This window comes from Kineococcus sp. G2 (genome assembly GCF_037154035.1).
GTDB lineage: Bacteria > Actinomycetota > Actinomycetes > Actinomycetales > Kineococcaceae > Kineococcus.
The window spans coordinates 57,672-173,014 of the sequence record NZ_JBBBEM010000008.1 but is presented as its reverse complement, the minus strand read 5'-3'; the positions used below and the strand labels follow the sequence as shown (position 1 = coordinate 173,014).

Here is a 115,343-nt window from a genome sequence, read left to right as displayed (position 1 = left end):
GTCCGGGGTGCGGGCCTCGGGGGTGAAGGCGTAGTCGTTGACGGCGTCCCCGCGGTAGGCGGGCAGGGTCGTGCCGTCGCGGGTCTCGTCGTCGCGCGAGCGCGGCTTGGAGAACTGCCCGGCCATCCGCCCGACCTTGATCACCGGCAGGCTGGCGCCGTAGGTGAGGACCGCGGACATCTGCAGCATCGTCTTCAGCCGGCGGCGGATGCCGTCGGCCGTGGCGCCGGCGAACGTCTCGGCGCAGTCCCCGCCCTGCAGCAGGAACGCCTCACCGCGGGCGGCGGCCGCCAGCTGCGCGCGCAGCTGGTCCGCCTCCCCGGCGAAGACGAGGGGCGGACAGGACGCGAGCTCCGCCTGCACGCGGGCCAGGGCGGCGGCGTCGGGCCACCGCGGCTGCTGGGCGGCGGGCAGGTCCGGCCACTCGATCGAGGATGCGGCCGTGGGCGCGGTGCTCGTTCCGGTGCTCACGCGGGCCAGTCTCGCACCCCGCCACCCGTGCGCGGGACGCACCGGTGGCGGTCCCGGCACCTCACCGGTGCCGGCCCGCGGTCCCCGCCCGCCGCGGCGGGGCGCTCACCCGCGCGGGGCACCGGTCCCGGGCGGGGCGGCGCGCCCACCGGGCCCGCGGCGGCCGTCCGCCGGCGGGGTGCGCTCACCGCGGACCTGCCCGCCGTGGCGCGCGGCGTACTCGTCGACGTACTCCTGCCGCGACAGGCGCTGGATCGCGGCCATCACCTCGTCGGTGACCGAGCGCACCACGAACTGGTCGTCCGCGCGGCCGGCGTAGCGGGAGAAGTCCAGCGGCTCGCCGACGACGATCCCCACCCGCCGCACCTTCGGCAGCAGCCGCCCGCGCGGCATGAGCTCGGCGGTGCCGATCACCGCCACGGGCAGCACCGGCGCCCCCGAGCGCAGCGCGATGCGCGCGACTCCCGTGCGGCCGCGGTGCAGCCGCCCGTCCGGGGAGCGGGTGCCCTCGGGGTAGATGCCGAACAGCTCTCCGGCGCGCAGGGCCTCCACCGCCCCGTCGATGGCCCCGGCGGAGGCGCTGCCGCCGCTGCGGTCCACCGGCAGCTGACCGACGCCGCGCAGCAGGCCGGCGAACAGCCGGCCCTGCGGGCCGCGGCCGGTGAACAGGTCCGCCTTGGCGGCGAAGGTGATGCGGCGGCGCAGCACCGTGGCCAGCAGGACCGGGTCGGCCACCGAGAGGTGGTTGCTGGCCAGCACGGCGGGGCCCGTGGCGGGCACGTTCTCCAGGCCCCGCACCCAGGGCCGCAGCACCGGCTTCAGCACGGGCTCGGCCACGCCCCGCTTGATGAGCCAGTAGAGCACCGGGTCCCCTCCCGCCGTCGGTGGCGGCCGGCACCCGCCGCTGCGGCGACCCTAGGGCACCGGGCGCGGCCGGACGCCTCGACCGCGTGCGGCGGGCGTGCCACCATGAGCTGTGCCTGCTGACCCGGACGACGGAGCCGGCCGCCTCGACGTCGACGCGGCCTTCGCCGAGATCGTCGCGCGCTGGGACGACGAGGGCCCCGCCGAGCGCGGCACCCCGTCCCCCGCACTGCGGGACGGCGACGACGGCCCGGACGACGGGTTCCACCGGCCCGGCGGGAGCGAGGACGGGCAGGCCCCGCACAGCACGGGTGCGGCCGGTCCCCCGCCGCGCCCGGAGGCGCGCACGGTGCGCCCGCTGCCGCCGGCACCGCGCGAGGACGCGCCGCGGGTACCCGCGGGCGGCGGGCGGCGGGCGGAGGTGCCCGAGGAGCTGCGCGACCTGGACGCCGGCGAGCGGTTCGTGCCGTCCGAACCGGCCCCGCTGCCGCGCGACCTGGTCGGCTGGGCGGCCTGGGGGGCCGTCGTGGGCGCCCCGCTGTTCCTGCTGGTCGTGGCGCTGGCGTGGCGCGACGTGCCGGCCCTGGTGACGGTGGTCACCGCCGCCGTGTTCGTGGCGGGGTTCGCGACCCTGGTGGTGCGCCTGCCCGGTTCGCGCGACGACGACGGCGACGACGGCGCGGTCGTCTGACGCGCCGACCGGTGCGGCCGCGCACCGGGACGGCAGCGCAGGCCCCGGGGTTCCCGCGCGGGGCTACCGGACGCCCGGCAGCCGCAGGTCCGCGACCACCGCGAGGTGGTCGGTGGCCCGTGCGGCGACCGCCACCGGGGGCGTGGTCACCGCGGCCGGGAGCAGCCGGGGATCGGCGAGCACCACGTCGATCCGCCGGCGCGGTGACCGGGCCGGGAACGTCGCGAACGCCGCGCCGGCCACCTCGGCCGCGTCGGCGAGCCGTGCGGTCAGCACCGCCCGGGCCGCGCCGCCGGGCCCCTCGTTCAGGTCGCCGGCCACGACGAGGGGGGCGTCGGCCCAGGGTGCGCACGCCGGGGCGGGCGGCGCCGGCGGTACCAGCCGCAGCGCGTGCTCGACGCGCTCGGCGGCGTCCAGGCCCAGGTGCACGCTGCGCACCAGGACCTCCGCCGACCAGCCCGCCGGGCCGGGCACCCGCACGACCGCCTCGGCCGCACCGCGCCGGCGCACCGGGCGCCACCGGCGGCGGGAGGCGGTGGGCAGCGCCCGCACCGCCGTCGCGCGCACGTCCACCCGCGGCGCCACGAGCACCGCGGTGCCGGCGCCGGCGGGGCCGTCCGCCACCACCTGCAGGTCGGCGCCGGTGGCGAGGTCGCCGAGGCGGTGGCGGGCCAGGGGGTGCGTGGGGACCTCCTGCAGGCAGACCACGTCCGCGCCGCTCGCGCGCAGCACCTCCCGCAGCGCCCGGCCGTCGTCGAGCAGCTCGCGCACGTTGCAGGTGGCGACCCGCAGGCGCGCGGCGGCGCCGGGGCTCACCCCCAGCCGCGGGAGAGGTCCGCCGCACCGACCAGGCCGGCCGCCGGTCCCAGCCGGGCGCGCACGACCCGCAGCTCCGGGCGGAACCCGCGACCGGTCAGCGTGCGCCGGTACGCCTCCCGGCACGGGCCCAGCAGCAGCTCGTCGGCGTCCGAGACGCCGCCGCCGATGACGACGGTGCCCGGGTCCAGCGCGGCGGCGAGGTTCGCGACGCCGACGCCCAGCCAGCGGCCGACCTCCTCGAACAGCTCCACCGCCGCCGGGTCGCCGGCCCGGGCCGCCTGCGTCACCAGCGGGCCGGTGATCGCCTCGGGGTCGCCGCCGGCCAGCTCCAGCAGGGCGTGCGCCACGGGCGAGGCCGAGCGGGCCAGTTCGCGCGCCTCGCGCACCAGCGCGTTGCCGGAGGCGTACTGCTCCCAGCAGCCGCGGTTGCCGCACTCGCAGCGGTGCCCGCCGGGCACGACGACCATGTGGCCGAACTCCCCGGCCAGGCCGTACCGGCCGCGCACCACCCGGCCCTGCGTGACGATGCCGCCGCCGATGCCGGTGCCCATCGTCACGCACAGCAGGCGGCTCTCCCCGCGGCCGGCGCCGAAGCGGTACTCGGCCCAGGCGGCGGCGTTGGCGTCGTTCTCCACCACGGTGCGCCGCCCCACCCGCCGGCCCAGCCGTGCCCGCACCCGCCGCTCCACGGCCTCGCGCAGCGGCTCGTGCCGCCACGCCAGGTGCGGGGCGAACAGGACGGTGGAGCGGTCCGCGTCGACGAACCCGGCGGCGCCGATGCCGACGGAGACGATGTCGTGGGCGCCGGCGAGCTCCTCGACGACCTCCGCGATGGTGTCCTCCACCGCGCGCGGGCTCTTGGTGGGCGTCTCGCGGCGCACCTGGGCCACGACGCGGCCGTCGCCGTCGACGACCCCGGCGAGCACCTTCGTGCCGCCGATGTCGACGCCGACCGCGGGCCCGTCGCCGATGAGGGCGCGGCGGGTCTGCTGGCGCAGCCGCTGCTGCAGCGCTGCGCGACGGGGGTCCGGCGGGCGGCGGCGCCGGGGTGGGCTCTGGCGGGGTGCGGCCATCTCGCGTCCTGTCGTCGCGTGCTGTCGGGGCTGGGTCAGTCGACGCGGGCGAGGTCGGCAGCGCCGATGATCCCCGCGTCGTTGCCGCGGCGGGCGACGCGCAGGGGCGGCGGGCGCCGGTGGGTGCGGCCGGGGAGGTTCGCGGCGAGGCTGGCCCGCGCCGGGGACAGCAGCAGCTCCCCCGCGCTGGAGACGCCACCGCCGATGACGACGACCTCGGGGTCCAGGACGGCGACGAAGCTCGCCACGGCCTCGCCGAGCCAGCGGCCCACCTCGGCCAGCAGGCGCGCGGAGGCGACGTCGCCCTCCTGCGCCAGGCGGGTCACGGTGGGCCCGTCCACGGCCTCGGGGTCGCCGCCGACGGCCCGCAGCAGGTGCTCGGCGGACGGGTCGCCCGAGCGCAGCAGGTCGCGCGCCTCGCGCACCAGGGCGTTGCCGGAGACGTACTGCTCCCAGCAGCCGGTGCCGCCGCACCCGCAGGCGCGCCCGCCGGGCACGGCGCGCACGTGCCCCAGCTCGGCCGCGGCCCCGTTGGCGCCGCGCTGCAGGACGCCGCCGGAGACGATGCCGCCGCCGAGCCCGGTGCCGACCGTGAGCATGAGCAGGTCGTCGACCGGCTCGCCGCGCTCGTCGAGGCCGCCGCCGAAGCGGTACTCGGCCCAGGCGGCGGCGTTGGCGTCGTTCTCCACGACGACCCGCCGGCCCAGGCGGGGCTCGAGCCGCTCGCGCAGCGGCTCGTCGCGCCAGGCGAGGTTGGGCGCGAAGACCACGCAGGAGCGGGCGGCGTCGACGAAGCCGGCGGCGGCCACGCCGACGGGGCCGAACTCGTGCGTCGTGGCCAGCTCGGCGATCGCGTCGGCGACGGCCTCGGCGATGGCGTCCGGGTGCGAGGCGGGGGTCTCCCGGCGGGTCTTGGCGAGGATGCGCCCGCGGTGGTCGACGACCCCCGCGCCGATCTTCGTGCCGCCGATGTCGACGCCGATGGCGTTGCCCGGCACCTGCCCGGCGGTCGCGGCGACCGGCTCCGGGGTCTCCCGCCGGGTGGGCTGAGTCGTGGGCTGAGTGCTGCGCTGATCGGCCATGCCCGTTCCGGAACCCCCTGCGACGCGTGCCCCGGCCGGGGCGGTCGCGCGATCGGCGACCGCCAGGAGGCTAGAGCATCGCGGCGCCGGACCCGGGGTCGGCGGGCCGCGGCGGCCGCTCCGGCGCCGCGGCGGGGCACCGGGGGCACGCGGGTCGTCCCGGCGGGTCAGCCCGCCAGGAGCCCCAGGACGGTCATGGCCAGCAGCAGCAGCAGGGTCAGGGCGAGCCCGCCGCCGGCCGCGACGGCGACCTTGGCGCGGGGCGTGGCCAGGCCGCGCACCGGCGCCGCCGAGCCCGCCAGCTCGCGCAGCATCCGCTCGACCTCGTCGTCGTCCGGCGCGGGCGCGACGCCCGGTGCGGGAGCGGGCTCGGGAGCCGGTCCGGAGCCAGGTGCGGGGGCGGGCTCGGGGGCTGGTTCGGGAGCGGGCTCGGGGGCCGGTGCGGGGGCCGGTCGCCCGGCCACCGCCAGCGGCTCGTGGCACAGCGAGCACCACCGCTGCCCCGCCCGCACCCGCGCGGCGCACGACGGGCAGCGCTCCGGCGCCGGCGCCGGAGCGGGGACGACGGGCAGGCGGCTGACCGGCGCACCCACCTCGAGCCCGCCGAAGGCCGCACCGGTGCGGGTGCTGCTGCGCGCGTCGCGGCGCACGGCGCCGCCCGGGACCTCGTCCACCGCTCCCCCTCCCCCGGGCGGGTGCCCGGCCGGGCCCTCGCCCACCCCGCCCCATCGGACGGCGCGGCGGCCACCTGAAGCGGCCCGGGCGGCCACCGGCAGCGCTCGCGGGCTCACCGACCGCGACGGCACGGGCGGCGCGCGCCCCGGGACACGGGTGCGGCGTCCACCCGCCGGTAGGGTTCGGGGACCCGCCGCACCAGCAGGCGACCCCGGACGCGGCCGACGACGGCGTCGCCCCCGGAGCACACCCGAGGAGGAGACCTTCGTGCGGAGCAGCTGCGAGCCCCCGCTCGTCCCGCCCGCCACGAGCGGCAACCTCACCGACTGCGTGGTGACCACCGCGCGCGAGGTCCCCGGGCACGTCACCGCCAGCCGCAGGCTCGCCGGGGGCGGCTGGGAGGACGTGAGCGCCGAGCGGTTCCTGGCCGACGTCACCGCGGTGGCCAAGGGCCTGGTGGCCGCGGGCGTGCAGCCGGGCGACCGCGTCGCCCTGATGGCGCGCACCAGCTACGACTGGACGGTCGTGGACGTGGCGACCTGGTTCGCCGGTGCCGTCACCGTGCCCGTCTACGAGACGTCCTCGGCCGAGCAGGTGCAGTGGATCCTCGCCGACTCCGGGGCCGTGGCGTGCTTCGCCGAGACGACGGACAACGCGGCCCGCGTCGCGTCCGTGCGCGAGCGGCTGCCGCAGCTGCGGGACGTGTGGACGCTGGCGTCCGGCGCCCTGGAGGAGCTGCGCGCCGCGGGCCGCGACACCGGCGACGACGAGCTGGAGGGCCGGCGGACCCTGGCCGGACCCGGGGACCCGGCGACGATCATCTACACCTCCGGCACTACCGGCCGCCCGAAGGGCTGCGTGCTCACGCACGGCAACTTCCTGGACCTCGCGGTCAACGCGCGCGCGGCCATCCCCGAGGTGCTGCAGCGGCCGGACGCCGCGACGCTGCTGTTCATCCCGCTGGCGCACGTGTTCGCCCGCTTCATCCAGGTGCTGTGCCTGGTGTGCCGCATCCGGGTGGGGCACACGCCCGACGCCAAGGACCTGCTCACCGACCTCGGCGGGTTCCGCCCGACGTTCGTGCTGGCGGTGCCGCGGGTCTTCCAGAAGGTCTACAACGGCGCCGAGCAGCGCGCCGCCGGCGGCGGCAAGCTCAAGGCGGCGATCTTCGAGCGGGCCTCGGCCACCGCCGTGGCGTACTCGCGCGCCCTGGACACCGGCGGCCCCTCGCTGCCGCTGCGGGCGCGGCACGCCCTGTTCGACCGCCTCGTCTACGGCAAGCTGCGGGCGCTGCTGGGCGGGAACGTGGAGCACGCCGTCTCCGGCGGCGCCCCCATGGGCGAGCACCTGACGCACTTCTTCCGCGGCGTGGGGCTGGTGGTGCTCGAGGGCTACGGCCTCACCGAGACCACCGCGCCGCTGTGCGTGAACCGCCCCTCCAGCATCCGCGTCGGCACGGTCGGGCTGCCCCTGCCGGGCACGGACGTCGCCGTCGCCGAGGACGGCGAGCTGCTGTGCCGCGGGGTCGGGGTCTTCCGCGAGTACCGCGGCCGCGCGGACGAGACCGCCGGGGCGTTCCAGGACGGCTGGTTCCGCACGGGCGACCTCGGTGAGGTCCTGGACTCCGGCCACGTGCGCATCACCGGCCGCAAGAAGGAGATCATCGTCACGGCGAACGGCAAGAACGTCGTGCCGGCCACCCTGGAGGACCGCCTGCGGGCGCACCCGCTCGTCTCGCAGGCCGTCGTCGTCGGCGACGGCCGGCACTACGTCGCCTGCCTGCTCACCCTCGACGAGGAGGCGCTGCCGTCGTGGGGCGCGAACCACGGCCGCCCGGGCCTGGACGCGGCGAGCGCCCGGACCGACGAGGTGGTGCTCGCCGCGCTGCAGCGGGCCGTGGACGACGCCAACGAGGCCGTCAGCCGGGCGGAGTCCGTGCGCCGCTTCCGCGTGCTGGAGGGCGACTTCACGATCGAGAACGGCTACCTGACGCCCTCGCAGAAGGTCAAGCGCGCCGAGGTGCTGCGCGACTTCGCCGGCGAGGTCGACGCCCTCTACGCGTGAGCGGCTCGGTGGTGCACGGGCCGGTGCGCGGGCGGGTGTCACGGTGACGCGCCGGGAGGTCGCCGCGCTGGGCGCGTGGTGGGTGCTGTCGGCGCTGGCCACGCACAGCGTGGTGCGCTACCGCTGGTGGATCGTGGCGGGGTACGTGCTGGTGGCCGGGGCCCTGGTGGCGCTGGCGGTCACCGCACGGGACGACCGCGGCGCGGCGGCGGCGCCCTCCGGGGGGCGGGTGGCCGCGGCGGGCGCCCTGGGGCTGGTGGCGCTGACGCACCTGCTGCTGGCGCCGTTCAGCTACCTGGGGCCCGGCGACCTGCGGGTGGTGCGCTGGGTGCTGGCCGGCTCGGCGCTGGCGGCGGGGGCGCTGCTGCTGTCCGCGCGCACCCGCGCCGCGGTGCTGCCGGTGGCGCTGGCCGGCGCCGCCGGCGCCTGGGCGCTGGTGGTCACCGGGGACCCCGCACCGCGCATCGACGTGTGGGTGATCCTGCAGCAGGCCGCCGACGGCCTGGGGCGGGGCGAGTCGATGTACGCGATGGAGTGGGTGGGCTCGCCCGGCATCACCGACGCCTTCGCCTACCTGCCGTGGACGGCGGTGCTGACCGCGCCCGGGCGGTGGCTGGCGGGGGACGTGCGGTGGGCGCTGGTGGTGCTGGTGGTGGCCGCGGCGCTGTGCACGGCCGCGCTGGGCCGGTGGCGGGTGCCGGCGCTGGCCGCGGCGGCGCTGCTGGTGCTGGCACCCGGCGGCAGCACCCTGGTGGAGCAGGCGTGGACCGAACCCACCGTGCTGGTGGGCCTGGCCGGCTGGGCGCTGCTGGTGGCGCGCGGCGGCACGGGCGCCTGGTGGGCGGTGGTGCCGCTGGCGGTGGCGCTGGCCACCAAGCAGCACGTGGTGGTGCTGCTGCCGCTGCTGGCGGTCTGGCCCCGCTTCGGGGTGCGCCGCACCGCGGTCGCGGTGGGCGGTGCGGGACTGCTGGTGGCGCCGTGGGCGCTGAGCGCTCCGGGCGACTTCGCGCACGACACGGTGAGCACGATGCTGGAGCTGCCGCCGCTGCGGTTCGCCGACACCCTCTACACCGCGGTCCTCAACGAGACGGGAGTGCGCCTGCCGTTCGCGGTGGTCGGCGCGGTGGTCGTCCTCGTGGTGGGCGCCGCCGTGGTGGCGCTGCACCGGCGCCCGGTGGGACTGGCCGGGTTGCTGACCTGGTGCGCGGCGGTGCTGATGGTCGTCAACCTCGTCAACAAGCAGGCGTTCTACAACCAGTTCTGGCTGGTGGGGGCGCTGCTGCTGCTGGCGGTGGCCGCGAGCGCCGGGGCCCGGCCGCCCGTCAGCGGGACGGCTCCCCCGGCGCACCGCCCGACGGACGGCCCGGCGGGGGTCCCGGGGGCTCGTCCGGCACGTCGGCGCCGGCGAGCAGCGCGGCCAGGCGGTCCGCCTGCGCCGTCCAGCCCCAGCTCCGGCTGACCCAGGCGCGCCCCGCGGCACCCAGGGCGCGGGCGCGGCCGGGGTCGGCGAGCAGGCCGGCCACGCGGTCGGCGACGGCGGCGACGTCCCGGCCGTCGACGACGTGGCCGTTGACGCCGTCCAGCACGGCGTCGGGCGCGCCGCCGGAGTCGCCGGCCACGACGGGCAGGCCGGTGGCGGCGGCCTCCAGGTAGCAGATGCCGAGGGCCTCCGGCTCCAGGCCGCCCAGCCGGGTGCGGGTGGGCATGCAGAAGACGTCGCCGGCGTCGTAGTGGGCGGGCGTCTCGCTCCACGGCACCGCACCGGTGAGCACGACGTGCCCGCGCAGGCCGAGGCGGTCCACGAGGCGTTCCACCGCGGGGCGGTGCGGGCCGTCGCCGACGATCAGCAGCGCGGCGCCGGGCACGCGCCGGCGCACCTCGGGCAGGGCGCGCACGAGCACGTCCTGGCCCTTGCGGGCCACCAGCCGGGAGACGCACACCACGACGGGCCGCTCGCCCAGGCCGTGCCGGGCGCGCACCTCCTCACCGCCGCAGCCGGGCCGGAAGACGTCGGCGTCCACACCGGGGGTCAGCCGGCGCATCCGGGCACGGGCGGCGGCGCTCAGCGGCCGTTCGATGCGCGAGCGGCACCAGGGGCCCAGGTAGGTGAGGGTGTCGGTGTCCTCGCCGATGCGGCGCAGCGCGGCCCGCGAGCCGGGCAGGGTGGACCACCACACCTCGTGCCCGTGGGTGGTGGCCACCGACCGGGCCACCCCGGCGCGCCGCAGGGCGGGCGCCGCCAGGCCCAGGGGCGCGGCGGCGCCGAACCAGACGCGGTCGGCGCCGTGCTCGCGGGCGGTGCGCCGCAGCCGCCGGACGATCGGCGGGGTGGGCACCAGCAGCGGCGAGGGGTCGCGCACGACGGTGATCCCGGCGTCGGCCAGCGCCGCGTCGACGGCGGCGTCCCCGCGCTGGCGGGCGGTGTGCACGACGACGCGGGAGGCCTCGCGGGCGCCGGCCCCACCGCGGCGGGCGGTGGCCGCCGGCAGCAGGCGCGCCACGGCGTGCACGAACGACTCGATGCCGCCGGTGCGCGGGGGGAAGTCGTTGGTGACGACGAGGGTGCTCACGGTCCCCACCCCACCAGGCCGCCGGTGACGTCGGCGCGCCAGGTGCGCACGACCTCGCCCCACCCGGCGCCGAGGGTGGCGCGGCAGGCCGCGTCCAGCCGCTGCGCGCGCGGGGCGGTCGCCGCGCCGCCGCGCTCGGGGGCGGTGGCGAGACCGCGGTGCAGGGCGGTGACGGCGGCGGTGCCCGTGGCACCCGCGGCGCGGGCGGCTGAGGTGACGAGGGTCCACGCGGCGGCGTACGCCACCTGCAGGTCGCCGCCGGTGTCGTCGAAGGCGGTGTCGGCGGGCACGGCGGGGTCCGCGCCGGCCGCGACGGCGTCCAGCAGCGGGGCGGCGAGCAGCGCGGCGGGCACGTCGATCCCCTGCCGGGCGACGTGGTCGGCGTAGCCCTCGGAGAGCCAGCGGGGCACGGGCCGCGCGCCGTCGGCGGCGGGGCGGGCGGTGGTGGTGGCCCGGACGGCGGCGTGCACCAGCTCGTGGGTGAGGGTGGCGGTGCGGCCGGTGCGGGTCAGGCGCGCGAAGCGCTCGGCGGCCAGCACGACGCGCACGCCGGCGGGGGCGCCGTCGGCCAGGTGGGAGTCCTCGCCCACCGCGACGGCGTCGAGGGCGGCGGCGCGGCCGGGCTCCAGCGCGGCCAGCCGGGCGAGCAGGTCCGTCGTGGGCACGACGACGACGGCGGTGCCGGGCGGTTCACCGCCCCAGGCCGCCGCCACCCGGGCCGCGGCGCCCGGCAGGTCCGCGGCGACCTGGCCGGCCACCTCCCGGGCCACGTCCCCGGCTGGTGCCGGCACCGGGGGCGGTCCGGGGGCCCGGACGAGCAGGACGACGCCGCCGGGGACCTCTCGGGCGTCGACCTCGCCGAGGTCCCACGGCTGCGGCGTGGTGGTCCCGTCGGGCAGCGCGAGCGCGTGCCCGCTGCCGCGGGGCACCAGGCCGGCGTGCAGCCGGCCCACGACCTCGCGGCCCTCCCCGGCCACGCGCACGCGCAGTCGGCCGCTCACGCGGCCACCGGCGACCTCCTGCACGTCCACCGCCCAGGAGAGCAGTCCGGCGGCGACGGCGGCGGTGTCCGCCCGGTGCAGCCGGGCGTGCGCGGCGGGTGGCCCGGGGGCGCAGACGGCCCCGGCCGCCTCGACGTCACCGGCGGCCAGTGCGCGGCCGCGCTCGGCGAGCAGGAGGACGGCGTCGGCGCGCGCGGGGCTCGCGGGGCCGCTGGGGGCTGCGGGACCCGCCGGGGGCCGTCGCGGGCCGGTGCACCCGGCGAGCAGGCAGCACCCCGCGGTGAGCAGCGCCCGCCGCGGCACCGCCGAGCGCCGGTCCACCGGGGCATCGTCGCACCCGCCGGCGCCCGGCCCGGTGCCCGTCCCCGTGCGCGCGCCGGTGCCCGGCGGGCCCTCAGCCCGCCCGGCGGTCACCGGCCCGCAGCCGCAGCGGCGGCACGAGCCCGGAGCGGGCCAGCACCTGCACCGCGTCGCGCTCCTCGGGGGCGAGCCGGGTGGGGCCCGGTTCGCCCAGCAGGACCGAGACGACGCACTCCGAGCACGCCGCCGGGCGGACCGTGCAGCTGTCGCAGTCGATGAGCACCGGCACCTCCACGCCGTCGCGGGCACCTCCCGGCCCGGCCGGACCCTCGCCGGCGTCGCGCACGCTAGGCGGCCCCTCCGACAGACCCGTTCCGGCGGCACCCTCCGGCGGCCGGCTCCCGCGGGGGCGGCGCACGCCCCGCCGGGGCGTGTCGCGGGCACGCGCCCCGGTCGTGTCGCAGGGGCGTGGCACCGTGCGCGCGTGCCCGTCTCGCCCGGCCCGCCCCGCGGGGCCCTCCCCGTCCCCGTGCAGGCGAGCTTCGAGGACCTGGGCCGGCCGCTGGAGACCACGACGTTCGTGGTCGTCGACCTGGAGACGACGGGCGGGTCGCCGGCCGACGGCGGGATCACCGAGATCGGGGCCGTGAAGGTGCGCGGGGGCGAGGTGCTGGGCGAGTTCCAGACGCTGGTGCGCCCCGAGGTGCCCGTCCCGGCCGTGGTGCAGGTGCTCACCGGCATCACCTCCTCGATGGTGGCGGGTGCGCCGCCGGCGGCCGCGGTGCTGCCGGGCTTCCTGGAGTTCTCCCGCGGGGCGGTCCTGGTGGCGCACAACGCCCGCTACGACACGGCGTTCCTGGCCGCCGCGTGCGAGCGCGCCGGGCTGGAGTGGCCGCGCCCGGAGGTCGTCGACACGCTGGCGCTGGCGCGCGCCCTCGTCGGCCGCGACGAGGCGCGCGACCACAAGCTGGGCACGCTGGCGCGGCTGCTCGGCACCGCCACGGCGCCGGACCACCGGGCGCTGAACGACGCGCGGGCCACCGTGGACGTGCTGCACGCGCTGCTGGGGCGCCTGGGCAACCGGGGCGTGCGGACGCTGGAGGACCTGCACGCGGTGACGTCCACCGCGGTGGCGTCGCGGCGCGGCAAGAAGCACCTGGCGGTGGGGCTGCCGTCCGCGCCGGGCGCGTACCTGTTCCGCGACGCCGCCGGCCGGGTGCTGTACGTGGGCACCTCGGTGGACGTGCGCCGCCGGGTCGCGTCGTACTTCACGGCCTCGGAGACGCGCGCGCGGATGACCGAGATGGTGCGGGCGGCCACCGAGGTGGTGCCCGTGGTGTGCGCGACGCCGCTGGAGGCGCGGGTGCGCGAGCTGCGGCTCATCGCCGAGCACCGGCCGCCGTACAACCGGCGCTCGAAGACCCCCGAGCGGGCGACGTGGGTGAAGCTGACGACCGGGCCGTGGCCGCGGTTGTCGCTGGTGCGGCAGGTGCGCGCCGACGCCGCCGACGGCGCGGAGTACCTGGGCCCCTTCCGCTCGGCGCGCACCGCGGAGCTGGCCGTGCAGGCCCTGCACGACCTGCACCCGCTGCGGCGCTGCACGCGGCGCATCCCGAGGGTGCCGCCCGCCGACGGCCCGGGGGCGTGCGCGCTGGCGGAGCTGGGCCGCTGCGGGGCGCCGTGCCTGGGTCCGCGGCGCGGCGGGCAGGACGCCACCTCGTACGCGGTCGTGGTGGAGCAGGTGCGCGCCTCGATGCGCGAGGACGCGAGCACCGCCCTGGAAGCGGGCCTGCGGCGCATGCGCGCGCTGGCGGAGCAGGAGCGGTTCGAGGAGGCCGGGCAGGTGCGCGACCGGCTGGACGCCCTCCTGCGCGCGGCCGAGCGCGCCCAGCGCCGGGCGCCGCTGCTGGGGACGCCGGAGCTGGTGGCCGCCCGGCGGTGCGCGCCCGAGCCCGGGTGGCCGGACGGCGGCTGGGAGCTGGTGCTGGTGCGCCACGGCCGCCTGGCCGGCACCACCCTGACCCCGCGCGGGGCGGACCCGGTGCCGCACGTGGCGGCGCTGCGGGCCACCGGCGAGGTGGTGGAGCCGCCGGCGCCGGGACGGCCCGCGGCGCTGGTGGAGGAGACGGACGCGCTGGTGGGCTGGCTGGAGCAGCCGGGCGTGCGCCTGGTCTCGGTCGACGGCGCGGCCGCGCCGTGGGCGCTGCCGGTGCGCGGTGCCGGCTGGGCGCGGCACCGGCTGGGCACCGCGGGCACGGCGTCCTAGGCTGCGCGGGTGATCACCGCCATCGTCAACGTGCGCACCGACGGCCGGCGCATCCCCGAGGTCGCCGAGGTGCTGGCCGACCTCGACGGCGTCTCGGAGGTGTACTCCGTCACCGGGGACGTCGACCTGGTCGTGGTGGTGCGGGTGCGCCGGCACGAGCAGCTCGCCGACGTCATCGCCGGCGGCATCGCCCGCGTGGAGGGGATCACCACCACGACGACGAACATCGCCTTCCGCGCGTACTCGCGCCACGACCTCGAGAGCGCCTTCGACCTCGGCCTCGACTGACCCGCTCGACCGGCGCGCCCGGCCCGTTCGAGCGGCCGCGCCGTCAGGCGCGGGTGGCGGCCACCCACCGCTGCAGCACGCGCGCGGCGCTGCCGGAGTCGATCGCCTCCTCGGCGCGGCGCACGCCCTCGGCCAGGTGCGCCGCGAGCCCCTCGACGAGGTCGTGCGGCGCGGGTGCCGGGGCGCGGACCCCGGCCGCCGCCATGGCGGCGGCCGCGTTGAGCACGACGGCGTCGCGCACCGGCCCGCGCGCGCCCGCGAGCAGCTCCCGGGCCACGCCGGCGTTGTGGCGGGCGTCGCCGCCGCGCAGGTCGGCGAGCGCGGCCGGGGCCATGCCGAGCTCGGTGACGGCGTCGAGCGCGGTCTCGCGCACCCGCCCGCCCTCGACCGCCCAGACCCGGGCCGGGGCGGTGGTCGTCAGCTCGTCGAGGCCGTTGTCGCTGCGGAAGACCAGCGCGGCGGTGCCCCGGGCGGCGAGGACGCCGGCGACCAGGGGCGCCATCCGGGCGTCGGCCACGCCCACCGCGGTGGCGTCCGTGCGGGCCGGGTTGGTCAGGGGCCCCAGGACGTTGAAGGCCGTCGGCACCCCCAGTCCGCTGCGGGCGCCGGCGGCGTGCCGGAACGCGGGGTGGAAGACCTTGGCGAAGCAGAACGTGATGCCGGCCTCCACGGCGACCTCCCCGACCCGCGCGGGCGGCAGGTCCAGGTCCACCCCGAGCGCCTCGAGCACGTCGGCGGAGCCGGAGGAGGAGGACGCGGCCCGGTTGCCGTGCTTGACGACCCGGTGCCCCGCGCCCGCCAGCACCAGGGCCGCCATCGTGGAGATGTTCACGGTGTGCGCCTGGTCGCCGCCGGTGCCCACGAGGTCGACGGTGGGTCCGGCGACGCGCAGCGGGACGGCGTGCGCGAGCATCGCGTCGGCCAGACCCGCCAGCTCGGCGCTGGTCTCCCCCTTGGCGCGCAGCGCCACGAGGAAGCCGGCCAGGGGCACGTCGCCCGCCTCGCCTCGCATGACCCGCTCCATCGCCCAGGCGGTGTCGGCGGCGGCCAGGTCGCGGCCGGCGAGGAGCTCACCGAGCAGGCGCGGCCACGTCGGCGCGCCGGTGCGCCCGAGTGCGGTGGGTGCGCCGGAGGGCGCGCTGGCCTGCGGGAGCGTCATGGGGGTCCCCGGGGGTCGTGGCGGGTCGAGGGCTGCGCCCGCACCCTACTGATCCCGCCGGACGCCGGGTCCGCACCGCACCGGTGCGGCCTCGGCACCGCTCCGCCACCGGCCCCGCGCACCTCCCCCGCACCTCCCGCACGCTTCCCGCGCACCCGTCGCCGCGCGTCACCCGGACGGACCAGGGCCGGGCCGCCCCGTGGTCTACGACACGTTGTCGGTGGGCCGGTCGGCACGTACGGGGGGTGGTGGGGCATGATGGCTGCCGTGGCGAGTGCACAGGCTGTCCAGAGCAGTACCCCGAGTCCCGCGCACGGCTCGGTGAACAGGCCGAACCTGGTGTCGGTGGGCGTGATCGTGTGGCTCGCGAGCGAGCTCATGTTCTTCGCCGGCCTCTTCGCCATCTACTTCACGCTGCGCTCGGTGGCGCCCGACCTGTGGGAGACGGGCACCGAGAAGCTGAACGTGACCTTCGCCACCGTGAACACGATCGTCCTGGTGATCTCGTCGTTCTGGTGCCAGTTCGGCGTGTTCGCCGCCGAGCGCTTCCAGCCGCGGCGCCGCGGCCGGCTGTGGCAGGTCGGGACCTGGGGCATGCAGGAGTGGTTCGTCCTCACGTACATCTTCGGCGCGATCTTCGTCGCCGGACAGGTGTACGAGTACGCGGAGCTGGCCGTCGAGGGCCTGACGATCGCCTCGGACTCCTACGGTTCGGCGTTCATCCTGACCACCGGCTTCCACGGCATCCACGTGCTGGGCGGCCTGGTGGCCTTCCTCCTGGTGATCGTGCGCTCGTTCGCCGCGAAGCGGTTCGGGCACCAGGAGGCGACCAGCGCGATCGTCATCTCGTACTACTGGCACTTCGTCGACGTGGTGTGGATCGGCCTCTTCACGGTCATCTACGTCCTCCAGTGACCAGCAGTCCTCCCCACCGCACGCGAAAGCCCCGACGGAAGCGAGCACCACGACCGTGACCAGGACCCTCACCGCACTCAGCGCCCGACGGCGCCACCCGCTGGCCGTCGTCGTGCTGATCGCGTTGGCGCTCGTCCTCGTCGGCGGCCTGTACGCCGCTGTGGCCCCCCGCCCGGCGGAGGCCTCCACGGCGACGGCGGACGCGGACGACCTCGAGGCCGGCAAGGAGCTGTTCCTCGCCAACTGCGCGACCTGCCACGGCCTGGACGCGCAGGGCGGCGAGATCGTGGACGGCAGCGGCGCCGGCCCCTCCCTCATCGGCGTGGGCGCGGCCTCCGTCGACTTCCAGGTCGGCACCGGCCGCATGCCGCTGCAGATGTCCTCCGCGCAGGCTCCCGAGGTGCCGAAGATCCGCTTCTCGCAGGAGCAGATCAACCAGATGGCCGCGTACATCGCCTCGCTGGCCCCCGGGCCGGCCATCCCCGGCGAGGACATCCTCGACCTGTCGGACGTCACCGCCCAGGACGTCTCCCGCGGCGCCCAGATCTTCCGCACCAACTGCGCGATGTGCCACAACTTCGCCGGCAAGGGCGGCGCCCTCACCGGTGGCAAGTACGCCCCGGACCTGACGGGCGTCGAGGGCAAGTACATCTACGAGGCGATGGTGACCGGCCCGCAGTCGATGCCGGTCTTCCCCAACAGCACCATCAGCCCCGAGGACAAGACCGCGATCATCGCCTGGCTCACCCAGGAGGAGGAGTTCCGCCCCGAGCCGGGCGGCCTGCCGCTGGGCTCGCTGGGCCCGGTGAGCGAGGGCCTGCTCGCCTGGATCGCGGGCATCGGGCTCCTCATCGGCTGCTCGGTCTGGCTGGGGATGAAGTCCTCGTGACGACCGGCGCGGTGACCGACATGGATCGCGGGGCAGGACTCCGCACGGACGGGCAGGGAGCATGAGCGAGATCGAACGCGCCGACGAGGCGCACGGGCAGGGGTCCACCGCCCTGGCGAAGTCCGGGAGCGGGGTGCCGGAGCGGTTCGAGAACCCCGGCCTCCCGCCGCACCGCCACCGCCTGGGCGACGTCGACCCGCAGGCCGCCAAGCGGGCCGAGCGCCAGGTGGCGTTCATGCTGCTGCTGTCGGTGCTGGGCTCCATCGGGGTCATCGCCTCGATCGTCGGGATCGAGTACAACGGCGGCTGGGACCGCATCAGCACCTCCACCCGCGCCATCGGCCTGTGCATGTTCGTCTCCCTGTTCATGCTGGGCGTGGGGGCCGTGCACTGGGCGAAGACCCTGATGCCGGACGACGAGCGGATCGACTACCGGCACCGCCAGCGCGGCACCACCGCCGAGCGCGAGCAGGCGGTGGCCATCCTCAAGGAGGGCTCCGCCGAGGCCGGCCTGGGCCGGCGCCCGCTGATCCGCAACACCCTCATCGGTGCGCTGGCGCTCTTCCCGCTGCCGGCCGTCTTCTTCTTCCGCGACACCGGGCCGCTGCCCGGCAACAGCCTCTCCGAGACCATGTGGGAGGAGGACACCTACCTGGTCAAGGACCCGACCGGCGGGCGCATCCGGGCGGCCGACCTGTCGTACGGCACCGTCGTGCACGTGATGCCCGAGGGCATCGACGAGCTCGAGGAGCCGCTGAACGAGAAGGCGAAGTCCGCTGTCCTGCTCATGCGGCTGGACGAGGACCTGCTCACGCCGAAGTCGGCCGAGTGGGGCGTGGACGGCATCGTCGCCTACTCGAAGATCTGCACGCACATGGGCTGCCCCGTGGCCCTCTACGAGCAGCAGACCCACCACCTGCTGTGCCCCTGCCACCAGTCGACCTTCGACGTGACGCAGGACTGCAAGGTGATCTTCGGCCCCGCCAACCGTCCTCTGCCGCAGCTGCCCATCCGGGTGGACGCCGAGGGGTACCTGCAGGCGAGCAGCGGCTTCCACGAAGCCGTGGGCCCGAGCTTCTGGGAGCGCGGATGAGCACCATCGACAAGGCCGCCGGTGGCGTCGGGAACTTCGCCGACGACACCGTCGGCGCGAGCAAGATCGTCAACGGCTTCGCTCGCAAGATCTTCCCCGACCACTGGTCGTTCATGCTGGGTGAGATCACCCTCTACAGCTTCGTCATCCTGCTCTTCACGGGAACGTTCCTGACGTTCTTCTACGAGCCGAGCGCGGCGCACACCGTCTACAACGGCGACTACGCACCGCTGGCGGGGCAGGGCGTCTCCGAGGCCTACGCCTCCTCGCTGCGCCTCTCGTTCGACGTGCGCGGCGGCCTGATCATGCGCCAGGTGCACCACTGGGCCGCGCTGATCTTCGTGGCGGCGACCGTCGTGCACATGATCCGCGTCTTCTTCACCGGCGCCTTCCGCAAGCCGCGCGAGATCAACTGGGTCATCGGCCTGGTGCTGGCGATCCTGGCCGTGTTCGAGGGCTTCACCGGCTACTCGCTGCCCGACGACCTGCTCTCCGGCACCGGCATCCGCATCGCCCAGGCGATCATCCTGTCCGTCCCGGTGGTCGGCAGCTACATCAGCTTCTTCCTCTTCGGCGGGGAGTTCCCCGGCGAGGACTTCATCCCGCGCTTCTTCACCATCCACATCCTGCTGCTGCCGGCGGTGATGCTGGGCCTGATCGTGGTGCACCTGGCCCTGGTCGTGATCCACAAGCACACCCAGTACCCCGGGCCGGGCCGCACCGAGGACAACGTCGTCGGCTTCCCCCTCTTCCCGGTGTACATGGCGAAGGCCGGTGGCTTCTTCTTCATCGTCTTCGGCGTCATCGCGCTGATCGCCGGCCTGGTGCAGATCAACCCGATCTGGGCGTACGGGCCGTACGACCCCTCCCCCGTGACGGCGGGTTCGCAGCCGGACTGGTACATGGGCTGGCTGGACGGCGCGGTGCGCATCACACCCGGTTGGTGGGAGTTCACGCTCTTCGGCTTCACGTTCTCGATGAACATCTTCATCCCCACGACGGTGCTCATCCTGTTCGTGATGACGGCAGGGGCCCTGTACCCGTGGATCGAGCAGGCGGCGACGGGCGACCGCCGCGAGCACCACCTGCTGGACCGTCCCCGCAACGCCCCCACCCGCACCGGGCTCGGGGTCATGGCGCTGACGTTCTACGTCCTGCTGTGGATCTCGGGCGGCAACGACGTCATCGCCCACATGGTGGGGCTGTCGATCAACGACATCACCCGGTTCATGCGTGTGGCGGTGTTCGTCCTACCGGCGCTGGCCTTCGTGGTCACCAAGCGCATCTGCCTGGGGCTGCAGCGCAAGGACCGCGAGAAGGCGCTGCACGGCCGTGAGACCGGCCGCATCGTGCGCCTGCCGCACGGTGAGTTCATCGAGGTCCACGCCCCGCTGAGCGAGGCGGAGCGCTGGGTCCTGGTGCAGCACGACTCGAACCGCCCGATGGACGTCGAGGACCGTCTCGACGCGGGCAACCCGAACAGCCTGTACGGCAAGGTGCAGCGCCGTCTGTCGCGCTTCTACTTCGAGGACCGCGTGGAGCCGGTGACGCCGGCGGAGCTGGCAGCCGCGCACCACGGGCACGACACCGAGATCGAGAGCCAGGAGCACGCCTCGATCGAGGAGGACGGCGGCAACGCGGCGATCGCCACGTCGCAGAAGTACCACGGCTGACTGACGCCGCGACCTGCGCGGCGGTACGCACGACGAAGGCCCCGGGCACCTGCCCGGGGCCTTCGTCGTGCTGGAGAGGGAGCGGCTCAGGTGAGGGCCGAACCCGCCGTCCACTCCTCCCACGTCTCGTTCCACATCGAGAAGCCGTTGCCGTCCTCCACACCGCGGTCGGTACCGGTGAAGACGACGACGTCGCCGACCTTGGAGCGCTCGAACAGCCAGCGGGCGTCCTCGGTGCTCATGCCGGTGCAGCCGTGGCTGACGTTGGCGCTGCCCTGCGACGCGACGGACCAGGGCGCGGCGTGCAGGAACTCCCCCGAGTTCGTCAGGCGCATCGCGTACTCCACCGCCACGTTGTAGTACTCGGGGTCGTCGGGGCTGACGCCGGTGGTCTCGGCGTCCATCTGCCGCGACTCCTCCCGGCTCATGATGACCTTGGTGCCGCTGCGCGTGACGTACCGGCCCCCGTGGCCGGACTGGCCCGCCGTGATCGGGATGGTGCGCAGGACCTCACCGTCCCGCGTGACGGTGAGGGTGTGGGCGTCGAGGTCCACCGTGCTCACCATCGCGCTGCCGACCTGGAAGTCGATGTCCCGCGTGGTGCCCCACACCCCTGGAGCGACCTCCACGTCGCCGAGATCCACGTCGAGGTGAACGGCGGTCTGCGCCGGCCAGTACTCCTTCGGGCGGAACTCCACCTTCGAGTCCGACTGCCAGCTCCAGGACCCCTCCACGGCCGTGGGCGTGGTGGTGACGTGCAGGTTGCTCTCCACCTCGTCGCGCCGGTCGTCGGCGACGGGCTCGTCGAGGGTGACGATGATCGGCATGCCCACACCGACGGTCGAGCCGTCGAGGGGGGCGACGGCCGGGAAGGCGGTCGTCGCCGGGGTGAGGGTCGTGACCGCGCTGTCGCGGGTGACCGTCTCACCGGCCGTGTCGGTGGCGACGACGTGCACGGCGTAGCGGGTGCCGGGGGCCAGCTCCCCCGTGCTGGTCCAGGTGGCACCGGTGGGGTCGAGACCGCCTTCCAGCGGGGTGCCGTCAGGAGCGGTCACGGTGACCTGCTGCAGGTCCCCGCGGGCGACGGACACGGTGATCGGGGTGTCGAGCCGCACACCTGTCCCGGGGTCGGCGGGTGCGACGCTCACCTCGACCGGAGGGACGCTCGGCGTGGCCGGTGCGCCGGCGCGGGCCTGCACCGCCGTGCCGGTGCTACTGGTCGTCCCGGGCCCGCAGGCGCTCACGGCCGTGGCCATGGCCAGGACGAGGGCTGCGGGTGCCCAGGCGCGGACGTGCTGGTGCGACGTGCTCAACTGCTGCTTACCCCCTGTGGGCCCCACGTGGGGACCTCGGTCGTCTCTCGCTTCCCGCCCTTCGCGCTGGGGCGGCCCCACTGGTGGGACGCGGCGCCGGGGCCGTGCGTTGCACTCCCGAGCACAACGATCCGCGGCCTCGGAGGCTTCCACCCCGGCGCCGCGTCCGGCTGCAGGACGTTCGCGGGGGTCCACCGGCAGGGCGGACGGGAGGGGGCCGACGACGGGCGCGTGAGCGCCCGCTGCCCGGTGGGGCGAGCACGAGGAGCCCCGTCGTGTCGTGCCGGGTCGACCTCAGTGGGCGTACTCACCCACGTAGTGCTCGTACACCCAGCCGATGATCATCGGGATGGTGAAGACCAGACCGATGAACCACAGCCACCAGCCGATCGCGGCACCGAGGAAGACGACGGCGCAGGCGGCGGAGAGGTACAGGGGCCACCAGCTGTAGGCCGGGAAGAAGCCCTGCTCCCCCGCGCCCTCGGTGACGTCGGCGCGCAGGTCATCCTCGGGCCGGGCGTCGATGCGCCGGGCGGTGATGAAGAGGTAGACCCCCACCAGCAGCGCCAGGCCACCCGTGAGCAGGAGGGCGATGAAACCGACCCACTCCTGCCACTGGGTGAAGAGGCCGTACACGAAGGCCACGGGGAAGAAGAACAGCATCCCCCCGGAGAACAGCCAGGTCTCGGGCTTCATCGGTCAGCGGCCTCCGACATCTTCCTGACGGCCGGAGAGGTCCGGCTCGCCGTACACGTGGTCCAGCAGGTTCTTCCGGCTGCCCTCGGTGGGCGTGTCGTGCGCGACCGCCTCCGGGTGGTGCAGGTCGAACGCCGGGCGCTCGGAACGCACCCGCGGCAGCGAGGTGAAGTTGTGCCGCGGCGGCGGGCACGAGGTGGCCCACTCCAGCGACATGCCGTAGCCCCAGGGGTCGTCCACGGTGATCTTCTCGCCGAACCGCGCGGTGCGGTACACGTTCCACATGAACGGGATGAAGGAGGCGCCGAGGATGAAGGAGCCGACCGTCGAGATCTGGTGCATGGACTGGAAGCCCTCACCCGGGAGGTAGTCCGCGTACCGGCGCGGCATGCCCGCCGCCCCCAGCCAGTGCTGGATGAGGAAGGTGGTGTGGAAACCGACGAACAGCATCCAGAAGTGGATCTTGCCCAGGCGCTCGTCGAGCATCTTGCCGGTGAGCTTCGGCCACCAGAAGTGGAAGCCGGCGAACATCGCGAAGACCACGGTGCCGAAGACGACGTAGTGGAAGTGGGCCACCACGAAGTAGGAGTCGGTGACGTGGAAGTCCAGCGGCGGGGAGGCCAGGATGACGCCGGTCAGACCACCGAAGAGGAAGGTCACCAGGAAGCCGATCGCCCACAGCATGGGGGTGTCCATGGTGATCGAGCCGCGCCACATGGTGCCGATCCAGGTGAAGAACTTCAGCCCCGTCGGCACCGCGATGAGCATCGTCATGAACGCGAAGAAGGGCAGCAGCACCTTGCCGGTGGCGTACATGTGGTGCGCCCAGACGGTGGTGGAGAGCCCCGCGATGGACACGGTCGCGAAGACCAGGCCCTTGTAGCCGAAGACCGGCTTGCGGCTGAAGACCGGGATGACCTCGGTGATGATCCCGAAGAACGGCAGCGCGATGACGTAGACCTCGGGGTGCCCGAAGAACCAGAAGAGGTGCTGCCAGAGGATCGAGCCGCCCGCCTCGGGCGCGAAGATGTGCGCGTTGAGCATCCGGTCGGCGCCCAGGGCGAACAGCGCCGCGGCCAGCACGGGGAAGGCCATGAGCACCAGCACGCTGGTGATCAGGGTGTTCCAGGTGAAGATCGGCATCCGGAACATGGTCATGCCGGGCATGCGCATGCACAGGATCGTGGCGATGAAGTTGACGGAGCCGAGGATGGTGGAGAAGCCCGTCATGGCCAGGCCCATCACCCACAGGTTGCCGCCCAGGCCGGGTGAGTGGATCACGTCCGACAGCGGCGTGTAGGCCGTCCAGCCGAAGGCCGCCGCCCCGCCGGGGGTCAGGAAGCCGGAGGCGGCGATCAGGCCGCCGAACAGGAAGAGCCAGTAGGCCATCATGTTCAGCCGCGGGAACGCCAGGTCCGGCGCACCGATCTGCAGCGGCATGATCGCGTTGGCGAAGGCGGAGAACAACGGAGTGGCGAACAGCAGCAGCATGATCGTGCCGTGCATGGTGAACGACTGGTTGTACTCGTTCTTCGTGTTGTAGATCTGCATGCCCGGTTCCCACAGCTCCGCGCGGATCATCAGCGCGAGGATCCCGCCGACGAGGAACCAGATGAACGAGGTGATGAAGTAGAGGTTGCCGATCACCTTGTGGTCGGTGCTGGACAACCAGCCCGCGATGACCGAGCCGCGGCGACGGGGCACGACCGCCCCGAGCGGCTGGCGCGTGGTGACCCGGGCCGCCACGCCCGGCACGTTGAAGCTCTCGCTGGCCATCAGCTGTTGTTCCCCCCGCTGGTCTCATCACCGGCGGGCTCGGCACCGCCGGGGTCGCGCGCCAGCTCGCCGCCGATGGCGGTCGGCAGGCCACCGGTCTGGCCGGCTGCGGCCAGACGCTCCAGGTGCTCGGCGTACTCCTCCTGCGAGACCACCCGGACCTCGAAGAGCATCTCCGCGTGGTAGTCGCCGCAGAGCTCGGCGCACTTGCCCTGGAACACCCCCTCCTTGGTGGGGGTGAGCTGGAACATGTTCGGGCCGGTCGGGTAGCTGCCCGGGTACAGGTCCATCTTGAAGAGGAAGGCCGGCACCCAGAAGGAGTGCGCGACGTCGCGCGAGTACAGGTTGAACTGGACGTTCTGGTTCACCGGCAGGTACAGGGTGGGCACCTGCCCCTCGACCAGCTCCTCGCCGTCGAGCTCCGCCTGGCGGCCGACCTCGTAGACGATCGGGTTCCCGGACTCGTCGAGGTAGTTGAAGTCCCAGGACCACTGCTTGCCGATGACGTCCACGGTCACGTCGGGCGTGCCGGAGTCGTCGAGGATCGCCGCCTGGTCACGGGCCGTGTAGAAGAAGAGGACGCCGATCATCATCACCGGGACGACGGTGTAGAGGATCTCGATCGGCATGTTGTAGCGCGTCTGCGGCGGCAGGTCCGGGTCGCCCTTGCGGCGGCGGTACGCCACCACGCACCAGATCGTCAGGCCCCAGACGAACAGGCCCACGGCCAGCGCGGCGATCCAGGAGCCGTCCCACAGCTCGGAGATGCGCTCGGTCTCGTTCGTCGCCCCGACGCTGGCGTCGGGCAGGAAGTAGTTGCCGGCGCTCGCGTCCGGCCAGTCGGAGGTGGCGCAGCCCGTCAGCAGCAGCCCCGCCGCCCCGACGACGACACCGGCGACCAGCGCCCTGGGGGGACGGCGACGACGCGTCGCGTCCGAGTCTCGCGTGCCCAACGTCGGCCTTCCCACGGTTCGTGCAGAGACGAGGACGTCCCGCACCCGAACCGTGACGGTCCTGGGCAGGGGCGTCCCTTCGAGTGATGAGACTACCCCCCGTCGTAGCTGTGGGGGCGGTCGGGGCGCGCCGCGAACACCGGCGGCACGGGCAGCTCCAGCGCGGCACCCAGCAGGCGCTGGTAGGCGCGGCGGCCGACCTCCTCCACGCCGAGGGTCGCCAGGTGCTCCGTGCGCCACTGCACGTCCACCAGGCGTCCCGGCACGCCGTCGGCGAGGAGCAGGTCCGCCAGGGCCACCACCGCCGCCTTGGAGGCGTCGCGCACGCGGTGGAACTTCGACTCGGCGGCGAAGAGGCCGCCCAGCGACACGCCGTACAGGCCACCGGCCAGCTCCCCGTCGAGCAGGACCTCCACCGAGTGCGCCCAGCCGAGGCGGTGCAGCTCCCCGTAGGCCGCGGCCACCTCCGGGGTGATCCACGCCCCGGGCCGCGCCGGGTCGGCGCAGCCGGCGACGACCTCGTCGAAGGCGGTGTCCACGCGCACCTCGAAGGAGCGCAGCGCGCGGCGCAGGGACCTGGAGACGTGCACGCGCCCGGGCACCAGCACGCCGCGCGGGTCCGGGGACCACCAGCCCAGCGGTCCCCGGCCGCCGCCGCCCAGGCCCATCGGGAACAGCCCGTGCGCGTAGGCGGACAGCAGCGTGGCGGGGCTCAGGTCGCCACCGGCGGCCACGAGGTCCTCCCCCGGGCGCGGGGCGAGGCGCTCGAAGTCGAAGCGGGCGGGCCCGGGGTGCCGGCGCGGGCGCCGGGCGGGGCCGGCGGGCAGCGGCGCCGCCCACACGCGAGCGGCCCCCGCGCCGTGGAGCGCGGGGGCCGCCGGTGCTGCCGGACCCGTCAGGAGAACGAGTCGCCGCAGGCGCAGCTGCTGCCAGCGTTGGGGTTGTCGATCGTGAAGCCCTGCTTCTCGATCGTGTCGGCGAAGTCGATGGTCGCGCCGTCCAGGTAGGGGGCGCTCATCTTGTCCACGACCACGCCGACGCCGTCGAAGTCGCGCACGGCGTCACCGTCGAGCTCTCGCTCGTCGAAGTAGAGCTGGTAGATCAGGCCCGAGCAGCCGCCGGGCTGCACGGCGATGCGCAGCCGCAGGTCGTCGCGGCCCTCCTGCTCCAGCAGGCTGCGGACCTTGGTGGCGGCGACGTCGGTGAGCTCCACGCCGTGGGCGCGGGTCTCCTCTGCAGCGGTGGTCGTCGTGGTCATGTGGCTCGTCTCCGCTTCCACTCGTCGACTGGGGACGCTGTCCGGGCCAACCGCCTCGGCGGCACGGTTGTTCCCGGACCCAGGTTACGGCCGCGGCGCGCCGGCCGCGGCGCCGTCCCCCCGAGCGGTGACGGGAGCGGTGACGGGGGCGGGCACGCCGGCCAGGCCGTCCAGCAGCAGCACCTCACCGAGGCAGGCGCGCTCGAAGTCGCCCAGGTGCAGCGACTCGTCCGGCCCGTGGGCGCGCGAGTCGGGGTCCTCCACGCCGGTGACGAGGATGGAGGCGGCCGGGTGCTCGGCGACCAGGTCGGCGATGAAGGGGATGGAGCCGCCCATGCCCATCTCCACCACGCCGGCGCCGTAGGCCTGCTCGAAGGCCGCCCGCGCGACCTCGTGCGCGGGGGAGGTGGTGTCGGCGGAGAACGAGCTGCCCCGCTCCCCCTCGGCGACCTCGACCCGCGCGCCGAAGGGGGCGTGGGCCACCAGGTGCCGGCGCAGCGCGGTCATGGCCGCGGACGGGTCCTGCCCCGGCGCCAGGCGCATGCTGATCTTGGCCCGGGCCGAGGGCACCAGGGTGTTGCTCGCGCGGTCGACCTCGGTGGCGTCGACGCCGATGACGGAGATCGCCGGCTTGGCCCACAGCCGGTCCGCGACCGAGCCGGTGCCGGCCAGCAGCACGCCGTCCAGCACGCCGGCGTCCGCCCGGTACTGCGCCTCGCTCAGGTCCACCTCCCCGGCGCTGCCGGAGACCAGCCCGCGCACGGCCACGTCGCCGGCCTCGTCGTGCAGGGTGGCCAGCAGGCGCGCCAGGCACGTCAGCGCGTCCAGGACGGGACCGCCGTTGACGCCGGAGTGCACGGGGTGCGTCAGGACCGAGACGGTGACCACGCAGTCCACCAGGCCCCGCAGCGTCGTGGTGATCGCCGGGACGCCGACCCGCCAGTTGCCGGAGTCGGCCACGACGATCACGTCGGCGGCCAGGTCGGCGCGGTGCTCGGCGAGGAAGGCGGCGAAGGAGGGCGAGCCCACCTCCTCCTCCCCCTCGACGAACACCGTCACGCCCACGCCGTCCTCGGGCCCCCACAGCGGCAGCAGCGTGCGCAGGGCGTTGGCGTGCACCACGACGCCCGCCTTGTCGTCGGCGGTGCCGCGGCCGAACAGGCGCCCGTCGCGCTCGGTGGGCTCGAAGGGCGGGCTGGTCCACTCCTCGTCGCGGCCGGGCGGTTGCACGTCGTGGTGGGCGTACAGCAGCACGGTGGGCCGGCCGGCCGGCGCGGGGCGGCGCGCCACGACGGCGGGTGCGCTGCGCACCTCCCGGCCGTCGACGACGGCCGCGGCGGTGCGGATGCCGACCTCCGGCAGGCCCGCCCGCCGCAGCAGGTCCGCCACGGCCTCGGCGCTGGCGGCGACGTGCGCCTGGTCGAAGGCGCGCGCGGAGACGCTGGGCACGCGCACCAGCGCCTCGAGGTCGGCGCGCGCGGCGGCGGCGCCGGCGGCGCACGCCCGGCGCAGCACCTCGGTGCGCTCGGGACCGGGGGCGGGCAGGGGCGGGGTGTCCTGGCTCACGCCCACCGACGCTACTCCGGGCCCCGGCGCGAGCGGCCGGGGCGGTGCCGGCGGTGACGTACCCTGACGGCGTGTTCGGACGCTCGAAGGAGAAGCAGGCCCCCGAGGCACCGCCCGCCCCGGTCGTCGAGCTGACGAAGCAGGGCGGCAAGGGCCGCCCGACCCCGCGACGCAGCGAGGCGCAGGCCCGCAACGCCCGTCCCCTCGTCCCGGCGGACCGCAAGGCCGCCGCGAAGGCCGCCCGGGCCGCTCAGCGCGAGGAGCGGATGAAGGTCCAGCAGGCGCTGCTCACCGGCGACGAGCGCCACCTGCCGGCGCGCGACCGCGGGCCGCAGCGCCGCTTCGTGCGCGACCTGGTCGACGCCCGCCGCAACGTGGGCGAGTACTTCCTCATCATCGCCGGCGCCTCGCTGCTGCTGTCGGTGGTCGCCCAGCCGCTGGGCTCGGCGGAGCTGCTGCTGGCCACGACCCTGCTCATCTACGGGATGCTCGCCGTCGTCGTGGTCGACAGCGTCCTGCTGGGCCGCCGCATCAAGAAGGCCCTGGCGCAGCGCTTCGAGACCCCCGAGCGGGGCCTGGTCTCCTACGGCGTCACCCGTGCCCTGCAGATCCGCCGGATGCGCCGGCCGGTGCCGATGGTCGAGCGGGGCGCGCACCCGCGCTGACCCGCCGCCACCCGCTCGCGAGGCGATCGCGTGGGCACGCGGGGGCGCGCCGCGGCGCCGCAGGGCCTACCGTCGCGCCCATGGAGTTCCGACACCTCGGTCGCAGCGGTCTCAAGATCTCGGAGATCACCTACGGCAACTGGCTCACGCACGGATCGCAGGTCGAGAACGACGCCGCGATCGCCTGCGTGCGCGCCGCCCTCGACGCCGGGATCACCACGTTCGACACCGCCGACGTCTACGCGAACACGGCGGCGGAGACGGTCCTGGGGCAGGCGCTGAAGGGCGAGCGCCGCGAGAGCCTCGAGATCATGACGAAGGTCTACTTCCCCACCGGCCCGAAGGGCCCCAACGACTCCGGGCTCTCGCGCAAGCACATCACGGAGTCCGTCGAGGGCTCGCTGCGCCGGCTGGGCACCGACCACGTCGACGTCTACCAGGCGCACCGGTACGACACCACGACGCCGCTCGAGGAGACGATGCAGGCGTTCGCGGACGTCGTGCGCTCCGGCAAGGCCCTGTACATCGGCGTCAGCGAGTGGACGGCCGAGCAGATCCGCGCCGGGCACGCCCTGGCCCGCGAGCTGGGCTTCCAGCTGGTCTCCAACCAGCCGCAGTACTCGGCGCTGTGGCGGGTCATCGAGGGCGAGGTCGTGCCCGCCAGCCGGGAGCTGGGCGTCTCGCAGGTGGTGTGGTCGCCCATCGCCCAGGGCGTCCTGACCGGCAAGTACCGTCCCGGCGCCGAGCCGCCGGCGGGCAGCCGCGCCACGGACGAGAAGGGCGGCCGGCAGATGATCAGCCGCTGGATGCGCGACGAGGTGCTCGAGCGCGTGCAGAAGCTGCGCGGCGTGGCCGCCGAGCTGGACCTGTCGATGTCGCAGCTGGCGGTGGCGTGGGTGCTGCAGAACGACAACGTCGCCACCGCGATCATCGGGGCCTCCCGGCCGGAGCAGGTGACGGAGAACGTCGCGGCGGCCGGTGTGGTGATCCCCCCGGAGCTCATGGCGCGCATCGACGACCTGCTGGGCGACGTGGTCGAGCGCGACCCGGGGATGACGGCGCGCAACGCCCCCACCGAGCGGCCGTCCTGACGCGCACCCGCTGAGCGGCGCCGCCCCCGGCGGTCCGCCCGGCCCGCGCCCCGCTCAGTCGGCGGGGTGCAGGCCGAGCGGGCCGCCGACGCGCCGGCCGTCGCCGGCCAGGTGGGCCGTCTCCGCGCCGCGTCCGCGCAGCGCGCGCCAGTTCTCCCCGATCCACACCTCGGCGTCGGCCTGCGTCGGGAACACCTGGGGCGCCAGCACGTCGTCACCGCCCTCGACGGGGCGCCCGTCGGCGTCCTCGAAGGTCCAGGTCCACTGCGTCGGCCTCACCCGGGCGACGCTAGCCGACCGCGCGCGGGTGCGCCGGGCGTCAGCCGCGGTGGGCGCGGGGACGGACGCTCCCCTCGCGCCGGCGCAGGTCCAGCAGCGCGAGCACCAGGGCCGCCAGCACCAGCCCGAGGGAGACGCGCAGGCCGGTGGACAGGGCCTCGCCGAACGCCTCCTGCACCTGCGGCGGCACGGTGCCGGAGCGGGTGCCCGCCCCTCCGCTCAGGCCCTCACCGGCGAGGGCGGAGAAGAACACGGCTGTGACGGCGGCGACCCCGATCGCGGAGCCGATGCGCTGCCCGGTCTGCAGCACCCCGCCCGCGGTGCCCGCGACGCCGCGGGGCACGTCCGCGAGGGTGAGGGTCTGGTTGGGTGAGATGACCAGGCCGCTGCCCGCGCCGGCGACGGCCAGGCAGGCCGCCAGGGCGATCGCGCCGGCGGTGCCCTGCACCGCGGCGGCGACCACGTCCGCCGCGGTGAGCCCCGCGGCGACCACCACGAGACCGAGCACGACGACGCGCCGGCCGTCGCGGGCGACCCGCCGGCCGCCGACCTGGGCGAAGACGGCGGAGGCGAGCGCGAACGGCGTCTGCACGAGCCCCGCCTGCAGGGGCGTGAAGCCCAGCCCGGACTGCAGGTGGAGGGTGACGACGAGGAAGATGCCGGTGAAGCCGGCGAAGTAGCACACGCCGACGAGGGCGCCGCGGGTGAAGGACGCGGTGCGCACCAGGTCCGCGGCGACGACGGGTTGCTCGCCGCGCCGGTCCTGACGACGCTCCCAGAGGGCGAAGAGACCCAGCAGGAGCGCGCCGGGGGCCAGCAGCCACCAGCGGGCCGGCGAGTCCCCCTCACCGGTGGTGAGCACGAACGGCAGCATGAGGAGCAGCACGGCGGCGGCCAGCAGCAGCAGCCCGGGCACGTCGAAGCGGGGCCGGGGCCCCTCGTCCCTCCCCTGGCGCGGCAGCCACCGCCACGCCATCGGCAGGAGCACCAGGCCGATGGGGACGTTGACGAGGAACACGCCGCGCCAGCCGTCCTCCTCCCCGAAGACCGCCAGGATGACGCCGCCGAGCAGCGGGCCGACGGCGGTGGACAGCCCCACGGTGGTGCCGAAGGCCGCGAAGGCGCGGGCGCGCTCGTCGCCGGTGAACAGCCGCTGGATGAGGGCGAGGACCTGCGGGTTGAGCAGGCCGGCCGTGACGCCCTGCAGCAGCCGCACGACGGCGAGCGCGGTGGCGGACTGCACCAGGCCGGCCGCGGCGCTGGTGGCGACGAAGCCGGCGAGCCCCACCAGGAACACCACCCGCCGGGAGAGGAGGTCCCCGGCCCGGCCGGCGGGCACGAGCACCAGGCCGAACGCGAGCGCGTACCCGGCGACGATCCACTGCACCTGCGCGGGCCCGGCGCCGAGGGAGTCCTCGATGGAGGGCAGGGCGACGTTGACGATGGAGACGTCCAGCAGCGTCATGAACCCGGCCGCCAGGCACACCGCGAGGGCGCGCCACCGGGCGGGATCGGCGCCCTCGGGCGGGCGCCCGGCGTCCTCGGGGCGGGCGGGCTCGTCCGGCCCGCCGTGGCAGCGCTGGTCGACGTCGGTCATGGGGCTCCTCGCCTGGGACGCGAGCCGGGAGCGCTCGCGGGACTCCCCCGACCGTCGTCGCTGCCGGCGGCGACCACAACTCGGGGAGCGTGCCCGGTGCTCAGACCCGGTCGGTCTCGCGGCGCGAGCGGGAGGCGGCGAGGCCGGACAGGACGCGCCGGGCCCAGCCGGGTCCCTCGTAGATGAACGCGGTGTACGCCTGCACGAGGGAGGCACCGGCCTCGAGGCGCTCGCGCACGTCGTCGGCGGTCTCGACGCCGCCGACGCTGACGAGGGTGAGCCGGTCGGCGGTGCGCGCGGCGAGCAGGCGCAGCACCTGCAGGGAGCGTTCCCGCAGGGGGGCGCCCGACAGGCCACCGCCGCCGGCCGCGGCGACGGCGTCGGGGTGGGAGCGCAGGCCCTCGCGGCCGATCGTGGTGTTGGTGGCGACGATGCCGTCGAGACCCTCGGCGAGGGCGAGGTCGGCGACGGCGTCGACGTCCTCGTCGGTCAGGTCCGGCGCGATCTTGACCAGGAGCGGGACGTGCCGGTGCGCGGTCTCGGCGGCGGCGTCGCGGGCGGCGGCGAGGACGGGCCGCAGCTTCTCCACGGCCTGCAGGTTCCGCAGCCCGGGGGTGTTCGGGGAGCTGACGTTGACGACGAGGTAGTCGGCGTAGGGGGCCAGCAGCCGGGCGGAGGCGGCGTAGTCCGCCGGGGCGTCCTCCTCGGCGACGACCTTGCTCTTGCCGATGTTGACGCCGATGCCGACGGGGTGGGCCGGGGGCGCGGCGCGCAGCCGGCGCAGGCGGCGGGCCACGGCCTCGGCGCCGGAGTTGTTGAACCCCATGCGGTTGACGATGGCGCGGTCGTCGACGAGGCGGTGCAGGCGGGGCCGGGGGTTGCCGGGCTGGGGCAGGGCGGTGACGGTGCCGACCTCGACGAAGGCGAACCCGAAGTGGGCGAGCGCCTCGACACCGGTGCCGTCCTTGTCGAACCCGGCGGCCAGCCCCAGCGGGGAGGCCAGGTCCATGCCCAGGGCGCGGGTGCGCAGGCGCGGGTCGTCGTGCACGAAGGTCCGGCGCAGGGCGGGGACCACCGGGGGGACCCGGGCGGCGGTGCGCATGGCGCTGAACGCCCAGTGGTGCGCCGCCTCGGGGTCGACCCGCGTCAGCACGGTCCGGTACAGCGCCCGGTACGCAGCCCCCGAGCCGCCAGCCACCACGTCTCCCCCTCGTCCACCGGCCCCACCGCCGTGCGGGCGCGACCAGGGGCAGGGTAACGCGGACCGGCCCGGTCCCCGCGCAGGGACCGGGCCGGCCGGGTGGACCGGGGCGGGACGCCTCGGTCGCCGGTGCCGCTAGTCGTCGATGTCGCTGGTGCGGGTCTCGCGCAGCAGGGCGAGCGCGACGAGGCTGACGACGGCCGTGCCGGCGAGGTAGAAGCCGACCCAGCTGACGCCGTGGGCGGCCGCGAGGCGCACCGCGGTGTAGGGGGCGAGCGAGGCCCCCAGGATGCTGCCGGCGTTGAAGGCGAGCGAGGCGCCGGTGTAGCGCACGTTCGTGGGGAACAGCTCCGGCAGGTAGGCGCCGATGGGCCCGAAGACCAGACCCATGAAGAACAGGCCGGCGCACAGCCACACCATGACCAGGGCCGTGCTGCCCGAGCCGAGCAGGGGCCCGGTGAGCAGGCCGACGGCGGCACCGCCGAGCATCGCGGTGGCCAGCACGGGCCGGCGGCCGAAGCGGTCCGAGAGCACCCCGGACAGCGGGGTGGCCGCCGCCATGAACAGGACGGCGATGCAGAGCATGAACAGGAAGTCCTGGCGCTCGTAGGCGAGCGTCTTGGTGCCGTAGGTGAGCGACCACGTGGTGGTCAGGTAGAAGAGCGTGTAGGTCAGCATCACCGAGAAGGCGCCCAGCACGAGCAGCTTCCAGCTGCCGCGGATCGTCTCGGCGATGGGGACGCGCACCTGCCGGTTCTCGGCGAGCGCCTTGGCGAAGACGGGGGTCTCGGCGAGGCTGAGGCGGATCCACAGGCCCAGGACGACCAGGGCGGCCGAGAGCAGGAACGGCACGCGCCAGCCCCAGGACAGGAAGGCCTCGTCGCTCATCGTGGAGGCGAGGACGATGAAGAGGGTGTTGGCGATGATGAAGCCCAGCGGGGCGCCGAGCTGCGGGAACATGCCGTAGAGCGCGCGCCGGTTCGGCGGCGCGTTCTCGGTGGCCAGCAGGGCGGCACCGCCCCACTCCCCGCCCAGGCCGAAGCCCTGGCCGAAGCGCAGCAGGCACAGCAGCGCGGGAGCGAGGTTGCCGACGCTCGCGTGGGTGGGCAGCACGCCGATGAGGACGGTGGAGATCCCCATGACCAGCAGCGCCGCCACGAGGGTCGCCTTGCGGCCGATGCGGTCGCCGAAGTGGCCGAAGACGACCGAGCCGATGGGCCGGGCGACGAAGGCGATGGCGAAGGTGGCCAGCGAGGCGAGCGTCTGGGCGGTCTCGTTCTCGGAGGGGAAGAACAGCGGGCCGAAGACGAGGACGGCGGCCGTGGCGTAGACGTAGAAGTCGTAGAACTCGATCGTCGTGCCGATGAGGCTGGCGGCGGCGACCCGGCGGACCGGGTTGGTGGGCGCGTCCCGCGGCGCGGCGGGCGGTGGGGCGGTCTGGTTCAGGTCGGACGGACCCATGGGACACCTTCGGTGGACGGGCTGGCTGCACGGATCGCGCCGCCGTCAGGGGTCCTCCTGCGCCCGGCGCGGGGCGCCCGGGAGCGCACCGGGGTCGCCGGTGGTGCTCGAGGGGCACCGGAAGGGTGCCCGAGCGCATGAGCGCTATCCACTTCGCGAGACAACCGTCTCACCTATTGAGATCGATCGTCGTCCCCCTCGCGGGCAGCCGGCGGCACCTCGCAGGAGGCGGCGGCGTCCGCGCCGCCCAGCAGGCGCGAGCGCACCAGGAACCGCACCCCGTCGGGGGCCTCCAGCGAGAAGCCCGCGCCCCGGCCCGGCACGAGGTCGATCGTCAGGTGCGTGTGCGCCCACCGCGCGTACTGCTCCCTCGACATCCACACCGGGACGCAGAACGCCTCCGACTGCCCCTCGGCGGGCACCACCACGTCGCCGAGGTGCTCGTCGGCGTCGGAGGTGAGGAAGTCCCCCGCTGCGAAGCACATCGGGGAACTGCCGTCGCAGCACCCTCCCGACTGGTGGAACATCAGCTCCCCGTGGCGCGCCCGCAGGCGGCGCAACTGCTGCGCCGCCCGCGGGGTCAGGGTCACCCTCTCCGGCACCGGGGCACCCGTCACGTCGGCACCGCCCGTCAGAAGAAGCCGAGCTTGGAGGTGGAGTAGCTCACCAGAAGGTTCTTCGTCTGCTGGTAGTGGTCGAGCATCATGCGGTGGTTCTCCCGGCCGATGCCAGAGCTCTTGTACCCGCCGAAGGCCGCGTGCGCGGGGTAGGCGTGGTAGTTGTTCGTCCACACCCGCCCGGCCTGGATGCCGCGACCCATCCGGTAGGCCAGGTGGACGTCGCGCGACCACACCCCGGCGCCCAGGCCGTAGAGGGTGTCGTTGGCCATCTTCAGGGCGTCGTCCGGGTCGTCGAACCTCGCCACCGACACGACCGGGCCGAAGATCTCCTCCTGGAAGATGCGCATCGAGTTCTCGCCCTCGAAGATCGTCGGCGTCACGTAGTACCCGCCGGACAGCTCCCCGCCGAGGTCGGCGCGCTCGCCGCCGGTGACGAGCTTGGCGCCCTCCTGCTTGCCGATGTCGATGTAGGACAGGATCTTCTCGAGCTGGTCGTTGCTCGCCTGCGCCCCGATCATCGTCGCGGTGTCCAGCGGGTCGCCCTGCACGACGGCCTTCGTGCGGGCCACCGCGTCGTCGAGGAACGAGTCGTAGATGCTGGACTGGATCAGTGCGCGCGAGGGGCAGGTGCACACCTCCCCCTGGTTCAGCGCGAACATGGTGAACCCCTCGAGGGCCTTGTCGTAGAAGTCGTCCCTGGCCCGGGCGACGTCCTCGAAGAAGATGTTCGGGCTCTTGCCGCCCAGCTCCAGCGTGACGGGGATGAGGTTCTGGCTGGCGTACTGCATGATCAGCCGGCCGGTCGTCGTCTCGCCGGTGAAGGCGATCTTGCGGATGCGCGGGGAGCTCGCCAGCGGCTTGCCGGCCTCGGCACCGAACCCGTTGACGACGTTGACGACGCCGGGCGGCAGCAGGTCGCCGATGAGGTCCATCAGCAGCATGATCGAGGCGGGCGTCTGCTCGGCGGGCTTGAGGACGACGGCGTTGCCGGCCGCGAGCGCCGGGGCGAGCTTCCAGACCGCCATGAGCAGCGGGAAGTTCCACGGGATGATCTGCCCGACCACGCCGAGCGGCTCGTGGAAGTGGTACGCGACGGTGTCGTCGTCGATCTGGGAGATGCCGCCCTCCTGGGCGCGCACCACGCCGGCGAAGTAGCGCAGGTGGTCGACCACCAGCGGCAGGTCGGCGGCCAGGCACTCGCGCACCGGCTTGCCGTTGTCCCACGTCTCGGCCACGGCGAGCTTCTCGAGGTTCTGCTCGATCCGGTCGGCGATGCGGTTGAGCACCAGCGCCCGCTCGGCGACGGACGTGCGGCCCCACGCGGGAGCGGCGGCGTGCGCGGCGTCCAGGGCGCGCTCGACGTCGTCGGCGGTGCCGCGGGCGATCTCGGTGAACACCTCGCCGGTGACGGGGGTGGGGTTCTCGAAGTACTCCCCCGAGGCGGGGGGTACGCGTTCGCCACCGATGTAGTGGTCGTACCGGCCGGCGTAGCTGACCACGCTGCCGGAGCGGCCGGGAGCCTCGTACACGGTCATGGGGACCTCCGCGGAGATGGACGCGGACGACCACCTCGTCGTCCGGTGCCCCCACGCTACGAGCGCGCGCGTTGCACCTCCGTTGCACGGACCGCGACCGGCGGCCGGCCGGTGAGGCGGGCGGCGCGCGCGAGCACCTCGCCGCGGGTCGGGTCCCCGGGCGCGAGGCGGCGCAGCAGCTCGTGCGCGACGTGCGGGTCGTCCCGCCCGGCGGCGCCCCGCGAGAAGCGCAGCAGCGCGTCGTCGTCCTCGCCCTCGAGCACGGCGGTGCGCAGCGCCACGAGCAGCTCCTCGCGCACCTCGCGCACCGCCGGCGCGTCGGAGGCCGGCAGCAGGTCGCCGACCCAGGCGTCGACGGCGTCACCGACCCGCCCCTCGCGCAGGGCGTCGCGCACCCGCACCGCGTCGCAGACCACCTCGCCGGCGAGCCGGTACGGCGAGGGCGTCAGCCCGAGCGCCCCACCGGTGCGCTCGGCGAGCACCGCGCGCAGCCGGTGCACCTCGGCGCGCACCGACACCGGCACCAGGCCGCGCTCGTCGAGGGCGCCGGCCAGCGCCCCGGCGCTCCACCCGGCGGCGGGCCCGGTCAGCAGCAGCAGGAGGAGCTCGGCGTGCCGCAGCGACAGGCGGTGCTCGCGCCCGCCGGCGCGCAGCACGGCCTCGCCGCCGAGCAGGCGCAACCCGGCGGCGGCCGGTGCCGCCGGGACGCCGGCCAGCCCGCGGCGCAGCGCCGCCACCCGCAGCTCGCCCTCGACCGCGCTCACCGCCGCGCGCACCAGCGCCAGCGCCCGCTCGCGCCCCAGGTCGTCGCCGCCGGTCAGGTCGAGGGCGCCCAGCACCCGGCCGGTGCGGGGGTCGCGCACCGGCGCGGCCGAGCAGCTCCAGCGCGTCGCGGCGGTGGCGTAGTGCTCCCCCGAGCGCACCCGCACGGGCCGGCCCAGGGCCAGGGCGGTGCCGGGGGCGTTGGTGCCCGCCGCCTCCTCGCTCCAGCGGGCGCCCGGCAGGAAGCTCATCGACTCCGCGGCACGGCGCAGCGCCGCGTCGCCCTCGACCCACAGCAGCGTGCCGTCCACGTCGCTGACGGCCAGGAGGACGGGCACGCCCAGCGGCTCGTCCAGCAGGAGCCGGCGCGCCGTCGGCAGCACCGGCGCCAGCGGGTGCGCCGCGCGCCGCTCGCGCAGGCCGGTCCCGTCCAGGGCCACCGGGGCCAGCACCCGGTCCGGGTCCAGCCCCGTGCCGCGGCTGCGCCACCACGAGGCCGAGACCACCTCGCGCGCGCCCGGCAGCGGAGCACCCGCGCGACCGTTCGCGCAGGAGGCCAGCCAGTCCTCGCGGGCGGCGCGGAGACCGCCGCGCGCCCGCTCCCCGGTACCCACCCGTGCACCACCCGCCGTCCTGAGCGATCGCCCTCGGCCGCTCGCGCCGACGGTAGGCGGGCGCGCGGTGCGCCGACAAGCGGGGCGCGGTGCGCCGACGAGCGCGGCGCGGCGACACCGAGCGCGGGAGTGCGACCATGCGGGCTGCCCGCACCACCGTCCCCGAGGAGCTGACGATGACCGACGGCCCGCGGCCGCTGAACCTGCGCGAGGTCGCCGAGGGCCTGCGCTCCCCGCGCCCGCCCGCCACCCCCGCCGGCGCGGCCTCCGCGCTGCGGGCGCCGTCGCGGCTGCGCGAGCTCGCCACCTGGCTGGCCGGCACCCGCGACGCCGACGTGGCCGGGCCGCTGGAGCGGGTGCGGCTGGTGGTGCTCGCCGGCGACCACGGCGTCGCCGCGCGGGGGGTGTCCGTGCTGCCCGCCGACGCCACCGCCGACGCGGTGCGCGCCCTGGTGGACGGCACCCACCCCGCGGCGGTGCTGGCCGCGGCGGACGGTGTGGAGCTGGCGGTGCACGCCGTCGGCGTGGCCGCCGGCGGACCGGGCGCGCAGCCCCTGCCACCGGCGGTCTCGGCGCGCGCGGTGCGCGCCGGCAGCGGTGACGCGGCGGTGACGGACGCGATGACGGCCGAGGAGACGGAGGCGGCCGTGCGCGCCGGGGCCGCGATCGCCGACGAGGCCGCCGACGAGGGCGTGGACCTGCTGCTGCTCGGGGACGTGGGCACGGGCGCGACGACGGTGGCCGCGACCCTCGTCGCCGCCTCCCTGCGCAAGGGGGCCGTGGACGTCGTGGGCCGCGGCAGCGGCATCGGCGACGACGCCTGGATGCGCAAGACGGCGGCCGTGCGCGACGCCGTGCGCCGCGCACGGCCGGTGGCGACCCGGCCCGCGGTCCTGCTGCAGACGGTCGGCAGCCCCGACACCGCCGCCGCCGTCGGGCTCCTGCTGCGCGCGGCGGCCCGGCGCACCCCCGTGCTGCTCGACGGCGTCGTGGGCGCGGCGGCGGCGCTGGTGGCCAGCCGCGCGGTTCCGGGGGCGGAGAAGTGGTGGGCGGTGGGCGCGCGCACCGCCGAGCCCGCGCAGCACCTGGCGCTGGAGCGGCTGAAGCTGACGCCGGTGCTGGACCTGGGGGCCGGCCGGGGGGCCGGCACGGGGGCGCTCGCGGCGCTGGGGGTGCTGCGGGCCGCGCAGGTGCTCGCCGCCGCGGACGCGGCGCTCACCCCGGAGCCGGAGCCCGAGCCCGAGCCGGAGTCCGGGGCGACGTCCGGGGTCGAACCCGGTCCCCTGCCGGGGCCGCTGCCGGAGGCGGGGCCGCTGCCGGAGGCGGGGCCGCTGCCGGAGGCGGGGCCGCTGCCGGAGGCGGGGCCGCTGCCGGAGGCGGGGGAGCCCGCGGGAGCCGGGGGCGACGCGAGCCGGCCGGGGAGCCCGGACACCGCTCGGTAGGGTGGGCGGGTGGTCCGCCTGGAGCTGAGCAGCAAGTCCGTCAAGAGCGTCGTCGCCGACGCCCTCGTGCTGGGGGCCCGCCGGGCCCCGGGGGCTGCGCCGGGCGCCGCCCCGGTGCTGGTGGGCGCCGACGACCTGCCCCGGTCGGCGCGCTCGGCCCTGGTGGAGTCCCTGACCGACCTGGGCGCCGACGGCGCGGCCGGCTCCGTGCACCTGGTGCCGCGCGTGGCGGGCGTGGCCGCGCCCCTCGTGGCGGTCGTCGGGCTCGGCGAGCAGGGGGACGACCACGAGGCGCTGCGCCGGGCCGCCGGCACCGCCGTGCGCGCCCTGGCCGGGCGCCGCCGGGTGGCGCTGGCGCTGCCCGCGCCCGACGCCGCGACCGCCGGCGCCCTCGCCGAGGGCGCGGCTCTGGGCGCCTACGCCTTCACCCGCTACCGGGCCGCCGAGCGCGAGCCCGTGGCGCAGGTGACGCTGCTGGTGGCCAAGCCGCGCGACAAGGCCCTGCGCGCCGCGCTGGAGCGCGCCCGCGTGGTGGGCGAGGCCGTCGCCGCCGCCCGCGACCTGGTGAACACCGCCCCCGGCGACCTGGCCCCGGCCGACCTCGCCGACGCCGCCCGCGACCTCGCCGACGGCACGGGCCTGAGCGTGCGCGTGCTGACGGAGGTGGAGCTGGCCGAGGGCGGCTACGGCGGCATCCTCGGCGTCGGGCAGGGTTCCGCCCGCCCGCCGCGGCTGGTCGTCGTCGAGCACGCGCCGAAGGGCGCGAAGGCCCACCTGGCGCTGGTGGGCAAGGGCATCACCTTCGACTCCGGCGGCCTGTCGCTGAAGCCGCCGGCCGGCATGGAGACGATGAAGAGCGACATGTCCGGGGCGGCGGCGGTCCTCGCCGCCGTCAGGGCGGTCGCCGACCTCGACCTGCCGGTGCGGGTGACCGGGTGGCTGGCCGTCGCCGAGAACATGCCCTCCGGAACGGCGATCCGGCCCTCGGACGTGCTGACGATGCACGGCGGCACCACGGTCGAGGTGCTCAACACCGACGCCGAGGGCCGCCTGGTGATGGCCGACGCGCTCGTGGCGGCGACCGCGGAGCAGCCGGACCGCGTCGTGGACGTGGCGACCCTCACGGGTGCGCAGGTCGTGGCGCTGGGCAACCGCGTCTCGGCCGTCATGGCCAACGACGACGCCTTCCGCGACGAGGTGCTCGCCGCCGCGGCGCGCGCCGGCGAGCAGTTCTGGCCCATGCCGCTGCCGCAGGAGCTGCGCGCGAGCCTGGACTCGCAGGTGGCCGACCTGGCCAACATCGGCGACCGGGCCGGCGGGATGCTCGTGGCGGGGCTGTTCCTGCGCGAGTTCGTCGGCGAGCGCGCGGACGGCACGCCCGTGCCGTGGGCGCACCTGGACATCGCGGGCCCGTCGTTCCTGACCTCCGAGCCGTACGGCTACACCCACCGCGGGGGCACGGGAGTGGCGGTGCGCACCCTGCTCGCACTCGCGGAGGACCTGGCCTCCTGACGCCCCGCGCGGGTTCAGCACCGGGATCCGCGCGGAGGGGTGCACTAAGAGCGACTGGCGCTATGCTCACAGTGACGGTCATACGGGGACGCCGGTCGTCCACCTGACCCAACCCACCCGCGCACCCCGCACCGACGGGGTCGATCACCGGAGGACCCATGCCCACGACGCACTCCACCTCGAACTCCGCCGCGCGCGCCCGGCTGCTCGTGCTGGCGCGTCGCGCCACGATCGCGGTGACCGCCTCGGCCGTGCTGGCCGGCGGTGGGCTGCTCACCGCGGGGGCGGCGTCCGCGGCGACCTCCGCGGCGACGGTCTCGGCGCGCAAGGAGTCCGTGGAGCGCAAGGAGGTCTCGTTCCGCAAGGAGTCCGTGAACCTGCGCAAGGAGTCGATCAGCCTGCGCAAGGAGTCCGTGAACCTGCGCAAGGAGTCGATCAGCCTGCGCAAGGAGTCCGTGAACCTGCGCAAGGAGTCGATCAGCCTGCGCAAGGAGTCCGTGAACCTGCGCAAGGAGTCGATCAGCCTGCGCAAGGAGTCCGTGAACCTGCGCAAGGAGTCGATCAGCCTGCGCAAGGAGTCCGTGAACCTGCGCAAGGAGTCGATCAGCCTGCGCAAGGAGTCCGTGAACCTGCGCAAGGAGTCGATCAGCCTGCGCAAGGAGTCCGTGAACCTGCGCAAGGAGTCGATCAGCCTGCGCAAGGAGTCCGTGAACCTGCGCAAGGAGTCGATCAGCCTGCGCAAGGAGTCCGTGAACCTGCGCAAGGAGTCGATCAGCCTGCGCAAGGAGTCCGTGAACCTGCGCAAGGAGTCGATCAGCCTGCGCAAGGAGTCCGTGAACCTGCGCAAGGAGTCGATCAGCCTGCGCAAGGAGTCCGTGAACCTGCGCAAGGAGTCGATCAGCCTGCGCAAGGAGTCCGTGAACCTGCGCAAGGAGTCGATCAGCCTGCGCAAGGAGTCCGTGAACCTGCGCAAGGAGTCGATCAGCCTGCGCAAGGAGTCCGTGAACCTGCGCAAGGAGTCGATCAGCCTGCGCAAGGAGTCCGTGAACCTGCGCAAGGAGTCGATCAGCCTGCGCAAGGAGTCCGTGAACCTGCGCAAGGAGTCGATCAGCCTGCGCAAGGAGTCCGTGAACCTCGAGCGCGAGCGCTGAGCCACCCGCACCCGCGAGGCGGGCCAGACGGCGGCGGCACCCCCCGGGTGCCGCCGCCGTCTCGCGTGGGGGGCGTGCTCCCCGTCACACGTGCCCGCTGGACCCCCCGCGGGGCGGGAGTGACAGAATCGCGCCGAGCAGTCCCAGCACAGCCGACCTAGGAGCTTTTCGTGGCAGGTGCCGCCGACCAGGAGTACGACGTCGTCATCCTCGGGGGAGGCAGCGGGGGCTACGCCTGCGCCCTGCGCTCGGCCGAGCTCGGGCTGTCCGTGGCCCTGGTGGAGAAGGACCTGCTCGGCGGGACCTGCCTCCACCGCGGCTGCATCCCCACCAAGGCCCTCATCCACGCCGCCGAGGTCGCCGACTCCGCGCGCGAGTCCGAGGCGTTCGGCGTGCGCGCCACCTTCGACTCCATCGACATGGCGGGGGTCAACAAGTACAAGGACGGCGTCATCGGGCGCCTGTACAAGGGCCTGCAGGGCCTGGTGAAGTCCCGCAAGGTCGAGCTCGTGCAGGGCACCGGCCGGCTGGTCGCCAAGAACGCCGTCGAGGTCGACGGCAAGCGCTACACCGGCAAGAACGTCGTCCTGGCCTCCGGCTCGTACTCGCGCTCCCTGCCGGGCCTCGAGATCGGCGGCAAGGTCATCACCAGCGAGCAGGCGCTGCAGCTGGACTCGGTGCCGAAGTCCGTGGTCGTCCTCGGCGGCGGCGTCATCGGCGTGGAGTTCGCCAGCGTCTGGAAGTCCTTCGGCGCCGACGTCACCATCGTCGAGGCGCTGCCCCACCTGGTCCCGCTGGAGGACGAGGCGGCCAGCAAGGCGCTGGAGCGCGCGTTCCGCAAGCGCGGCATCAAGTTCTCCCTCGGCGTCCGCTTCAAGGGCGTGGAGCAGAACGACTCCGGCGTCGTCGTCACCCTCGAGGACGGCAAGACGTTCGAGGCGGACCTGCTGCTCGTGGCCGTCGGCCGCGGCCCGAACACCGCCGGCCTCGGGTACGACGAGCAGGGCGTGACGATGGACCGCGGCTTCGTCCTCACCGACGAGCGGCTGCGCACCAACGTCGAGGGCGTGCGCGCCGTCGGCGACATCGTCCCCGGCCTGCAGCTGGCGCACCGCGGGTTCCAGCAGGGCATCTTCGTCGCCGAGGACATCGCCGGGCTGAACCCCGCCGTGATCGACGAGACCGGCATCCCCAAGGTGACGTACTCCGAGCCCGAGGTCGCCTCCGTGGGCCTGACCGAGGCGAAGGCCCGCGAGAAGTACGGCGACGTGGACGTCGTGGAGTACAACCTCGGCGGCAACGGCCGCAGCCAGATCATCGGCACCTCCGGCTTCGTGAAGCTGGTGCGCCAGAAGGACGGCCCGGTCGTCGGCGTGCACATGGTCGGTTCCCGCATGGGCGAGCAGGTCGGCGAGGCGCAGCTCATCGTCAACTGGGAGGCGTTCCCGGAGGACGTGGCGAACCTCGTGCACGCCCACCCGACGCAGAACGAGGCCCTCGGCGAGGCGCACCTGGCGCTGGCCGGCAAGCCGCTGCACTCGCACTCCTGAGTGTCCCGGCGGGCCGCATCGGCGCGGCCCCCCGATCCCGCCCGAACCCGTCGGCGTCCTCCGGGCGCCGGAACACGCCCGTCCGTGAGGAGAACCGAACAGATGTCGAACCCGGTGCAGATGCCGGCGCTCGGGGAGAGCGTCACCGAGGGCACCGTCACCCGCTGGCTGAAGTCGGTCGGTGACACCGTCGAGGTGGACGAGCCCCTGCTGGAGGTGTCCACCGACAAGGTCGACACCGAGATCCCCTCCCCCGTGGCCGGGACCCTGCTGGAGATCCTCGTCGGCGAGGACGAGACCGTCGAGGTCGGCACCGACCTCGCCCGCGTCGGCGACGCCTCCGAGCAGGGCTCCGCCCCGCAGCAGGACGCGCCCGCCCAGCAGCCCGCCCAGGAGCAGCCCGCTCCCGTGAAGGAGCCGCTGCAGACGCAGCCGGACCCGCGGGGCGAGTCGCTGGCCGACGAGGTCACCGAGCGCGAGACGGCCCGGCAGCAGGCCGAGGCCTCCACCCAGCCGGCCAGGAGCACGGGCGAGGGTGCCCCCGAGCCGCGCTCCACGCCGCAGCAGCAGGCTCCGCAGCAGCAGGCCCCGGCCCCGCGCCAGGAGGCTCCTCAGCCGACCGGCGGCAACACCTACGTGACGCCGCTGGTGCGCAAGCTCGCCAAGGAGCTCGACGTGGACCTGTCCACGGTCACCGGCACCGGGGTGGGTGGGCGCATCCGCAAGCAGGACGTGCAGCAGGCCGCCGACGAGGCCAGGGCCGCGGCCGAGAAGGCCCAGCAGGCCCCGGCGCAGCCCGCCGCCGCCGTGGCGCCCGAGCAGAAGCAGGCGCCGGCCTTCGAGGTCTCCGCCAAGCGCGGCACCACCGAGAAGATGTCCCGCCTGCGCAAGGTCATCGCTCAGCGCATGAAGGAGTCGCTGCAGAACTCCGCGCAGCTGACCACCGTCATCGAGGTCGACGTCACGCGCATCGCCCGGCTGCGGGCGCGCGCGAAGGACTCCTTCGCGGCCACCGAGGGCGCCAAGCTGACGTTCCTGCCGTTCTTCGTGAAGGCGACGGTCGAGGCGCTCAAGCAGCACCCGTCCCTGAACGCCAGCATCGACGGCGAGAACGTCGTCTACCACGCCAGCGAGAACATCTCGATGGCCGTGGACACCCCCAAGGGCCTCATCACGCCCGTCATCAAGGACGCCGGCGACCTCAACCTCGGCGGCATCGCCCGGAAGATCTCCGACCTGGCCGCCCGCACCCGGGCGAGCAAGATCACCCCGGACGACCTCGCCGGCGGCACCTTCACCATCACCAACACGGGCAGCATCGGGGCCCTGTTCGACACCCCGATCCTCAACGCCCCGCAGGTGGGCATCCTCGGCACCGGCGCGATCGTCAAGCGCCCCGTCGTCCTCACCGACGACGAGGGCCAGGAGACGATCGCGATCCGCTCGATGATGTACCTGGCCCTGTCCTACGACCACCAGATCGTGGACGGCGCGGACGCCGCGCGCTTCCTGCAGACGATCAAGAAGCGCATCGAGGGCGGCGCCTTCGAGGGCGAACTGGGTCTGTGACCCGCCCGGCGGCCACGGCCGCCGGGACCCGGCGCGCACGGCCCCGCCCCCTCCCGGGAGCGGGGCCGTGCGCGTCGTGGGAGGGTCCCAGCGGGAGCGGACGTCGAGGAGGGGACGAGCGGTGCGCGTCGTGGTGAGCGGGGCCAGCGGCCTCATCGGCAGGCACCTGGTGCGGCACCTGCGCGAGCAGGGCCACGAGGTCGTCACGCTCGTGCGCCGGGAGCCGCGCGGGCCGGGCGAGGTCCCCTGGGACCCGGCCGCCGGTCGGCTGGACCCCGCGCGGCTGGGGCCGGTCGACGGGGCGGTGAACCTCTCCGGCGCCGGCGTCGGCGACCACCGGTGGACCGACGCCCACAAGCAGCTCGTGCTGTCCTCGCGGGTGGACTCCACGCGCACGCTGGTGCGGGCGCTGCTGTCGCTGGAGACGGCCCCGCGCGTGCTGGTCAACGCCTCGGCGATCGGAGCCTACGGCGACGCCGGGGAGGCCGTGCTCACCGAGGACGCACCGTGGGGCACGGACTTCCTGGCCGAGGTCGTCGCCCGCTGGGAGGAGGCGACCGCACCGGCCGCCGAGGCCGGGGTGCGGGTGGCGCTGGCGCGCACCGGCCTGCTGGCCGACCCGGGCGGCGGTGCCTTCGGGCGCCTGCTGACGCTCTTCCGGCTCGGCCTGGGGGGCCCGCTCGGCGACGGCCGGCACTGGTGGAGCCTGATCTCCACCCCCGACGAGGTCGCCGCCCTGACGTTCCTGCTGGAGCAGCCGGTGTCGGGACCGGTGAACCTGGCGTGCCCGGCGCCGGCGCGCAACGCCGAGGTGACCCGCGCGCTCGGCCGTGCGCTGCACCGCCCCGCCCTGCTGACCGTGCCCCGCCCGGCCCTGCGCCTGGCGCTGGGAGAGTTCTCCGAGCAGGTCCTCGCGAGCCAGCGCGTGGTGCCGCGCGCCCTGCTGGACGCCGGGTTCCGCTTCCAGCACCCGGACGCGGTCTCCATCGCCGGCTGGCTGACCGGCGCGCGCCCCGGCGGCTGAGCGCGGCACCGGGGCGGGGCCGGTGCGGTGCGGGGTCAGCCGACGGCCTGCACCCGCCAGTGCCCCTCGACCCGCACGAGCGTCAGCCGGGACGTGCGCGGCGCGGACGGGGCCACGCTCGTCACCGACCCGCCGGGGCCGAGGACCTCGTGGGCCTGCGTGACCACGTCCGCCACGACCACCAGCTGCTCCGGGCCCGCGGACTCCACCTCGACGGCGGTGACGTCGAACCCGAGCCCCGACCACCGGCTCCCCTCGGCCACCACCTGCTCCAGCAGGGCGGTGTCCGAGGCGAGGGCCGGCGAACCCGGCGCGTCCACCGCGAGCAGCGCGGCGGCGTCCGCGGCGCGCAGCGCGTCCGCCCGCCGCGCGGCCAGCTCGCGCACCACGGCGCCGGCGTCGCCGTCGCGCAGCACGCGGTCCCCCACCCCTTCCGCGGGGGCGGGCACCTCCGGCGACGAGGAGGGCGGCGAGGAGGCGGACCCGGGTGCCGCCGCGTCCCCTCCGACCCCACCGCCGACCGCCACGGGGGCCTCGGGACCCCCCGGCGTCGCCGCGGGGGCGGTGCCGGCCGCGTCGGCCGCGTCGGCCGCGGGGGCGCCGGGACGCAGGAGCACCGCCGCCGTCAGCGCACCGGCGACGACGAGCGCCGCCACCCCACCGGCCAGGAGGCGCCGCGGCAGCGGCCGGGTGCCCGCCGCCGCCCGTGGCGCGCGGCGCCCCGCGACCGCCGCTGCGCCGGAGCCCGGGTCCGCGGGGTCCGCAGCGCCGGCCAGGGGCAGCGGGGGCGTCGCGCGACCCACCGGCCGGGTGACGGGCACGACGGGTGCCGCCACACCGGCACGCCCCCCGTCGGCCACCCGGCCGCTCGGCTCGCCGGTCGCCCCGCCCACCGGAGCACCGACCGGACCACCGACCGGGCCCGGTCGGCGCAGCGGGCCGGCGGGCGCCCACTCGCGCGCCACCGCCCGCAGCGGTCGCGGCTGAGCGCACCCGGCTGCCGCCTGCGCCAGCTCCCCCGGCGTGGGCCGGCGCGAGGGCTTGCGGTGCAGGCCCTCGCGCAGCACCGCGAGGAGCTCGGCGGAGGTGCCGGCCGGCAGCTCCGCCCCGGCGCGCCGGACCGCCCGCCGGCCGGCCCCGGCCGCGCCGGACGGCGGGACCCGGCCGGTCAGCGCCCACCACGCCACGGCCGCCAGGCCGTAGACGTCCGCCGCGGCGCCGAGGTCGCCCCCGGCCACCACGGCGGGGTCGGCGAAGCCGGGCGTGCCGAGCACGCTGCCGTGCGGGCGGCCCAGCGCCCGCGCCAGCCCCAGGTCGGCCAGCAGCGGCTCCCCGCGGGCGTCGAGCAGCACGTTGCCGGGCGCCACGTCGCCGTGGACCACGCCGGCGGAGTGCAGCTCCTCCAGCGCCGGGCCGAGCACGGACAGCAGCCCGACGACCTCCGCCGCGCCCAGGCGGTGCCGTCGCCGCACCACCTGGGCCAGGCTTCCGCCGGGGGCGAGGTCGAGCACCAGCACGGCGTTGCCGTCGCCGTCGCGGGAGATGTCGCGCACCGCGACCACCCGGGGGTGCCGCACCCGGCGCAGCAGGCTCAGCTCGTGCAGCGGGTCGGCCGCGGCGGTGGCGCCCCGCACCGGGTGCAGGACCTTCAGGGCGCACGGCACCCCGTCCGGCCCGGTTCCGGACCACACCACCGCGGAGCCGCCCGCCCCCAGCAGGTCCCCGACCTCGTAGCCGTCGACGCGCGGGGGCAGGTCCCGGGGGTCCTCCCCCAGCTCGGCGAGGGCGGCGCGCCGCGCCGCGCGGACCGCCCCGGCGAGCCCGGCACCCGGTACCCCCGCGGGGTCCTCGGCGGCGTGCCGGCCGCTGCGCACGGCCCGCACGCCCGCGACCGGATCACCCGCGCCGGTGCGCACGGGGTGGCCGGGCAGGTCCGCCGCGGGAGCGGGCGACGGATCGGCCGGCGAGGGCCCGGGCACGCGGCCGGGCGGGGTGTCGTCGAGGGGCACGCGGGACAGGGAACCGCACGCGGCGGGATGGCCGCGCTCGTCATCCACAGCCTCGATACGCTCGGGGGGTGATCCCCAGCGCCACCTCCCCCGACCGGTCGGACCCCCTGCTCCCGGCGATCCCGTCGGGGAAGGCCGCGCCGGCCCCCTCCGTGCCCTCCCCGCAGCTGCCGCCCACCGCGGACGTCGTCGTCGTGGGCGCCGGGCTGGCGGGCCTGGCGTGCGCGCGGCACCTGAGCGCGGCGGGGCTGGAGGTGGCGGTGGTGGAGGCCTCCGACGGGGTCGGCGGCCGCGTGCGCACCGACGTCGTCGACGGCTTCCGCGTCGACCGCGGCTTCCAGCTGATCAACCCCGCCTACCCGGAGCTGCACAAGGTCGTCGACGTGGCGGCCCTGGACCTGCAGCCGTTCGAGGCCGGTGTCGCGGTGCACCGCGGCGGGCGGGTCTCCTCGGTGCACGACCCCCGCCGCCACCCGGCGGGCGCCGTGGAGGCGCTGCGCTTCCCCTTCGGCGGTGTGAAGGACAAGGCCGCCGTGGCGCGCTGGGTGCTCAAGCTCACCGGCCCGGGCGACCTCAAGGGCCCGGACTCCGGGTGGTGGCAGGCGCTGGACGAGGCCGGGGTGCACGGCGAGCTGCGCTGGTCGGTGCTCGAGCCGTTCCTGGCCGGTGTGCTCGGCGAGGTCGACGGCACCACCTCGCGCCGCTTCGTGGACCTGGTGGTGCGCAGCTTCCTGCGCGGCACGCCCGGCCTGCCGGCCCGCGGGGTGCAGGCCCTGCCGGAGCAGCTCGCCGCGCAGCTGCCGGCCGGCTCGGTAGTGCTGGGCACCGAGGTGCGCCACCTCGGCCTGGCCCCCCGCTCGCTGGTCGCCGAGACCACCGCGGGCGGCGTCAACGCACAGGCGATCGTCGTGGCCACCGACGCGGGCGCGGCGGGGCACCTCGTGCCGCAGCTGCCCGCCGCGCGCTCGCACGACCTGTCGGCGTTCTGGTACGTCACGCCCTCCTCCCCCGCCCCCGCCTCGCGCGCGAAGCTGCTGCACCTGGACGGCGAGCGCGGCGGCCCGGTCGTCAACACGGCCGTGGTCTCCGCGGTGGCGCCGGGCTACGTGCCCGCCGGTGACCGGCGCGGTCTGGTCAGCGCGCTGCTGCTGGGCCGGGACACCTCCGCGGCCACGGAGGCGCGGGTGCGCGCCCAGCTGGGCCGCGTCTACGGGGCGGACACCTCCGGCTGGGAGCTGATCGCCGTGCACGACGTCCCTGGCGCGCTGCCGGTGCTGGAGCCGCCGTTCGACGGGCCGCTGCCGGTGGAGGTGGGCGACGGCGTCTTCGTCACGGGCGACCACCGCGAGAACCCCTCCCAGCAGGGGGCGCTGGTGGCGGGGCGCCGCGCGGCCGACGCGGTCCTGAACCGCCTGGGGATGGGGCGCCGCCGTGCCGGCTGAGCGGCCCACGATCGTCGCCACCTCCGGGGGCTGGCGACGGGGCGAGCGCGGCGGGCTGGACTGGGCGGGCACGGCGCTGGAGGCGGTGCGGCTGGCGCAGGTGCCGGCCTCGCGCCGGCCCCGCCTGACGTACCTGGGCACCGCCGGGGGCGATCAGCGCTCCTGGGCGGCCGAGGTGCACGCGGCCGGCGCCCGCGCCGGGTTCGACACCACCGTGCTGGACCTGTTCCCCATGCCGTCGGTGGACGACGTCGCGCTGCACCTGCTCGGCCAGGACGTGGTGTGGGTCGGCGGCGGCTCGGTGGCGAACCTGCTGGCGGTGTGGCGGGTGCACGGCCTGGACGCGGCGTTCCGCGCCGCGTGGGAGGCGGGCGTGGTGCTGGGCGGGGTGAGCGCCGGGTCGATCTGCTGGTTCGACGGCGGCACGACGGACTCCTTCGGGCCCGAGCTGCGCGCGGTGACGAACGGCCTGGGCCTGCTGCCGTACGGCAACGGCGTCCACTACGACTCCGAGGCCCGCCGCCGGCCGCTGGTGCACGCCCTGGTGGGCGACGGCACGCTGGGCGAGACCCACTGCACCGACGACGGGGTGGGCCTGGTGTACGCGGGCACCGAGCTGGTGGAGGCGGTCGCCGAGGTCGACGGCAAGGGGGCGTACGTGGTGCGCCGCCAGGCCGGCGGCGAGGTCGTCGAGACGCGGCTGGAGCCGCGCCGGCTGCCCTCCTGAGCGCGCCGGCGCGGACGTACGCTGCGCGGGTGGCGACGACGGCGGCGACGGGGGGCACGGCGGAGGGCTCGGCGGGCGGTGCGGGCGTCCCGGCGGTGCAGCGGGTGCGCCTGGGTGAGGGCCTGGTGGACTACCGCGAGGCGTGGGAGCTGCAGCGCGCGCTGCACGCCGAGGTGGCCGCCGGCGAGCGCGGCGACACGGTCCTGCTGCTGGAGCACGACCCGGTGTACACCGCGGGCAGGCGGACGAACTCCTGGGAGCGCCCCGTGGACGGCACCCCCGTGGTGGACGTGGACCGGGGGGGCCGCATCACCTGGCACGGGCCGGGTCAGCTGGTGGGGTACCCGCTGGTGCGGTTGCGCTCGCCGATGGACGTCGTCGGGTACGTGCGCCGCGTGGAGCAGCTGCTGCTCGACGTCGCGGCCCGCTTCGGGGTGGAGGCGTTCCGGGTGCCGGAGCGCACCGGCGTGTGGGTGGCCACGGACTCCCCCGCGGTGCCCGGCGGGCGCTGCGAGGCGAAGCTCGCCGCGATCGGGGTGCGGGTGGCGCGCGGGGTGACGATGCACGGGTTCGCCTTGAACTGCGACACCGACCTGCGCGGGTTCGGCGCGATCGTGCCGTGCGGGCTGCCGGACGCCGGTGTGGCGAGCCTGTCGTCGGCGTCGGGCCGGCGCGTGGACGTGCTGCAGGCGGCCGCCGCGGTGGAGGAGCTGCTGCCGGCGGCGGGGCTGGCGGGCTGAGCCGCCCGGCCCCGCCGCCGGGTGCGCCTCACAGCTGCGGGCGGACCTCCTGGGCGACCAGGTCCAGGTGCTCCAGGTCGGACAGGTCCATGACCTGCAGGTAGAAGCGCGTGATGCCCACCTCGGCGTAGCGGCCGATGGTCTCCACGACCTCGGCGGGCGTGCCGGCCAGGCCGTGCTCGCGCAGCTCGGCGGGTTCGCGGCCGATGGCCTCGGCCCGGCGCACGACCTCGGCCTCGTCGCGGCCGCAGCACAGCACCAGCGCGGCGGAGAAGGTGATCTCCCCGGCGTCGCGCCCGCGCGCCTCGCAGGCCTCGCGCACGCGCTGCACGGCGGCGCGGGTGTCGTCCAGCTCGGCGAAGGGCAGGTTGAACTCGTCGGCGTGCTGGGCGGCGAGGGCGGGGGTGCGCCGCTTGCCGCCGCCGCCGACGATGAGGGGGATCTTCGCCTGGGCGGGCTTGGGCAGCGCGGGCGAGCCCTCGATGCGGTAGTGCTCGCCGGTGAAGTCGAACGTCTCGCCCACCGGGGTGCTCCACAGGCCGGTGATGATCTCCAGCTGCTCGGCGAAGCGGTCGAAGCGCTCCTTCAGCGGCGGGAACGGGATGCCGTAGGCGGCGTGCTCCTGCTCGTACCAGCCGGTGCCGAGGCCGAACTCCACCCGCCCGCCGGACATCTCGTCGACCTGGGCGACCTGGATCGCCAGGACACCGGGGTGCCGGAAGGTCGCGGAGGTGACCAGGGTGCCCAGGCGCACGCGGGAGGTGTCGCGGGCGAGCGCGGCCAGGGTGGTCCAGGCGTCGGTGGGGCCGGGCAGCCCGTCGCCGCCCATCGTCAGGTAGTGGTCGGAGCGGAAGAAGGCGTCGTAGCCGGCCTCCTCGGAGGCGACGGCGACGCGGCGCAGCGTCTCGTAGCTGGCGCCTTGCTGGGGTTCGGTGAAGATGCGCAGGTCCACGACGCCGATCCTGCCCGGCGGGGCGCCGGTGCGCTCTGGCAGGGTCGTCCCGTGACGACCTCGCCCGACGCCCCGACCGTGCTGCCCGCCACCGCCCGGGCGCTGGAGCACCTGCTGGCCGCCGCCCAGGCCGAGCACCGGCTGCCGTCGGTGGTGGCCGGGGTGGTGCGCGGCGGGCGGCTGGTGTGGACGGGGGCGGCGGGCACCGCGGTGGACGAGGCGGCCGGTGAGCGGCCGCCGTCGGCGACGGGCACGCAGTACCGGATCGGCTCGATCACCAAGACGTTCGTGGCGGCGGGGGTGATGCGCTGCGCGGAGGACGGCCTGGTGGGCCTGGACGACCCGGTGGGCCGGCACCTGGTCGAGCTGGGGACCGACGGCGTCGGCGCTCTCACGGTCGGTCAGCTGCTGGGTCAGGCCTCGGGCCTGCAGGCGGAGACGGACGGGCCGTGGTGGGAGCGCACCGCCGGTGAGGGGTGGGACCGGCTGCGTGAGCTGCTGGGGCCGGGGGCGCTGCGTCACCGCGCCGGGGTGCGCTTCCACTACTCCAACGTCGGCTACGGGGTGCTGGGCGAGCTGCTGGGGCGCCTGCGCGGTGCGGCCTGGGACGAGGTGGTGGCCGAGCAGTTCCTGCGACCGCTGGGCATGGACCGCACCACCACGCGCCCGCAGGCGCCGGCGGCGCAGGGGTTCGCGGTGCACCCGTGGGCGGACGCGGTGCTGCCCGAGCCGGAGCACGACGCGGGCGCGATGGCCCCGGCGGGCCAGCTGTGGTCGACCGTGGCGGACCTGGCGCGCTGGGCGGGCGTCGTGGCGGACGGGGCGGGCGTGCTGCGCCGGGAGAGCGCGGAGGCGATGCGCGAGCCGCAGGTGGTGGACGACGCCCGCGGGGCCGCGTGGGGCGCCGGGTACGGGCTGGGCCTGCAGCTGTGGAACACCGGCGGACGCCGGTTCGCGGGGCACTCCGGGTCGATGCCGGGGTTCGTGGCGATGCTGCGCGTGGACGTGGAGACCTCCGACGCGGTGCTGGCGCTGACGAACTCCACGACCGGCTTCGGCGACCTGCCGGTGCGCCTGCTGACGGCGTTCACGGACGCCGAGCCGGCGGCGCCGCGCCCGTGGCGGCCGCAGGCGGTGGACGCGGACGTGCTGGAGCTGCTGGGCCCCTGGTACTGGGGGCCGGCGCCGCTGGTGCTGCGCGCCGGCCGGGACGGCTCGCTGGAGCTGAGCGGCCTGACGGGCCGGGCGCGCGCCTCCCGCTTCGCGCGGGACGCCGCCACCGGCGCCTGGCGCGGCCTGGACGAGTACTACGCCGGGGAGGTGCTGCGGCCGGTGCGCGGCGCCGACGGGTCGGTGAGCCACCTGGACCTGGCGAGCTTCCGCCTGACCCGCACCCCCTACGACCCGGACGCGGACGTGCCCGGCGGCGTGGACCCGGGCGGCTGGCGGCCCTGACCCCCGGCCCCGCACCCGCCGCCCGCACCGGCCGTGACCTGGCGCACGGCCGGGCGGGAGCGGGGCGCGCGCGGACGTACGCTGGGCGGGTGACGATCGCACCCGAGGGACGGCGGATGCTCCGCATCGAGGCGCGCAACGCCGAGACGCCGATCGAGCGCAAGCCGTCCTGGATCCGCACCAGGGCGCGCACCGGCCCGGAGTACACCGAGCTGAAGGGCCTGGTGAAGTCCGGCGGCCTGCACACGGTGTGCGAGGAGGCGGGCTGCCCCAACATCTACGAGTGCTGGGAGGACCGCGAGGCCACCTTCCTCATCGGCGGCTCGGAGTGCACCCGGCGCTGCGACTTCTGCCAGATCGACACCGGCAAGCCCTCCCCGCTGGACCGCGACGAGCCGCGCCGGGTGGCCGAGAGCATCCGCACGATGGGTCTGCGCTACGCCACGATCACGGGTGTCGCCCGCGACGACCTCGCCGACGGCGGCGCGTGGCTGTACGCGGAGACGATCCGCCAGACCCACGCGCTGAACGAGGGCACCGGCGTGGAGATCCTCGTGCCGGACTTCAACGGCCGCCCCGAGCTGCTGCAGCAGGTGTTCGACGCGGCCCCGGAGGTCTTCGCGCACAACGTCGAGACGGTGCCGCGCATCTTCAAGCGCATCCGCCCGGCGTTCCGCTACGAGCGCTCCCTGGACGTCATCACGCAGGGCCGCGACGCGGGCCTGGTGACGAAGTCGAACCTCATCCTCGGCATGGGCGAGACCGACGAGGAGGTCGTGGAGGCGCTGGCGGACCTGCGCGGCGCCGGCTGCGACATCGTCACCATCACCCAGTACCTGCGGCCCAGCCCCCGGCACCACCCCGTGGAGCGGTGGGTCAAGCCCGAGCGGTTCGTGGAGTTCTCCGCGGAGGCCGAGCGGCTCGGCTTCGCGGGCGTCATGGCCGGGCCGCTGGTGCGCTCCTCGTACCGCGCCGGGCGGCTGTGGGCGCAGGCGATGCGCCGGCGCGGGGTGCCGATCCCGCAGCAGCTGGCGCACCTGGACCGCGACGTGCCGGCGGCGCAGGAGGCGGCGAGCCTGCTGGCGCGCTGAGGCCGCCCCACCCCGCCGCCCGGTGAGCGCCGGGCGGCCCGGCGCCGCGCCCGCGAGCCGTATCCTTGCGCTCATGGCACGACGAGAGGCGCCCGCGGGCGCGGCCCCCGCACCGAAGCCGAAGAAGCAGCGGTGGAAGCGGCTCCGTCAGCTCAAGCAGGTCTACGACATGACGGTGCGGGCCGACCCCGCGACCAGGTGGTGGATGCTGCTGGCCGTCGGCGCGCCCGTCCTCGTCGGCGTCGTCGTCGGGCTGATCACCGACCACTGGATCTACTTCCCGCTGCTGGGGATCATGGTCGGCGTCCTCGCCGGCATGTTCCTGCTGGGCCGGCGCGCCGAGCGGGCCGCCTACGTCAGCCTGGAGGGCCAGAAGGGCGCGGCCGGCGCCGCGCTGAGCTCGATCCGCCGCGGGTGGACCGTGGAGCAGGAGCCCGTGGCCGTGGACGCGCGCACCCAGGACCTGGTCTTCCGCGCCCTCGGCCGCGCCGGGGTCGTCCTGGTCGGCGACGGCCCGCCCACCCGCGTGCGCAAGCTGCTGGAGGCCGAGCGGCGCAAGGTCGCCCGCGTCGTGCCCAACGTGCCGGTGCACGTGTTCACCGTGGGCGACGGCGGCGCCGAGGGCGAGGTGCCGCTGCGCAAGCTGGCCTCCCGCGTGCAGCGCCTGAAGCCTTCGCTCACCAAGCAGGAGGTGGCCGCGGTCAGCAAGCGGCTGCGCGCGCTGGGCGGGGTTCGCCCGCCGGTGCCGCAGGGTGTGGACCCGATGCGCGCCCGCCCGGACCGCCGGGCCATGCGCGGGCGCTGAGCCGCCGCGCGAGGAGGTCGCCGCAGGACCGGGCCGCCGGTCACCGTCGCACGACGACGGTGCCGGCGGCCTTGTCGTGCAGGCCGCGGCGGTCCGCGTCCCACACCACCGCGGGCACCACGAGGACGACGAGCACGCCCCGGAGCAGCCCCCGGCCGAGCCCCACGGGCACGGGGCGGTCCAGGCGGCGCACCGCGGTGCCCGCGACGGCGTGGCCGATCGTCATGCCGATCGTGGACACGAGCAGCACGTGCATGAGCCAGAACACCAGCAGGGGGGCGAACTGCGGGCCCAGCGCGTCCTGCAGGAAGGCGCGGCCGATGAGGGTGGCCAGCGCCCAGTCCACGACCAGGCCGAGCACGCGCCGTCCCCACCCCGGCACCGAGCCGCTGCCGGTGGCCGGCAGCCCCAGGCGCACCCCGGGCACCGGCTGGTCCCCGTCCGGTCGCGGGCCGGGGACTGCGCTGGGGACCGGGCGGCTCGTCACGGCGCCAGCCTAGGCGCCCCCGCGGGTCCGCCCGCGCCTCGCGTACACCGCCTCGTCCCTCCCCGGCACCACTCGCGTAACGTGGCGGAAACGTCGGCGACACGAGGGCGAAACGGCGCCCGCCTACCGTCGGCGCGTCCGCGGCGGCTCGAAGGCCGGGCCGGTTCCGTTCCTGGAGGTTGGATGTTCAGCAACTCCGAAGAGGTCCTGAAGTACATCAAGGATGAGGACGTCAAGTTCGTCGACATCCGCTTCTGCGACCTGCCGGGTGTCATGCAGCACTTCAACGTGCCGGCCGCATCGGTGGACGCGGACGCCCTGACCGAGGGGCAGATGTTCGACGGCTCCTCGATCCGCGGCTTCCAGGCCATCCACGAGTCGGACATGAAGCTGATCGCGGACCCGACCTCCGCCTTCATCGACCCGTTCCGGGCCGAGAAGACCCTGGTGATCAACCACTCGATCGTGGACCCGTTCACCGACGAGCCCTACAGCCGCGACCCGCGCAACATCGCGGCCAAGGCCGAGGCGCACCTGAAGTCGACCGGCATCGCCGACACCGTCTTCTTCGGCGCCGAGGCGGAGTTCTACATCTTCGACGACGTGCGGTTCGAGACGAACCAGCGCGAGTCGTACTACCACATCGACTCCGTCGAGGCGGCGTGGAACACCGGTCGCTCCGAGGAGGGCGGCAACCGCGGGTACAAGACCCGCTACAAGGGCGGCTACTTCCCCGTCCCGCCGGTCGACCACTTCGCCGACCTGCGCGACGAGATGTGCGTGGAGTTGGAGAAGGCCGGCCTGACCGTGGAGCGCTCGCACCACGAGGTCGGCACCGCCGGCCAGGCCGAGATCAACTACAAGTTCGACACGCTGAAGAACGCGGCCGACCAGGTGCTGCTCTTCAAGTACATCGTGAAGAACGTCGCGTGGCGCAACGGCCGCACGGTCACCTTCATGCCCAAGCCCCTGTTCGGCGACAACGGCTCCGGCATGCACTGCCACCAGTCGCTGTGGAAGGACGGCGAGCCGCTCTTCTACGACGAGAAGGGCTACGGCGGCCTGTCCGACCTGGCGCGCTGGTACATCGGCGGCCTGCTGCACCACGCCCCGTCGCTGCTGGCGTTCACCAACCCGACGGTGAACTCCTACCACCGCCTGGTGCCGGGCTTCGAGGCGCCGGTGAACCTGGTGTACTCGGCGCGCAACCGCTCCGCCTGCATCCGCATCCCGATCACCGGCAACTCCCCCAAGGCCAAGCGCCTGGAGTTCCGCGTGCCGGACCCGTCGGCGAACCCGTACCTGGCGTTCTCCGCGCAGCTGATGGCCGGCCTGGACGGCATCAAGAACCGCATCGAGCCGGCTGACCCGGTCGACAAGGACCTCTACGAGCTGCCGCCCGAGGAGCACGCGAACATCAAGACCGTCCCGTACTCGCTGCCCGCGGTGCTGGACGAGCTGGAGAAGGACCACGAGTACCTGCTCGACGGCGGCGTGTTCACGTCCGACCTGATCGAGACGTGGGTGGACTACAAGCGCACCAACGAGGTCGACCCGATCCGGCTGCGCCCGCACCCGCACGAGTTCGAGATGTACTTCGACATCTGAGCCGACCCACCCCGGTGGTCCCGAGGGGCCCGGCACCCGCTGCGCGCGGGTGCCGGGCCCCTCGGCGTTCCCGGCCCTCGGGTGCGCCGGGGCCCTGTGGTGCCGCGGCGGCTCCTGCCCTACTGTCGGCCCCGTGGAGCGCGTCGTCGTCATCGCCGACGTGGACGAGACGCGCGTCCTGCTCTCGGGCGAGGTGGACGCGACCCTGGGTGCGGAGCTGTCCACGGCCTGCGCGGCGGTGCTGGCCCGCCACCTGCCGGTGGTGGTGGACGTCGGCGACGTCGCCTTCATGGACTCCACGGGGGTCGGCTTCCTCGCGCGCCTGGCCTCGCGGACCACGAGGCCGCCGGTGGTGCTGCTGCGGCCGCCGCCGGTGGTGCGCTTCCTGCTGACCAAGACCCGCATCGGCACGCTGCTGGAGGTGCGCGAGGACGAGGACGGGCCGCACCCGGCGACCTGAGGCCACGCGCACCGCGCCCTGGTGCCGGCGGGCGCGAGCGAGCAGAGTGTGGCCCGTGACCGACGATCAGACCCCGGTGCGCGACGCGGCCACCGGCTCCGACTGGTTCCTGCCCTCCCCCGACACCGTGGCCTCGGCGCTGGCCGGCCTCGCCCGCGCGCACGGCGCGAGCCTGAGCGTCTCGCTGGACCCCGCGCACGTGCTCGCCACCTCCCCCGACCCGGCGCGTCGCGTCGCGCTCGTCTCCGGCGGCGGCTCCGGCCACGAACCGCTGCACACCGGTTTCGTCGGGCGCGGCGGACTGGACGCGGCCGTGCCCGGGCAGGTCTTCGCCTCCCCGCACAACCGCCAGGTGCACGCCGCCGCGCGGGCCGCCGCGAAGCCGGGCGGGGTGCTGCTGGTGGTGAAGAACTACACCGGCGACGTCATCAACTTCGGCATCGCCGCCGAGCGGCTGCGCGCCGAGGGCGTCGAGGTCGAGACCGTGCTGGTCGACGACGACCTCGCCACCGAGGTGGAGGGCTCGGCGACGGGCCGGCGCGGCACGGGCGCGACCGTGCTGGTGGAGAAGGTGCTGGGCGCCGCCGCGGACCGCGGTGCGTCGCTGGCGGAGCTGGCGGACCTGGGCCGGCGGGTGGTGGCGGCCTCGCGCAGCCTCGCGGTGGCCACCCGCGCGCACACCGTGCCCGGCGGGACGGGCCCCGCCTTCGAGCTGTCCGGGGAGGAGCTGGAGCACGGCGTGGGCATCCACGGCGAGCGGGCCGTCAGCACCGTGGAGCGCCGGCCGGCCGCGGAGGTCGTGGACCGGGTGGTCGGGCAGCTGCTGGAGCACGTGCCCGCCGGCGAGGAGGGGTTCGCCGTGCTCGTCAACGGCTTGGGCGCGGCCACCGGCCTGGAGCTGCACGCGGTGCTGGACCGGGTCGTGACCGACCTCGGCGAGCGGGGCGCACCGGTGGCCGCCGCCTTCGCCGGCACCTACGTCGCGGCCCTGGACATGCGCGGCTTCTCGGTGACCCTGACGGCGCTGGAACCGGGGTGGCTGGAGCTGCTGCGCGCTCCCACGGCGACGGCGCTGCCGGTGGCCGAGCCCGTGGGCACGGGACCGGCCGCTCCCGCGAGCGGGGACACCGACCGCTCCGGTGGCGGGGAGAACGCGTTCGTGAGCGGCCTGGAGGCGCTGGTCGCCCGCCTGCACGACGTCCTGACGCGCCTGGACCGGGTCGGCGGCGACGGCGACTTCGGCGACAACCTCGCCTCGGGGGTGCGCGCCGCCGCGCGCCGGGCCCCGGGCGACGGTGCGGTGGCGGGCCTGCGCGCGGCCGAGGGAGCGTTCCTGGACGACGTGGGCGGTTCCAGCGGCCCGCTGTTCGGCCTGGTCCTGCAGCAGGTGCGCACCGCGTTCGAGGCCGGTGAGCCGGGAGCGGACGCGCTGCGCGCCGGGCTGCGGGAGGCGGCCGCCGCGGTCACCCGCGTCGGCGGGGCGCAGCCGGGCGAGCGCACGATGCTCGACGCCCTCGTGGCGGGCGCCGGGGCGGGCGGTGGGCTCGCGGACGTGGTGCGCGCCGCCGCCGGCGGCGCGGACGCGACCGCGGCGATGACGCCGCGCCGGGGCCGGGCCAGCTACGTCGGCGAGCGGGCGGTGGGCACCGCGGACGCCGGCGCCGTCGGGGTGGCCCTGGTGCTCGCCGCCCTCGCCGACGCCGTGGAACCGGCCGGCGACCTGGCCAGTGAGCTCGCCGGGCGCTGGGGCTGAGGCGCCGGGGCGCGCGCCGTCGACCTGGCCGCCGGGGGCCGGGGCGCCCCGCGCGGGCACCGCCGGGCCCGCGCGGTTAGGTTGGCGCCCGCGCGGGGACCGCGCGACGGACGGGGAGGCGGGGCAGCGGTGACGCAGACGGTGAACACGCACGGGCAGGCGCTGAGGATCGGCTACAAGGCGTCGGCGGAGCAGTTCGACCCCGCCCGGCTGGCGGACTTCGCCGTGCGGGCCGAGGAGGCCGGCCTGGACTCGGTGTGGATCTCCGACCACTTCCAGCCGTGGCGGCACGTGGACGGGCACGCCCCCGCCGCGCTGACCTGGCTGCCGTGGGTGGCCGCCAGGACGTCCCGGGTGCAGCTGGGCACCAGCGTGCTGACCCCCACCCTGCGCTACAACCCGGCCGTGATCGCCCAGGCCTTCGCCACCCTGGGCTGCCTGGCCCCGGGCCGGGTGGTCCTGGGCATCGGCACCGGTGAGGCGCTGAACGAGACCGCGGTGGGCGTGGACTTCCCCGAGGCGAGGGAGCGCTTCGCCCGGCTGCGCGAGGCGGTGCGGCTGATCAGGGCGCTGTGGTCGGACGAGCGCGTCACCTTCGACGGCGAGTTCTACCGGCTGCACGACGCGACCGTGTACGACCGGCCCACCGTGCCGGTGCCGATCTACGTGGCCGGTGGCGGGCCCGGGGTGACGAAGTACGCCGGCCGCGCCGGGGACGGTTACATCTGCACCTCCGGCAAGGGCATGGACCTGTACCGCGAGACGCTCCTGCCGGCCCTGGAGGAGGGCCTGGCCGCCGCCGGGCGCGAGGCCGCCTCGATCGACCGCACCATCGAGATCAAGCTGTCCTTCGACGAGGACCCGGCCCGGGCGCTGGAGAACACCCGCTTCTGGGCGCCGCTGTCGCTGACGCCGGAGCAGAAGGCGGGCGTGCACGACCCGGTGGAGATGGCGCGCCTGGCCGACGAGCTGCCGATCGAGCAGGTCGCCAAGCGCTGGATCGTCGCCTCCGACCCGGCCGAGGTGGCCTCCGCGGTGCAGGAGTACGTCGACGCCGGGTTCACCCACCTCATCTTCCACGCCCCCGGTCACGACCAGGCGCGGTTCCTGGAGCAGTTCAGCGCCGACGTGCTGCCCCTGCTGCGCGCCGGCTGAACGGCGCGGACCCCGGTGCCCGCGCCGGGCACCGGGGTCCGCCCCCGTCGGGGAGCCGGTCGCGTCAGGCCCGGCCCTCGTTGTGCGGCTCGATGCTCGCCGAGGGGTCCACGCCCTCGTCGGCGTCGGGGTGCACCCGGCCCTCGCCGGGCTGGGAGCCGGTGCCGGCCGCGGTGTTGCGCGACGAGCGATCCGGGTCGTTCACGTCGGTGGCCGTGGGCGCCTGGCCGGCGCGCTTGGCGGCCTCGCCGGTGCCGACGTCCTCGAGCTCGATGTCCTGGCCGGGGTCCTGGCTCACGTCGCTTCCCTCCTGTCGGTTCCGCCGGTCGCCGCGCGGCGCGGCGCGGCGCTGGTCGTCCCGTACCCGGGGTCTGCGCGGATCATGCGGCCGGAACGTCAGCGCCCGTAGAAGACGTCCTCCACGACCGCGCGGCAGCGGCGCGTGGTGCGCAGGTACAGCTCCTCGAACTCCGCGGCCGAGCCCGGCTCGAACCCGAGCAGGCGGGCGAGGCCGTCGAGGTCGCGCACGTGGCTGGGCAGCGCGTCGCCGGGCTTGCCCCGCCACAGCGTCAGGGCGTTGCGGGCCCGGGAGGCCAGCGTCCACGCCCCCACGAGGACCTCCGCGTCCGCGGCGTCCAGCACCCCGGCGCGCACCGCCCCGTGCAGGGCGCCGGTGGTGGAGGTGGTGCGCAGCGCCTCGTGCTCGCCGGCGTGGCGCAGCTGCAGCAGCTGCGCGGTCCACTCCACGTCCGAGGTGCCGCCGCGGCCGAGCTTGAGGTGGCGCAGCGGGTCCGCACCGCGCGGCAGCCGCTCGGCCTCCACGCGGGCCTTGATGCGGCGCACCTCGCGCACGTCGGCCTCGGTGGCCCCGTCCGCGGGCCAGCGCAGCGGATCGACCAGTGCCAGGAACTGCTCGCCGAGGTCCGCGTCGCCGGCGACGGGGCGGGCGCGCAGCAGCGCCTGCGCCTCCCACGACTGCGACCAGCGCGCGTAGTAGGCGCGGTAGCTGTCCAGGGAGCGCACCAGCGGCCCGTTGCGCCCCTCGGGGCGCAGGTCGGCGTCCACCTCCAGGGCCGGCTCCGGGCCGGGCGCGCTGAGCTGGCGGCGCAGCTCGGCGACGACCTCCGTGGCGGCGCGCTGCGCGTCGGTGTCCGACGCGCCGGGCAGCGGGTCGTGCACGAACAGCACGTCGGCGTCGCTGCCGTACCCGGTCTCGGCGCCGCCGAGGCGGCCCATGCCCACCACGAGCAACCGGGTGGGCAGCGGCGCGCCGGTGCGCCGCTCGACGGCGCGGGCGCTGACGCGCAGCGCCACGTCGAGGGTGGCCTGGTCGGCGTCGGCCAGCGCCCGCCCCACCCCGGCGAGGTCCCGGGCACCCACCAGGTCGGCGACGACGGTGCGGAACAGCTCGCGGCGGCGCACCCCCCGCACGGCCAGCACCGCCGCGGCGGGGTCGGCGCGCCGGGCGGCGGCCGCGGCGGCGTCGGCGATGACCTCCGAGACGTCGTAGGGCGCCAGGCGCTCGTCGTCGGCGAAGACCGCCACCGCCTCCGGGCTGCGCAGCAGCAGCTCCGCGGGCATCCGCGCCGCGGACAGCACGGACGCCAGCCGCTCGGCGGCCGCGCCGGAGTCGCGCAGCATCGTCAGGTACCACTGGGCGCCGGCCAGCGCCTCGGAGACCCGGCGGTAGGTCAGCAGCCCGGCGTCGGGGTCGGCGCCGTCGGCGAACCAGGCGAGCATCACCGGCAGCAGGGTGCGCTGGATGCTGGCGCGCCGGCTGACGCCGGAGGTCAGGGCCTGCAGGTGCCGCATCGCCCCCGCGGGGTCGCGGTAGCCGAGGGCGGCCAGGCGCGCACGGGCGGCCTCCGGGCTGAGCTGGGCGTCCAGGCGGGCGTCGGCCGCCGACAGCCGGGCCACCGCGGACAGCAGCGGCCGGTAGAAGAGCTTCTCGTGCAGGCGGCGCACGTCGCGGCGGGTGCCGCGCCAGACGTCCTCCAGCGCGCGGACGGGGTCGCCGCGCAACCCCAGGGCGCGGCCGAGGCGGCGCAGGTCGGTCTCCGCGGTGGGCAGCACGTGGGTGCGGCGCAGCCGGTGCAGCTGGACGCGGTGCTCCAGGGCGCGCAGCAGCCGGTAGTCGCGGTCCAGCTCCCCGGCGTCGTGGCGGCCGACGTAGCCGAACGCGGCCAGGGCGTCCAGCGCCTCCAGGGTGTTCGCGCTGTTCCGCAGCCGCTCGTCGGTGCGCCCGTGCACCATCTGCAGCAGCTGGATGGAGAACTCCACGTCGCGCAGGCCGCCGCTGCCGAGCTTGAGCTGGCGCTCGGCCTCCTTCGAGGGGATGAGGGACTCCACGCGCCGGCGCATCGCCTGCACCTCGCCGACGAACCCCTCGCGCTCCCCCGCGCTCCACACCATCGGAGCGATGCCCCGCACGTAGGCGGCGCCCAGCTCCCGGTCGCCGGCCAGGGGACGCGCCTTCAGCAGCGCCTGGAACTCCCACGTCCTCGCCCAGCGGCGGTAGTACTCCAGGTGGCTGTCGAGGGTGCGCACCAGCGGGCCCTGCTTGCCCTCGGGGCGCAGGCCCGCGTCGACCTCCCACAGCGTGCCCTCGGCGGTCGGTGCGGAGCAGATGCGCTGCAGGGCGGCGGCGAGCTTGGTGCCGGTGCGCAGCGCCTCGGCCTCGTCGGCGCCGTCGGCGGGTTCGGCGACGTGCACGACGTCCACGTCGGAGAGGTAGTTCAGCTCCCTCCCGCCGGCCTTGCCCATGCCGATGACGGCCAGCCGGCACTCCAGTCCGCCGCCGGGCACCTCCGCCCGCGCCAGGGCCAGCGCGGTCTCCAGCGCGGCCGCCGCCAGGTCGGCCAGCTCGGCGGCCGTCTCGTGCAGCACCGCGGTGGGGTCGGCGGCGGCGAGGTCGCGCCCGGCCAGAGCGGTCAGGCGGCGGCGGTAGGCCACCCGCAGGGCCTCCGCGCCGGGGGTGCCGGCGGCGTCGGGCGCGGCGACGGGCACGGGCGCGGCCGGGTCGGCGCCGACGGCCTCCAGCAGCTCGGCGCGCAGCCGGGCGGGGTCGGGGGCGGTGGCGGGCAGCAGGGCGCTCCAGTGCTCCGGGTGCCGCACCAGGTGGTCGCCGAGGGCGACGGAACCGCCGAGCACCGCGAGCAGGCGGGCCCGGGCTCCCCCGTCGTCGCCGCCCGGCCCGCCGTCCGGATCGCCGCCGCGCAGCAGGTCCCGGACGCGCTGCGCCCCCGCGGCGTCGCCGCGCGCGGCCAGCGCCTCGCTGAAGCGCACCAGCCCCAGCAGCGCCTGGTCGGGGTCGGCGGTGCGGCCCAGGGCGCGCACCAGGGAGGCGGTGACCTCGTCGTGCAGCGGCTCGTCGTCACCGCCCGGGCGCACCACGCCGTCGAGGGCGCTCTCGCGCAGCAGCCGCAGGCCCCGGGCGGGGTCGGTGAACCCCGCCCGGGCCAGCTGCGCGGTGGCGCTGGTGCGGCGCCCGGGACCGGCGGTCACAGCAGCGGCAGGTAGCGCTGCAGCTCGAACGGCGTGACCTGGGCGCGGTAGTCGGCCCACTCGGCGCGCTTGTTGCGCAGGAAGAAGTCGAACACGCCCTCACCGAGGGTCTCGGCGACGAGCTCGGAGCGTTCCATGACGGAGATGGCGTGCTCCAGGCTCTGCGGCAGCGGTTCGATGCCCATGGAGCGCCGCTCCGCGTCGGTGAGCGCCCACACGTCGTCCTCGGCGCCGTCGGGCAGCTCGTAGCCCTCCTCGATGCCCTTCAGGCCGGCGCTCAGCAGCACCGCGAACGCCAGGTAGGGGTTGCAGGCGGAGTCCAGCGCCCGGTACTCCACCCGCACCGACTGCGCCTTGCTGGGCTTGTACATCGGCACCCGCACCAGCGCGGAGCGGTTGTTGTGCCCCCAGCTGACGTAGCTGGGGGCCTCGCCGCCGCCCCACAGGCGCTTGTAGGAGTTGACGAACTGGTTGGTGACGGCGGTGATCTCGGCGGCGTGCCGCAGGATCCCGGCGATGAAGCGCCGTCCGGTGGTGGACAGCTGGTACTCGGAGCCGGCCTCGTAGAACGCGTTGGAGTCGCCGTCGAAGAGCGACAGGTGGGTGTGCATGCCGGAACCGGGCTGCCCCTCCAGGGGCTTGGGCATGAAGCTGGCGTACAGCCCCATCTCCCCGGCGACCTCCTTCAGCACCGTGCGGAACGTCATGACGTTGTCCGCGGTCGTCAGGGCGTCGGCGTAGCGCAGGTCGATCTCGTTCTGGCCGGGGCCGCCCTCGTGGTGGCTGAACTCCACGGAGATGCCCATGCTCTCCAGCACGGAGATCGCCTCGCGGCGGAAGTCGGTCGTGGTGCCGCCGGGGTGGTTGTCGAAGTAGCCGACGTAGTCGACCGGCTCGGGCACGGCGCCGCGCTGCAGGGGTCCCTTGAAGAGGTAGAACTCGATCTCGGGGTGCGTGTAGAAGGTGTAGCCGTGCCGGGCGGCGCGGTCCAGGACGCGCTTGAGCACGTTGCGCGGGTCCGAGCGCGCCGGCTGCCCGTCGGGCGTGAGGATGTCGCAGAAGATGCGCGCGGTGCCCTGGTGGTCGTCGGTGGTGCGCCACGGCAGCACCTGGAAGGTGCTCGGCTCGGGCTTGAGCAGCATGTCGGACTCCGACACGCGCGAGAGGCCCTCGATGGCGGAGCCGTCGAAGCCGATGCCCTCGCCGAAGGCGCCCTCCAGCTCGGCGGGCGCGATGGCCACCGACTTCAGCGTCCCGATGACGTCGGTGAACCACAGCCGGACGAAGCGGATGTCGCGCTCCTCCAGCGTGCGCAGCACGAACTCCTGCTGGCGGTCCATGGCCACCCTTCCCGTCGTCGCTCACCGGCCGCCGCCGGTCGTCGGCGCCCTGCGGCGCCATCCTCCCCCATGCCCGCTCCCCGGCGGCGGAGCACCCCGCGGCCGGGCGGGCGCGAGGGCCGTGACGGCGCTCACTACGCTGGCGCCATGCCTCAGCTCCGGGTCGCCATGGCGCAGATCGACACGACCGTGGGGGACGTCGACGGGAACGTGCGTGCGGTGCGGGAGTGGGCGCGGCGCGCCGCGGAGGAGGGCGCGCACCTGGCCCTGTTCCCCGAGACCGCCGTGACGGGCTACCCGGTCGAGGACCTGGCGCTGCGCCGCTCCTTCGTCGACGCCTCCAAGCGCGCGCTGGGGCGGCTGGCCGCCGAGCTGGCCGACGACGGCAACGGCGAGCTGGTCGTGGTCGTCGGCTACGTGGACCGCGCGCCCGAGCGGGAGCCCGCCCCGACCGCGCCCGGCGGGCCCACCGCCCGGCGCGACCTGCCGCAGAACTGCGCCGCGGTGCTGCACCGCGGCCGCGTGGTGGCCCGGTACGCCAAGCACCACCTGCCCAACTACGGCGTCTTCGACGAGTACCGCATCTTCGTGCCCGGCGAGGACCTGCTGGTGGTGCGGGTGCGCGGGGTGGACGTGGCCGTGGCGATCTGCGAGGACCTCTGGCAGGACGGCGGCCCGGTGCAGAAGGCCGGTGACGCGGGAGCGGGGCTGCTGGCGGTCCTGAACGCCTCCCCGTACGAGCGCAACAAGGACGACGTGCGCCTGGAGCTGGTGGAGCGGCGCGCCGCGGAGGCCGGCTGCCCCATCGCCTACGTCAACGCCGTCGGCGGCCAGGACGAGCTCGTCTTCGACGGCGACTCGCTCGTGGTGGACGCCGGCGGGCGGGTGCTGGCGCGCGGGCCGCAGTTCACCGAGGCGCTCGTGGTGGCGGACCTGGAGCTGGCCGCGGCCGACACCTCCCCGTCCTGGGTGGGCGGGGTGAAGCGGGTCTCGCTCGGCGACGAGCCGGTGCCCGCGTACGAGCCGCGCGGGGCGGTGCACCACGAGCCGCTGCCGGACGTCGCCGACGTGCACGCCGCCCTGGTGCTGGGGCTGCGCGACTACGTGCGCAAGAACGGGTTCCGCTCGGTGATCGTCGCCGTGTCCGGCGGCATCGACTCCGCGCTGGTGGCCTCGCTGGCGTGCGACGCGATCGGCCCGGAGAACGTCGTGGGGATCTCCCTGCCCTCGGGGTACTCCTCCCAGCACTCCCGCGACGACGCCGAGGACCTGGCGCGCCGCTGCGGGTTCGAGTACCGCCAGTACCCGATCGCGCCGATGGTCGAGGCGTTCCTGGGCGCGGTGCCGCTGACGGGGGTGGCCGAGGAGAACCTGCAGGCGCGGGTGCGCGGCACCACCCTGATGGGCCTGGCCAACCAGGAGGGCCACCTCGCGCTGGCCACCAGCAACAAGAGCGAGCTGGCCGTGGGGTACTCGACCCTGTACGGCGACTCCGTGGGCGGCTACGCGCCGTTGAAGGACGTGCCCAAGACGCTGGTGTGGGAGCTGTCGCGCTGGCGCAACGCGCAGGCGGCCGAGCGCGGTGAGCAGCCGCCGATCCCGGAGAGCACCATCACCAAGCCGCCGTCGGCGGAGCTGCGCCCGGGCCAGACCGACCAGGACTCCCTGCCGCCGTACGAGGTGCTCGACGCGATCCTGGAGGACTACGTCGAGGGCGACCGCGGCCGCGGCGAGATGATCGAGGCGGGTTTCGACGCCGCGGTCGTGGACTCGGTGCTGACCCTGGTGGACCGCGCGGAGTGGAAGCGCCGGCAGTTCGCGCCGGGACCGAAGATCTCCCACAAGGCGTTCGGCCGCGACCGCCGCCTGCCCATCTCCAGCCGCTGGCGCGAGCCCACCTCCGTCGCGCAGCCGGCTCCCCCGGTGGGATCCGGCGACGCGGCGGCGGAGACGCTGACGTGAGCTACGCGACCGAGGCGCCCGCGCCGCGCCGGCGCACCCGCGTGCACCACCTGCAGCAGCTGAAGGAGCGCGGTGAGCGCTGGGCGATGCTCACCAGCTACGACGCGCTGACCGCCGCCGTGTTCGACGAGGCGGGCATCCCGGTGCTGCTCGTGGGCGACTCGGCGGCCAACACGGTGCTGGGGATGCCCAGCACCCTGGGCGTGACGCTGGAGGACCTGCTGCCGATGGTGCGCGCGGTCGTCGCCGGCGCTCCGCACGCGCTGGTCGTGGCGGACCTGCCGTTCGGCACGTACGAGGCCTCCGACGAGCAGGCGCTGGCCTCGGGCGTGCGGCTGATGAAGGAGGGCGGCGCCCACGCGGTGAAGCTGGAGGGCGGGGTGCGCAGCGCCTCGCGGGTGCGCGCGCTCGTGGACGCCGGGATCCCCGTCGTGGGGCACGTGGGGTTCACCCCGCAGGCGGAGCACGCCCTGGGCGGGTACCGGGTGCAGGGCCGCGGCGACGCCGCCGACGCGGTGGTGGCCGACGCCCGCGCCGTCGCGGAGGCGGGGGCGTTCTCGGTGGTGCTGGAGATGGTGCCGGCGGACGTGGCCGAGCAGGTCACGCGCACCCTGGCGATCCCCACCGTGGGCATCGGCGCGGGCGCCGGGTGCGACGCGCAGGTGCTGGTGTGGCAGGACTTCGCGGGGCTGTCCGAGCGCACCGCGCGGTTCGTCAAGCGGTACGCGGACCTGCGCGCCGCGCTGGGCGACGCGGCGCGCGCCTACGCGGACGAGGTGCGCGAGGGCACGTTCCCGGGCCCCGAGCACTCGTTCTGAACCCCGCGGGACGGGTCACCCGCCCCGCGCACCCGCGCCAGCAGCCAGCGGGCGATCTCCTCCCCCGCCACGGCACCGGACGCCTCCAGCCGCCGGACCCGCGGGTGCTCCCACCCGGTGCGGAACAGCTCACCGTGGCCCGGGCGCACCGCGGCGCGGGCGGCCACCAGCAGGTCCACGTCCAGCAGCGAGTCGCCCGCGCAGACGAGACCGCCGAACCCGCCGCGGCGCACCACCTCCGCCACCGCCGCCGACTTCGTCAACGGCCGCGGCACCGCGTACAGCTTGCGGCCCTGCAGGGACACCGCGTACCCCCACCCGTCCAGCAGGACCGTCAGGTCTCCCAGCAGCGCGCCCTCCAGCGCCGGGCGCTGCCCGTCGCGCAGCACCGCGTAGCAGAACAACCCGGGCACGTCCCGCACGGCGGGTTCCGCGGAACCCGGCACGGCGGCGTGCGCGGCGGCCACGGCCCGCGCCACCGCGGCGTGCGCGCGCTCCAGCGGTGCGCAGCCGGTGAGGTTCCGGCGCACCTGAGCCGTCCACGCCTCGTCGGGTTCGCCGTCGACGAGCAGCACCCCGCCGTTCGCGCACACCGCCAGGTGCGGGGGGTGCTGCGGCCAGCGGATGCGCAGGTACTGCTCCGGGGTTCGCGTGGTCGCCGGCACGAACGCCCCCGACGCCACCAGCTCACCCAGCAGTTCCCACGCCGCGGGCGTCACCCAGGAGATCGTGCGCCCGTCGTACTCCTCCACCGGCACCAGGCCCGTGGTGCCGCACCCCGCGGAGCGCTCGGAGAACACCAGGGTCTGGTCCAGGTCGCTCGCGGCCAGCAGCCCACCGGCGCTCACCGCGGCGCCACCCGCGCCGCACGCCCGTCCGCACCCGTGGCGCCGCGCGTGTACCCGGGGTGGATCAGGCCCACGGCGCTGTACGCCAGGCCCGGCACCTCCTGCACGGGCACGCCGCGCTGGTCGGCCAGCAACCGCAGGTGGGCCAGGTCGCCGGGGTCCGCCAGCTCCGCGTCCGGGCGGACCAGCACCCGCCACGGCACCCGCCGCAGCAGCACCCGCGTGGTCTCCCCCACCCCGGGTTTGACGAGGTTCACGTCCCCGATGCCGAACTCGGCGGAGATCCGCTCCACCTGCGCCCAGCCGGCGAACGTGGGTTCGCGCCCCGACGCCCGCACGGCGTCCAGCGCGGCGGGCACCTCTCCCGCCACGTCGTCGAAGCACCCGGAGACGACGTCGAGGAAGCGGTGCGAGACGTCCGCGGCGGCCAGCTCGGCGTAGAACTTCGCACCGTGGAAGCGGCCCGGGCCGATGAGCCGGTCGTTCAGGACGGTGCGGCTGACCAGGCCGGAGACGGTGGAGTTCAGGCACGCCGACGGCACCAGGTAGTCCTCGCGGCTGCCGAACGTGCGCACGCAGGCGCCGGGGTCGGCCAGCACCGCCAGGTCGCCGGAGAACCCGTCGACCCCCGAGGCGGCCAGCGCCGCCGACAGCTCGCGGGTGATGGCGCCCTTGCCGGTCCACGCGTCGCAGAACACCACGCCCGCGGGGTCGTGGTGCTCCGCCAGCCAGCGCAGCGCCAGCGCGTCGATGCCGCGCCCGCGCACGATGGAGACGGCGTAGTGCGGCCAGTCCAGGCCCGCGCGCGCCGCCCAGCGGCGCAGCAGCACCCCCACCGGCGTGCCCGCGCGCGCCAGCGACGCCACGACCAGCCGTTCACCGCGCTCGGCGCGCAGCAGCTCGGCGACCACGCCGACGCCGAGGGCGACGCGGCGGGCGCTGCGCCGCAGCGCAGCCTCGAACAGGGCACCGTACTCGGCGCTGGGCACGTACTCCACCGGCAGCGACTCGGCGTAGTGGGCGCCGCCGGACTGCACGGCCTCCTCGCGCTCCTCGGCGGGCGCCTCCAGCGGCACGCCGGTCAGGTCGGTGAGCAGCCAGCCGACCTCGTCGGGCGCGTAGCTGGAGAACGCCGGGCCCCGCAGGGGTTCGGGCAGGGGGGTGCTCACGCGGTCCGGCTCCAGTGGTCGGCGGGCAGGGTGATCAGGTGCAGGCGCTCGGCCAGCGGGGCGAGCGCCGCGAGCGCACCGTCGCCGGCGCGCAGGGCGGCGGGGTCGGAGGCGGAGTCCACGACGAGCACGAGCGCGCCCCACGGCGGCTCGCCGCGCACGGTGCGGTCGACGTTGTGCGCGTAGCGCGCGCCGGGCCCGTCGAGGGCCGGGTCGTGGCTGCGGAAGGCGAGCGAGGAGCGCACCGCGTACCCCTCGGCGTCGACGGCGAGCACCGGGGAGCGGGTGGTGGAGGAGAAGCGCACCGGCCCGGGCAGCCGGGCGGCCAGCTCCCGCGCCAGCAGCAGGGGTGCGTGCATGAGCTCCTCGCTGGCCAGGACGAGGACGTCGCCCGCGCCGTGACCGTTCCCGGTCACGGCCGTGGCGAGCGGGCCGGCGGCGGCCGCCGCGGCGGCCGCGGCGGTGTGGCCGGGTGGGGTGCCGAAGCGGGCGGTGGTGGGCACGCCCGCCGGCCAGGGCACCGCCACCTCGTGCACGGCGGGCGCGGGCAGTGCGCGCGGCGCGACGGGCGCGGTCCGCGCCGTCAGCTCCGCGCCGCGCTGCAGGACGTCGTCGGGCAGCAGCACCGTGCCGGCGGCGAGGGCGACGACGTCGACGCGGGCGCCGAGCTCGGCGGCCAGCGCGTCCAGCCGGCCGTGGTCCTCGCCGGCGCGCACGTCCACCAGGGCGGCCACGACGTAGCGCTCGCGCGGGGTGCGCGCGTGCAGGGCGCGCAGCGTGTTCGCGACGGTGCGGCCGGTGGACAGCTCGTCGTCGACGAGCACGAGCGGCGCGGCCGGGTCCGCCAGCCGGGCCAGGACCGCCGGATCGGCGGGCAGCAGCTGGTGGCCGGTGGCGTGGGAGTGCTCCTCCTCGAACCCGGCGTACCCGGGGGCGCCGGGGACCGCGCGGCGGGTGGAGTGCAGGCAGGCGGCGCCCAGGGCGTCGGCGACCGCGTGACCGAGGCCGGTGGCGGTCTCGGCGTAGCCCACGACGAGCGCCGCGGGCACGGCGGCGGCGGCGGCCTGCGCGGCGGCGAGCACCCGCTCCGCCGCCTCGCCGCCCGGCCCGTCCCCGGTCAGCGCGGCGCGCCAGGTGGCCGCGTCCGCGCCCGCACCGGCCGGCGCCCCCAGGGCGTGCGCGACGAGCGCCCCCAGGCGCAGGCCCGCGGCCCGCACCAGGCGCGCGTCGGTGGGCACGTGCTTGCCCAGCACCGTCGAGACGAGCAGGTGGGCCCGGCGGGGGTTGCGCCGCAGCGCCAGGCCCAGCAGGTCGCGCACGTGCAGGCCGTCGGCGCCGGGCGGGCCGTCCAGCCGCACTCCCAGCCGCTCCTGCACCCAGGTGCCGCTCCAGTCGCTCGCCGTCCTCACCGGCCCACCGCCGCACCGGAGCCGGAGCCGGAGCCGGAGCCGGCTGCGGCGGGCTCGTCCCCCGGCTGGGCGAACGCGTGCCAGGCCTCGTCCTGCGCCTGCAGCAGGTGCGCGTACGACACCTCGGGGCGGGCGACGCCGAAGGCGCGGGCGCGGGCCAGGACCCGCTCGGCCCACGGCCGGTGCGGGCCGGCCTCGTTCATCTTGTTGCGGTAGCTGGAGGCCATGACGCCGCCGGCGGACTGCGCCAGGACGTCGGAGGCGTCGCAGAAGTCCTCGTGGGTGACCACGGACACCGCGTGCACGACGGCGACGTGCGAGGGGTGGATGACGGTCTTGCCCTGCAGGCCGTTGACCCGGTCCAGCTCCAGCTCGCGCACCAGCCCGTCGAGGTCCTCGGCGATGAGCTGCTCGCGCAGCTCCTCCGCACCGGAGCCGGCGAACGGCCCGGCGGACAGGGTGGTGCGGAAGACGCGGGCGCCGGAGGTGAAGTGCTCCCACACCGGCGCGGTGATGGGGTACCCGCTGCCGTCGGCGCGGCCGAGCACGTTGATGACGTCGCCGAGGACGTCGGCGACGACCCGCACGTCCCACACGGTGGCCCCGCGCGGTCGGCGCAGCCCGTAGGCGGCGGACAGGTCGGTGGCTCCGGTGCGCACGGCCAGCACGAGGTCGCGGTGCTCGTCGAGGACGGCGCGCACGCCGAACAGCGCCTCGCGGCGGGTGTCCAGGTGGGCCACGTCCCGGCTCTCCAGCACGGGCATCGCCCACAGCCGCCGGCCCGCGAGGTCGGAGGCCCGGCGCACGGCCGCCATCCAGTCCCGCGGGTCCGGCTGGCCGGTGCCGCCGAACTTCGGCAGCACGAAGCCCTGCAGGCAGTCCACGCCGACACCGCTGCGCTCGACGACGGAGAGGAGCTGCTCGGGGGTGCGCGCGCGCAGGAACAGCATCAGCGGCGGGTCGCCGGCCCACTCCGGGCGCCCGGCCAGGTCCGCCAGCTCCCGCACCAGCGTGTCCTCCGCCCGGCCGACGAGGTCGTCGGGCACCGAGTCCTCCAGGCACGCGACGGCGCTGCGCACGCCGCGGCGGGCCAGGCGCAGCAGGTCGCCGGCCAGGCGCTGGCGCGTGGCCGGGCAGTAGAGCGTGGCGCCCAGCGCGACCGCGAGCTCGTCGCGCTGGGCGGCCAGGTCCACCGGCTGCGGGGGGTGCAGGAAGAGCGCCGCGGTGCGCGCGGGGTCGAGCTCGGCGAAGTGGCGCACGGCGGCGCTCCTCCTCCCGTCGGTCTGCGGAGGTGGGCGGGGTCTGCGGGCGGGGGCCGGCTCAGAGGTGCGGGGTGATCGCCGGCAGGAGGTCGCGGAAGGTGCGGCCGGAGGCGGGCTGGCCGATGGCGGTCATCGCCCACCCGGCCCCGTCGCGGGTGAGCTTGGCCATGACCTGGGCGGTGTGGTTGCCGGACCCGGTGAGCCGGTAGCGGGCCAGCTCGACGGCGCGCGGCTGCGCGCTGTCCAGCAGCCGGCAGTAGGCGTTCTCGACGGAGGAGAAGTCCTGGCCGGTGAAGCTGTTGACGGTGAACACGAGCGCGGCCACCTGCGCGGGCACCGCGGGCAGGTCCACGAGGATCACCTCGTCGTCGCCCTCCCCCTCGCCGGTGAGGTTGTCGCCGGTGTGGGTCACGGACCCGTCCTTGCTGCGCAGCTGCTGGAACCAGACGGTGTCCACCAGCTTCCCGGTGGCGTCGAACATCAGGCAGGAGGCGTCCAGGTCGACGTCGATGGACTTCTTCCGCCCGAGGAACCCCTTGGCGACGGCGTCCCAGCCCAGGCCCATGGAGACGCGGGTGAGCGAACCCCCGCCCTCCTTGCTCAGCGACAGCCTCTGCCCCTTGCTCAGGTCGACCACGTGCCTGCTCCTCTCGTGCGCTCTCGCGGTGCGTCGTTCCTCGCCGCCGGGCCCGGTGGCGCCGGCGGACGGCCGTTCAGGCGTGCCGCGGCACGGTGCCGTCGGGGCCCCACGTCAGGTCGTCGAAGCCGTAGGCCTCGGCCACCTCGCGCTGCGGTCCGGTGAAGTACTCGTTCTCCCGGCGCACCACGAGCTCACCGGCCACGTCGTGGACGGACAGCAGCGCGCAGGTGCGCGCACCGGCGGGTGCACCGGTGGCCCACGCCTGCAGGCGCGCCCCGTCGCGGCGGCGCAGCGTCACGTGCGGGGCGAGCGCCGGGTAGTCGGGCGGCGAGGGGCGGCCGGTGTACAGGTACAGCACCACCCGGCGCAGCAGGTCCAGGTGGCGGGTGTCCACGAGCAGCTCCTCCCCCTGCGCGCCGCGGGCCCCCAGCCGGAGCACCTGGCGCGCACCGTACCCGGGGGCGGTGAGGAGCTCGCCGTGGGACTGCACGAGGCCGCTGCGGCGGTCGCGGGTCTCCCACAGGCACCCCAGGTGCAGGTCGGTGGAGCGCTGCAGCCCGGAGGCGGTGACGAGCGGTTCCCACTCCAGCTGCACGCGCAGCGTGCCGGTGCCGCGCTCGGCGGCCGGCACCCGCACCGAGGGGTTGTCGTCGTCGAGGACGACGACCCTCTCGGAGGTGCGGGCGGTGCCCACCGCCGCGGGCTGCGACGCGCTCGGCGGGGCGGCCGCGGGCGGCGGCGACGCGGGCGGTGGCGGCGACGCGGCCGGCACCTCGACGGGCGTCGGGGCCGGCCGGGGCGGCGCGGGGGCCGGGGCGGGGCGCGGCACGGGCGAGGGGGTGGCCGCGGGGACCGGTCGCGGCGCCAGGTGGTCGGCCAGCGTGCGATCGCTGCGCCTCGGCCCGGGCCGGCCCAGGAAGTTGTGCACCACCTCGGCCGGCCGACTCCCGCCCGCCACCTGGTCCTCCTCCGCGCTCACCACCCGTCCCGGCCCACCGCCCCGGCCCCTGCGCCGTCCCGCCGCGTCAGCTCGCCGCGGCGTGCGCCTCCACGTGCGCCTCCTCGGGGTGGCGCCGGTTGCGCACGATGGAGCTGATGAGGGCCGCCACGATGAAGGCCAGGCCGATGAGGCCGGTGACCACCTCGGGGACGTGCACCTCGATGCTGATGATCAGGATGACCGACAGGGCGCCGATGGCCCAGAGGGCGCCGTTCTCCAGGTACGGGTACTGCGCGAGCGTGCCCTCGCGCACCAGGTGCACCGTCATGGACCGGATGTACATGGCGCCCACGCCCAGGCCGATCGCGATGATGATGGGGTCGGAGGTGATGGCGAACGCGCCGATGACGCCGTCGAAGGAGAAGGAGGCGTCCAGGACCTCCAGGTACAGGAACAGGAAGAACGCCGCCTTGCCGGTCGCCCTCGCCGGCCCGCTCGGGCCGGCCGCACCGCCACCACCGGTGGTGCTGGTGCCGCCCTGGCCGGGCACGGGCGCGCCGCCGCCCTCCACGGGGGTGCCGCGCTCGGCCTCCTCACGGCCCTCGCCGTGCTCGAGGTGGTCCTCGACGTTGAAGAGCTCACCGAGGCCGTTGACCAGCAGGTAGGTGAGGATGCCGGCGAGGCCGGACGCCAGGACGGTGCTCTCGTGCTCGGCGGCGAAGGTCTCGGCGGCGACGAGCAGGACGGCCCCGGCGACGATGACCTGCACGGCCTCCAGGCGGCCGATCCGGTCGCCCAGGCGCTCCAGCGGCTTGAGCCAGTGGTTCTCCTTCTCCCCGAAGAGGAAGTTGAGGAAGAGCATCATGAGGAACATCCCGCCGAACGCCGCGATCGTCGGGTGGGCCTCGTTGAGGGCGTAGCCGTAGGTGCCCGGTTCCTCCGGGTCACCGCCCTGCAGGGCCAGCTCGACCGTCTCGACCGGCCCGAGACCGGCGGTGACGCTGACCAGGATGATCGGGAAGACGAGCCGCATGCCGAAGACGGCGATGATGATGCCGACGCTGAGGAAGATCTTCTGCCAGAAGTCGCTCATCCTCTCCAGCACCGTCGCGTTCACGACGGCGTTGTCGAAGGAGAGGCTGATCTCCAGGACGCAGAGGATCGCCACCAGCAGCAGCGCCTGGAAGATGCCCAGGTGGGCCGACAGGCCGTACCAGGCGGCCAGCACGAGCCCGACGATCGTCACGGCGAACGACCAGCCGTAGGTCTTGAGGATCACGCGTCTGCTTCCTGTTCGTTCGGGCCCGTGGCGCGGGCCGGACACCGCACCTTCTCAGGAGCGGCGGCGCACGGCGAACCGCCGCGCGGCACGGGGCCGCGCGGCGGTGTCCCGCCGACCGGGGCGGGGCGACGTCAGACGCTGACGCCGAAGTCGGTCGCGATGCCGCGCAGGCCGTTGGCGTAGCCCTGCCCGACGGCGCGGAACTTCCAGTCCGCGCCGTTGCGGTACAGCTCGCCGAAGACCATCGCGGTCTCGGTGGAGGCGTCCTCGGAGAGGTCGTAGCGGGCGACCTCGGTGCCGCCCTCGGCGTTCACGACGCGGATGAACGCGTTGCGCACCTGGCCGAAGGACTGCTGGCGGGTGTCGGCGTCGTAGATGGCGACGGTGAAGACGACCTTGTCGATCTCGGCGGGGATGCGGGAGAGGTCGACGTTGATCTTCTCGTCGTCGCCGTCGCCCTCACCGGTGCGGTTGTCGCCGGTGTGCTCCACGGACCCCTCGGGGGACTTCAGCTGGTTGAAGAAGACGAAGTAGCCGTCGTTCGGGACCTTGCCGTTCGGGCCGACCATGATCGCCTGGGCGTCGAGGTCGAAGTCCGAGCCGGTGAAGCTGTTCGCGTCCCAGCCGAGCCCGATGACGGCCCGGGTCATGCCCGGCGCCTCCTTGGTGAGGGAGACGTTGCCGCCCTTGCTGAGGCTGACGCCCATGGTGTGCGCTCCGTTTCGTCGGTCTGCTTCGGGTCGTGCTTCGGTTCGTGCTCGGTCCTGCGTGGTGCGGGCGCTGCCCGCGCCGGGTGAACGCGCGCGGGGGGCGCGCGGGTTCCGCCGGGCCCCGGCGGTGGTGCCGGCGTCAGCCGCGCGAGCCGGAGAACAGCCCGCCGATGGCGCCGAGGCCCTGCTGGTCGGGTTTGACGGCGTTCTTGGCGAGCGCCTTGGCGAAGCCCTCGATGGTCACGGACTGCAGGATGACGCGGCCGTTGCCGCGCAGCGTGGCCAGCGTCAGCCCCTCGCCGCCGAAGACGGCGCTCATGACGCCCTGCCGGTTCAGCCGGCCCACGCTCTCCACGCTGTACTCGATGCGGTCGTCCCAGGCGACGACGCAGCCGGTGTCCACCCGGACCGTGCCGCCGTAGTCGGCGGGGTTGAGGTCGATGAAGTCGCCGGCGCCGGCGATGAGCAGCGAGCCGCGCCCGGAGAACCTCTCCAGGACGAAGCCCTCGCCGCCCATGAGGCCCTGCCCCAGGCCGGAGAAGGCGATGTCGAAGCGCACCCCCGCCTCGGCGGCGACGAAGGCGTCCTTCTCGGCGAACCAGGTGGTCGAGCCGTCGAGCTCGAGGTGGCGCATCTCACCGGGCAGCACGCCGGCCAGCCCGAGCAGCCCGTCGCCGCCGGGGGTGGTGAAGTGCTGGAAGGCGAACGACTCCCCCGCCAGCACCCGCTTGCCCGCGCCGACCGCGCCGCGCAGCAGGCCGCCGAGCCCGCCCTCGCCGCCCTTCTCGCCGGGGGCGGACAGCTTCGTCTCCATCGTCACGTCGCCGGAGGAGAACAGGAACTTGCCCGCCTCGGCGTACACCACCTGCCCCGGCCGCAGGGTGACGACGGCCATCTGCGTGGTCGTTCCGACCAGTTGCACGTCGAGCGTCACGTCCGGCTCCTCCCGTCCGCGCCCCGGCGCCCGTCGGCCGGGGTCACAGGTCCAGCTCGCTGCGGCGGAACTTCGCCTCCAGGAAGCGGCTCTGCTGCTGCTGGCGCTCCGCGTCGGCGTCGTGCACGGCGTCGCGCAGCCGCCGGGCGCCCTCCAGGAGCAGGTGCAGCTGCTTGCGCAGCTCCTCGGCGGGCGTGGTGCCCGCGGGTGTGCGGTGCTCGCGGGCGTAGTCCGCGGGCAGCGCGAGGTAGTCCTCGACGGTGCGGGGCAGGTGCTCGGCGGCCAGCGTCTCCAGGTCGTGACGCACCCGCGGGTCCGCTCCGCGCTCGGCCACCCGCAGCAGCAGCGGCCCGAGCAGCTCGGCGACCTCGTGCACGAGGACGACGTCGGCCCGCTCGAAGCGGCCGCTGGTGTCGGCGCGGTGCACGGTGGCGATGAGCGCGCGCTCGGCGTCGGAGACGGGCGGCACGGCGTCCGGGACGCGGCGCTCGGGGAAGGGCCGCGGCGGCACGGGTGCCGGTGCGGGCCGGCCCGCCACCGCGCCGGGGGGCAGCGGGGCGGCGGGCCCGGCCGGGGGCGGCGGCACCGCGCGGCGCTGCGCGGCCATCTCCTCGCGCAGCGCGCGCATCTCCCGCTTGCGGCGGCGGCGCAGCTCCTTCTTGTGCGACTCGTAGGCGGCGTTCGCGCCGATCCAGGCGAACATCACCACCATGGCCAGGGCGCCCCAGCTGACGGCGAAGAGCGTGATCCACAAGCCCATCCAGGCGAAGCGCACCGCCTGCAGCACCGGGTCCGGCACGAACCCCACCCTCGGCAGGGTCGCGCCCAGCGGGGTGAGCCGGGACTCGTCGACGCCGAGGGCCTCCAGCTCGCGGGCCTCGGCGTCGTCGGGGCTGCACGCCGTCCGCGCCACCTCGGCGTTCCGCGCCCGACGTGCGCCCCCGCCGCGCCGTGCGCCCCGCGGCGCGAAGGGCGGCGGGAAGGGCGCCGGCGCGGAGGGGGGCCGGGGGCGGAACGGCGCCGGGGGCGGCGTCGAGCGCACGGGGACGGCGGCGCCCGCACCCGGCGGGGCACCGGGGGCGGCGGGGGCGGCGCCCTCGCGCGGCTGTTCGGGGGGCAGCGCCCCGCCCTTGCCCAGGTCGACCCCCACGACGCCTCCTACAGGTCCAGGTCCGAGCGGCGGAACTTCGCGTCCAGGAAGCGGCCCTGCTCGTGCAGCAGGCGCGCGTCGTGGTCGTGCACGGCCCGCTGCAGCTCGCGGGCGCCCTCCAGCAGCAGCCCGAGCTGGTGGAGCAGCTCCTCGGCGGGCGTGGTGCCCGAGGGGCCGCGGTGGTTCAGCGCGTACTCCTCCGGCAGGTCCAGGTAGCGCTCCAGGGCCGCGGGCAGGTACTCGGTGACGATGGCCTCGAGGTTGTGCAGCTCCTCGGCCCCGGCGCCGCGGCGGGCGACGTGCTCCAGGACGGGGCGCAGCACGTCGTCCACGTCGCGCACGGCGGGCACGGCCCCGTCGGGCAGGCGCCCGCCGGCGCGGTTGGCGCGCTGCACCGTCTCGCGCAGCCGCGCCCGCATCGCCTGCACGGGGTCGGCCGGTGGCGACGGCTCGACCGGGGCGGGCGGGGCCTGCTCCAGCGCCTCGCGCTCACCGGTGAAGGCGGCCTTGACGCGCAGCCATCGGGAGTTCGCCATGATCGAGTGCACCAGTCCCGTCCCCCACGTGCCGGCGACCAGGAGCCAGCCGAGCACGCCGAGCAGCAGTCCGTCCATCGCGACGAGCGTCGCCGCGCCGCCGGCGGCGAGCAGGTACCCCAGCGCCGCCAGCACCCACTGCGGCCGGCGAGCGCGCAGCCCCATGTAGAGGAACGCCAGCCAGGGCAGCCCCACCGCGGGGATCGCCAGCCACCACGAGTTCGCCGCGCGCCAGGTGCGGCTGCGCAGGCGCCGGGAGACGACCTCCGGCGGCGCCTGGGCCGGGCCACCGCGCCGGCGCACCACCGCGTCGCCGCCGCGCGTGCGGGCCCGCAGGGCGCGCGGGGCGCGCTCGGCCACCTCGCTCACCGCCCCGGCCCCGGCAGCGCAGGGCCGGAGCCGTCGCCCTCGGCGTTGCGCGCCCGCTCCAGGTACGAGCGGGAGCGGTGCACCTGCCCCTCCAGGGCGTCGACGGTGGTCGCCATGCTCTCCACGGCCCGCTGCTTGAAGGTGTCGATGGCGTCCATGGTGGCGAAGACGTTGTCGAACGCCTTCTGCAGCGTGGCGACGTCCACCGTGGCGCTGGCGGCCTGCTGGTGGATCTGCGCGGTCTGCTGCTTCAGCATCTCCGACGTCGACAGGATCATGTTGTTCGTCGTGGTGTTCAGGGCGTTGATCTGGTCCAGCACGAGCCGCTGGTTGGCCAGGGCCTGCGCGACGACGACGGCGGTGCGCAGCGCGGCGACCGTGGTGGTCTGCGCGCGGTCGACGCCCTTGATGAGCTCGATGTTGTTCTTGCGCACCAGGTCCAGCGCCAGGTAGCCCTGCACGCTGACGGCCAGCTGGGTCAGCAGGTCCTGGTGGCGCTGGCGGATGGGGAACAGCGCGTCCGCGGTGAGCGCCTCCGCGGCCTGCGGGTTCGTCACCCGCAGCTCCTCGACCTTGGCGACCGTGGCCTCGTCCAGCGCCTTGGCGAGGGTGGCGTACTCGGTGAGCTTGCCCATCGTGGTCCACAGGTGCTGCTTCTCGGACTCGATGGAGGCGTTGTCCTTGCGCAGCTCGTCCTGGCCGCTGGCCAGGGCCTTGATGATGGCGTCGAGCTGGGACTGCGCGTCCTGGTACCGCTCGAAGTAGCGCTGGATCCTGTTGCCCATGGGGATGATCCCGAGGATCTTCTTCGCGCCCTTGAGGTCGGCGCGGCCCGGGTCCAGCTCGGTGACCGTGCGGCGCAGGTCCAGCAGCGTGTTGGCGACCTTGACCTGCGCGTCCGCGCCCGGGCCGGAGGCCTTCTGCCCCTTCGCCCCGGCCAGGGAGGACGCCGGGCGCTCGAGCATCCGGTTGGACACCTGCGCCGAGGCGCGCACCTCCTGCTCCCCCATGCGCGTGATGTCGTCGACGCGCTTGGCGAAGGCGGGGCTGCGCGGGTCCTGCTCGGCGAGGTCCGCGACGAAGGCCTGCGCCTTGCGGGCCAGCTCCGCGCGCGTGGACTCGTCCAGCGGGATCATGCTCTCGGCCTGCTCGTCGGCGACGACGGGCACCGGGGCCGGGGGCGTCAGGTTCAGGTCGCTCGCGGCCGGCGCCGGCGCCGCGGGCGGCGTCAGCGGCTTGCTCAGGTCCAGCGACTCCGACATCAGGCGGTTCCCCTCGTCCTCGACTGCCACCACGCGCGGCTCATCCTAGGAGCCGCACCGGCGCAACGATCCTGCCCGCGGCCGGGTGCCCGCGGCATCCACCCCACGGCGGACCCGCCCGTGCACCCGGCGGTGGGTGCGCGGTGGCGCCGGGTGGGTCACCAGTCGTCCTCCTCCTCGTCCCGGCGGTCCTCCGCCTCGGTGCGCGCTCTCGCCAGCTCCGGCGCGCGCGCCGCCTCCTCGCGCGTGGCGTAGGGCCCCAGGAGGTACTTGCCGGGGCCGCGGTGCTCGGCGTCGTGCACCTCGCCGGTGCGCGTGTCGTAGAAGTACGGTCCTGCGCTCACGGCGCCATCCTCGCCCCTGCGGGCCGCCGGCGCACCCGACCTAGACTCGCGGCATGAGCTCCGGCACCACCGCCCCCGGCACCACGGCGCCCCTCGGCGACCTCGTCCCCGGGACGGTGGGCCCGCGCAGGCCGGTGCCGGCGTCGATCCCGCGACCGGAGTACGTGGACAAGCCCGCGCCCACCCCCTACACCGGCCCGCACGTGCTGGACCCCGAGACGGTGGAGCGCGTGCGGCGCGCCGGCCGACTGGCGGCGCGGGCGATGGAGGAGGCCGCGAAGCGCATCGCCCCGGGCGTCACCACCGACGAGCTGGACCGGGTCTGCCACGAGTACCTCTGCGACCACGGCGCCTACCCCTCCACGCTGGGGTACCGGAACTTCCCCAAGTCGCTGTGCTCCAGCGTCAACGAGGTCATCTGCCACGGCATCCCGGACTCCACGGTGCTGCGCGACGGCGACATCGTGAACCTCGACGTCACCGCGTACCTGGACGGCGTGCACGGCGACAACAACGCCACCTACCTCGTCGGCGAGGTCGACGAGCAGTCCCGGCTGCTGGTCGAGCGCACCCGCGAGGCCACCCGGCGCGGCATCAAGGCGGTCGCCCCCGGCCGGGCGATCAACGTGATCGGCCGCGTCATCGAGGCCTACGCCAAGCGCTTCGGCTACGGCGTGGTGCGCGACTTCACCGGCCACGGCGTGGGCCCGGCGTTCCACTCCGGCCTCGTCGTGCCGCACTACGACGCCGCCCCCGAGCACGCCACCGTCATGGAGCCGGGGATGGTCTTCACCATCGAGCCGATGCTCACCCTCGGCACCCACGAGTGGGACATGTGGGAGGACGGGTGGACGGTCGTGACGAGGGACCGCCGGCGCACCGCCCAGTTCGAGCACACGATCGTCGTCACCGACACCGGCGCGGAGGTGCTCACCCTGCCCTGAGCCGGTCGCCGGCGGGCACCCGCGGGCGGCCGCGCGCGTTGAGCGGGGCAGACCCCGACGAGAGGAGCCCGACGTGAACGGCCTGGTCCGCCCCGCCCGCGGCAAGGTGATCGCCGGCGTGTGCGCCGGTCTCGCGCACCGCTTCGGCCTGTCCCCCACCCTGGTGCGACTGCTGTTCCTGCTGTCGCTGGTCCTGCCCGGCACGCAGGTCCTCGTGTACCTGGTCCTGTGGATCGTCATGCCCAGGGAGGGGTCCGCGCGCGCCGTCCGCTGACGCGCCACCGCCGCGTCCGCGAGACGCGGCGGCGGCGTTTCCCTAGGCTCGGCGCGTGAGCACCCCCACGGAGTCCAGCAGCGGCCTGCCCGAGACGTCCAGCCCGGCCCGGCCGGCCAGGGCCCTGGGCGTGGACATCGGCGGCTCCGGCATCAAGGCCGCCCCGGTGGACCTGACCGCCGGGGAGTTCACCGCCGAGCGCGTGCGCCTGGCGACCCCGCAGCCGGCCACCCCGTCCGCCGTGGCACCGGTGGTCGCCCAGGTCCTGGCCGGCTTCGAGGCCGGCCCGGACGTGCCGGTGGGCATCACGTTCCCCGCGGTGGTGCAGCACGGCATCACCCGCACGGCCGCCAACGTGGACCCCTCGTGGATCGGCGCGGACGCCGAGGCGCTGTTCTCCGACGCGCTGGGCAGGCCCGTGCTGGTGGTCAACGACGCCGACGCCGCCGGGTACGCCGAGGCCGCCTTCGGCGCCGCCAAGGGCGTGCGGGGCGTGGTGGTCGTCACCACGCTGGGCACCGGCATCGGCAGCGCGCTCATCGTCGACGGCACGCTCGTGCCGAACACCGAGCTGGGCCACCTGGAGATCGGTGGCCACGACGCGGAGAAGAAGGCCGCCGACTCCGCCCGCGAGCGCCACGACCTGTCCTGGCAGCAGTGGGCCAAGCGGCTGCAGCGGTACTACTCGCACCTGGAGGACCTGCTGTGGCCGGACCTCATCGTCGTCGGCGGCGGGGTGAGCAAGAAGCACGAGAAGTTCCTGCCGCTGCTGGACCTGCGCACGCCCATCGTGCCGGCCGCGCTGCGCAACGACGCCGGCATCATCGGTGCCGCCTCGCTGGCGGCCTCCCGCGCCCGGGAGTGAGCCCGCGCGGCGCGGACCGGGTGGTGGCCCGGGGCACTAGGGTCGCGCCATGAGCGACGCGACGCTGCGGTTCGGACTCTTCGTGCCCCAGGGCTGGAAGCACGACCTGGTGGGGCTCGACCCCGCCGAGCACTGGCCGGCGATGCGCTCGCTGGCGCAGCGCGCCGACGCCGGGGACGTGTGGGAGTCGATCTGGGTCTTCGACCACTTCCACACCGTGCCCGAGCCCACGGAGGAGGCGACCCACGAGGCGTGGACGCTGATGGCCGCGTTCGCCGCGGCCACGGACCGGGTGCGCCTGGGCCAGATGTGCACGTGCATGAGCTACCGCAACCCCGCGTACCTGGCGAAGGTCGCCGCCACGGTCGACGTCGTCTCGGGCGGCCGGGTGGAGATGGGCATCGGCGCCGGCTGGTACGAGCACGAGTGGCGCGCCTACGGCTACGGCTTCCCCGCCGCCGGCGACCGCCTGGCCCGCCTGGCCGAGGGCGTGCAGATCATGCGGCAGGCGTGGACGGAGGGCGTGTCCACCTTCGCCGGCGAGCACTACAGCACCGACGGCGCGATCGTGCGGCCGCTGCCGCTGCAGGAGGGCGGCATCCCGCTGTGGATCGCCGGTGGCGGCGAGCGCAAGACGCTGCGGTACGCGGCGCGGTGGGCGCAGTGCACCAACTTCGACGGCACGCTGGAGGGGTTCACGCACAAGTCGCGGGTGCTCGAGGAGCACTGCCGCGAGGTGGGCACCGACTTCGGCTCCATCGTGCGCAGCGCCAACTACAACGTCGCGATCGGCCGGGACGAGGCGGAGGTCGCCGAGCGCCTCGCCGAGCGGCGCGCGGTGCTGGAGCGGCACGTCGGCGCCGAGGCCGCCGAGCGGGAGATGGGCTCGGTCGCCCGGCACCTGCCGGGGGTGGGCACCCCCGAGCAGATCGTGGAGAAGCTGAAGCCGGTCGTCGAGGCGGGCATGACCTACCCGATCCTGTACTTCCCCGAGGCGGCCACCGACACCAGCGGCGTCGAGCTGTTCGAGCGCGAGGTCGTCCCCGCGCTGCGCGGCTGACGCCGGGTCCGGTGCTGTCGGGACGGGCTGGCACGCTGACGCCGTGAGCGAGGACGACCCCCTGGCGTCGCGGACCGTGCTGGAACCCGACGCCGCCGACCTCTGCGCGTTCTGCGGCGGCACGGAGGACGTCGGCGAGCAGGAGCGGCTCGGCGTGCGCGTGCGCGTGTGCGCCGGGTGCACCGCCCGCTTCTCCCCCGCGCACCGGCCGGAGCCGGAACCGGAGCCCGAGCCGGTGGGCGGCGGTGCGGGGCTGCCGCCGACGCTGGGCCAGCACTCCGGCGAGGTGCTGCGGCACCTGGCGCGGGTGGCCCGGATCGCCGCCGCCCGGCCGTTCACCGAGGAGGACTGCCCGCGCTGCGCGGGCGTGGTGCACGTCTACCGGCGCGCCGACGGCGAGGTCGTGCGCCTGGCCAAGGAGGCGGTGCTGGCGCCGGCCGTGCCGGTGGCGGACCGCTGGCGGGTGCGCGACGGTCGCGCCGAGCCGGCCGGGGACGACCCCGGCCAGGTGGGTGCCCGCCTGCTGCACGAGCTGGTGTGCGGCGCCTCCCCGGAGCCGGCCACCCCGCGGCTGCGGCAGGTGTGGCGCGCGCACCGCGACGCCGCCGGCGTCGACGACGGCCTAGGCTGACGCCGTGCCCGACGATCACGACGTGCAGGAGATCCTCGACATCGGCGGCGACGCCGTCCTGGAGCGGCTGGCCGCCATGGCGGACCAAGGCATGGTCCTGGACATCACCCTCTTCGCGGGGGGCCAGGTCGTCTCCGGAACGCTCATCGGCCGCGACCGCTGGCTGCAGCAGTTCGTGGAGCGCGCCGCCCGGGGCGGTCCCGGTGGTCGGCAGGTCGGCGAGGACGTCCAGCGCCTGTTCCGCGCGGTGGACCGCCAGCGCTCCGCCGGCGAGCCCCCGCACCACGACTTCCTGCACCTGGCGAGCGCCCAGATCGACGGGACGCAGCGCATCGCGGAGGGCCTGCTGTGGCGCGGCCGCATCAGCGAGGTGGCGGGCTGGTCCCTGGGTTCGCTGTGAGCGGGCCCGGGGGCGGACGAGCCGGCCTGTAAGCCGGATCCTGTGCCCCGCGGCGGGTCCGCAGACCCGCCGCGGGCGGCGGCCATCCCTCTAGGACGCGCGTCGCCGCGCGCCTCAAGCGACCTACCCGGCAGCTCGGGCGGGCCGCCCTCGAACGCTGCCTGTCTGGTCTTGCTCCGGGTGGGGTTTGCCGAGCCGCACCGGTCACCCGGTGCGCTGGTGGTCTCTTGCACCACCGTTTCACCCTTACCGCCCCGGCTCGCGCCGGGGAGGCGGTCTGCTTTCTGTGGCACTGTCCCGCGGGTCACCCCGGGTGGGCGTTACCCACCACCCTGCCCTGTGGAGTCCGGACTTTCCTCGGCGGCCCGGTCGCCCGGGCCGACGCGACCGCCCGGCCGACTCGTCCACCACGAGGGTAGCGCTCCCGGGAGCGTGGCCGGCACCCGCGGCCGCCTCGGGGCCGCGCGGGCCGGGAGCGGGTCAGCTCCGGGGACGGCAGCGCCCCACCGGCGTCCCCACCCGGCGCAGCCCGCCGCTGGTGCCGATCTCGACGTCGACGCCCTCCTGGAACAGGAGGATGGTGTCGGAGCCGCCGAACGCGAAGTAGCCGAACTCCTCGCCCTGGCGACGTGCGTGCCGGGCACCGCGGAGAGGTCGACCGAGCTGCTCGACGTTGCCGTAGCGGTGGGTGCCCTCGACGGTCGTGGCCGGGATGTTCGACTCGCCGTCGATGCCGTAGGGGTGCTGGAAGAGGCAGTCCGCCGGGGAGGTGACCGCCAGGTCGTCCGTCGGTTCGGCGATCGGGCGCAGGCCGGGGTTCAGCGCGCGCGCGGAGAACTGGTTGGACGTCAGCCACCCGCTGGGCTGGTTGGGCCGCCCGGCGCCGATGCGCTCCTCGACGGTGTACTCGGGGGCGTTCTTCAGGAACGGCTCCAGGACCTCCTGGGCGCACCTGCGCTGCGGCGCCGAGGAGGCCCAGGCCGGCGAGTCGCTCTGCTGCGGGATCCAGCGGACGAACCCCTCGAGGTAGCGGTAGCAGCCGTCGAGGTCCTGCGGCCAGTCCAGCGCGTCGAGGAGGTCCGGGTCCAGGGTCCCCTCCGTGCGGGACCGGGCGGTGCGCAGGGACCGCTCGACCAGCGTCGCCAGCGCCCGGTCCCGCTCGAGGAGCTCCTGCAGGGTCCGCGCGACGCGGGTGGGCCGGCTCATGCACGCACTCCTCTGGGGGGACACCGACGCATCGGCGGGGACGGGCGGCGCGGTGGCGCTCGCGCGGTGCTGCCCGCACGGGCCTCCGGCCCGGACCGGCTTCCAGGACCGCAGCCGGGCCCGAGGGTGCCGACAACCGGGGCGGCGCGGGCGCCCGCCTGCCGCCCTAAGCTGCCCCCTCGTGCTCGTGCTGCTGCCCCCGTCGGAGTCGAAGTGGGCGGGCCCGGCGCGCGGCGCCCCCGTGCGGCTGGAGGCGCTGACGGCCCCGGAGCTGACGGCGGCCCGCGAGCAGGTCCTCGACGCCCTGGTGGAGGTCTCGTCACGGCCCGACGCACCGGCTCTGCTGGGGGCCGGGGCGAGCCTGGCGGAAGCGGTGCGCGCCAACACGACGCTGCGCGGCCGGCCCGCCGCTCCCGCCGCTCGCGTGTACACCGGCGTCCTCTTCGACGCCCTGGACCTGCCGTCGCTGCCGGCGCCCGCCGCGCGACGGGTGCTGGTGGTCTCCGCGCTGTGGGGCGTGCTGCGCCCGCGCGACCGGGTGCCCGGCTACCGGCTGTCGATGGGCACCGACCTGCCCGGGATCGGCCCGCTGGCGACGTTCTGGCGCCCCCGCCTGACCGCGGCGCTGGCCCCGTCCGGGGTCGTCGTGGACTGCCGCTCGGCCGCCTACGCCGCCGCGTGGTTGCCGGACGCGGCGACCGCGGAGCGCACGGTGGCGGTGCGGGTCCTGCGCGGCGGGAAGGTCGTCTCGCACGCCGCCAAGCACACCCGCGGCCTGCTCGCCCGGCACCTGCTGACCCGCCCGGGCCGGCCGCCGCGCACCCCCGGCCACCTGCTGGACGCCGCGGGCGAGGCGTTCGCCGCGAAGCTGCTGGAGCCGGCGCGGCCCGGGGCGACGTGGACCCTGGAGGTCCAGGCGCCGTGACGCGTGGGGCCGGCGTGACCGGTGCGACACCCCTGCGTCACCTGCTGGACACCCGAGGGCGGTGGAGTGGCCCCATGCAGCTTCCCCCCACCTCCGGGCGCCGCGGCCGCACCCGCACGGCCGCCGCCCTCAGCGCCACCGGCCTGCTGGTCGGCCTGGGCGCCACCGCGGGCGCCGGCGCCGCCGCCGCGGCCCCCGTCCCCCCGTCCATCACCCTGGTGTCCATGACGGACGTGCACGGGCACGTCCTGGACTGGGACTACTTCGCGGGCGCGCCGTACGCCGAGGGCCAGGGCCTCGGCCTGGCGCGCGTGTCCACGGCCGTGGACCGGGTGCGCGCCGAGCGCGGCGCCGACTCCACGCTGGTCGTCGACAACGGCGACGCCATCCAGGGCACGCCGCTGACGTACTACTACGCCCGCCAGGAGCCGGTGACCGCCACCGGCACCGAGCACCCGATGGCGCAGGCGTACGACGCCATCGGCATCGACGCCCAGGTCGTCGGCAACCACGAGTTCAACTACGGCCTGGACACCCTGGCGAAGTACCGCCTCGACCTGGACGCCCCCCTGCTCGGGGCCAACGTGATCGACGAGCGCACCGGGACGCCGTACCTGCGGCCGTGGGTGCTGCGGGACGTGAAGCCCACCGGCGGCGGCAAGCCGGTCACGGTCGGCGTCCTCGGCCTGACCACGCCCGGCTCGGCCGTGTGGGACAAGCAGAACGTCGAGAGGGAGCTCACCTTCGAGGACATGGTCGCCACCGCCCAGCGGGAGGTGCCGCGGATGAGGGCCGCCGGCGCCGACCTGGTGGTCGTCCTGTCGCACTCCGGCCGCTCCGGGGAGTCCTCCTACAGCGAGGAGGACCTGCCCGCGGAGAACGTCACCGACCGCATCGCCGCCGAGGTGGCGGGCGTGGACGTCGTCGTCGCCGGGCACAGCCACCGCGACCTGCCCGAGGCGTGGGTGGACTCCACCGCCACCCCCGGCAAGCGCGTCCTCGTCACCCAGCCGTACCGCTGGGGCGCCTCGGTGACCGTCAGCCAGCTCGAGCTGCGCAAGACGAAGGGCGAGTACTCCCTCGCTGGGGCCGACGTGCAGGAGGTCCGGGCCGCCGACGTGCCCGAGGACCCCGAGATCGTCGAGGTGATCGCCGACGAGCACCGCAAGACCGTCGACTACGTCAACCAGGTCGTCGCCACCTCCACCGAGGAGCTGCCGGCGACCGGGTCGCGCTGGCGGGACACCCCGCTCATCGACTTCATCCAGCGGGTGCAGACCGACACGGTGCGCGCGGCGATCGCCGGCACGCCCGACGCCGACCTGCCGGTGCTGTCCATCGCCGCCCCGTTCAGCCGCACCGCGGTCTTCCCTCAGGGCGAGGTCACCGTCAAGGACGTCGCCGGGCTGTACGTGTACGACAACACGCTGCAGGCCGTGCGGATGACGGGGGCGCAGGTGCGCGACTACCTGGAGAAGGCCGCGGAGTACTACGCCAGCGTTCCCCCGGGGAACCCCGCGGACCCGGAGTCGCTGGCCACCGGCGAGGTCCCCGACTACAACCTCGACCAGCTCGCCGGCGTGGAGTACGAGCTGGACCTCTCGCAGCCGGCCGGCTCGCGCGTGGCGTCGCTGACGCTGGACGGCGCGCCCGTCGCGGACGAGCAGGAGTTCGTCGTCGCGGTCAACAACTACCGCCGCTCCGGCGGCGGCGGGTTCCCGCACATCGCCGAAGCGCCCGTCGTCTACGACGAGCAGGCGGAGATCCGGCAGCTGCTCATCGACCGCGCCCAGGAGACCGGGACGATCGACCCGGCCGACTTCGCGGTGGAGAACTGGTGGCTCACCGCGGGCGGGGAGCGCCTGTTCGGCTGAGGCCGACGGGGGCGGCGGGGGTCAGTCCCCTCCGCCGCCCCCTCCGCCGCTGTCGCACCCACCGCCTCCGTCGCCGCCCCAGCCGCCGGACCACCCGCCGCCGTCAGCGGAGCCGCTGCCGGACCAGCCGGTGCCACCGCGGTGGCGCTCGCGCGGGGCGCGGCCCGGGCGCGCGAGACCGACCGCCGCCACGACGGCGAGGAGGACGAGGAACAGGGTGAACACCATGGGACCCTCCGTGCTGTTCTGGTCCGGTCGTCGTCGCCGGACACCGGGATCGCCTCGCTGAACAACGTGGGGAGGGGGCGGGCCGTCGTCGATACCCGCCACCGCCGGCCCGCCCGAGGACGGACTGGGCCGGTGCCGCTCGCCCGGCGGCCGCCGGCGCTGCCGGCGTCCTCAGGTTCGGGTACCGCGACGGCACTGTCAACGCCCGCCGCGGTGCCCGTCCGGCCTCGGGTCAGACCCGGTTGACGGCCACGACCTCGCTGGAGCCGTCGCCGTGCAGGCGCAGCAGCGTGCGCGAGGCGGGGTCCACGCGGATGCGGCGCTGCGCGCCGGCACCGCACCCCAGGCACTGGCGCAGCAGCGCCCGCAGCGGGTCGCCGTGGGTGACGAGCACGACGCGCTTGCCCGCCCAGCGGGCGTGCAGCGCGGACGCGGCCTCACGCACGCGGCGCTCGACCGCCACGAGCGGTTCGCCGCCGGGCGGCGCCACGGTCGGGTCGGCGGACCAGGCGGCGAACTCCGCGGGCCAGCGCTGGACGACCTCCGCCGTGGTGCAGCCGTCCCAGTCGCCGAAGTCGGTCTCGTCCCACTGCGGGTCCACCAGGACCGGGGCGCCGACGTGCTCGGCGATGACCTCGGCGGTCTGCCGGGAACGGCGCATGGTGGAGGTGATGACGACGTCCGCGCCGCGCACCTCGGCGCACTCCGCGGCCCGGCGGGCCTCCTCGCGACCGGCGCCGGACAGCTCCGGGTCCTCGCCGTAGCGGCCGGACAGGCGGCGCTGCTCGGTCAGGGGTGTGGAGGCGTGCCGCACGAGCACGAGGTCCAGCGGCTCACCGGCCCCGTCCGCGGGCCGGGCCGCGGCGGGGGCGGGTTCGCCACCGGGGGCGGGGGTGCCGCGCTGCCACTGCCGGCCGGCGGCCGCAGCGTCCATCGCCTCGTTCGCCAGGCGGTCCGCGTGGGAGTTCTGCGCCCGCGGGATCCAGCCGTAGTCCACGCGGTCCGCGGGCAGGACGGCGCGCGCCTCCTCGGCGAGGCGGCGCATGTCGGCGTGCTTGACCTGCCAGCGCCCGGACATCTGCTCGACGACGAGCTTGGAGTCCATGCGCACCTGCACGCGCGCGTCCGGGTCCACCGCCGCGGCGGCCCGCAGCCCCGCCACGAGCCCGCGGTACTCGGCGACGTTGTTGGTGGCGCGCCCGATGGCCTCGGCGACCTCGGCGAGCACCTCGCCGGTCGCGGCGTCCTTGACGAGCGCCCCGTAGCCGGCGGGGCCGGGGTTGCCTCGCGAACCGCCGTCGGCCTCGACGCGCAGCAGGCGGCCGCCGCTCACAGACCCGACTCGCCGGTGCGCACGAGGATGCGCCCGCACTCCTCGCAGAAGACCACGTCGTCGGCCGCCGAGGCGCGCACCGCCCCCAGGTCGGAGGCGTTCAGCTCCAGGCGGCACCCCTCGCAGCGCCGGCCGCGCAGCAGCGCCGCGCCCACGCCGCCGCGGGGGGCGCGCGTGCGCTCGTACAGCTCGACGAGCGCGGGCTCGATGCCGGAGGCGATGGCCTGGCGGCGGGCCAGCGCGGCGCGCTCCTCGGTGGCGACCTCCTCCAGCACCGCGTCGCGCCGGCGGGTGACGTCCTCGATCTGCTGGCCGAGCTCGCCGTCGGTGGTGGTCAGCTCGGCGGCCGCGAACTGCGCCTGCTCCAGCTTCTCCATGGCCTCCAGCTCGGCGTCCTCCAGGACGGACTGCCGGCGGCCCAGGGACTCCAGCTCGTGCTGCAGCCCCTGCAGGTCCTTGGCGCTGCCGCTGCCGGCCGTCAGCCGGGCGGTGTTGCGGGCGGCCCGGTCGCGCACCTGGGCCACGTCCGCCTCGGCCTTGGCGACGGCGCGCTCGGCGTCGCTCACCAGGGCGCGGGCGGCCACGAGCACGTCGCCGACGCGGCGGCGCTCGGCGAGCAGGGAGTCCAGCTCGGCCTGCTCGGGCACGGTGGCGCGCCGGTGGGCGAGCTGAGCCAGCCGGATGTCGACGGCCTGCAGGTCCAGCAGCTTCTGCTGGTCGATCGCGGGGGCCTTGGGCATCCGCCGGGTCACTCTCCTCGACTGGGGACGCGCAGCGCCCAGGGGTCGGTGCGCGTGGTGGACACGTGGGCGTCCACGGTACGGCCGCGCGCGGCCAGTCCCGTCACCAGGCGGTCGGCGCAGCCCGCCAGCCACGGCCACTCGCTGGCCCAGTGCGCCACGTCGACCAGGTGCGGGGTGCCCGCGGCGTCGGCGGCAGCGGCGAACGCGGCGCTCTCCCTGGCCTCCGAGGCCGGGTGGTGGCGCAGGTCCGCGGTGACGAACACGTCCGCGCCGTGAGCGCGCACCTGCTCGAACAGGCTGTCGCCGGACCCGCCGCACACGGCGACGCGCTGCACGAGCGCGTCCGGGTCGCCGGCCACCCGCACGCCCTGCTCGGTGGCCGGCAGGGCCTGCGCGACCCGGTCGGCGAAGTCCGCCAGGCGCTCCGGGGCGGGCAGGGTGCCGACGCGGCCGATGCCCAGCTCGGGGCGGCCCGGCTCGGCCGCCAGGGGTTCGAGCGGGACCAGCCCGTCCAGGTCGAGGACGCGGGCCAGCGCGTCGGAGACGCCGGGTGCGGCGGCGTCGGCGTTGGTGTGCGCCACGTGCAGGGCGCAGCCGGCCTCCACGAGCCGGTGCACGACGCGCCCCTTGGCGGAGGTGGCGGCCACGGAGGTCACGGGCCGCAGCAGCAGCGGGTGGTGCACGAGCAGCAGGTCGGCCCCGGCGGCCAGGGCCTCGTCCACGACGGCGTCGACGGGGTCCACGGCCAGCAGCACGCGGCGCACGGTGCGGGCGGGGTCGCCGCACACCAGCCCGACCGCGTCCCACGGCTGCGCCCACCGCGCCGGGTGCATGGCCTCCAGGACCTCCAGCACCTCGGCGAGGGTGGGGGCGCTCGGACCGGGCGGCTGCTCCTGCACGGGGGTCGTCGTCGGCACGGGCGCACCCTAGCGGCGGGTGGGCCCGGCCGGGTTCGAACCGACGACGGCCGCGGTGTAAGCGCGGTGCTCTACCAGCTGAGCTACGGGCCCGCCGCGGCTCGGGGCCGGGCGGGTCCACGGTAGTGCCTCGGCGGCGGGCTCAGCCGGGTGCGCGCAGGACGTCCAGGACCTCCTCGTGGGCGGCCGGCGAGCGCGGCCGGTCCACCGGGTTGCGCAGGCTCCAGAGCACCCGGCCGTCCCGCACGAGCAGCGACAGGCGGCGGCTGGTGCCGAGCTCCTCGTCGAAGGCGCCCAGGGCGCGGGAGACGGCCCCGTGCGGCCAGAAGTCGGACAGCAGCGGGAACGGGTACCGGCGCTCCTCGGCCCACGCCCGCAGGGCGGGCACGGGGTCGCAGGAGAGGGCGGCGAGCTGCACGCCGGCGTCGTCGAAGCGGTCGACGTCGCGGGCCAGCGCGCCGAGCTCCGCGGTGCAGTGCGTGGAGAACGCGGCCGGCACCAGCACGAGCAGCGCGGGCCCCTGCGACCACAGCTCCGACAGGCGCAGGGCCTCGCCGTGCTGGTCGCGCACCACGGCCCCGGGCACCGGGAAGGTGCCGGGGGTCGCGGTGGCCCGCTCCGGCGCGCTCAGCGGCGGCCGTTCTTCGGCGTGGTCATGCGGGTGCCGGCCCAGTTGCCGCTGGCGCTGACGCTGGAGGTGGCGTGCAGCCCCGCGGTGGGGGCGGCCTCGTCGATCTCCGCGGCGGGCACGTGCCCGGGGCGGCCCTTCTTCGGCGTCAGCAGCCAGACGACGCCGCCGTCGGCGAGGTTGGTGATCGCGTCGACGAGCGCGTCCACGAGGTCGCCGTCACCGTCGCGGTACCAGCACAGGACGACGTCGGCCACGTCGTCGGCGTCCTCGTCCAGGATCTCGCTGCCGACCAGCTCCTCGACGGCGGTCCGGAAGTCCTCGTCGACCTGCTCGTCCCAGCCGAACTCCTGCACGATGTGGCCGGGCTTGAAGCCCAGCTTGGCCACTGCCGCCGTGTCGGCGGCAGGGTCCGCGGTGGCGCCCACGTTCTGTCCTGCCTTCCCTCTGCCCCGCTGCCGGGGATCGTCCGGTGCTCCGTGACCGCCTAGTCCAGCCCACCCGGTGCCCTGCGCGCAAGGCGGCACCGCCCGCGCGGCGATCACGTGACCGTCGCGTGACCTCCGCGCGGCCCCTCCTCGCGGGCGCCGCGACCCCGCCCGTGGGAGCCTGGCGCCGTGGGACGGGTCACGACGCGCACGCGCACCGAGCGGCTGGACCTGCGCCCGGGCGCGGCGGCCGGTGCGCGGGTGGACACGCTGGCGGTGGAGGAGCCGCTGCAGATCGAGGTGGCCGGTGAGCAGCTGGCGGTGACGATGCGCACCCCCGGCCACGACGTGGACCTGGTGATGGGCTTCCTGCACGCCGAGGGGCTGCTGGCGGGCGCCGGGGACGTGGTGGCGCTGCGGCACTGCACCGACCTGGGCGAGGACGGGCAGCCGACGTACAACGTGGCCCAGGTCACCCCCCGGCCCGGCAGCAGGCTCGACGGACCGCGCACCGCGCGGCCGTTCACCACCACGTCGGCGTGCGGGGTGTGCGGGTCGGCGAGCGTGCAGGAGGTGCTGGCGCGGGTGCCCACCGGCCTGCACGACGACGGGGTGCTCCTGGACCCGGCGGTGCTGGCGGAGCTGCCGGGGGCGCTGCGCGCGCACCAGTCGGCGTTCGAGCGCACCGGTGGGCTGCACGCGGCCGGCCTGTTCACCGCGGACGGCGAGCTGCTGTGCCTGCGGGAGGACGTCGGGCGGCACAACGCGGTCGACAAGGTCGTGGGGTGGGCCCTGCGCTCCGGCGCCGTGCCGCTGCGCGGGTGCGTGCTGGTGGTCAGCGGGCGCGCCTCCTTCGAGCTGGTGCAGAAGGCCGCCGTGGCGGGGGTCCCGGTCCTCGCGGCGGTCTCGGCGCCGTCGTCGCTGGCGGTCTCGCTGGCCCGGGAGGCGGGCATGACGCTGGTGGGCTTCCTGCGCCCGCCCACGGCGAACGTGTACGCCGGCGGTCACCGGTTGCGCGCGCCCGCGCACGCGGTGGCGCGGCACCTCCCGGGTGCGCGACCCGTCGGGGTGGCGGAATAGCCTGGGCACGCGCCCGCTGACCGCGGGCCGACGGACGACAGCGGGAGGACCACCACCGTGGCCAGACGCGACGACGCGGGGAACGGCCCCGCGGGGCTCGGCCCCATCCTCAACGGGCTGCCCAGCCAGCTGCCCGACATCGACCCCGAGGAGACCGCGGAGTGGCTCGCGTCCCTCGACGCGGTCGTCGGCGAGCGCGGCAAGAGCCGCGCCCGCTACCTGATGCTGCAGCTGCTGCAGCGGGCGCGCGAGCAGCAGGTCGGGGTGCCCAGCCTCACCGCGACGGACTACATCAACACCATCGGCCCGGAGTCCGAGCCGTGGTTCCCCGGCGACGAGGAGGTCGAGCGCCGCTACCGCGCCTGGATCCGCTGGAACGCGGCCGTCATGGTGCACCGGGCCCAGCGGCCCGGGATCGGCGTCGGCGGGCACATCTCCACCTACGCCTCCTCCGCCACCCTCTACGAGGTGGGCTTCAACCACTTCTTCCGCGGCAAGGACCACGCCGGCGGCGGGGACCAGGTCTTCATCCAGGGCCACGCCTCCCCCGGGGTGTACGCCCGCGCCTTCCTCGAGGGCCGGCTGAGCACCGACCAGCTGGACGGGTTCCGCCAGGAGGCCTCCGCGGCGCCGAACGGGCTGCCGTCCTACCCGCACCCGCGCCTCATGCCGGACTTCTGGGAGTTCCCGACCGTCTCGATGGGCCTGGGCCCGGCGAACGCGATCTACCAGGCGCAGTTCAACAAGTACCTGCACCACCGCGGCATCAAGGACACCTCCCAGCAGCACGTGTGGGCCTACCTGGGCGACGGCGAGATGGACGAGCCGGAGTCGCGCGGGCTGGCGCACGTGGCGGCCAACGACGAGCTGGACAACCTCACCTTCGTCGTGAACTGCAACCTGCAGCGCCTGGACGGGCCGGTGCGCGGCAACGGCAAGATCGTGCAGGAGCTGGAGGCGTTCTTCCGCGGCGCCGGCTGGAACGTCATCAAGGTGCTGTGGGGCCGCGAGTGGGACTCGCTGCTGGCCGCCGACGGCCAGGGCGCCCTGGTGAACCTGATGAACGCCACCCCGGACGGGGACTACCAGACGTTCAAGGCGGAGAACGGCGCCTACGTGCGCGAGAACTTCTTCGGCCGCGACGAGCGCACCGCCAAGCTCGTGGCGGGCATGAGCGACGACGAGATCTGGTCGCTGAAGCGCGGCGGTCACGACTACCGCAAGGTCTACGCGGCCTACCGGGCGGCGACCCAGCACACCGGGCAGCCCACGGTGATCCTCGCCAAGACCATCAAGGGGTACGGCCTGGGGCCGCACTTCGCGGGCCGCAACGCGACCCACCAGATGAAGAAGCTGACGCTGGAGGACCTCAAGCTCCTGCGCGACTCGCTGCGCATCCCGATCAGCGACGAGCAGCTGGAGAAGGACCCGTACCGCCCGCCGTACTACCACCCCGGCGACGGCGACGAGACGATCCAGTACCTGCGCAAGCGCCGCGCCGACCTGGGCGGCCCGGTGCCGCAGCGCCGCGTGCAGCACGCCCCGATGCACCTGCCCGCCGACGACGCCTACAAGGTGGCGGCACGGGGCTCGGGCAAGCAGGAGATCGCCACCACCATGGCGTTCGTCCGCCTGCTGAAGGACCTCATGCGGGACAAGGAGTTCGGCAAGCGCGTCGTGCCGATCATCCCCGACGAGGCCCGCACGTTCGGCATGGACTCGCTGTTCCCGACGATCAAGATCTACAACCCGCACGGGCAGAACTACACGTCGGTCGACCGCGAGCTGATGCTGGCGTACAAGGAGTCCGAGCAGGGGCAGATCCTGCACGTCGGCATCAACGAGGGCGGTTCCGCCTCGGCGTTCACCGCCGCCGGCTCCTCCTACGCCACCCACGGCGAGCCGATGCTGCCGATCTACATCTTCTACTCGATGTTCGGCTTCCAGCGCACCGGCGACAACCTGTGGGCCGCGGCCGACACGATGGCCCGCGGCTTCCTCGTCGGCGCCACCGCCGGCCGCACGACGCTGGCGGGCGAGGGCCTGCAGCACGGCGACGGGCACTCGCTGCTGCTGGCCTCCACGAACCCGGCGGTCGTCTCCTACGACCCGGCGTACGCGTACGAGATCGGGCACATCGTCAAGGACGGCCTGCGCCGCATGTACGGCGAGGACCCCGAGAACGTCATCTACTACCTGACGGTCTACAACGAGCCGATGGTCCAGCCGGCGGAGCCCGCGGACGTGGACGTGGAGGGCATCCTGCGCGGTCTGCACCGCGTCTCGGTGGGCGAGGGCGACGGGCCGCGCACCCAGCTGCTGGCCTCGGGCGTCGGGGTGCCGTGGGCGCTGGAGGCGCAGCAGCTGCTGAAGGACGACTTCGGCGTGGTGGCCGACGTGTGGTCGGTGACGAGCTGGAACGAGCTGCGCCGCGACGGCCTGGCGTGCGACGAGCACGCGTTCCTCAACCCCGGCGACGAGTCTCGCGTGCCGTACGTGACGCAGAAGCTGAAGGACGCCCCCGGCCCGGTCGTGGCCGTCAGCGACTGGATGCGCGCGGTGCCGGACCAGATCCGCCAGTGGGTGCCGGGCGAGTTCGCCTCGCTGGGTGCCGACGGGTTCGGCATCTCCGACACCCGCGCCGCCGCGCGCAGGTACTACCACATCGACGGCCCGTCGGTCGTGGTGCGCACCCTGGAGGTGCTCGCCCGCCGCGGCGAGGTCGACTGGCGCGCGCCCGGCCAGGCGATCGAGAAGTACCAGCTGCACGACGTGCGCGCCGGCCGCAGCGGCAACGCGGGTGGGGAGAGCTGACCCCACCGAGCACGCACGAGGGGCCCCGCACCGCGAGTCCGCGGTGCGGGGCCCCTCGTGCGTGCGGGCCGGGCGGCGGTGTCAGTGCCGCGAGCGGTCCGCCCGGGCGATGGCGTCCTCCAGCTCCGCGCGCAGCGGGGCCACGCGCCCCTGGTCGGGGTGCTCCCCCAGCGCCCTGAGGTGCCGGCGCGCCTCGGCCAGGCGGCCGGAGTCGATGGCGGCGGCCACCAGGTGCCGGCCGGCCTCCACGTCGTGCTCGCGCGGGCGCCAGTGGCCCACGCCCAGGCTGAGCGCCTCGTCGTTCATGCCGGCCTCGCGCAGGATCGCCAGCGCCTGCGCGAGGGCGGTGCCGGACGGGTCGCGCTCGGCGGCGATGCCCAGGCGCCGCAGGGCGGCCTCGCGGTCGTCCTGCAGGGACAACCGGCCCATCACCAGCAGCGGGCGCCACGCCTTCGGGCTCTGCGCCAGCTCCTCGGCCAGGGCCCACACGGCGTTGTCGGCGGCGCGGCGGGCGTCCTCGGCCTCGTGGCCCTCGGCGGGGTGGTCCGCCACGTGGGCCTCGGCGGCGCGGGTGCGCACCGTCTCGGCCAGGGCGTCGAAGGCCGCCTCGTCGTTCGGGTCGTCGTGCAGGGTCTCGCGCAGCCCGGCCTCCCCCACGGGGGCGGCCGGTGCCGGGCGGCGGCGCCGTCGCCGGCCGGTCTCACCCGTCCGGTCGGCCTCCGCGGGGCGTCGGCGCCAGCGGTCGAGCAGTCCCATGCGTCCCCTCCCCGGCGTCCTCGTCGACCCCCGCGGCGGGTCCCGGCGGGTCTGCGGTGCCGGCCACCGGGGCCGGCGGTGCCGGTGCGGGAGGAGCACGCCGTCCTCGAACCCTAGCCCAGGGGCCCCTCGGCGGCCCGTCGCCGTACGCTCGCGCACGTGCCCCAGCCCCCCGCCGAGCTGTCCGAGGAGACGGTGCGCCGGCTGGAGGCGGCCGCGGGGACGTTCGCCTCGGCCATCGCGGCGCGCATGGACGCCGCCCTGCCCTGGTACGCGGCGCTGCCGCCGGACGAGCGCTCCTGGGTGGGGCTGGTGGCGCAGGCGGGGTTCACGGACTTCGTGCGCTGGCTGACCGAGCCGGAGCCGGCGGTGCTGGCGGCCACGGCGGTCTTCAGCACGGCGCCGCGCGAGCTGATGCGCTCGGTGACCCTGCAGCAGACGGTGGAGCTGGTGCGCACCGCCATCACGGTGGTGGAGGAGGGCCTGGACGCCGTCGTGGGCGACGCGCGACCGGGCGAGCAGGTGCGCGCCCGGGAGGCGCTGCTGCGCTACTCGCGGGAGGTGGCCTTCGCGGCGGCCGCCGTCTACGCGCGCGCCGCGGAGTCGCGCGGCGCCTGGGACGCGCGGCTGGAGGCGCTGGTGGTGGACGCGGTGCTGCGCGGCGACGGGGAGGACACCATCGCCTCCCGCGCGGCGGCGCTGGGCTGGACGATGGACGCGCCCACGGCCGTCGTCATCGGCGCGGCGGGCGAGCAGGCCCCCGGCGGGGTGGTGCCGCGGGTGCGCAAGGCGGCGCGGGCGGCCGGCGGGGAGGCCCTGGTGGGGGTGCAGGGCGACCGCCTGGTCGTCGTGCTGTCCGGGGTCGCGGACGTGCGCGCGACGGCGCAGGAGCTGGCGGCGGCCGAGTTCGGGCCCGGGCCGGTCGTGGTGGGCCCCACGGTCCCCTCGCTGCCGGTGGCGGCGCGCTCGGCGCGCGCGGCGCTGGCCGGGGTGGTGGCCGCCCGGGCCTGGCCGCGCGCCCCGCGGCCGGTGGAGGCGGACGACCTGCTGCCGGAGCGGGCGCTGTCGGGGGACGCGACGGCGCGCCGGGCGCTGGTGGACCGCGCCTACGTGCCGCTGGCCGGGGCGGGCGGGGCGCTGCTGGAGACGCTGGCGGCGTACCTGGAGTCCGGCGGGTCGCTGGAGGCGTGCGCGCGCTCGCTGTTCGTCCACGCGAACACCGTGCGCTACCGGCTGCGCCGGGTCGGGGAGGTGTGCGGCTGGACGCCCACCGAACCGCGCGAGCGGTTCGTGCTGCAGGTCGCGCTGGCGCTGGGGCGACTGGCGCAGGCCGCTCCCCCGGGTGGCCGGGAGGCCGGGCGCGACAACCCGTGAAGGCGGTGACGACTCATGACGCACCGTCACCACCGTGCGTGGTTTGTAGGTTTCCCACAACGCGCGCGGGCAAAGTCCGTGAGCGTCGTGACCGTGAACACCAGGTGGCACGGGGCAGTCTCATCTGGTGCTCGTCTTCGTCTTCCCCGGTCAGGGCTCGCAGTCGCCGGGCTTCCTGGCCCCCTGGCTGGAGCTGCCCGGCGTGGCCGACCGCCTGCGCTGGGCCTCCGCCGTCGTCGGCGACGACCTCCTGGCGCACGGCACCGTCTCCGACGCCGAGACCCTGCGCGACACCGCGGTGGCCCAGCCGCTCATCGTCGCCGCGGGGCTGGTGGCGCTGCGCGAGCTCGTCGACGGCCCCGCCGAGCTGGCCCGCGTCGCCGGCGCCGTCGCCGGCCACTCCGTCGGCGAGCTGACCGCCGCGGCCGCCGCGGGGGCGCTGAGCCCGGAGCAGGCCCTGGTGCTCGTGCGCGAGCGCGGGAGGGCCATGGCCGCCGCCGCGGCCGCGCGGCCCACCGGCATGAGCGCCGTCCTGGGCGGCGACCCGGCCGAGGTCGCCGCCGCGCTGGAGCGCCTGGGGCTGACGGCCGCCAACGACAACGGCGGCGGGCAGGTCGTGGCCGCCGGGGAGCTGGACGCCCTGGCCGCCCTCGCGGAGCAGCCGCCCGCGAAGGCGCGCGTCGTGCCGCTGCAGGTCGCCGGCGCCTTCCACACCGAGCACATGGCCCCCGCCACCGGCACCCTGCGCACGCTGGTCGCCGGCCTGGAGCCGGGCACCGCGAGCGTGCCGCTGGCCGCCAACGCCGACGGCGAGCTCGTCACCGACGGCGGCGAGCTGCTGCGCCGCCTGGTGGCGCAGGTCAGCCGCCCGGTGCGCTGGGACCTGTGCACCGAGACCTTTCGGCGCCTCGGCGTCACCGCGCTGATCGAGCTGGCGCCCGCGGGGACGCTGGTGAACCTCGCCAAGCGCCAGCTGAAGGGGATCGACGTCCTCGCCCTGAAGACGCCCGCCGACCTCGAGCGGGCCCGTACCGTGATCGCCGAGCACGGCGCGGCCCCGGTCGCGGCGTCCGGCGCAGGAGGCGCCCAGTGACCACCATCCAGTCCCCCGCCACCCGCCACGCGCGCATCCTCGGCGTCGGCGCGCACCGCCCGCCGCGCGTCATCGACAACGAGGAGGTGTGCACCTGGATCGACTCCTCCGACGAGTGGATCCAGCAGCGCACCGGCATCCGCACCCGCCGCTGGGCGGCGGAGGACGTCGGCGTGGTCGAGATGTCCGAGGACGCCGCCGCCAAGGCGCTGGCCGCCGCCGGGCTGACCGGCTCCGACGTCGACGCGGTGGTCCTGGCGACCGTCTCCTACCCGTACCAGACGCCGGCCGCCGCCGCGGTGCTCGCCGACCGCCTCGGCGCCACTCCCGCCGCGGCGTTCGACATCTCCGCGGGCTGCGCGGGCTTCTGCCACGGCATCGCCCTGGCCGGCGACCTCGTGCGCGGCGGCACCGCGGGCAACGTGCTCGTGGTGGGCGTCGACAAGCTCTCCGACTTCACCGACAAGCACGACCGCTCCACGGCGTTCCTCTTCGCCGACGGCGCGGGCGCGGCCGTGGTCGGCGCGTCCGACGAGGTCGGCATCGGCCCCACCGTGTGGGGCTCGGACGGCGCCCAGGCCGACGCCATCCGCTCGAAGTTCTCCTGGCTGGAGCTGCGCTCCGCGCACGCCGCCGCCATGGCCGACCCCATCGCCGCCGAGGCCGCCGCCCAGGAGCCGGTGAAGTGGCCCTACCTGGAGCAGCAGGGGCAGTCCGTCTTCCGCTGGGCGGTGTGGCAGATGGCGCCCGTCGCGCAGCGCGCCCTCGACGCCGCCGGCGTGCGGGCGGAGGACATCGACGTCTTCGTGCCGCACCAGGCGAACGCGCGCATCATCGACGCGATGGTCAAGCAGCTGAAGCTGCCGGAGTCGGTGCACGTGGCCCGCGACATCGTCGACATGGGCAACACCTCCGCGGCCAGCGTGCCGCTGGCGATGGAGCGCGCCATGGCCGACGGGCACGCCCCCTCGGGCGGGCTGGCGCTGCTCATCGGCTACGGCGCGGGCCTGTCCTACGCCGCGCAGGTCGTCCGCCTGCCGTGAGCCGTCCCGGGCGGACCGACCCGCCCGGTCCCAGACCCCTGGGCGCGAGCGCGCACCAGGCCGACGAGGTGACCGGCACCCCGGCCACCCCCACCGAAGGAGCTACGCATGGCCAGCGAGCAGGAGATCCTCAGCGGTCTCGCCGAGATCGTGAACGAGGAGACGGGCCTGCCCACCGACAGCGTGCAGGCCGACAAGTCCTTCACCGACGACCTCGACATCGACTCGCTGTCGATGATGACGATCGTCGTGAACGCCGAGGAGAAGTTCGGCGTGCGCATCCCCGACGAGGACGTGAAGAACCTGCGGACCGTGGGCGACGCCGTCGCCTACATCTCCCAGGCCCAGGGCTGAGCAGCCCGCACCGCCGCGAGGCCGGCCCGCACCGCGCGGGCCGGCCCGGCACCACAGCCGTCACCGCTCGAGAAGGAGTTGACCGACCATGACCGCGACCGCTCGCCGCGTCGTCGTCACCGGGATGGGAGCGACGACACCGCTCGGCGGGGACGTCCGTTCCACGTGGGAGGCCGCGCTCGCCGGCCGGTCCGGCGCACGGCCGTTCGACGCCCCCTGGACCGAGGACTACGAGCTCCCCGTGACGTTCGGCGCCCAGGCCGCCGTCCCGGCCGAGGACGTCCTGGAGCGCCGCGAGGTCAAGCGGCTGGACCCCTCGCAGCAGTTCGCCGTGATCGCCGCCCGCGAGGCGTGGGCGGACGCCGGCACCCCCGAGGTGGACCCGCTGCGGCTCGCGTCGGTGGTCGCCACCGGCATCGGCGGCATCTGGACCCTGCTGACGGCCTACGACACGCTGCGGGAGAAGGGCGCCCGCCGCGTCCTGCCCCTGACGGTGCCGATGCTCATGGGCAACGGCCCGACCGCGACGATCAGCCTGGAGTTCGGTGCCCGCGCCGGCGCCCACACCCCGGTCAGCGCCTGCGCCTCGGGTGCGGAGGCGCTCGCCTACGGCGCCGACATGATCCGCAGCGGGCGCGCCGACGTCGTCATCGCCGGCGGGACCGAGGCGGCCATCCACCCGCTGCCCATCGCCTCCTTCGCCGCCATGCACGCCCTGTCGCGGCGCAACGAGGACCCCGCGCGGGCCTCGCGCCCCTTCGACACCCAGCGCGACGGCTTCGTGCTGGGCGAGGGCGCCGGCATCGTCGTGCTGGAGTCCGAGGAGCACGCCCGCGCCCGCGGTGCGCGCGTGCACGCCGAGCTGCTCGGCGCGGGGCTGTCCGCGGACGCCCACCACGTGGCGGCCCCGGAGCCGGAGGGCGCCGGTGTCGCGCGGGCGGTGCGCGACGCGCTGCGGTCGGCGGAGCTGACCCCGGCGGACCTGCACCACGTCAACGCCCACGCCACCTCGACCCCCGTCGGTGACGTCGCCGAGGACAAGGGCCTGCGCCTGGCCCTGGGCGACGCCGTGGACGGCGTCGCGGTCTCGGCGACGAAGTCGATGACGGGTCACCTCCTGGGCGCCGCCGGGGCCGTGGAGAGCATCCTGACGGTTCGCGCCCTGCAGGAGCGCACGGCGCCGCCGACGATCAACGTCGACGACCTGGACCCGGACGTCAGCCTCGACGTCGTGCGCAAGGACGCCCGGCCGCTCGGCGGCACCGGCCGGCTGGTGGGCCTGAACAACGCCTTCGGCTTCGGCGGTCACAACATCAGCCTGGTCTTCGCCTCGGTCTGAGCGGGACGTCCGAGCCGGACGCGCCAGGGGCCCCGCACCCGTCACGGGTGCGGGGCCCCTTCGCGTTCCGGGGCGCGGGGCGGTCAGCCCACGTGGTGCAACCAGCGCACGGGGGTGTCGTCGCCGGCGTGCCGGAAGACCTCCAGCTCGCGGTCCCACGCCTCGCCGACGGCCAGCGCGAGGGCGCGGCGCGCGGCGGCGGGGTCGGCGGCCGGGCCGTCGAGCAGCTCCAGGGCGGCGCGCACGCGGTCCTCGGGGACCTGCACGTTGCCGTGCACGTCGGTGACGGCGTGGAAGATGCCCAGGGACGGGGTGTGGCTCCAGCGGCCGCCGTCGCAGCCCTGGCTGGGTTCCTCGGTGACCTCGAAGCGCAGGTGCGCCCAGCCGCGCAGCGCGGAGGCCAGCCGGGCCCCGGAGCCCTGCGGGGCCTGCCAGGAGTGCTCCGAGCGCAGGCAGCCCTGCGCGATCGGCTGCGGCGTCCAGTCGCAGGACACGCGCACGCCGAGGACACCGCCGGCCGCCCACTCGATGTGCGGGACGAGCGCTCGCGGTGCGGAGTGCACGTAGAGCACGCCGCGGGTCATCGCACCGGACATCCCGTCCTCCTCTGCATCGGTGTGAAGGGCGTCTTCCCCAACGACCTCGCACCACGCACAGGTGAACGTGTCCGAACGACTACCGGACGTGCTGTTGCGTTCATCATGCCTCACCGCTAGCGCGCGCACCACCACCCGGTCGGCGCACGTCCGTGCGCGTGTCGCGCTCCAGTCGCCGCCCCGGCGTGCCGATGGAGCGGCGTGCACCAGCAGCCGGCCGCGATCCCCGGGGCGTCCCCGCCGGGGGAGGTCTCCGAGGTCATCCGGCCCGCCGCCATCGTCCCCGAGGAGGCCGCGCGCGCGGTGCTCGTGGAGCTGGCGCTGCGGGACGTGCAGAACGGCGGCGTGTGGCAGAGCGGCCCCAGCCTGTGGAGCCGCTTCGACCGGCCGTGGAACGGCCCGGAGAACGTGGCCGGCGCCGAGCTGATCGGCCGCATCCACGTCGCCTACGGCACCCCGACCCGCTACGAGATCACCGTCTACCGGGTGACCGTCACCCGCTTCGGCGGCGACCTGGGCTGGACGGTGGAGTCGCTGTGCGACGAGGCCCTCAGCCACGGCGGGCTGCGGCTGCGGGACTGCCCGCGCGCCACGCTGGCCGCTCCCCCGCCCCCCTTCGCCGGCTGACCGCCGGGCCGCCCGCCCGCGCGAGGCACCCACCGCCGGCTGGCGCGACGGGTGCCCGGTGGCACCATCGGTGGGTGCCCGACTCCCCCGGCGCGCCGCCGCCCCGCCGCCACCACCGCCCCGCGATGCCCGGGGACGACGCCCTGGTCGCCCTGGCCGGCGGCGTGGACCCCTCCGCGGTGCAGGAGGCCGCGCACGCGGCCGCCAGCGCCCTGGTGCACGGCGCCCGCTCGGCGCGCGACGCCGAGGTCACCCGGCGCGTGGTGCGGCTGGCGCAGGAGGAGGGGCTGGAGGTCATCGCCTCGGTGTGGGCGGACGCCCCGGCGGACTCCCTGGCGGGCGCGCTGTGGCGGCTGTACGTGCTGCGCACGTGGGTGCAGCGCTCCCCGGCGGCGGTGGCGCGCCAGTACGCCGAGGGGCGACGGCACACGCCGGTGCTGGAGGTGCTGGCCGGGGTGGCCGACCCGCCGGGGCCGGCCGAGGTGGTCGCGGTCGTCGACGAGGTCCTCGCCGGCGTGGCGGAGGGCGACTTCGCCGTGACGCTGGAGCGGGCGGCGGCCTTCTGCCGCATCGTGGCGGTGGGACGCGCCCACCACGCCGACGAACCGCGGCACGCCGGGCGCGCCGGCGAGCGCGAGGACGCGGCGACGGCGATGACGCGCTCGGCGGCGCGCCTGCTGCGCACCGCCGAGCAGCTGGAGGCGGTGGCCCACCGCTGGCGGGCGGGCGAGCTCGGCTGATCCCCTCACCGGGCCGCCGCCACGTCGCCGCCACGTCGCCGCCGCGACCGCCGGGGGATCGCCTCGTTACAATGGTCGTGGTGCCGGGCCGCGGTAGCCCCGGGTCCCAACTGGAGCCGCTACGAGCGGCGATGCGCCGTGAGGCGCTTCCCGGTCCGGCACCACCCTCACCCCCCGCCGCGCGGCGCGAGCACGATGATCCCGGCGCCCACCAGGCACACCGTCGCCCCGGCCAGGTCCCAGCGGTCGGGCCGGAAGCCGTCCACGACCACGCCCCACAGCAGCGAGCCGGCGACGAAGACGCCGCCGTAGGCGGCGAGGACCCGCCCGAAGGACGCCTCCGGCTGCAGGGCGGCGACGAACCCGTAGCCGGCCAGGGCCAGCGCACCCAGCCCGCACCACCACCAGCCGCGGTGCTCGCGCACCCCCTGCCACACCAGCCAGGCGCCGCCGATCTCCAGCACCGCCGCGGCCGCGAACAGCGCCGCCGTGCGCACGGCGTCCCCCACCGCGTCCCTCCCCGTCTCCCCGTCCGTCCCCGCCGCCCCCGGTCAACGGCAGCACCGGGCGCACGGGAGGATCGGGGCATGACGCTAGAGGTGCCGCACCCGGCCGCGACGACGCCCCCGCCCGACGCCGCGGCGGTCGAGGCGGCCGCGCGCCGCCTGGCGGGCGTCGCGACCCGGACCCCGCTGCATCCGAGCGCGCGCTGGTCGGCGGCCACGGGGGCGCGGGTGCGGCTCAAGCGCGAGGACCTGCAGGTGGTGCGCTCCTACAAGCTGCGCGGGGCGTACAACCTCATCGCGCAGCTGTCCGCGGGTGAGCGGGCCCGGGGCGTGGTGACCGCCAGCGCCGGCAACCACGCGCAGGGCGTGGCGCACGCGTGCGCGACCCTGCGGGTGCGCGGGCGCGTGTACGTGCCGCGCACCACCCCGCGGCAGAAGCGCGACCGCATCAGCGCCCTCGGCGGGGAGTTCGTGGAGACGCTCGTGCTGGGCGACACCTACGACGACTCGGCGGCCGCCGCGGCGCGCGACGCGGTGGAGACGGGCGCGACGGTCGTGCCGGCCTTCGACGACCCCCGCACGGTGACCGGTCAGGGCACGGTGGCGGTGGAGGTCGTCGAGCAGCTGGCCGAGCTGGGCGAGGCGCCGCCGGACGTGCTGGTGGTCCCCGTCGGCGGTGGCGGCCTGCTGGCGGGGGTGCTGACGTGGGTGCGCGAGCGGCACCCGGCGGTGCGGGTCGTCGGCGTGGAGCCGGCGGGGGCGCCGTCGATGGCGGCGGCGCTGGCGGCCGGGCGTCCCGTGCGCCTGGAGCAGGTGGAGTCCTTCGTCGACGGCGCCTCGGTGCGCCGGGTGGGGGACGTCACGCACGCGGTGGTCGCGGGCGCGCCGGTGGAGCTGGTGACGGTGCCGGAGGGCGCGATCTGCGTGGAGATGCTGGCGATGTACCAGACCGACGGGATCATCGCCGAGCCGGCGGGGGCGCTGGCGACGGCCGCCCTGGCGGAGGCGGTGCGGGTGGAGCCGGGGCAGAGCGTGGTGTGCGTCGTCTCCGGCGGCAACAACGACGTCAGCCGGTACGCGGAGGTCGTGGAGCGGGCGCTGGTCCACGAGGGCCGCAAGCACTACTTCCTCGTGGAGTTCCCGCAGGAGCCCGGGGCGCTGCGCCGCTTCCTCGACGAGGTGCTGGGCCCGGACGACGACATCACGCTGTTCGAGTACGTCAAGCGCAGCAACCGCGAGACGGGGCCGGCGCTGGTGGGCATCGAGATCCCGTCCCGCGAGGACCTGCCGGCGCTGCTGGAGCGGATGGCGGCCGCTCCGCCCTCCTTCGAGCGGATCTCCGCGACCGAGCCGCTGTACCGCTACCTGCTCTGAGGGCGGCTCACCGGCCGGAACCGGTGCCGGGTGGGCGGCGTTGGCCGGGCATGGGGCTGGTGTTCCGCAGGTCGAGGGTGCTGGGCGGGGGCGTGCGGGTCAGCGCGTCGAACCGCGGGGTCAGCGCGTCCAAGCGCTTCGGCCGGGTCACGGTGGACTCCCGCGGCCGGATCGCGGTCCGCCTGTTCAAGGGCCTGACCTGGCACGGTCGCCTCTGGCGGTAGCGGGCGCCCACCGGTTGGTCGGCGGGGGCGGCGGCGACCTGGTTAGCCCGTCCGGGTGGTGACTTTCCGCAATCACTGACGGCCGATCGTGTGACCTCCTATGCTCAGTGCTGGCTGTGAGTAGTCACCCGCAGCCAGTCCGGGGGGACCGTTCCGTGGGGGGAATCATCATGAAGCGCTCTGTCAGCGCCGCCGTCGTGGGCACCGCAGCACTCGCCGCCTCGCTCGCCGTCGCCGGCCCGGCCACGGCGGCCACGCCGGCACCCGACCTGGTGGTCACCGACGTCGCCTGGAGCCCCCAGGTCGTCAGCGCCGGTGATCAGGTCACCTTCCGGGCCACGATCAAGAACAGGGGCACGAAGGCCACCCCGTCCGGCGTGGTCCACGGCGTCGGCTTCGGCATCGGCCGCGCCACCGTCACCTGGTCCGACGACGTGACGCGCTCCCTGCGCCCCGGCGAGAGCATCACGGTCACCGCCGACGGCGGCCAGGCCGGAAGCACCTGGACGGCCGCCGAGGGCACGACGGTCGTCAGGGCCTACGTCGACGACGCCCGCCGGATCCGCGAGTCGAACGAGGGCAACAACGTCCGCGCCGAGAAGGTGACCGCCACCGCCGGCTTCCGCACGAGCATGCAGGGCGCCTCCCCGGTGGTGGAGGCACCGCCCAGCGACCGCGACACCGGCGTCGCCAACGAGGTGACGGGCACGGGCTACGGCGCGTGCTTCACCGAGGAGGGCACCCGGGTGCCCGGCACGGAGAAGCCCCTGCGCACCTACAGCGCGGGCAACACCGAGTACCGCTACGCCGCGCCCTTCGGCGGCAACGGGGACGTGCTGGTGCCGGCCAGCCGGACCGCCAGCCGGGTGGTCGGACAGCCCATCGACGTCAACGAGATCGTGAAGTACAGCTACGGCGACCCGGACTACCTCCTGGGCTGCCCCGCCGGCTCCTTCGGCCGGTTCACCCGCCTCGACGTGACGACCCTGGTCTCGCACCGCTACGCGCTCGACGCCACCGGTGGTCCCACGGAACTGCTCGGCACCCACACGCAGGCCGTCGACGTCCGGATCGCCTTCGGCTGAGCCCCGCCTCCGCACGAGGGGTGCGCGCCGTCCGGGCGACCCCCCGCCGTGAGCGTCCGCCGCGGGCACCCCGCCCGCGGCGGAGCCCGGGGCACCGTGGACGACGGCCCGGACCGACCTGCCCGTGCGACAGGGGCGACGCCAGCCCTGCGCCGGGCCCAGGGGTGGGGCGGGTGGGGCTCGAACCCACGACCGAGGAATTATGAGTTCCCTGCTCTGACCGGCTGAGCTACCGCCCCTCGCAGCCGTGTCCCCGCCCCCGAGGGCTCCGGGACCGGCCGCGCCCCTCCAGCCTAGCCGCCCGGTGCGGCCGGGACCGGAGCGGCGGCCGGCGGCCCGCGCCGCCGACCGCTGCCGGCCTCACTCGTCGGGCACCCACTCCGCGAGCGTGGTGCGTGTGCCGCCGGCGGGGTCGTGGGTGATGTACCCGCCCTGGAACTGCTGCACGGCCCGGCCCTGCTCCCCCTCGTGCTCGTCCTCCACGGGGAAGCCGAGCGGGCCGTTCTCCCACCCCTGCTGCGCCCAGGCGTCCCGGACCGCTCCGGCGACGGTGTGCGCGCCGGTCGAGGGGCTCCAGTACACCGAGCCGCCCTGGAAGTGCGTGTACCAGCCGCGACCGTTCGGGGTGGGGGTGTCGTCGGTGGCGGGGACGCCGAGGCGGCCGTTCTCCCAGCCGTGCGACGCCCATGCACCCCGGATCGCGCCCGCGGTGAAGTGCGCGTCCGTCGCGGGCGACCAGTACACCGAACCTCCCTGGAAGTGCGTGTACCAGCCGCGACCGTTCGGGGTGGGGGTGTCGTCGGTGGCGGGGAAGCCGAGGCGGCCGTTCTCCCAGCCGTGCGACGCCCACTCACCCCGGATCGCGCCCGCGGTGAAGTGCGCGCCCGTCGCGGGCGACCAGTACACCGAACCTCCCTGGAAGTGCGTGTACCAGCCGCGACCGTCCGGGGTGGGGGTGTCGTTGGTGGTGGGGAAGCCGAGGCGGCCGTTCTCCCAGCCGTGCGACGCCCACTCACCCCGGATCGCGCCCGCGGTGAAGTGCGCGCCCGTCGCGGGCGACCAGTACATCGAACCTCCCTGGAAGTGCGTGTACCAGCCGCGACCGTTCGGGGTGGGGGTGTCGCTGGTGGTGGGGAAGCCGAGGCGGCCGTTCTCCCAGCCGGTGGATGCCCAGCGGTCCCGGATCGCCCCGCGGGTGAACTGCGCCCCGGTGCGCTCGGAGGAGTGGATGGAACCGCCCTGGAAGTGCGCGTACTCGCCCGCCACGACCGGCGTGGGCGTCTGGCACTGCACGACCTCACCGAGGGAGCCGCCGGCTCCCCCGGTGCCGGCGTACCGCTCCTCGATCGCGCCCCACAGGCAGTCCGGCACCGGGGTGGGGGCGGGTGCGGGGACGGGCGTCCCGGGGCGGTGGGGAAGGCTCTCGCAGGCGAGGCCGTCGCCGTCGGCGTCCAGGCCGTCGGGGTCGCCGGGGCGGGTGTCCATCCACGCCTGCGCGTCCTCCTGGTACGGGAAGTCCGAGCAGTTCCGGTCGCCGACGAGGCCCGCCGACGCCGGCCCGGCCCCCAGGAGACCCGTTCCGGCCACGACCAGCGCTGCGGCGGCACCGCGCCGTCCCCACGTCCTCAGTCCCACGGTTCCCCCTCGTGCGCCCGGCGGGAGCGGCTGCGCTCCCGCGCGCACCGTACTGGAACGGTCACCGCGGGCGGCGTGGATCCGGGAAACCCCTGCGGCGCGCCGCGACGCAGGGGTTCCCCGCCGCCCGGGACGAGCGGCCGGCGCGAGCGCCTCAGCCGAACAGGCGCCGGCTGGCGATCTCCGCCCCCTCACCGAGGGCGGCGAGCTTCGCGACGGCGATCTGCGGGTGGATGCGGCCGCCGAGACCGCAGTCAGTGGCGGCGATCACGTTCTCCGCCCCCACCACCGAGGCGAACCGCTCGATGCGGTCGGCGACGAGCTCGGGGTGCTCGACGACGTTCGTGGCGTGGCTGACGATCCCCGGCGCGATCGTCTTGCCCGCGGGCAGCTCGAGGTCCTTCCACACCTTCCACTCGTGCTCGTGGCGGGCGTTGGCCGCCTCGAAGGAGTACGAACCGGCGTCGATCTGCAGCATGAGGTCGGCGATGTGCCGGAACTCGATGTCGGTGGTGTGCGGGCCGTGCCAGCTGCCCCAGCACAGGTGGAAGCGGATCTGCTCGGACGGCAGGTCGCGGATGGCGTGGTTCAGCGCCTCCACGCGGATCCGGGTGAACTCGCGGTAGTCCTCGACGCTGGGCTCGGGGTTGATCTGGTCCCAGTTCTCGGCGATCGACGGGTCGTCGATCTGCAGCACGAGTCCCGCGTCGACGACGGCGCGGTACTCCTCGCGCATCACCTCCGCCCACGCCCAGATGTGCTCCTCCTCCGTGGCGTAGTACCGGTTGGCGATGCGCGCACCGCTGCCCGGGGACAGGGAGGTGATGAACCCCTGGCTGCGCTCCAGTCCGGCGGCCTCCAGGCCGGCGACGAGGTTCGCGACGTCGGAGGCGATGGCCTCCTGCCCGACGTAGCGCAGCGGGCCGGTCGTGGCGGGGAACGCGGTCGCCTGCTTGCCCGTCATGATCCCCGCGGTGGGGTCGGTGTAGGCGTCCTTGAAGGTCGTCCAGTCGCGGCGGTCCGGGAAGCTCGTCAGCCGCACCTTCCCCGGCTCGGAACGCACGACCGGCTGGGTGAAGAGGTCCTCACCGGTGACCTCCAGGCCCGCCACGCGCTGGAACGAGTAGGACCACCAGGCGCCGTAGTCCACGGCGCTGGTCATGGCCTTGCCGTACTCGCCGTCGCCGACGAGGGTGACGCCCAGGTCCCGCTGGCGGCGCACGAGGTCGACGACGGCGTCGGTCAGCAGCGCGTCGAACTCGGGGGTGCGCTCCAGGGTGAGACCGTCCTCGCCGACGCGGCGGGCCTCGTTCGCCGCGATGAGCTCCGGGGTGCGGGGCAGGCTGCCGGCGTGGCTGACGGGGATGCGGCGGGTGGTGCTGGTCACGAAGGGGGGCTCCGATCGGGGTTTCGGGGGACGTCAGCGGCGCAGCGCGCGGTCCAGGTCTTCGAGCAGGTCGTCGGGGTCCTCCAGGCCCACCGACAGGCGCAGCACCGCGTCGGACAGGCCGATCGCGGCACGGCCCTGCTCACCGAGGCGGCGGTGCGTGGTGGTGGCGGGGTGCGTCGCGAGGGACTTCGCGTCGCCGAGGTTGTTGGAGATGTCGATGGTGCCCAGGGCGTCGAGCACCTCGAAGGCGCGTTCCCTGCCGCGGCCGGCCGGCGCGTCCAGCTCGAACGTGACGACGGTGCCGCCGAGCTCCATCTGCCGCTTCGCCAGGTCGAACTGCGGGTGCGAGGCCAGCAGCGGGTAGCGCACCCAGCGCACCGCACCGCTCTCCTCCAGGTGCTCGGCGATGCGCAGGGCGGTGGCCGCGGAGTGCCGCACGCGCAGGCCGAGGGTCTCCAGGCCCTTCGCGAGCGTCCACGCGTTGAACGGGCTGAGCGTCGGCCCGGTGTGCCGGGTCAGTTCCTGGAACCGGCCCTCGATGAACTCCGTCGTGCCGAGCACCGCACCGCCCATGACGCGGCCCTGGCCGTCGATGTGCTTGGTCGCGGAGTACACGACGACGTCGGCGCCGAACCGCAGGGGCCGCTGCCCCACCGGGCTGGCGAAGGCGTTGTCCACCACCACCACCGCGCCGGCCGCGTGCGCGAGCTCCGCGACCGCCTCGACGTCCACGAGGGTCTGCATGGGGTTCGCGGGCGTCTCGAAGAACACCGCCTGCGCGGGCGTGGCGAGCGCCCTCTCCCACTGGGCGATGTCCTCGCCGTCGACGAACTCCGTCGTCACGCCCCATCGGGGCAGGATCTCGTCGAGGATGACGTAGCAGGACCCGAACAGGCTGCGGGCGGCCACGACCCGGTCCCCGGCGCCGAGCAGCGCACCGAGCGCGTAGAACACCGCGGACATGCCGCTGGCCAGGCCGTAGCACGCCTCGGCGCCCTCCAGGGCCCGCAACCGCTCGGTGAACACGGAGACGGTGGGGTTGCCGTAGCGGGAGTAGACGTAGCGGTCCACCTCACCGGTGAACGCGGCCTCCGCGGCGGCGGCGGACTCGTACACGTACCCGGAGGTGAGGTACATCGCCTCCGAGGTCTCCTCGAAACCCGAGCGGGCCAGGCCCGCGCGCACGGCGGTGGTGTCGGGGCGCCAGGGGTTCGGCTGCTGCGCGTTCACGACTGCCGCCACGGCAGGCCCTGAGCGCGCCAGCCGGCGCCACCGCGGTGGCCGTGCTCGTCCAGGTCGCCCTCGAAACCGTCCAGGACGTTGTAGCTGGGGGTGATCCCCGCGGCGGTGGCGGCCTCGGCGGCGGCGACGGAGCGCTTGCCGGAACGGCACAGGAACACCACCGGGCCGCTCCGGCCCGGTTCGACCCCCGCGCGCGCCAGTTCCGCCAGGAACCTCGCACCGGGTGCGTCCTGCTCCACGGGCAGCCAGGAGGCGAACACCGGTGGTCGGCGCAGCTCGGCGGCGTCGGGCGCCCCGACGTACGTCCACTCCGCCTCGGTGCGGACGTCCACGAGGACGGCGTCACCGTCGTCACGCAGCAATTCGAACGCCTCACGCGGGGTGAGGTCGCCGGCGTAGCTCACGAAGCCTCCATCGGTCCTGGCATGAGCACCCTCCCGAGGGGGGTTGCTGCGGCGTCGTCGAGCCAGGTCTCTCGGCCGCTCTGGATGGTCAGGCCAGCCTAGGGCATCGGCGGACCGCGCCGGACCCGCCGCGCTGGACCCGGCGCGGTGGGCGAGGCGTCAGGAGGCCGGCAGCTCCTGCCCGGGGCAGCCGGCCAGCACGTCCGCCATCGCGTCGCGCTCGGCGGGCGTCACCCACAGCCCCCAGGCGCTCTTGACGGCGACCTGCCGGGCCACGTACTCGCACTCCCCCACCGGCGGCAGCCACTGCGCGGCGTCGTCGTCCCCCTTGGACTGGTTGAGGGAGCCGTCCACCGCGAGCAGCTCCAGGGGGTCGTTGGCGAACGCGACCCGCTCCTGGGCGCTGAGCTTCTGGGCACCGGTGCGCCAGGCGTCGGCCAGCGCCACGACGTGGTCGACCTGCACCTCGGCGCTGGTCCGCTCGCCGCGCCGGAAGGCGATCTCCTCCCCGGAGTAGGGGTCCACCAGGGTGCCGGAGAGCACGGTGCAGCCGTCGTCGGCGAGGCGGACGTCGACGAGGTCGCGCTGCAGGACGTCGTCGCGGGTGCGGCAGCCGTTGCCGTCGACGTCGACCCAGCTCTCCCCGAAGCGGGTGCGCTGGTACCCGGCGGACGACGCCTCCTCGCGGACCTCCAGGGCGGCGAGCGCCCGGGCAGCGCTCCCCGTCGCGGCGGGACGCTCCTGCGGGCCGGTGCCCGGTGCCAGGGCCCGCCACAGCGCCACCGCCAGCAGCAGGAGCACCAGGGGGGCGAGGATCGCGGCGAGGGCGCCGGATCGGCGAGCGGGCACGGGCACCTCCGACGGGTCGCGGGTCCCGGCGGGGACGACGAAGGGGGCCTGCGTGCGCAGACCCCCTCGGGAAGCTCCCGCAGTTGGACTCGAACCAACAACCTGCCGGTTAACAGCCGGCTGCTCTGCCAATTGAGCTATGCGGGACCACCACCGGGTGAACCCCCGGCGACAGCACGTCAACCGTACCAGCCCCGCACGGGTGCCTGCGTCACGGGGCGCGGCGCCCCGCCCGGGCCGGGACCCGCAGCGCCGCAGGGCTCACAGGCCCTGGGCGCGCTCCTGCCAGGCCCGTCGGGCCGCCTCCAGCCGGAACAGCTCCTCCGAGGCCGTGCGGTACTCCTCCGGCTGCGCGCCCGCGTCGATGCTCCACAGCCGGCGCTTGGCGTCGGCGACGGCGCGGGTGGTCGCCTGCCCTGCCAGCGTCGCGACCAGCGAGCGCCCCCACCGCTCCAGCTCCTCCTCGTCGCCGACGGGCAGGTCGCTCACCGCGAGCTCCTGCACGAGCGCGGCGACGGGGCCGTCGGCGTAGGCGAGCACCGCCTCCACCCACGCGGGGCCCTGGGGTGCCTCCAGCGGCCCGCCGGCGGCGGTGACGGCGTCGTGGACGGCGCGGTGGCCGGGGACGCCGAAGGCGTCCGCGGCCAGGGCGGCGAAGTCGTCCGCGACCACCCACGGCGCCTGCAGCACGCACGCCAGGACCCACCGCTCCAGCTGCACGACGGCGTCGTCGACGGTGGCCACCGGGGTGGCCGCGGGGGTGGTGGGCGCGGCGGGCTGGGCCGGTTCCCGCGCCGCGCGCCCGTCGCGGCCACCGCGCCCGTCGCGGGCGTGCCGGCGCACCCGGTCCAGCACGAAGCGCTCGTCGAGGAAACCCGTCCAGCGGTCCAGGTTGACCGCGTAGCGCTGGCGCAGCCCGCTGTCGCGGATCTTCGCCACGATCGGTGCGGCGGCGTCCAGGGCGGCCAGCCGGCCGGCGTCGCTGCCCAGGTCGTAGCGGGAGATCGTGGAGCGGATCGCGAACTCGAACAGGGGCACGCGCCCGTCGACCAGGGCGGCCACGGCGGCGTCGCCGGAGGACAGGCGCAGGTCGCAGGGGTCCTGCCCGCCGGGCTCGACCGCCACGTACGTCTGCGCGGTGAAGCGCTCCTCCAGCTCGAAGGCCCGCAGCGCCGCCTTCTGCCCCGCCTCGTCGCCGTCGAAGGTGAAGACGACCTCCGCGGAGCCGGCGACGTCGCCGAGCATGCGCTGCACGACGCGGGCGTGCTCCTCGCCGAAGGCGGTGCCGCAGGTGGCGACCGCGGTGCTCACGCCCGCCAGGTGGCAGGCCATGACGTCGGTGTAGCCCTCGACGACGACGACCCGCTTGGTGCGGGCGATCTCCCGCTTGGCGAGGTCGAGGCCGTACAGGGCCTGCGACTTCTTGTAGACGGGCGTCTCGGGCGAGTTGAGGTACTTGGCGTCGATGCGGTCGTCGTCGAAGAGCCGGCGCGCGCCGAAGGCCACGGTGTGGCCGCTGACGTCGCGGATGGGCCACACCAGGCGGCCGCGGAAGCGGTCGTAGAGCCCGCGCTGGCCCTGCCCGGCCAGGCCGGAGGTCACCAGCTCCTCCTCGGTGAACCCCTCGCCGCGCAGGTGGCGCAGCAACGCCTCACCGCCGGCGGGGGCGAA

General features: G+C 75.7%; 103 protein-coding genes, 3 tRNA genes, 1 other RNA gene, 1 pseudogene and 1 riboswitch (2 of these 109 cut by a window edge). Of the genes and pseudogenes, 47 read left to right on the top strand and 61 right to left on the bottom strand.

The window, feature by feature from the left end; genetic code table 11:
- Together V9U69_RS02055 and V9U69_RS02050 are read right to left on the bottom strand one after the other, a co-directional pair.
- Positions 1 to 471: the start of a class II 3-deoxy-7-phosphoheptulonate synthase gene (locus V9U69_RS02055; RefSeq protein ID WP_337059626.1), read on the bottom strand. It extends 927 nt beyond the left edge of the window; 471 of the gene's 1,398 nt are visible here — the first part of the coding sequence; its start codon is at positions 469 to 471; its stop codon lies beyond the left edge, outside the window.
- Positions 472 to 576: 105 nt separating this feature from the next.
- The gene (locus tag V9U69_RS02050; protein WP_337059625.1) at positions 577 to 1,335 is read right to left on the bottom strand and encodes a lysophospholipid acyltransferase family protein; all 759 of its coding nucleotides are present in this window, start codon (positions 1,333 to 1,335) and stop codon (positions 577 to 579) included.
- Positions 1,336 to 1,447: 112 nt separating this feature from the next.
- Between V9U69_RS02050 and V9U69_RS02045 the strand changes: the two genes are divergently transcribed.
- Positions 1,448 to 2,026, top strand: a complete 579-nt coding sequence (locus V9U69_RS02045; RefSeq protein ID WP_337059624.1) for a hypothetical protein — start codon at positions 1,448 to 1,450, stop codon at positions 2,024 to 2,026.
- Positions 2,027 to 2,089: 63 nt separating this feature from the next.
- Here V9U69_RS02045 and V9U69_RS02040 read toward each other — a convergent pair whose 3' ends face one another.
- The 4 genes from V9U69_RS02040 to V9U69_RS02025 form a co-directional block, all read right to left on the bottom strand.
- A complete protein-coding gene (locus V9U69_RS02040; RefSeq protein WP_337059623.1) occupies positions 2,090 to 2,842 on the bottom strand; it encodes an endonuclease/exonuclease/phosphatase family protein in 753 nt (250 codons plus the stop codon).
- Entirely contained in the window at positions 2,839 to 3,918 is a 1,080-nt protein-coding gene (locus V9U69_RS02035; RefSeq protein WP_337059622.1) for an ROK family glucokinase, read from the bottom strand. Before V9U69_RS02035 ends, V9U69_RS02040 begins: the two co-directional genes overlap by 4 nt.
- 35 nt (positions 3,919 to 3,953) lie before the next feature.
- Entirely contained in the window at positions 3,954 to 5,000 is a 1,047-nt protein-coding gene (locus tag V9U69_RS02030) for an ROK family glucokinase (protein ID WP_337059621.1), read from the bottom strand.
- Positions 5,001 to 5,167: 167 nt separating this feature from the next.
- Positions 5,168 to 5,674 (bottom strand): hypothetical protein, encoded by a 507-nt coding sequence (locus tag V9U69_RS02025; RefSeq protein ID WP_337059620.1) that lies wholly within the window; start codon positions 5,672 to 5,674, stop codon positions 5,168 to 5,170.
- 268 nt (positions 5,675 to 5,942) lie between these two features.
- Here V9U69_RS02025 and V9U69_RS02020 point away from each other — a divergent pair, with 268 nt between their 5' ends.
- Positions 5,943 to 7,739: an AMP-dependent synthetase/ligase gene (locus V9U69_RS02020; RefSeq protein WP_337059619.1), complete on the top strand. Its 1,797-nt coding sequence runs from the start codon at positions 5,943 to 5,945 to the stop codon at positions 7,737 to 7,739.
- A gap of 1,322 nt (positions 7,740 to 9,061) precedes the next feature.
- Here V9U69_RS02020 and V9U69_RS02015 read toward each other — a convergent pair.
- The 3 genes from V9U69_RS02015 to V9U69_RS02005 all read right to left on the bottom strand — a co-directional run bounded on the left by V9U69_RS02015 (position 9,062) and on the right by V9U69_RS02005 (position 11,956).
- Positions 9,062 to 10,309, bottom strand: coding sequence for a glycosyltransferase family 4 protein (locus tag V9U69_RS02015; protein WP_337059618.1), 1,248 nt, complete (start codon positions 10,307 to 10,309; stop codon positions 9,062 to 9,064).
- A complete protein-coding gene (locus tag V9U69_RS02010) occupies positions 10,306 to 11,631 on the bottom strand; it encodes a hypothetical protein (RefSeq protein ID WP_337059617.1) in 1,326 nt (441 codons plus the stop codon). The genes V9U69_RS02015 and V9U69_RS02010 overlap by 4 nt, the downstream gene beginning before the upstream one ends.
- A 73-nt stretch (positions 11,632 to 11,704) precedes the next feature.
- Entirely contained in the window at positions 11,705 to 11,956 is a 252-nt protein-coding gene (locus tag V9U69_RS02005; RefSeq protein WP_337059616.1) for a hypothetical protein, read from the bottom strand.
- Between the two features lie 138 nt (positions 11,957 to 12,094).
- On the opposite strand from V9U69_RS02005, the gene V9U69_RS02000 reads away from it, so the two are divergent.
- Positions 12,095 to 13,876, top strand: coding sequence for a DEDD exonuclease domain-containing protein (locus tag V9U69_RS02000; protein ID WP_337059615.1), 1,782 nt, complete (start codon positions 12,095 to 12,097; stop codon positions 13,874 to 13,876).
- A gap of 9 nt (positions 13,877 to 13,885) precedes the next feature.
- The gene (locus tag V9U69_RS01995; protein WP_337059614.1) at positions 13,886 to 14,164 is read left to right on the top strand and encodes an Lrp/AsnC family transcriptional regulator; all 279 of its coding nucleotides are present in this window, start codon (positions 13,886 to 13,888) and stop codon (positions 14,162 to 14,164) included.
- Between the two features lie 43 nt (positions 14,165 to 14,207).
- On the opposite strand, the gene trpD is transcribed toward V9U69_RS01995, so the two are convergent.
- On the bottom strand, positions 14,208 to 15,323 hold the full coding sequence (trpD, locus tag V9U69_RS01990) for an anthranilate phosphoribosyltransferase (RefSeq protein ID WP_337059613.1): 1,116 nt from the start codon (positions 15,321 to 15,323) through the stop codon (positions 14,208 to 14,210).
- Between the two features lie 258 nt (positions 15,324 to 15,581).
- Between trpD and ctaE the strand changes: the two genes are divergently transcribed.
- The 4 genes from ctaE (at position 15,582) to qcrB (ending at position 19,893) form a co-directional block, all read left to right on the top strand.
- Entirely contained in the window at positions 15,582 to 16,238 is a 657-nt protein-coding gene (gene ctaE / locus V9U69_RS01985; protein WP_442907534.1) for an aa3-type cytochrome oxidase subunit III, read from the top strand.
- A 55-nt stretch (positions 16,239 to 16,293) separates the two neighbouring features.
- On the top strand, positions 16,294 to 17,127 hold the full coding sequence (gene qcrC / locus V9U69_RS01980; RefSeq protein ID WP_337059610.1) for a cytochrome bc1 complex diheme cytochrome c subunit: 834 nt from the start codon (positions 16,294 to 16,296) through the stop codon (positions 17,125 to 17,127).
- Between the two features lie 61 nt (positions 17,128 to 17,188).
- Entirely contained in the window at positions 17,189 to 18,220 is a 1,032-nt protein-coding gene (gene qcrA, locus V9U69_RS01975; RefSeq protein WP_337059609.1) for a cytochrome bc1 complex Rieske iron-sulfur subunit, read from the top strand.
- Positions 18,217 to 19,893: a cytochrome bc1 complex cytochrome b subunit gene (gene qcrB, locus V9U69_RS01970; protein WP_337059608.1), complete on the top strand. Its 1,677-nt coding sequence runs from the start codon at positions 18,217 to 18,219 to the stop codon at positions 19,891 to 19,893. Before qcrA ends, qcrB begins: the two co-directional genes overlap by 4 nt.
- An 86-nt stretch (positions 19,894 to 19,979) precedes the next feature.
- Here qcrB and V9U69_RS01965 read toward each other — a convergent pair whose 3' ends face one another.
- The 7 genes from V9U69_RS01965 to V9U69_RS01935 form a co-directional block, all read right to left on the bottom strand.
- Positions 19,980 to 21,206: a L,D-transpeptidase gene (locus V9U69_RS01965; protein WP_337059607.1), complete on the bottom strand. Its 1,227-nt coding sequence runs from the start codon at positions 21,204 to 21,206 to the stop codon at positions 19,980 to 19,982.
- Between the two features lie 294 nt (positions 21,207 to 21,500).
- Positions 21,501 to 21,902, bottom strand: a complete 402-nt coding sequence (locus V9U69_RS01960) for a cytochrome c oxidase subunit 4 (RefSeq protein ID WP_337059606.1) — start codon at positions 21,900 to 21,902, stop codon at positions 21,501 to 21,503.
- A gap of 3 nt (positions 21,903 to 21,905) precedes the next feature.
- Entirely contained in the window at positions 21,906 to 23,678 is a 1,773-nt protein-coding gene (gene ctaD, locus V9U69_RS01955) for an aa3-type cytochrome oxidase subunit I (protein WP_337059605.1), read from the bottom strand.
- On the bottom strand, positions 23,678 to 24,631 hold the full coding sequence (gene ctaC / locus V9U69_RS01950; protein ID WP_337059604.1) for an aa3-type cytochrome oxidase subunit II: 954 nt from the start codon (positions 24,629 to 24,631) through the stop codon (positions 23,678 to 23,680). The genes ctaD and ctaC overlap by 1 nt, the downstream gene beginning before the upstream one ends.
- Before the next feature lie 92 nt (positions 24,632 to 24,723).
- Entirely contained in the window at positions 24,724 to 25,473 is a 750-nt protein-coding gene (gene aat / locus V9U69_RS01945) for a leucyl/phenylalanyl-tRNA--protein transferase (protein ID WP_337059603.1), read from the bottom strand.
- A 53-nt stretch (positions 25,474 to 25,526) separates the two neighbouring features.
- Positions 25,527 to 25,889: a HesB/IscA family protein gene (locus V9U69_RS01940; RefSeq protein ID WP_337059602.1), complete on the bottom strand. Its 363-nt coding sequence runs from the start codon at positions 25,887 to 25,889 to the stop codon at positions 25,527 to 25,529.
- An 84-nt stretch (positions 25,890 to 25,973) separates the two neighbouring features.
- Entirely contained in the window at positions 25,974 to 27,455 is a 1,482-nt protein-coding gene (locus tag V9U69_RS01935; RefSeq protein WP_337059601.1) for a dipeptidase, read from the bottom strand.
- A 71-nt stretch (positions 27,456 to 27,526) separates the two neighbouring features.
- On the opposite strand from V9U69_RS01935, the gene V9U69_RS01930 reads away from it, so the two are divergent.
- The gene (locus tag V9U69_RS01930) at positions 27,527 to 28,120 is read left to right on the top strand and encodes a DUF3043 domain-containing protein (protein WP_337059600.1); all 594 of its coding nucleotides are present in this window, start codon (positions 27,527 to 27,529) and stop codon (positions 28,118 to 28,120) included.
- Between the two features lie 80 nt (positions 28,121 to 28,200).
- Positions 28,201 to 29,211 carry an aldo/keto reductase family protein gene (locus tag V9U69_RS01925; RefSeq protein ID WP_337059599.1) on the top strand — a complete coding sequence of 337 codons (1,011 nt, stop codon included), beginning with the start codon at positions 28,201 to 28,203 and terminating at the stop codon, positions 29,209 to 29,211.
- Positions 29,212 to 29,265: 54 nt separating this feature from the next.
- Here the strand turns inward: V9U69_RS01925 and V9U69_RS01920 are convergent, their stop codons facing one another.
- The 7 genes from V9U69_RS01920 to V9U69_RS01890 form a co-directional block, all read right to left on the bottom strand.
- Positions 29,266 to 29,490, bottom strand: a complete 225-nt coding sequence (locus V9U69_RS01920) for a hypothetical protein (RefSeq protein WP_337059598.1) — start codon at positions 29,488 to 29,490, stop codon at positions 29,266 to 29,268.
- A gap of 40 nt (positions 29,491 to 29,530) precedes the next feature.
- Complete coding sequence (locus V9U69_RS01915; protein WP_337059597.1) at positions 29,531 to 31,087, bottom strand: MFS transporter; 1,557 nt, start codon at positions 31,085 to 31,087, stop codon at positions 29,531 to 29,533.
- Positions 31,088 to 31,187: 100 nt separating this feature from the next.
- Positions 31,188 to 32,285 (bottom strand): quinone-dependent dihydroorotate dehydrogenase, encoded by a 1,098-nt coding sequence (locus V9U69_RS01910; protein WP_337059596.1) that lies wholly within the window; start codon positions 32,283 to 32,285, stop codon positions 31,188 to 31,190.
- Between the two features lie 138 nt (positions 32,286 to 32,423).
- The gene (locus V9U69_RS01905; RefSeq protein ID WP_337059595.1) at positions 32,424 to 33,749 is read right to left on the bottom strand and encodes an MFS transporter; all 1,326 of its coding nucleotides are present in this window, start codon (positions 33,747 to 33,749) and stop codon (positions 32,424 to 32,426) included.
- Positions 33,750 to 33,922: 173 nt separating this feature from the next.
- The gene (locus V9U69_RS01900; protein WP_337059594.1) at positions 33,923 to 34,351 is read right to left on the bottom strand and encodes a DUF779 domain-containing protein; all 429 of its coding nucleotides are present in this window, start codon (positions 34,349 to 34,351) and stop codon (positions 33,923 to 33,925) included.
- Positions 34,352 to 34,380: 29 nt separating this feature from the next.
- Positions 34,381 to 35,904, bottom strand: a complete 1,524-nt coding sequence (gene adh / locus V9U69_RS01895; protein WP_337059593.1) for an aldehyde dehydrogenase — start codon at positions 35,902 to 35,904, stop codon at positions 34,381 to 34,383.
- Positions 35,905 to 35,960: 56 nt separating this feature from the next.
- Positions 35,961 to 37,280 carry a GAF domain-containing protein gene (locus V9U69_RS01890; RefSeq protein WP_337059592.1) on the bottom strand — a complete coding sequence of 440 codons (1,320 nt, stop codon included), beginning with the start codon at positions 37,278 to 37,280 and terminating at the stop codon, positions 35,961 to 35,963.
- A 137-nt stretch (positions 37,281 to 37,417) separates the two neighbouring features.
- On the opposite strand from V9U69_RS01890, the gene V9U69_RS01885 reads away from it, so the two are divergent.
- The 6 genes from V9U69_RS01885 (at position 37,418) to V9U69_RS01860 (ending at position 45,528) form a co-directional block, all read left to right on the top strand.
- On the top strand, positions 37,418 to 38,722 hold the full coding sequence (locus tag V9U69_RS01885) for a nicotinate-nucleotide--dimethylbenzimidazole phosphoribosyltransferase (RefSeq protein WP_337059591.1): 1,305 nt from the start codon (positions 37,418 to 37,420) through the stop codon (positions 38,720 to 38,722).
- A 9-nt stretch (positions 38,723 to 38,731) separates the two neighbouring features.
- Positions 38,732 to 40,234 carry a leucyl aminopeptidase gene (locus V9U69_RS01880; protein WP_337059589.1) on the top strand — a complete coding sequence of 501 codons (1,503 nt, stop codon included), beginning with the start codon at positions 38,732 to 38,734 and terminating at the stop codon, positions 40,232 to 40,234.
- A 158-nt stretch (positions 40,235 to 40,392) separates the two neighbouring features.
- Positions 40,393 to 41,385 carry a hypothetical protein gene (locus tag V9U69_RS01875; RefSeq protein ID WP_337059588.1) on the top strand — a complete coding sequence of 331 codons (993 nt, stop codon included), beginning with the start codon at positions 40,393 to 40,395 and terminating at the stop codon, positions 41,383 to 41,385.
- Positions 41,386 to 41,555: 170 nt separating this feature from the next.
- On the top strand, positions 41,556 to 42,935 hold the full coding sequence (lpdA, locus tag V9U69_RS01870) for a dihydrolipoyl dehydrogenase (RefSeq protein WP_337059587.1): 1,380 nt from the start codon (positions 41,556 to 41,558) through the stop codon (positions 42,933 to 42,935).
- 102 nt (positions 42,936 to 43,037) lie between these two features.
- Entirely contained in the window at positions 43,038 to 44,504 is a 1,467-nt protein-coding gene (gene sucB / locus V9U69_RS01865) for a 2-oxoglutarate dehydrogenase, E2 component, dihydrolipoamide succinyltransferase (RefSeq protein WP_337059586.1), read from the top strand.
- A 121-nt stretch (positions 44,505 to 44,625) separates the two neighbouring features.
- Positions 44,626 to 45,528, top strand: a complete 903-nt coding sequence (locus tag V9U69_RS01860) for a TIGR01777 family oxidoreductase (RefSeq protein ID WP_337059585.1) — start codon at positions 44,626 to 44,628, stop codon at positions 45,526 to 45,528.
- Positions 45,529 to 45,563: 35 nt separating this feature from the next.
- On the opposite strand, the gene V9U69_RS01855 is transcribed toward V9U69_RS01860, so the two are convergent.
- Entirely contained in the window at positions 45,564 to 47,537 is a 1,974-nt protein-coding gene (locus tag V9U69_RS01855) for a serine/threonine-protein kinase (protein WP_337059584.1), read from the bottom strand.
- A gap of 68 nt (positions 47,538 to 47,605) precedes the next feature.
- Between V9U69_RS01855 and V9U69_RS01850 the strand changes: the two genes are divergently transcribed.
- The 3 genes from V9U69_RS01850 to lipB all read left to right on the top strand — a co-directional run bounded on the left by V9U69_RS01850 (position 47,606) and on the right by lipB (position 50,446).
- Complete coding sequence (locus tag V9U69_RS01850; RefSeq protein WP_337059583.1) at positions 47,606 to 48,979, top strand: NAD(P)/FAD-dependent oxidoreductase; 1,374 nt, start codon at positions 47,606 to 47,608, stop codon at positions 48,977 to 48,979.
- Positions 48,969 to 49,706, top strand: coding sequence for a peptidase E (locus tag V9U69_RS01845; RefSeq protein ID WP_337059582.1), 738 nt, complete (start codon positions 48,969 to 48,971; stop codon positions 49,704 to 49,706). Before V9U69_RS01850 ends, V9U69_RS01845 begins: the two co-directional genes overlap by 11 nt.
- A 95-nt stretch (positions 49,707 to 49,801) precedes the next feature.
- The gene (gene lipB, locus V9U69_RS01840; RefSeq protein ID WP_442907545.1) at positions 49,802 to 50,446 is read left to right on the top strand and encodes a lipoyl(octanoyl) transferase LipB; all 645 of its coding nucleotides are present in this window, start codon (positions 49,802 to 49,804) and stop codon (positions 50,444 to 50,446) included.
- A gap of 28 nt (positions 50,447 to 50,474) precedes the next feature.
- Here the strand turns inward: lipB and V9U69_RS01835 are convergent, their stop codons facing one another.
- Positions 50,475 to 51,398 carry an LLM class F420-dependent oxidoreductase gene (locus V9U69_RS01835; RefSeq protein WP_337059579.1) on the bottom strand — a complete coding sequence of 308 codons (924 nt, stop codon included), beginning with the start codon at positions 51,396 to 51,398 and terminating at the stop codon, positions 50,475 to 50,477.
- Between the two features lie 51 nt (positions 51,399 to 51,449).
- On the opposite strand from V9U69_RS01835, the gene V9U69_RS01830 reads away from it, so the two are divergent.
- The 3 genes from V9U69_RS01830 (at position 51,450) to V9U69_RS01820 (ending at position 54,749) form a co-directional block, all read left to right on the top strand.
- Complete coding sequence (locus tag V9U69_RS01830; RefSeq protein ID WP_337059578.1) at positions 51,450 to 52,853, top strand: serine hydrolase domain-containing protein; 1,404 nt, start codon at positions 51,450 to 51,452, stop codon at positions 52,851 to 52,853.
- Positions 52,854 to 52,942: 89 nt separating this feature from the next.
- Positions 52,943 to 53,944 (top strand): lipoyl synthase, encoded by a 1,002-nt coding sequence (lipA, locus tag V9U69_RS01825; RefSeq protein ID WP_337059577.1) that lies wholly within the window; start codon positions 52,943 to 52,945, stop codon positions 53,942 to 53,944.
- 73 nt (positions 53,945 to 54,017) lie between these two features.
- Positions 54,018 to 54,749 (top strand): DUF4191 domain-containing protein, encoded by a 732-nt coding sequence (locus V9U69_RS01820; RefSeq protein WP_337059576.1) that lies wholly within the window; start codon positions 54,018 to 54,020, stop codon positions 54,747 to 54,749.
- Positions 54,750 to 54,789: 40 nt separating this feature from the next.
- Here V9U69_RS01820 and V9U69_RS01815 read toward each other — a convergent pair whose 3' ends face one another.
- The gene (locus V9U69_RS01815) at positions 54,790 to 55,236 is read right to left on the bottom strand and encodes a hypothetical protein (protein ID WP_337059575.1); all 447 of its coding nucleotides are present in this window, start codon (positions 55,234 to 55,236) and stop codon (positions 54,790 to 54,792) included.
- A gap of 183 nt (positions 55,237 to 55,419) precedes the next feature.
- On the opposite strand from V9U69_RS01815, the gene glnA reads away from it, so the two are divergent.
- The 4 genes from glnA to fgd all read left to right on the top strand — a co-directional run bounded on the left by glnA (position 55,420) and on the right by fgd (position 60,212).
- A complete protein-coding gene (gene glnA, locus V9U69_RS01810) occupies positions 55,420 to 56,844 on the top strand; it encodes a type I glutamate--ammonia ligase (protein ID WP_337059574.1) in 1,425 nt (474 codons plus the stop codon).
- A gap of 133 nt (positions 56,845 to 56,977) precedes the next feature.
- Positions 56,978 to 57,304: an STAS domain-containing protein gene (locus V9U69_RS01805; protein WP_337059573.1), complete on the top strand. Its 327-nt coding sequence runs from the start codon at positions 56,978 to 56,980 to the stop codon at positions 57,302 to 57,304.
- Positions 57,305 to 57,359: 55 nt separating this feature from the next.
- Positions 57,360 to 59,057: a dihydroxyacetone kinase subunit DhaK gene (locus tag V9U69_RS01800; RefSeq protein WP_337059572.1), complete on the top strand. Its 1,698-nt coding sequence runs from the start codon at positions 57,360 to 57,362 to the stop codon at positions 59,055 to 59,057.
- A gap of 129 nt (positions 59,058 to 59,186) precedes the next feature.
- A complete protein-coding gene (gene fgd, locus V9U69_RS01795) occupies positions 59,187 to 60,212 on the top strand; it encodes a glucose-6-phosphate dehydrogenase (coenzyme-F420) (RefSeq protein WP_337059571.1) in 1,026 nt (341 codons plus the stop codon).
- 64 nt (positions 60,213 to 60,276) lie between these two features.
- Here fgd and V9U69_RS01790 read toward each other — a convergent pair whose 3' ends face one another.
- The 3 genes from V9U69_RS01790 to V9U69_RS01780 all read right to left on the bottom strand — a co-directional run bounded on the left by V9U69_RS01790 (position 60,277) and on the right by V9U69_RS01780 (position 65,056).
- Positions 60,277 to 60,510 carry a hypothetical protein gene (locus tag V9U69_RS01790; RefSeq protein ID WP_337059570.1) on the bottom strand — a complete coding sequence of 78 codons (234 nt, stop codon included), beginning with the start codon at positions 60,508 to 60,510 and terminating at the stop codon, positions 60,277 to 60,279.
- Between the two features lie 98 nt (positions 60,511 to 60,608).
- A complete protein-coding gene (locus V9U69_RS01785; protein WP_337059568.1) occupies positions 60,609 to 63,716 on the bottom strand; it encodes a bifunctional [glutamine synthetase] adenylyltransferase/[glutamine synthetase]-adenylyl-L-tyrosine phosphorylase in 3,108 nt (1,035 codons plus the stop codon).
- Positions 63,713 to 65,056: a glutamine synthetase family protein gene (locus V9U69_RS01780; RefSeq protein ID WP_337059647.1), complete on the bottom strand. Its 1,344-nt coding sequence runs from the start codon at positions 65,054 to 65,056 to the stop codon at positions 63,713 to 63,715. Before V9U69_RS01780 ends, V9U69_RS01785 begins: the two co-directional genes overlap by 4 nt.
- A 147-nt stretch (positions 65,057 to 65,203) precedes the next feature.
- Between V9U69_RS01780 and V9U69_RS01775 the strand changes: the two genes are divergently transcribed.
- Complete coding sequence (locus V9U69_RS01775) at positions 65,204 to 67,018, top strand: NAD+ synthase (RefSeq protein WP_337059567.1); 1,815 nt, start codon at positions 65,204 to 65,206, stop codon at positions 67,016 to 67,018.
- On the top strand, positions 66,940 to 67,836 hold the full coding sequence (panB, locus tag V9U69_RS01770) for a 3-methyl-2-oxobutanoate hydroxymethyltransferase (RefSeq protein WP_442907544.1): 897 nt from the start codon (positions 66,940 to 66,942) through the stop codon (positions 67,834 to 67,836). Before V9U69_RS01775 ends, panB begins: the two co-directional genes overlap by 79 nt.
- Here panB and V9U69_RS01765 read toward each other — a convergent pair.
- From V9U69_RS01765 to V9U69_RS01705, 12 genes and pseudogenes are all read right to left on the bottom strand, one after another.
- Complete coding sequence (locus V9U69_RS01765) at positions 67,782 to 68,684, bottom strand: hypothetical protein (RefSeq protein WP_337059565.1); 903 nt, start codon at positions 68,682 to 68,684, stop codon at positions 67,782 to 67,784. The two genes, panB and V9U69_RS01765, sit on opposite strands and share 55 nt — an antisense overlap.
- Positions 68,681 to 71,262, bottom strand: a pseudogene (locus V9U69_RS19280) (phosphoribosyltransferase domain-containing protein). Before V9U69_RS19280 ends, V9U69_RS01765 begins: the two are co-directional and overlap by 4 nt.
- Positions 71,259 to 72,521: an HpcH/HpaI aldolase/citrate lyase family protein gene (locus tag V9U69_RS01750; RefSeq protein WP_337059562.1), complete on the bottom strand. Its 1,263-nt coding sequence runs from the start codon at positions 72,519 to 72,521 to the stop codon at positions 71,259 to 71,261. The pseudogene V9U69_RS19280 and the gene V9U69_RS01750 overlap by 4 nt, the downstream one beginning before the upstream one ends.
- A gap of 61 nt (positions 72,522 to 72,582) precedes the next feature.
- Complete coding sequence (locus V9U69_RS01745; RefSeq protein ID WP_337059561.1) at positions 72,583 to 73,161, bottom strand: TerD family protein; 579 nt, start codon at positions 73,159 to 73,161, stop codon at positions 72,583 to 72,585.
- Positions 73,162 to 73,237: 76 nt separating this feature from the next.
- Positions 73,238 to 73,858 carry a hypothetical protein gene (locus V9U69_RS01740; RefSeq protein WP_337059560.1) on the bottom strand — a complete coding sequence of 207 codons (621 nt, stop codon included), beginning with the start codon at positions 73,856 to 73,858 and terminating at the stop codon, positions 73,238 to 73,240.
- A 331-nt stretch (positions 73,859 to 74,189) separates the two neighbouring features.
- Complete coding sequence (locus V9U69_RS01735) at positions 74,190 to 75,383, bottom strand: DUF475 domain-containing protein (RefSeq protein WP_337059558.1); 1,194 nt, start codon at positions 75,381 to 75,383, stop codon at positions 74,190 to 74,192.
- Between the two features lie 134 nt (positions 75,384 to 75,517).
- Entirely contained in the window at positions 75,518 to 76,093 is a 576-nt protein-coding gene (locus V9U69_RS01730) for a TerD family protein (RefSeq protein ID WP_337059556.1), read from the bottom strand.
- A gap of 142 nt (positions 76,094 to 76,235) precedes the next feature.
- Positions 76,236 to 77,030, bottom strand: a complete 795-nt coding sequence (locus V9U69_RS01725) for an AIM24 family protein (RefSeq protein ID WP_337059554.1) — start codon at positions 77,028 to 77,030, stop codon at positions 76,236 to 76,238.
- Positions 77,031 to 77,073: 43 nt separating this feature from the next.
- The gene (locus tag V9U69_RS01720; protein WP_337059553.1) at positions 77,074 to 78,180 is read right to left on the bottom strand and encodes a hypothetical protein; all 1,107 of its coding nucleotides are present in this window, start codon (positions 78,178 to 78,180) and stop codon (positions 77,074 to 77,076) included.
- Positions 78,181 to 78,188: 8 nt separating this feature from the next.
- Positions 78,189 to 79,085, bottom strand: coding sequence for a hypothetical protein (locus V9U69_RS01715; protein ID WP_337059552.1), 897 nt, complete (start codon positions 79,083 to 79,085; stop codon positions 78,189 to 78,191).
- On the bottom strand, positions 79,082 to 80,347 hold the full coding sequence (locus tag V9U69_RS01710; protein ID WP_442907543.1) for a toxic anion resistance protein: 1,266 nt from the start codon (positions 80,345 to 80,347) through the stop codon (positions 79,082 to 79,084). Before V9U69_RS01710 ends, V9U69_RS01715 begins: the two co-directional genes overlap by 4 nt.
- A gap of 158 nt (positions 80,348 to 80,505) precedes the next feature.
- Positions 80,506 to 80,691 (bottom strand): SPOR domain-containing protein, encoded by a 186-nt coding sequence (locus V9U69_RS01705; protein ID WP_337059550.1) that lies wholly within the window; start codon positions 80,689 to 80,691, stop codon positions 80,506 to 80,508.
- A 53-nt stretch (positions 80,692 to 80,744) separates the two neighbouring features.
- Between V9U69_RS01705 and map the strand changes: the two genes are divergently transcribed.
- The 6 genes from map to V9U69_RS01675 all read left to right on the top strand — a co-directional run bounded on the left by map (position 80,745) and on the right by V9U69_RS01675 (position 84,865).
- Positions 80,745 to 81,635 (top strand): type I methionyl aminopeptidase, encoded by an 891-nt coding sequence (gene map / locus V9U69_RS01700; protein ID WP_337059549.1) that lies wholly within the window; start codon positions 80,745 to 80,747, stop codon positions 81,633 to 81,635.
- A gap of 82 nt (positions 81,636 to 81,717) precedes the next feature.
- Positions 81,718 to 81,909 (top strand): PspC domain-containing protein, encoded by a 192-nt coding sequence (locus tag V9U69_RS01695; protein ID WP_442907542.1) that lies wholly within the window; start codon positions 81,718 to 81,720, stop codon positions 81,907 to 81,909.
- A gap of 85 nt (positions 81,910 to 81,994) precedes the next feature.
- Complete coding sequence (gene ppgK / locus V9U69_RS01690) at positions 81,995 to 82,774, top strand: polyphosphate--glucose phosphotransferase (protein WP_442907541.1); 780 nt, start codon at positions 81,995 to 81,997, stop codon at positions 82,772 to 82,774.
- Positions 82,775 to 82,838: 64 nt separating this feature from the next.
- Positions 82,839 to 83,834 (top strand): LLM class F420-dependent oxidoreductase, encoded by a 996-nt coding sequence (locus V9U69_RS01685; protein ID WP_442907540.1) that lies wholly within the window; start codon positions 82,839 to 82,841, stop codon positions 83,832 to 83,834.
- A gap of 43 nt (positions 83,835 to 83,877) precedes the next feature.
- Entirely contained in the window at positions 83,878 to 84,465 is a 588-nt protein-coding gene (locus tag V9U69_RS01680) for a DUF6083 domain-containing protein (RefSeq protein ID WP_337059545.1), read from the top strand.
- Between the two features lie 4 nt (positions 84,466 to 84,469).
- A complete protein-coding gene (locus V9U69_RS01675; protein WP_337059544.1) occupies positions 84,470 to 84,865 on the top strand; it encodes a hypothetical protein in 396 nt (131 codons plus the stop codon).
- A gap of 13 nt (positions 84,866 to 84,878) precedes the next feature.
- Here the strand turns inward: V9U69_RS01675 and rnpB are convergent.
- Both rnpB and V9U69_RS01665 read right to left on the bottom strand, forming a co-directional pair.
- Positions 84,879 to 85,268: RNase P RNA component class A (gene rnpB / locus V9U69_RS01670), an RNA gene on the bottom strand.
- Between the two features lie 77 nt (positions 85,269 to 85,345).
- Positions 85,346 to 86,071 (bottom strand): hypothetical protein, encoded by a 726-nt coding sequence (locus tag V9U69_RS01665; protein WP_337059543.1) that lies wholly within the window; start codon positions 86,069 to 86,071, stop codon positions 85,346 to 85,348.
- A gap of 181 nt (positions 86,072 to 86,252) precedes the next feature.
- Here V9U69_RS01665 and V9U69_RS01660 point away from each other — a divergent pair, with 181 nt between their 5' ends.
- Both V9U69_RS01660 and V9U69_RS01655 read left to right on the top strand, forming a co-directional pair.
- The gene (locus V9U69_RS01660; RefSeq protein WP_337059542.1) at positions 86,253 to 86,996 is read left to right on the top strand and encodes a YaaA family protein; all 744 of its coding nucleotides are present in this window, start codon (positions 86,253 to 86,255) and stop codon (positions 86,994 to 86,996) included.
- Between the two features lie 74 nt (positions 86,997 to 87,070).
- Entirely contained in the window at positions 87,071 to 88,870 is a 1,800-nt protein-coding gene (locus V9U69_RS01655) for a bifunctional metallophosphatase/5'-nucleotidase (protein WP_337059541.1), read from the top strand.
- Between the two features lie 460 nt (positions 88,871 to 89,330).
- On the opposite strand, the gene V9U69_RS01650 is transcribed toward V9U69_RS01655, so the two are convergent.
- The 6 genes from V9U69_RS01650 to V9U69_RS01625 all read right to left on the bottom strand — a co-directional run bounded on the left by V9U69_RS01650 (position 89,331) and on the right by V9U69_RS01625 (position 93,147).
- Positions 89,331 to 90,431, bottom strand: a complete 1,101-nt coding sequence (locus tag V9U69_RS01650; protein WP_337059540.1) for a bifunctional RNase H/acid phosphatase — start codon at positions 90,429 to 90,431, stop codon at positions 89,331 to 89,333.
- Positions 90,428 to 91,171: a zinc ribbon domain-containing protein gene (locus V9U69_RS01645; protein WP_337059539.1), complete on the bottom strand. Its 744-nt coding sequence runs from the start codon at positions 91,169 to 91,171 to the stop codon at positions 90,428 to 90,430. Before V9U69_RS01645 ends, V9U69_RS01650 begins: the two co-directional genes overlap by 4 nt.
- A gap of 8 nt (positions 91,172 to 91,179) precedes the next feature.
- Positions 91,180 to 92,007, bottom strand: a complete 828-nt coding sequence (locus V9U69_RS01640) for a Nif3-like dinuclear metal center hexameric protein (RefSeq protein WP_442907539.1) — start codon at positions 92,005 to 92,007, stop codon at positions 91,180 to 91,182.
- A gap of 104 nt (positions 92,008 to 92,111) precedes the next feature.
- A tRNA-Val gene (locus V9U69_RS01635) sits at positions 92,112 to 92,184 on the bottom strand.
- Positions 92,185 to 92,233: 49 nt separating this feature from the next.
- Positions 92,234 to 92,677 carry a redoxin domain-containing protein gene (locus V9U69_RS01630; RefSeq protein WP_337059537.1) on the bottom strand — a complete coding sequence of 148 codons (444 nt, stop codon included), beginning with the start codon at positions 92,675 to 92,677 and terminating at the stop codon, positions 92,234 to 92,236.
- Between the two features lie 41 nt (positions 92,678 to 92,718).
- Positions 92,719 to 93,147: a DUF3052 domain-containing protein gene (locus V9U69_RS01625; protein ID WP_337059536.1), complete on the bottom strand. Its 429-nt coding sequence runs from the start codon at positions 93,145 to 93,147 to the stop codon at positions 92,719 to 92,721.
- A gap of 189 nt (positions 93,148 to 93,336) precedes the next feature.
- Here V9U69_RS01625 and fdhD point away from each other — a divergent pair, with 189 nt between their 5' ends.
- Entirely contained in the window at positions 93,337 to 94,227 is an 891-nt protein-coding gene (gene fdhD / locus V9U69_RS01620; RefSeq protein ID WP_337059535.1) for a formate dehydrogenase accessory sulfurtransferase FdhD, read from the top strand.
- 57 nt (positions 94,228 to 94,284) lie between these two features.
- A complete protein-coding gene (aceE, locus tag V9U69_RS01615; protein ID WP_442907532.1) occupies positions 94,285 to 97,041 on the top strand; it encodes a pyruvate dehydrogenase (acetyl-transferring), homodimeric type in 2,757 nt (918 codons plus the stop codon).
- An 81-nt stretch (positions 97,042 to 97,122) separates the two neighbouring features.
- Here the strand turns inward: aceE and V9U69_RS01610 are convergent, their stop codons facing one another.
- A complete protein-coding gene (locus V9U69_RS01610) occupies positions 97,123 to 97,797 on the bottom strand; it encodes a hypothetical protein (RefSeq protein ID WP_337059534.1) in 675 nt (224 codons plus the stop codon).
- A gap of 159 nt (positions 97,798 to 97,956) precedes the next feature.
- On the opposite strand from V9U69_RS01610, the gene V9U69_RS01605 reads away from it, so the two are divergent.
- From V9U69_RS01605 to V9U69_RS01585, 5 genes are all read left to right on the top strand, one after another.
- A complete protein-coding gene (locus V9U69_RS01605; RefSeq protein WP_337059533.1) occupies positions 97,957 to 99,171 on the top strand; it encodes a PucR family transcriptional regulator in 1,215 nt (404 codons plus the stop codon).
- Between the two features lie 127 nt (positions 99,172 to 99,298).
- The gene (locus tag V9U69_RS01600; protein ID WP_337059532.1) at positions 99,299 to 100,264 is read left to right on the top strand and encodes an ACP S-malonyltransferase; all 966 of its coding nucleotides are present in this window, start codon (positions 99,299 to 99,301) and stop codon (positions 100,262 to 100,264) included.
- Positions 100,261 to 101,307 carry a beta-ketoacyl-ACP synthase III gene (locus V9U69_RS01595; RefSeq protein WP_337059531.1) on the top strand — a complete coding sequence of 349 codons (1,047 nt, stop codon included), beginning with the start codon at positions 100,261 to 100,263 and terminating at the stop codon, positions 101,305 to 101,307. Before V9U69_RS01600 ends, V9U69_RS01595 begins: the two co-directional genes overlap by 4 nt.
- A gap of 108 nt (positions 101,308 to 101,415) precedes the next feature.
- Positions 101,416 to 101,661: an acyl carrier protein gene (locus V9U69_RS01590; protein ID WP_166611561.1), complete on the top strand. Its 246-nt coding sequence runs from the start codon at positions 101,416 to 101,418 to the stop codon at positions 101,659 to 101,661.
- Between the two features lie 88 nt (positions 101,662 to 101,749).
- Positions 101,750 to 103,000, top strand: a complete 1,251-nt coding sequence (locus V9U69_RS01585; protein WP_337059530.1) for a beta-ketoacyl-[acyl-carrier-protein] synthase family protein — start codon at positions 101,750 to 101,752, stop codon at positions 102,998 to 103,000.
- Positions 103,001 to 103,083: 83 nt separating this feature from the next.
- Here the strand turns inward: V9U69_RS01585 and V9U69_RS01580 are convergent, their stop codons facing one another.
- Positions 103,084 to 103,596 carry a DUF3145 domain-containing protein gene (locus V9U69_RS01580; RefSeq protein WP_337059529.1) on the bottom strand — a complete coding sequence of 171 codons (513 nt, stop codon included), beginning with the start codon at positions 103,594 to 103,596 and terminating at the stop codon, positions 103,084 to 103,086.
- 201 nt (positions 103,597 to 103,797) lie between these two features.
- Here V9U69_RS01580 and V9U69_RS01575 point away from each other — a divergent pair, with 201 nt between their 5' ends.
- Together V9U69_RS01575 and V9U69_RS01570 are read left to right on the top strand one after the other, a co-directional pair.
- Positions 103,798 to 104,223, top strand: a complete 426-nt coding sequence (locus tag V9U69_RS01575; RefSeq protein ID WP_337059528.1) for a hypothetical protein — start codon at positions 103,798 to 103,800, stop codon at positions 104,221 to 104,223.
- A 74-nt stretch (positions 104,224 to 104,297) separates the two neighbouring features.
- A complete protein-coding gene (locus V9U69_RS01570; RefSeq protein ID WP_337059527.1) occupies positions 104,298 to 104,963 on the top strand; it encodes a hypothetical protein in 666 nt (221 codons plus the stop codon).
- Between the two features lie 167 nt (positions 104,964 to 105,130).
- Here V9U69_RS01570 and V9U69_RS01565 read toward each other — a convergent pair whose 3' ends face one another.
- Entirely contained in the window at positions 105,131 to 105,472 is a 342-nt protein-coding gene (locus V9U69_RS01565; protein ID WP_337059526.1) for a YnfA family protein, read from the bottom strand.
- A gap of 78 nt (positions 105,473 to 105,550) precedes the next feature.
- Here V9U69_RS01565 and ilvA point away from each other — a divergent pair, with 78 nt between their 5' ends.
- Positions 105,551 to 106,843 carry a threonine ammonia-lyase IlvA gene (ilvA, locus tag V9U69_RS01560; protein ID WP_337059525.1) on the top strand — a complete coding sequence of 431 codons (1,293 nt, stop codon included), beginning with the start codon at positions 105,551 to 105,553 and terminating at the stop codon, positions 106,841 to 106,843.
- Between the two features lie 394 nt (positions 106,844 to 107,237).
- A complete protein-coding gene (locus V9U69_RS01555; RefSeq protein WP_337059524.1) occupies positions 107,238 to 108,152 on the top strand; it encodes a CARDB domain-containing protein in 915 nt (304 codons plus the stop codon).
- 165 nt (positions 108,153 to 108,317) lie between these two features.
- Here the strand turns inward: V9U69_RS01555 and V9U69_RS01550 are convergent.
- The 8 genes from V9U69_RS01550 to dnaG all read right to left on the bottom strand — a co-directional run.
- Positions 108,318 to 108,391, bottom strand: a tRNA-Ile gene (locus V9U69_RS01550).
- 121 nt (positions 108,392 to 108,512) lie between these two features.
- A complete protein-coding gene (locus tag V9U69_RS01545) occupies positions 108,513 to 109,787 on the bottom strand; it encodes an excalibur calcium-binding domain-containing protein (protein WP_337059523.1) in 1,275 nt (424 codons plus the stop codon).
- 154 nt (positions 109,788 to 109,941) lie between these two features.
- On the bottom strand, positions 109,942 to 111,174 hold the full coding sequence (locus tag V9U69_RS01540; RefSeq protein ID WP_337059522.1) for a cobalamin-independent methionine synthase II family protein: 1,233 nt from the start codon (positions 111,172 to 111,174) through the stop codon (positions 109,942 to 109,944).
- A gap of 33 nt (positions 111,175 to 111,207) precedes the next feature.
- Positions 111,208 to 112,419 (bottom strand): O-succinylhomoserine sulfhydrylase, encoded by a 1,212-nt coding sequence (locus V9U69_RS01535; protein ID WP_337059521.1) that lies wholly within the window; start codon positions 112,417 to 112,419, stop codon positions 111,208 to 111,210.
- Complete coding sequence (locus V9U69_RS01530) at positions 112,404 to 112,823, bottom strand: rhodanese-like domain-containing protein (RefSeq protein ID WP_337059520.1); 420 nt, start codon at positions 112,821 to 112,823, stop codon at positions 112,404 to 112,406. Before V9U69_RS01530 ends, V9U69_RS01535 begins: the two co-directional genes overlap by 16 nt.
- 4 nt (positions 112,824 to 112,827) lie before the next feature.
- Positions 112,828 to 112,914: riboswitch (SAM riboswitch) on the bottom strand.
- Between the two features lie 68 nt (positions 112,915 to 112,982).
- Entirely contained in the window at positions 112,983 to 113,672 is a 690-nt protein-coding gene (locus tag V9U69_RS01525) for an HNH endonuclease family protein (RefSeq protein WP_337059519.1), read from the bottom strand.
- Between the two features lie 74 nt (positions 113,673 to 113,746).
- A tRNA-Asn gene (locus V9U69_RS01520) sits at positions 113,747 to 113,819 on the bottom strand.
- Positions 113,820 to 113,933: 114 nt separating this feature from the next.
- Positions 113,934 to 115,343, bottom strand: partial view of a DNA primase gene (gene dnaG, locus V9U69_RS01515; RefSeq protein ID WP_337059518.1) — the 3' portion only. The gene runs 501 nt beyond the window's last position; the window shows 1,410 of its 1,911 coding nt (coding positions 502-1,911); its start codon lies off the right edge, out of view — the gene reads right to left on this strand; its stop codon occupies positions 113,934 to 113,936.

Coding starts and splice junctions, on each gene's coding strand:
- qcrB (WP_337059608.1), top strand. CDS start 18,217: ATGAGCACCATCGACAAGGCCGCCGGTGGCGTCGGGAACTTCGCCGAC.
- glnA (WP_337059574.1), top strand. CDS start 55,420: ATGTTCAGCAACTCCGAAGAGGTCCTGAAGTACATCAAGGATGAGGAC.
- V9U69_RS01590 (WP_166611561.1), top strand. CDS start 101,416: ATGGCCAGCGAGCAGGAGATCCTCAGCGGTCTCGCCGAGATCGTGAAC.
- V9U69_RS01710 (WP_442907543.1), bottom strand. CDS start 80,347: ATGTCGGAGTCGCTGGACCTGAGCAAGCCGCTGACGCCGCCCGCGGCG.
- V9U69_RS01915 (WP_337059597.1), bottom strand. CDS start 31,087: ATGACCGACGTCGACCAGCGCTGCCACGGCGGGCCGGACGAGCCCGCC.
- V9U69_RS01655 (WP_337059541.1), top strand. CDS start 87,071: ATGCAGCTTCCCCCCACCTCCGGGCGCCGCGGCCGCACCCGCACGGCC.
- V9U69_RS01730 (WP_337059556.1), bottom strand. CDS start 76,093: ATGGGCGTCAGCCTCAGCAAGGGCGGCAACGTCTCCCTCACCAAGGAG.
- V9U69_RS02035 (WP_337059622.1), bottom strand. CDS start 3,918: ATGGCCGCACCCCGCCAGAGCCCACCCCGGCGCCGCCGCCCGCCGGAC.
- V9U69_RS01925 (WP_337059599.1), top strand. CDS start 28,201: ATGGAGTTCCGACACCTCGGTCGCAGCGGTCTCAAGATCTCGGAGATC.
- sucB (WP_337059586.1), top strand. CDS start 43,038: ATGTCGAACCCGGTGCAGATGCCGGCGCTCGGGGAGAGCGTCACCGAG.
- V9U69_RS01555 (WP_337059524.1), top strand. CDS start 107,238: ATGAAGCGCTCTGTCAGCGCCGCCGTCGTGGGCACCGCAGCACTCGCC.
- V9U69_RS01580 (WP_337059529.1), bottom strand. CDS start 103,596: ATGTCCGGTGCGATGACCCGCGGCGTGCTCTACGTGCACTCCGCACCG.
- qcrA (WP_337059609.1), top strand. CDS start 17,189: ATGAGCGAGATCGAACGCGCCGACGAGGCGCACGGGCAGGGGTCCACC.
- adh (WP_337059593.1), bottom strand. CDS start 35,904: ATGACCGTGTACGAGGCTCCCGGCCGCTCCGGCAGCGTGGTCAGCTAC.
- V9U69_RS01940 (WP_337059602.1), bottom strand. CDS start 25,889: ATGACCACGACGACCACCGCTGCAGAGGAGACCCGCGCCCACGGCGTG.
- V9U69_RS01645 (WP_337059539.1), bottom strand. CDS start 91,171: ATGCCCAAGGCCCCCGCGATCGACCAGCAGAAGCTGCTGGACCTGCAG.
- ctaD (WP_337059605.1), bottom strand. CDS start 23,678: ATGGCCAGCGAGAGCTTCAACGTGCCGGGCGTGGCGGCCCGGGTCACC.
- V9U69_RS01665 (WP_337059543.1), bottom strand. CDS start 86,071: ATGAGCCGGCCCACCCGCGTCGCGCGGACCCTGCAGGAGCTCCTCGAG.
- V9U69_RS01780 (WP_337059647.1), bottom strand. CDS start 65,056: ATGGACCGCCAGCAGGAGTTCGTGCTGCGCACGCTGGAGGAGCGCGAC.
- V9U69_RS01960 (WP_337059606.1), bottom strand. CDS start 21,902: ATGAAGCCCGAGACCTGGCTGTTCTCCGGGGGGATGCTGTTCTTCTTC.
- ilvA (WP_337059525.1), top strand. CDS start 105,551: ATGACGCTAGAGGTGCCGCACCCGGCCGCGACGACGCCCCCGCCCGAC.
- V9U69_RS01905 (WP_337059595.1), bottom strand. CDS start 33,749: ATGGGTCCGTCCGACCTGAACCAGACCGCCCCACCGCCCGCCGCGCCG.
- V9U69_RS01875 (WP_337059588.1), top strand. CDS start 40,393: ATGCCCACGACGCACTCCACCTCGAACTCCGCCGCGCGCGCCCGGCTG.
- V9U69_RS01640 (WP_442907539.1), bottom strand. CDS start 92,007: ATGCACCCGGCGCGGTGGGCGCAGCCGTGGGACGCGGTCGGGCTGGTG.
- map (WP_337059549.1), top strand. CDS start 80,745: ATGAGCTCCGGCACCACCGCCCCCGGCACCACGGCGCCCCTCGGCGAC.
- ctaE (WP_442907534.1), top strand. CDS start 15,582: ATGGCTGCCGTGGCGAGTGCACAGGCTGTCCAGAGCAGTACCCCGAGT.
- V9U69_RS01585 (WP_337059530.1), top strand. CDS start 101,750: ATGACCGCGACCGCTCGCCGCGTCGTCGTCACCGGGATGGGAGCGACG.
- trpD (WP_337059613.1), bottom strand. CDS start 15,323: ATGACGCTCCCGCAGGCCAGCGCGCCCTCCGGCGCACCCACCGCACTC.
- V9U69_RS01820 (WP_337059576.1), top strand. CDS start 54,018: ATGGCACGACGAGAGGCGCCCGCGGGCGCGGCCCCCGCACCGAAGCCG.
- V9U69_RS02030 (WP_337059621.1), bottom strand. CDS start 5,000: ATGGCCGATCAGCGCAGCACTCAGCCCACGACTCAGCCCACCCGGCGG.
- V9U69_RS01775 (WP_337059567.1), top strand. CDS start 65,204: ATGCCTCAGCTCCGGGTCGCCATGGCGCAGATCGACACGACCGTGGGG.
- V9U69_RS01610 (WP_337059534.1), bottom strand. CDS start 97,797: ATGGGACTGCTCGACCGCTGGCGCCGACGCCCCGCGGAGGCCGACCGG.
- V9U69_RS01885 (WP_337059591.1), top strand. CDS start 37,418: ATGCGGGCTGCCCGCACCACCGTCCCCGAGGAGCTGACGATGACCGAC.